This is a genomic window from Streptomyces neyagawaensis (assembly GCF_023516595.1).
Lineage (GTDB): Bacteria > Actinomycetota > Actinomycetes > Streptomycetales > Streptomycetaceae > Streptomyces > Streptomyces neyagawaensis.
The window spans coordinates 1-84,045 of the sequence record NZ_JAMGBG010000074.1 but is presented as its reverse complement, the minus strand read 5'-3'; the positions used below and the strand labels follow the sequence as shown (position 1 = coordinate 84,045).

Sequence of the window (84,045 nt, the reverse complement as noted above, 5' to 3'; positions counted from 1 at the left end):
CGTCGAGACCGGTCGCCAGGGTCAACAGGCGTCCCTGGTTGGTCTGTTCCGCTGCCGGGGCCGGTGCCGATCCCTCGGGCTGCTCGGCCGCCGTGCCCTGGGCGGACAGCTCCTCCAGGGCCTGGGCGAAGGCGTTCGCCCGCCGGTGCGCCGATACGTTCGCGATCACTGGCGGCACCTCCTCTCGTCATGACGGTCGACTCCCCAGGGGGTCCTGAGGGTTGCACGTCCCCGACCAATGCACACGATCGAGTGATCGATGTCGGCCGAGCCGTGACCACAGGGAGCCTGTATCCCGCTCAACGAGTGGTGCGGCACTTGGGTTACGGACGGAGGGCGAACCGACGAAGAAGTCAACAGAAGGCGACCGATAGTGAGTTAGAGGTCGCCGAGTGTGTCCGGACGCAGCGTTCGGCGCGGGGTCGGCGATGGTTCGCCGGGGTGGGTCCTGCCGGGGCGGGCGGGTCAGCGGGCGTCGTCCGGCAGGAGGCGGGCGAGGGTGCGGACCGCGCGGTACTGGAGGGTCTTGATCGCGCCCTCGTTCTTGCCCATGACGCGGGCGGTCTCGGCGACGGAGAGGCCCTGGAGGAAGCGGAGGGTGACGCACTCCTGCTGCTGGGGGTTGAGGCGGCGTACGGCCTCGAGGAGGGCGGCGTTGGAGAGGGACTCCAGGACGGAGTCCTCGGGGGAGCGCTCGACCTCGTTGGCGTCGAGCATCTCGCCGGTGGTGACCTCCAGCCGGAAGCGGCTGGACTTGAAGTGGTCGGCGACGAGGTTGCGGGCGATGGTGACCAGCCAGGCGCCGAAGTCGCGGCCCTGCCAGGTGAACGTCCCGATGCGGCGCAGGGCGCGCAGGAACGTCTCACTGGTGAGGTCCTCGGCGGTCGCCTTGCCGCCCACGCGGTAGTAGATGTAGCGGTAGACGGTGTCGCTGTACTGGTCGTACAGGCGACCGAAGGCGTCGGCCTCGCCGGACTGGGCGCGTTCGACGAGGTCCATCATGCGGGCGCTGTCGCTGTCCGCGGCGGGACGGCGGGTGGTGGTGGCGGTGGATCCCGAACGGCCTCGTCTGCCCACTTCCCGCCCGTCACCCGACCTCCGCCCCCCAACGACGGCGCTGCGCGCCGACCCCTGTTCAATGCCGTCGGCGAGTGCGTAGCACGGGCCTACGGGCGCGGCGGCGGAGGCGAGGGCGGGGACGGCGTACGCGGTGGGGACGAAGCCGCGCAACAGGTTGTTGACCGTCGTGCGCAGCGTAGCCAGGCCCGAGGCGTCAACCCCGACGTGTGGGTACACGGGACTCCCAGAGGCAGAGCTTCCATCACGTGCAGTACGGAACCATTCACCCGTCGTAGCGACGGAGGGGTACCGGTTTGCGTTTGAGGAGAATAACGCTTCGTGCAGGCACTGCTACACCCAGTTGCTCAAATCATCGATTACGTCGCTTCTGTTACTGATTGACGGCTGCTCAAGTGCCGATGCGTGATCGATTGTTGATCGATTGGGTTCGTGTTCCGTCTGGGTGCGGGGCGTGTTGTGGTCGGGTGCGGTTGGCGCGACTGAGGGGCGCGCGACGGGGGTAGGGCAGCTGGAATGCGTGCGGGCGTGCGGGAACGCCGAACGCCGGGGGGCGGTTTCCCGCCCCCCGGCGTTCGAAAGAAGGTGTGGTCGAAAAAAGGTGTGAGCGATCGGGTGGATCAGCGGTAGCGGCGGCGGTGCAGCGCGATCGCGGCGGCCGTGCCGCCGGCCACCGCGCCCACGCCGGCCGCGGCCGGGAGGCCGACCTTGGCCGCCTTGCGGGCCGTGCGGTAGTCGCGCAGCCGCCAGTCCATGGAGCGGGCGTGCTTGCGGAGCTTGGAGTCGGGGTTGATCGCGTAGGGGTGGCCGACCAGGGAGAGCATCGGGATGTCGTTGTGGCTGTCGCTGTAGGCGGCGCAGCGGGAGAGGTCCAGGCCCTCGGCGGCGGCCAGGGCGCGGACCGCCTCCGCCTTCGCGGGGCCGTGCAGCGGCTCGCCGACCAGCTTGCCGGTGTAGACGCCGTCGACCGACTCGGCGACCGTGCCGAGCGCCCCGGTCAGACCGAGGCGGCGGGCGATCACCTGGGCGATCTCCACGGGTGCGGCCGTCACCAGCCACACCTTCTGGCCGGCGTCGAGGTGGGCCTGGGCGAGGGCGCGGGTGCCCGGCCAGATGCGCTCGGCCATGTACTCGTCGTAGATCTCCTCGCCGATGATGGTCAGTTCGGCGACGCGGTGGCCCTTGACGATGGAGAGCGCGGAGTTCTGGGCGTCCTGCATGTGCTCGGGGTCCTCGGAGCCCGCGAGCCGGAACCACGCCTGCTGCCAGGCGAATCGGGCGAGGTCGCGGGTCTCGAAGAACTTCCGCTTGTACAGGCCCCGGCCGAAGTGGAACAGCGACGCGCCCTGCATGACCGTGTTGTCGAGGTCGAAGAAGGCCGCGGCCTTCTCGTCGCCGAGGACCGGGAACTCCGGTTCGGCGGCAGGGGTGTCGGGCGCGGGAGCGAGGTCCTCCAGTTCCTGGGAGGACTTGCGCGCGGCCTCGGCTGAGGCCTCGCCTGCCAACACACTCCGTGCCGTGGCGGAGCGCCTACGAGGAGTGAGCCATCCTAGAGCGGCCATGGCGTGAGCATAGCCAGTCTGTTCGGTGGTTCCGGAGCCGAGAGGTTCGCAAGGTGTGAACTCTCCGCGACCTTGTCGTTAAAGAGGTGGTCCGTACGGCGTGTCGGGGCGCGGAACGGGTGACGAGGGGGCGCGTCCCGCGCTGCGACAATGGCGGCATGAGTGCCATGTTTCGGCGACGGTCGCGTGATCCGGGGGAGCGTCTCGTCACACTGATCGGCAAGCCGGGGTGTCATCTGTGCGATGACGCGCAGTCAGTGATCGAGAAGGTGTGCGGGGAGCTCGGGGTGCCCTGGGAGAAGAAGGACATCACCCAGGACGAGGAGCTGCACCGTGCGTACTGGGAGCAGATTCCGGTCGTGCTGGTGGACGGCGCGCAGCACACGTTCTGGCGGGTGGACGAGGCGCGTCTGCGCAAAGCCCTTACACAGATGTGACTGACCGGCCAGTCCAAGTGGTCCAGAAAGTCGCTTAGGATCGACGGGCTGATTGGTCTCGGGGGCGGGATTCGTGAGGAGAGTGTGCGGTTTTGCCCCCGTGGAGCAAGGTGCCGAGCTGGGCGGCGCGTGAGGAACGAAGGCACGTCCGTGCCGGTTCCGGGCGTGCGCGTCGGGCGTGCGTGACCCCGGTCACGTTGGCCGGGCAAATCGGACACCATCTTTGTGCACGCGTTCACAAAGACATAGCCTGCTGTCGACGGGGCGGTCTGGGGACGCATGACCGCCCGCAGCCCCGCTCTACCCGCAGGAGCACCGTGGCAACTGGCCGAACTCACCGACCGGCGACCCGCAGCCGAGGGATTCCCGAGGCCACCGTCGCCAGGCTTCCGCTGTACCTCCGTGCTTTGACCGCGCTGTCGGAGCGCTCGGTACCCACCGTTTCATCCGAGGAACTGGCGGCCGCGGCGGGGGTCAACTCCGCGAAGCTCCGCAAGGACTTCTCCTACCTCGGTTCGTACGGGACGCGGGGCGTCGGCTACGACGTCGAGTACCTCGTCTACCAGATCTCCCGTGAGCTGGGTCTCACCCAGGACTGGCCGGTCGTGATCGTCGGTATCGGTAACCTCGGCGCCGCCCTCGCCAACTACGGCGGGTTCGCCTCCCGTGGGTTCCGGGTCGCCGCGCTGATAGACGCCGACCCGGCGATGGCGGGGAAGCCGGTCGCGGGCATCCCGGTGCAGCACACGGACGACCTGGAAAAGATCATCGACGACAACGGGGTCTCCATCGGCGTGATCGCCACCCCCGCCGGCGCCGCCCAGCAGGTGTGCGACCGGCTCGTCGCCGCCGGGGTCACGTCCATCCTGAACTTCGCGCCCACCGTCCTGTCCGTGCCGGACGGTGTCGACGTACGCAAGGTGGATCTCTCGATCGAGTTGCAGATCCTCGCCTTCCACGAGCAGCGCAAGGCCGGGGAGGAGGCCGCGGGCGAGCCCGGGGCCGTACCGCTGGCTCCCAAGGACTCCGGGAAAGGGCCCGACGGGGATGTCCCCGCCGTGATGCCGGCATGAGTCTCCTGGTCGTCGGGCTGAGTCACCGCAGCGCTCCGGTGAGTGTGCTGGAGCGGGCCGCGCTGTCCCTGGACGCGCAGATCAAGTTGCTTCAGGACACGGTGGCCGCCGAGCCGGCCACCGAGGCCGCCGTCCTCGCCACCTGCAACCGCATCGAGCTGTACGCGGACGTCGACAAGTTCCACGCCGGTGTCGCCGAGCTGTCCACGCTGCTCGCCCAGCACAGCGGGGTGGGGCTCGACGAGCTGACGCCCTACCTGTACGTGCACTACGAGGACCGGGCCGTCCACCATCTGTTCTCGGTGGCCTGCGGCCTGGACTCCATGGTCGTGGGCGAGGGGCAGATCCTCGGGCAGATCAAGGACTCGCTGGCCCGCGCGCAGGAGCTGCACACCGCCGGGCGGCTGCTGAACGACCTGTTCCAGCAGGCCCTCAGGGTCGGCAAGCGGGCGCACTCCGAGACCGGGATCGACCGGGCCGGACAGTCGCTGGTGACCTTCGGTCTGGAGCAGTTCACCGCCGGTGGCGCCGTCGAGGCGTGGGCCCGGGGCAAGCGGGCCGTCGTGATCGGCGCCGGGTCGATGTCGTCGCTGGCCGCCGCCACGCTGGCGCGGGCCGGGGTCGCCGAGATCGTGGTCGCCAACCGGACGTACGACCGGGCCGAGCGGCTCGCGCAGATCCTCACCGAGCAGGGTGAAAAGAGCGAAACGGACGTGCTGGCCCGCGCGGTACCGATGGAATCGGTGCCTTCCGAGCTGACACGTGCCGATGTCGTCGTCTCCTGTACCGGTGCGACGGGCCTGGTTCTGACCGCCGACGCCGTCGCCGCCGCCGTCGAGGGGCGGGTGCCCGAGGGCACGGCCGCCGCCGGGCCCGACCAGCGCGCGGACGCGCGGGGCGGCATACGGCCCGTGCTGCCGCCGACGTCCATCGGCACCGACGAGGACTGTCCGCTCGACCTCCCCGCCGTCCAGGGCGGAGGCTTCTCCGTGCACGGCGAGGCCGCGGTCGCCGGGATGGACGCGGCGACGCTGGAGCAGCACGCCGCCTGGGTCGACAACGCGACCGTCGACCGGCGCACCGCCGCCCGCCGCACACCCGCCGCCGACGCCGAGCTGATCGCCGCGCTCGCCGCGACCTTCGCCGTCACCGGCCGGATCACCGAACTGCGCCGACCCGAGCCGGTCGTCGAGGCGCCCCGGCCCGAGCCCGTGCTCGCGCTGCTGGACCTGGCCATGCCGCGGGACATCGACGCGGCCGCGCACCGGCTGCCCGGTGTCCGCCTGGTCGACATCGAGTCCCTCGCCGAGGCCTCCGCCGACGCGCCGATGGCCGCCGACGTGGACATGGTGCGGAGGATCGTTTCGGACGAGGTGGCCGCCTTCGGCGCCGCCCAGCGGGCCGCGCACATCACCCCCACCGTCGTGGCGCTGCGCGCCATGGCCGCGGATGTCGTCGCGAGCGAGATCGCCCGCCTGGAGGGCCGGTTGCCCGGCCTCGACGACAAGCACCGCGGCGAGATCACCCAGACCGTGCGGCGCGTCGTCGACAAGCTGCTGCACGCGCCGACCGTACGGGTCAAGCAGCTCGCGGCCGAACCCGGCGGCGCCGGGTACGCGGACGCGCTGCGGACCCTGTTCGACCTGGACCAGGAGACGGTCGCCGCCGTGTCCCGGGCCGATGACAGCCAAGAGAACGCCGAGAACCGAGGGCGATCATGAGTGAGCAGGCACGTGAGGCGCCCCAGCGTCGAGCCGATGGGCCGCTGCGGCTCGGGACCAGGCGGAGCAAGCTCGCCATGGCCCAGTCCGGGCTGGTGGCGGACGCGGTCCGGCAGGTGACCGGGCGGCCCGTCGAACTCGTGGAGATCACGACGTACGGCGACGTCTCCCGCGAGCATCTGGCGCAGATCGGCGGCACGGGCGTCTTCGTCACCGCGCTGCGGGAGGCGCTGCTGCGCGGCGACGTCGACTTCGCCGTGCACTCCCTCAAGGACCTGCCGACCGCGCAGCCCGCCGAGCTGGCGCTGGCCGCCGTACCGCTGCGCGAGGACGCGCGGGACGTGCTGGTCGCCCGCGACGGCCTGACTTTCGCCCAGCTGCCGGACGGCGCCCGCGTGGGCACCGGCTCGCCGCGGCGGATGGCCCAGCTGAACGCGTACGCGCGCAGCCACGGCCTGACGATCGAGACGGTGCCGATCCGCGGGAACGTAGACACCCGGATCGGATACGTGCGGAAGGGTGAGCTGGACGCCGTCGTGCTGGCCGCCGCCGGACTGAACCGGATCGGCCGGATCGACGAGGTGACCGACTTCCTGTCGGTCGACACGGTTCTGCCCGCCCCCGGCCAGGGGGCACTGGCGATCGAATGCGTCGCGGACAACGCGTCGCTGGTCGCCGCGCTCGGTGAACTCGACGACCCGTTCACGCGGGCCGCCGTGACCGCCGAGCGGTCCCTGCTCGCCGCCCTGGAGGCCGGTTGCAGCGCCCCGGTGGGTGCGTTCGCCGACCTTCTGGCCGACGGGCAGACTGTCAAGGAGATGCGCCTGCGCGGCGTCGTCGGCACGACCGACGGCTCGACGCTGGTGCAGCTGTCCACCACCGGTCCCGTGCCCGAGACGCACGACCAGGCAATGGCGCTCGGCCGTGAACTCGCGGCCGAGATGCTCGCCAAGGGCGCGGCCGGTCTGATGGGGGAGCGAGCACATTGAGCCCCACCACCCTTTCCGCCGGTCCGGACCACGGTCACGTCACCTTCCTCGGTGCCGGACCCGGGGATCCGGGACTGCTGACCCTGCGCGCCGTGGAGGCGCTGGCGAACGCGGACGTCCTCGTCGCCGAGCACGACGTGCTCGACGTGGTGCGCGCGCATGCCCGTCCGGGCGTCGCCGTACTGGACACCGACACGGGCCCGCCGTCGCCCGTGGCCGCGGCGCCCTCGGCCTCTTCCGCGGCTACTTCAGCGGATACGTTTTCGGGCACAGGCACGCCTCAGCTGACGGTTGTTGACGGCGCGTCGACAACCGTTGGTGCACCCGCTGTGCGGGATGCGGCACATCTTGTCATGGAGGCCGCGAGGGGCGGCAAGCGGGTCGTCCGTGCGGTGTCCGGGGACCCTGGCCTGGACACCTACGCCACCGGGGAGATGCTGGCGTGCGCCGCCGCGGGTGTGCCGTTCGAGGTGGTGCCCGGTGTGGCGGCCGCCGTGGGCGTGCCCGCCTACGCGGGTGTGCCGCTGCGGGACGCGCAGGGCGCGGACGTGCGCTTCGTGGACGCGCGCACGGCGTCCGAACGGTGCTGGACCGAGGTCGGCGCGTCCGACGGGACCGTCGTGGTCTCGGCGACGCTGGAGACCGTGGCCGCCGCAGCCGGTGAGCTGGTCGCCGCCGGCCGCAAGCCCGACACGCCGCTGACGGTCACCGTCGCCGGTACGACGACCCGGCAGCGGACCTGGACCGCCACGCTCGGCACGATCGCGCAGGTGCTGAAGCAGGCCAAGGTGCTGCCCTCCCCGGAGGGCGCGCGGCCGGTGATAGCCGTGGTCGGTGAGCGTTCCGCGGCCGCCCAGCGCGACCAGTTGTCGTGGTTCGAGAGCAAGCCGCTGTTCGGCTGGCGGGTCCTCGTGCCGCGCACGAAGGAGCAGGCCGCCTCGCTCTCCGACCAGCTGCGGTCCTACGGGGCCGTGCCGCACGAGGTGCCGACGATCGCCGTGGAACCGCCGCGCACCCCGCAGCAGATGGAGCGCGCGGTCAAGGGCCTGGTGACCGGACGGTACGAGTGGATCGCCTTCACCTCGGTGAACGCGGTCAAGGCCGTACGGGAGAAGTTCGAGGAGTACGGGCTCGACGCCCGGGCCTTCGCGGGGATCAAGGTCGCCGCGGTGGGCGAGCAGACCGCCAGGGCGCTGGTCGCGTTCGGTGTGAAGCCGGACCTGGTGCCGAGCGGTGAGCAGTCCGCGGCCGGGCTGCTGGAGGACTGGCCGCCGTACGACCCCGTCTTCGACCCGATCGACCGGGTGTTCCTGCCGCGGGCCGACATCGCCACGGAGACGCTGGTCGCCGGGTTGATCGAGCTCGGGTGGGAGGTCGACGACGTCACCGCCTACCGGACCGTGCGGGCCTCGCCGCCGCCGGCCGAGACCCGTGAGGCGATCAAGGGCGGTGGCTTCGACGCCGTGCTGTTCACGTCGTCGTCCACCGTGCGGAACCTGGTCGGCATCGCCGGCAAGCCGCACAACGTCACCGTGATCGCCTGTATCGGGCCCGCGACGGCGAAGACCGCCGAGGAGCACGGGCTGCGGGTGGACGTGATGGCTCCCGAGCCGTCCGTGCACAAGCTGGCGGAGGCGCTCGCCGACTTCGGCCTGCGGCGCCGCGCGGCCGCGCTGGAGGCGGGGGACCCGGTGACACGGCCGAGCGAGCGGCGGCCGGGGGCTCGGCGGAGGCGGAACACGACCTGAGCGGGTCGATCGTAGGCGTACGGGTTGTACGGGGCGTACGGGAGGGGCGGCGGTTCTTGGGACCGCCGCCCCTCCGTCTTGTGCGCGCTGTGTCAGGCGCCGGAGACGTACGGCAGGAACGTCGACCAGGCGGCGGGGGTGAGGGCGAGGCGGGGGCCTCGGGGGTTCTTCGAGTCGCGGATGAGGATGGTGGCGGGGGTGGTGGCGACTTCGAGGCAATCGGGGCCGTCAGGGGTGCTGTAGCTGCTCTTTATCCACTCCGGTGCCTGTCCGTCCCCGGTCGGAGGCTTGCGGATCATGTCTCTCCCAGCATCTTCTCGATGAAGGCCGTCGACTCCCGAGGCGTGAGAGCCTGTGCCCGGATGATTCCATAGCGGATGTCCAGGAGCTGAACCTCTCTGGGGTCGGTGATCACCCGGCTCACGAGCTGGATCTCGTTGTGTCCCACCGCGCTGCCGTCCCGCAGTCTGAGCAGCCTGAACGAACCCGCCAACCCGGCGTTGTCCTCGCAGGCCAGTGGGAGGACCTGAAGGTCGACGTTCCTCAACTGGCCGACTTCCAGAAGGCGTTCGAGCTGCCTTCGCATCACCATTCTGCCCCCGATGGGGCGCCGCAGCGTCGACTCGCATTGGACAAAGCTGAACACGGGGAGCGGCGCTGCCGCTCGACCGAGGATCTCCTGCCGGGCCAGCCTGGCCGCCACGTGCTGTTCCAGTTCGTCTTCCCGGAAGGGGGGCCGTCTGGTTGCGAAGGACGCTCGCACGTACTCCTCGGTTTGTAGAAGCCCGTGGATGACCGAGTTGTTGTAGTTGCACAACTCGACCGCCTCTTCCTCCAGCTTCTTCAGGCCACGCACCTTCTTCGGATACCGGACCTCCGCCAAGTCCCGCTTCATCGCGATGATCCTGCCGTTCGCCCCCAGCGCCTCGTCCGCCTGGTCCAGGTACTCCGGCCGGGGAATCCGCCGCCCCCGCTCCACCGAGGAGACCAGCTCCTCGCCGTACCCGATCGCCGCCCCGAACTCCGCCTGGGTGAGACCCGCCGCCTCGCGCCACAGCTTCAGCTGGCGGGCGACCGTCTTGATCACCGCCCCGGCCTCGTCGTCCTCCGGTCCCGCGTCCCAGTCGCCCACGTCGTCCGCCGCCTTCCGTCACGACACCACTTGCCCAACTCCGTCGGCTCACGCCGCGTCACCCGGTGGGGCCGGACAACGGTCGGCCGCGCCCGGACAACTGATCTCCGCACGGGCAGGAGTTCTTCACAGGTTATGCATGTGTAACCACTCTGTGTGACATGAGCGATCAGATCACCCGAACCGGCAGTTCCGATACGGCGCTCTCCGCGCCCGCCGCCGCCGACCCGCCCCACCGGTTCTCGGTACCGCTGTCCGCGACGCGTCGCGGAGCCCGCCTGGCCAGACTTCTGGCCACGGAGCAACTGCGCTCGTGGGCGCTGCCGTTGGATCCCGCGCGGCTCATCGTCGCCGAGCTTGCCAGTAACGCGGCCTCGCATGGCCGGGTCCTCGGTCGGAGCTTTCGCCTCGCCCTCGAACTCACTCTTCCTGGCACGCTCCGTATCGAAGTGACCGACATGCGGGGTGATCGTCTACCCGTCCGCGCGCCGGTCGCCGGTGGGGCCCCGGCCCAAGGCGGCTATGGGCTCTTGCTCGTCGAGGAGTTGGCGGATCGGTGGGGTGTCGTGGCCGGGCCGGTGCCGTCCAAGACCGTCTGGGCCGAGCTGGATCTCAGGCGCTGAAGTAGCTTCGGCAGGGCGTCAGCGGCGTCAGTACTCTGACCGTATGGCCGACCTCTACGCAGTCGACGTCTCCCTGAACCTGGCGGCTACGGTGCCGGACGCGGTGCTCTCCGAGTTGCGCCGACACCTCGGCCATGAGGGGGGTGAGGGTCTGGCCGACGAGTCCGACGACCACCCCGTCTGGGCCGCCCGCGGTCCCGCCAGGCGCATCGGCGGTGTCCTGGTCGGCGAGCTGATCAGAACGGACCCGGGCTGGGCCCTGACGGTCCGTCAAGAAGTGCATGCCGAATCCATGCCGCAGATCGACGCCTTGATCGAAATGTTGGCATTCCACTCGGCTACGGAAGGCGTTATCGGCCAGATCCGGTTCTACGAGGACGAGATTCCCGATCTGCTTCTCAGCAGGTCCGGGGAACTGGTGAGGGCATCCCTGACTCGTCTGCCGGAAACGAAGGTCTAGGCGCCCCCGTTGGGAGCAGACGACACACGCAGAACCGCCTCGGCGTTCGCGAGCATGCGTGAGATGTCGATGGGCAGGTGCTCGAATTCCTCCATGACCACGTCATAGGGTTCGACCTGGTGTGCTTGCCCATCGTGTCCGGTGGCCTCGATGAAGAAGCGGTAGCCAGCGGGAACTTCCGGGTCGTCGACCTTCTTCCAGTGGGCTCCTCGTCGACGTACGAGTACATCACCGAGGAACGAGACGAGATCCGTGTGGAGCGTGATCCAGTCGGACTGTTCGAACTCGCCCAGTGGCAGTCGCGAGACATAGTTCTGGATGCCGGGCAGTGAGGCGAGCGGATCCGCTTCGAACCGCTCCCTCGTCACTCCGACCATCGCGGCGAGATCAGCCGCGTTGCCATGGGCCCCTTCCGCCCACTCTGAGACTTCGGCGGCAGATCCGTCCGACGTGTTGTTCCGCATGGCGTGCAGCCTTTCAGTTCTCCGGACGCTCCACTTCCACGATGGAGTGTCCCATCAGCCCTTCTTGGGAGCAGGCCCGTACTCCAAGAAAATGATCTTAACTTCGGTCAGATAATCCCGAAGCTCCTTGGACGGTCCGGCGTGCGTGAACGACCAGCGCGGGTCAAAGTCCGGGTTCATCTCCCGCAGGGCCAGATCCTTGTGGATCTGCTCCTTGATCCCCTTGCTCAAGGGGACTTCGTTCTTGATCGTCTCCTTGGTCCCGTCCTTCAGGGTGATGGTGCGGTATTCGCCGTACGTCTTCACTTCCACGGCGATGGTGCGGCCGTCGGGCAGGTCCACCGGCACATCGACCTTGCGCCCGCCGGAACCCGTCACCGGATACCGCCCCTCCCCTTGTACGGGAACCGGGTAGTGACGCTCGGGGCCGCCTCGCCATTGCTGCCTGTGCAGTTCTTCACCCGCCGCCCAGCGGAGTTTCGGGTTACGCATGTTGCGCACGTCCCGCAGAGTGAGCGGCCCGTCGCCCGGCGGCAGCGCCGGCCGAGACAGATCGGGTTCCATTCCGGCGTACGGGTTCTCATCTCCGCGTTTGACGGGAGCGGCCGTGTCCGCTCTGTGGGAGCCGGACGACTCGTCCGGCTCATGCGGTTCGGGGTCCGGATCAGGGCCGCCGTTGGAATCACGGTCGGTGACGGAGTGCCCGTCGGGTCGATCGTCACTCGTGCGGCCGGGGCCTTCGTCACCTCGACCGAGGTGGTCCGGACCGTCAGCGGCTCCCCCGGACCCGCCACCACGCCCCGCCGCCGCATCGCCTACGGCACGGCCTCCAGGACCTGTCGCGGCGCCGACCCCGCCCCGGCCACCCACTGCAGCGGTCTCCCCCGCATGTGTGCCCGCACCGACACCCGCAGGTTCCCGCACGTCCGCGTCGGCTGCGGGCTGCTCCTGCCTCGCCCCGGTCTCCGCCGTCCGCTGCTCCGCCGTCCGCTCGTGTCGGATGGCGTCCAGGGACTCCCGTACCGTCCCGTCCGCGTTGTGCATGATCAAGGTCTTGGTGTCGAGGTAGACGACCTCGCCCTCGGGGGTGGTCATGCGGACGGAGTTCTCGGGGGTGAGGCCGGCCGGGAGGTCGTCGGCGATGTTCGGGGTGTCGGCTATCTGGTACGTGCCTTCGCCGAGTCTGATGTGTGTGCCGTTCGTGATCCCCCGCAGCCCGGCCATGACGTCACTGATCTTCACGGCGGTCCCGCCGATGCCCTTCGCGATGTACGTCATCGGGTCGACGATCCGGCCCGCCCGGCCCGCGAAGGAGAGGGCCTTCGCGATCGCACCGGCCTTGCCGGTCGCCGCGACCGCTCCGCCCGTTCCACCTGTGAAGACGGTGGTGAGGACGTTGAAGGTGACCGCGCCGGCGGCGCGTGAGGGGTTCTTGCCCCACTCGTCGTACGCGATGAGGGCCTTGCCGGTCTCGACGACGGCCGTGCGGGAGTCGCGGAGCCAGGAGGGGAGTTTGTCGGCCGGGGTCAGCCAGTACGCGGCGCCGAGCGGCGTTCCCGTGATCAGGACGCCGGTCGCGAGCTTGCCGAGGCCGACCCATGCCTGTCCGGCCGCGTCCCAGCCGTTGAAGCCGACCAGTGTGCCCAGGCCCTTGATCGTGCCCCACACGCCGTCCACGACGAAGCCGACCGTGAAGTCCCAGGCGTGCTCGTGGAAGTAGTACCAGGGGTTGGACTCCTCGACGGGGTCCCCCCACGGCAGACCTCCGGCATTGTTGAGGTCCTCGGCCCGGTAGCCGTACATGTTCTCTTTGCCGGAGCCGTCGTCGACGACGAGCGGATCCCCGCCGACCAGTGCGACGATCTTGTTGTAGCAGGCCCGTTCGGCGGCCTGGAAGGCGGACCAGGCCGCGTTCACCGCGTTGCGGCGGGCCGTGTTCTCGTCGATGAGGTCGCCGTCAGCGACCCAGTCGTCGTCGCCCGCGACGCGCCGTTCGAACGCCGCCGCCTCCTCGCGGAGTGTGTTGAGCCGGTCGACCAGGGGGCGGACCTCGGCCGCGTAGTCGAGCAGGGCCTTGGAGACCGTGCCCAGCTCGGTGTGCAGGTCGTTGCCGGCCGACGCGACCGGCGCCGTCGTCGCGAAGAGCTGGTCGGCCTCGGGGGCCTTGTAGAAAGGCTCCAGCAGGTTGAAGTTGGCGTCGATCAGCAGACCCGCCGCACCGATCGCCATGCCGTCGAACGCGATGTCCCCGGCGTCCGTCTCCAGTTGCTCCAGATTCCCGGTGAACTCCGGTATCTCGGCCGAGACAACGGGCCTGTCCTCGCTCACGCCTACCCCCGTGGACGCCCTCGCGGATTCGTTCCCTCAACTCGATGCCACGCTCGGGGCGTCTGACGCTGTGACGCATGGACGCACATGAACGCCGAGTCGATCATTTGTACCAAAATTGCGATCGCGATCCCATGTACTTCTGGCCAAAGCTCGTCCTGCTCGTGGGACTTCGCCGTACTGGCGACCGGTTCACGCGTCCTGGCGGAACGTGCGCCGTCTCACTCCGGCTGTCATCGCCTGGTTCCACAACGGTGCCGGCGCGAGGGCGGTGCACCACGCCATGACGGCCGACCTGCCCGCCCTCGTCGAGCGTCCGGCCGGTTTCCTCGCCTGCGCAGGGGGGTGGCGTTCAGGGGGCGTAAGAAGGGCGCCTTGTGCGTCAGTTCACCCTCGCGCAGCCGGTGTTCGCGCTGGCAGAGTGGACGTGTAGCGCGCGGGCCGACGGGGGAGGCACGGGAGCATGACAGCGATGATCTCGGTGAAGGTCGAGGGGCCGGTCGGGCTGGACGAGCCGCAGGAGCTCCTGGAGGAGCTGGGCCGGGAGACGGGGCTCGACTGGCGGCTGGAGACGGTCGGGCAGAAGGGCACGCTGGGCGGCGATCTCGCCTTCACGCTGCTGGAGGCGCTGCTGGAGGGCGCGGTGGGAGCCGCCGTGGGGGTCGCCGCGCAGCGGGCGGTCGACACCTGGCGGGGGCGGCGGCTCGACCCGCCGACGGTCACGATCGTCTTCCAGATGCCGCAGACGCCGGGGGCGGCGCCAGTGCCGGGGGCTCCGGGCACACCGGATTCGCCGGGGACTCCGGGCACACCGGGTGCGCCGGGCGCGTCGGGTACTGCGGGTACGTCGGGCGCTCCGGGTACTCCCGAGCCGCCTCAGGTCTCCGAGCCGCCGCGGGGCGCCGGTGACGACGCCGGTGGCGGTGCGGGGCCCGGCACCGCCGAAGGGAGCTGACCGGTATGGCGTCGCGGGCGCTGGTCATCGGTGTCGGGGCGTATGACGACGACTCCGGCATAGACGGGTATCCGACGATCGAGGCGAGTGCCCGCGCGTACGGGGCGGCGCTGGCCCGGGACCCGCAGTGGGGTGCGGAGGCCGGTGCCGCCGTGCTGGAGCCGGAGCGGACCCGGACCGCGGACGGGGTGATGCGGGCACTCCATGACGCGGCGGCCGCCGGGGAGGGACCCCAGGACACCCTGCTCGTCGTGTACGTCGGGCACGGCGCCTACTGGCAGGACGTGCCCGGCGGACAGGTCCACTTCGCCGTCGGCTCGTCCCGGATCAACGAGCCCTGGACCTGGCTGTCCGCCTGGTACGTGTACCGGGCGATCAGGAAGAGCAAGGCCGGCCTCAAGGTGCTGATCACCGACTGCTGCTACTCCAACATGCTGCCCCACCTGGGACCCGAGTCCGCGCTGCCGGGCGCCCTCGGCACCCGCTACCAGGGCACCTGTGTGCTCACGGCGGTCGGCGGCACCGTCCACAACGCCTGGGCCGACGCCTGCGCGAACCTGCCGAGCCCCCTCGACACCTGCACCCCGTTCAGCGGGCATCTGCTGAACGTCCTCGGCGAGGGCATGCCCGACCACCCCGACGACCTCACCCTCGGCGCGCTCCGCGCCGGGATCGACGAGAGCATGCAGGAGTGCGGGGTCCACCACGCGCCCCGGATGCTGCTCAACGACGCCTCCGAGGCGGCCACCCTCTTCACCAACCACGCGAAGGGCCGCCGGCCCCGGGCGCGGGTCCTGGACACCGTGGACGGCTGGGTCCGCGAGCTGCTCCTCAACGGGGAGCGCAACCTGCCCGACCTGATGCGCCGCCCCGACCTCGCGGGCCGGGTCGTGGTGCGGCTCAAGGCGGGCGACGAGCAGAGCCGCGAGCTGGCCCACCGCGTGGACCGGCGGGCCGCCGAACTCCTGCCCGACCCGGTCGACTTCGTCAGGTACTGGGGCGAGATCGAACCCGCGATGCTGGGCGGCGGATGAGCGGCGCCCACGGCCAGGAGGCCGGCCGCCGGACCGAGCACCTGTTCCAGCTGGACCTCGCCGAGTCGCTCAACGAGGCGTACGCCTGGGTGACGCGGATCCAGGTCGCCCAGTTCACGGGCATCCTGAGCCGGATGCGGGAGGAGCACCGCGAGGCCATGGCCATGCGGGCCCTGCACGCCTTCGCGCTGCGCCGCCCCGTCCACGAACTGGTCCGGCTCGCCGATCACTTCGACGGGCGGGACGCGGTGATGCTGATGGCGACGGCGGCCCTGTCCCGGCCGGTCGGCGAGGCTGCCGAGCTGGCGCTGATGCAGTACGAGGCGGAGTCGGGCGGCGAGCGCGCCCCGATCACCGCGAGCATCGTGCACGACGTGGCCTGCCAGCGCACCGCGTTCGACGTGGCGGTGTTCGTGCGGGTCCTGGAGCAGCGGGAGCCGACGCTCGCCAAGCGGACCGTGCAGGTGTTCGCGAGCCCCGGTTCCGGCCGGACCAACCTCGACAAGGCGCTGCTGCACACCGCGCTGCGCGACGAGGGCTGCCACCGCGAGGCCGACCGGCTGCTCGGGCTGACCCTGCGGGCGATCGCCGACAGCCCGCCGGGTGGCGCGGGGCCGGGTGGGGCGGGCGAGGAGGGCGAGGAGATGGCCGACCTCGCGGGCGCCTTCCAGCACCTCAGCCCCGCCGGGCGGGTCCTGGAACGCTGGGTCGAGGAACGGCTGAACGCCTCCGACGCCACGGAGGTGGAGCGCACGAGGGAGTTGGTGGCGCGGCTCATCGCCCGGCGCGGCGCCGGACACGACGCCCTCGCCGAGCACATCGGCCGCACCGCTCAGCCCCGGCACGTGGTGAAGCTCTGCGCGCTGCTCGCCCGCGGCGACACGGCGTCCCCCGCCAAGTGCGCCCTGGTGCGGCGGTACGCGGCCCGGCACAAGACCGTGCAGGAGCTGGCCGTGCTGGTGACGTTCTGGCACAAGGAGCCGGCACTGACCCGCACGACCCGTGAGCTGCTGACGGACATCGTGGCGGGTGCGGGTGCGGGTGCGGGTGCGGGTGCGGGGGCCGGTGCCGGGGGCGCAGGGGTCAGGGGCTCCGGGGGTGCCGGGGGATCCGGGGCGGGCGCCGACGGGGCCTGGGGGGCCGCCGACGGTTCCGGGGCGGGCGCCGACGGGCCCAGGGATGCCGTCGGCGGTTCCGGGACGGGCACCGCGGGCTCGGGGGCGGGCGCCGACGGCTCGGGAGCCGTGCCCCGCACGCTGAACGAGTTGCGGCAGTTGGACGAGTGGCTGCGGGTGGAGGACGCCGACCCGCAGTGCTCCCAGATGCTGAGCCACGCGGCCGCCGTGCATGTGGAGGGGCGTTCCGGCGCCGACCTGGTGACCCTGCTGGGCCGGGTCGTCCGCAGCCGCGACCGGACCCGCGCCGCCGACACGGTGGGGCGCCGGCTCGCCATGGCCGTGATGCGGCCGGGCGCGGACCGCGACCGGTTCGTGGACTGCCTGCGCGCGCTGCACGACGCCCGGTACTCCGTCGCCGTACGCGCCGCGTGCCGTGAACTGTCCGATCCCTCCGACGCGTTGACGGTCGACGCCGCGCTCGTCGCCGATGTCGCGGGACGGCTGCACCGGGCCGGGCTGCACAAGATCGCCTGGACCCTGCTCGAACGGCTGCTGGAGAACGAGCAGTTGGTGACACCGGCCGATGTGGTCGAGGTCGTCGGCGGGGTGCTCGCGCTGCCGCTGCCGGACGCGGAACTGCTGCTGCGCGCCACCGTGGGCCGCTGGTCCGACGTCGGTCACCGGGACGACGCGGTGACCGCGCTGCGGGACGCCGGGCGGCGCGAGGCGGCGGAGTGGGTCATCAAGTCCCTGCGGTGACCGTCTCCCTCGGCGCCGGCTCCGTCTCCCGCCGGGGACCGGGCAGGGTCGGCGGCACGGAGGCCATGTAGCGGCGGCAGGCTCTGACCAGCAGGGGGAAGAGGACGGCCGCGGAGAGGGCGGCGACGGGCAGCGTCACCAGACCCACGCCGGGGAAGTGCTCGTCCAGGGCGTCCCGCAGGCCGGTGCACAGCACGAGCACCGCCAGATGGGTGAGGAAGAGCAGCACCGGCCGTACGGCGGGATCGTCGGGGCGGGCGAAGCGGGAGACGTGGTCCCGGGCGTCGTAACGGCGCAACAGGCGCCCCAGGAAGGGCAGATCGAGCCGGGCCAGCAGGGGCAGGCAGAGCAGCAGGGCCGAGCCCACCGCCACCGCGGCCATGCCCCGCCACACCTTGCCCCACCCGGCCTCGTGGATCACCACGGCGATCGCGACGAACGCGGTGGAGGACAGCACCAGGTGCAGTACCCGGCGTGCGCCCGGGAATCCCGGCGGTTTCAACGCCACCAGGACGACGCCCGGCATGGCGTACACCACCAGCGCCGGCACGCTGTTGAGGGCGACCAGGTCCTCCCAGCTGCCCTTGACCAGCAGCAGCATCACCAGGCCGATGGTGAAGTTGACCAGCAGGATCATCCAGAACGCGTCGATCTCGGCGCCCCGGAACCGGAACGACGCCCGCCGGGCGGTCTGCAGCCCCCGGTGGGTGAGGTGGGCGCGGCTGAGGGCGGCGACCTCGCGGGTCAGGGCGTGGGTGAAGACGATCCCCGATCCCATGGGGGACAGCACCGCGTTCAGCCGGATCAGCCAGACCAGCCACATCCAGCCGAGGGCCGTGGCGAACTGGGCGTACGGGGACGCCAGCATGTTGCCGGTCAGCTCACCGCAGAGCCCGCCGAAGATCCACTGGAGTGCCGTGTACAGCACGAACGCGCCGACGAGTGTGCCGTACACCGCCCACCGCAGCCGGGCCGCCTCGCCCCTGCCGCGGCGTCTGACGTTGCCCGCGAAGTCCAGCGGGGCCTGGAAGCCGATGTACGCGTAGATGATGCTGCCGCCCAGCACCATGTACAGGAAGTCCTGCGGCTCCGGGTGCCCGGCCCTCGCCTGGAGTGCCGCCTTGGTGTCCTCCTGCCCGCTCAGGTACCAGACGTCCTTCGGCACACAGCTGTGCGCGGTGTCGAGCGCGTACCGCCACAGGCAGACGACGATCAGCACCGGGATCAGGACCTTCACCACGGTGACGACGAGGTTCAGCCGGATCAGCCGGCGCTGTGGCAGCAGGTTCACGGCCATGATCAGGGCCATGAACGCCACCGCGCACAGCAGACCGCTGTTCGAGAGGTCGTAGGGCCGGGCCACGCTCCCGCCGAGCCCGCCGGCCTGCGCCAGCCGGTCCCCGTTCTCCAGCAGCCACGGGTACTCGTACGCCAGCCCGCGGACCATGGCCGCCGCCTCGCTGGCCGGGTTCGCTGCGTAGACGATCCACAGGCCGGCGGCCACGACCGTGGCCACGAGCGGTCCGGCGGCCTGGAGCGGCAGGAAGATCAGCCCGCCCGTCTTGGGCACGGCGATGCCCAGTTCGACCATCACGGCGGCGATCAGCAGCATCAGCGCCCCACCGGCCACCCACCCCCATATGGCGTCCGCGCCGAGCCCCCAGAAGGCGGGCCCCGCCGCCAGCAGCCACCCGGAGCCCACCACACCCCCGGCGGCCAGGCCGACGAGGTCGAGGGTGGACAGACGGCGTCGCTCGTCCGCGGCCTCGGCCGTGTTCTCACACGCGAGGTCACGCTCCCCCGTACGACCCAACGTCATCCCCCTTTGACCTGAGTACCGGCGCGCACTGCCCTCCTCGCAGGTTACGCACGCGTGGACACGCATGGTGAGACGAATGACGCGATCGTCACTGCGCGGGGGAGCGGATCGTTACCGTGCGGGGGAGCGGCGCCGCCGACGGTACGTCGGTAAAGGGGGTGCCGGGGCGGGCGTAGCGTAGAGGCATGTCGACGTACGGATCCTTTCCCGGTACGCGGCCGCGGCGGCTGCGCACCTCCCCCGTGATGCGCCGGATGGTCGCCGAGACGCGGCTGCACCCGGCGGACTTCATCCTCCCCGCGTTCGTCCGGGAGGGGGTCGGCGAGCCGGTGCCGATCGCCGCGATGCCGGGGGTCGTGCAGCACACGCGCGACAGTCTGAAGAAGGCCGCCGCGGAGGCCGTCGAGGCCGGGGTCTCCGGGATCATGCTGTTCGGGGTGCCGGAGGACGCGAAGAAGGACGCCGTGGGCACGCCGGGCACGGACCCGGACGGGATCCTCCAGGTCGCGCTCCGCGACGTTCGGGCCGAGGTCGGCGACGAGCTGCTGGTGATGTCGGACCTGTGCCTCGACGAGACCACGGACCACGGGCACTGCGGTGTGCTGGACGCCGAGGGCCGTGTCGACAACGACGCCACGCTGGAGCGGTACGCCGAGATGGCGCAGGTGCAGGCCGACGCGGGTGCGCATGTGGTCGGGCCCAGCGGCATGATGGACGGCCAGATCGGCGTCGTCCGCGACGCGCTCGACCAGATCGGGCGGGAGGACGTGGCGATCCTCGCCTACACCGCGAAGTACGCGTCCGCGTTCTACGGGCCCTTCCGCGAGGCCGTCGCCTCCTCGCTCCAGGGGGACCGCAAGACCTACCAGCAGGACCCCGCCAACGTCCGTGAGTCGCTGCGGGAGTTGGCCCTCGACCTGGAGGAGGGCGCCGACATGGTGATGGTGAAGCCGGCCGGCCCCTACCTCGACATCGTGGCGAAGGTCGCGGACGCGGTGGACGTGCCGGTCGCCGCGTATCAGATCTCCGGTGAGTACTCGATGGTCGAGGCCGCCGCGGAGAAGGGCTGGATCGACCGGGAGCGGGCGATCCTGGAGACGCTGACCGGCATCAAGCGGGCCGGCGCGCAGAACATCCTCACGTACTGGGCCGTCGAGGCCGCCCGCATGGTGCGCTGAGCGGCGGTGACCCGACGCGGGGGGCGGCCCCCGGCGACGCGGTGTGCGTCGGCCGGGGTCGTTCCTCGTCATGGGACGTTCGGTCAGTGCATCGTTTCGGTCAGTACAGCCGTTCGGTCAGTACATCAGGGCGTCGTCGATCGTCGACTGCCAGTAGGTGACGGCCAGGGTGCTGTCGTAGTAGACGCCCTTGGCGGGGAGGGACGGGGACGCGGTCGCGCCGCCGTTGCTGCCGGGCTTCTGGCCCTGGAAGCGGATGGTGGCCTTCTTGGCGGTGGTGCCGTTCTCCCCGCTGCCGTCGGCGGCGGAGAGCAGGACGCCCGCGTAGCCGGACTCACCGGGGGCGAGGGTCACCACGGCCTGCGGCTGGGACTCCTCCACGACCCGCGGGGCCCACTGGACCTGGTCGAAGCGGACGGTGGGGTAGTAGAAGAGGTCGCAGACCTTCGTGCCGGTGTTCTTGACCGTGATGAGCATGTGGTTGAGGGGGCGGGCGACCGGCTTCATGGTCACGGCGGTGTTCGATCCGTTGCAGGTGACCCGGTTCGCCGGGTCGAACGGGTCCCCGCCCTTCTTCGACGCTTGGTCCACGGTGCCCTTGCCCTGGCCCGCGCCCTGGCCCTGCTGCCCCCCAGCTGCGGAGGTCTCGGCGCCCGTCTGCCCGTTCGGGGTCGTCTTGTTGCCGCCCGTGCCGGTGTCCGTGCCCTTGCCCGTGTCCGTCTGCTGGGAGTCCTTCGCGACCGACACCGAGGTGCGCGCGGCGCCCTCGTCCTTCATGCCCGTGCCGTCGCCGCACGCGGTGAGGGAGAGCGCCGCGAGGGCCGCTCCGGCCGCGACGAGCAGACGGGAGGGGCGGACGGTGCGGGCGGTGCGGTACGTACGCATGACGGAGTCCCTTTCGGACAAAGCCGGTGGAGAAGGCTGAGAACAAGTGGTCGAACACGCGCAGCTCGACCGGACTTTCGGGAGCGGCGTGTTTGGATGACCAGAGCTTGCGGGGTGATCCGTCCCGGCCGCCACCTCCGGCGGGCCATCAGGGACGCTGGAATGCTCGCACCGCCTGTGACCTGGGCGAACGTCCCTTGCCTGGAACGCGGAACGGGACGCCGGTGATGTGAGGGGATGGAGAGAACGTGTCGGGGAGCGGTGCCGGGAACGGCATGGCGGCTGGTTTCGCGGAAATGCTGCGGGAGTTGAAGGAGCGCTCCGGGCTGAGCTACGGGGTGCTCGCCAAGCGCCTCCACATGAGTACGTCGACCCTGCACCGGTACTGCAACGGGGACGCCGTACCGACGGACTACGCGCCGGTGGAGCGGCTGGCCCGCCTCTGCAAGGCCACGCCCGGGGAACTGGTCGAGCTGCACCGCAAGTGGGTGCTCGCGGACGCGACGCGCGGACGCAAGGGGGGCGACCTTCGTGCGGCCGGCGGGGATTCCACGGCGGCTTCGGACGAGGGCGCGGTCGCGCGCGAGACGCCGACGCCGGCAGCGGGCACGGGGGACGCCACCGGTGAGCGCGAGACGCCGACGTCCACGCCGACACCGGCGGAGGCCGGGGCCCCCATGCCCGAGGGAGAGGTCGTCGAGGGCGGCCCGGGGGCCCGGTCGTTCCGTACGGCTCCCCGGCCGCGTCGGCGGGGCCGGGTCGCGCTCGTCGCGGGTGTGGCCGTCGCCGCCCTGGTCGGTGCCGTCACGCTGGCGGTGAGCCTTCCGCCGGGGGAGTCCGGGGACGACGGCGGTCGCCGTTCCCTCGCCGACGTGCCCGCCGGGGACCGGCTGGAGAAGGGCTCCCCGTCCGCGTCCGACGCCTCGCCCTCACCCTCCGGGAGCGAGACGGACGGGAAGGGCGCGAAGGACGGCAAGGGGGCGAAGGGCGACGGGAAGGGGGCGCCCGCGTCCACCGGTGCGGCCACCCCGACGGGTTCCGGGGCGGGCGGCGGTGACTCCGCGTCCCTCGACCCGCCGTTGTCCGTGAAGGTGGAGCCGTACACCTGGGAGAGCCCGTGCGACCAGCGGTATCTGGTGAACCGGCCGCCCACGGACGTCCCCGAGCCGCCGCCGGAGCAGGACGCGGCGTCCTGGGTGGCGCGGACGGGGGCGGTCTCGTCCGGCGGCCAGTTCCTGACGCTCACCGTCCAGGGCACCGGCAAGGAGACGGTCGTCGTGAACAGCGTCAAGGTCCGCACGGTCGCCAAACGGCAGCCCCTGCCCTGGAACGACTACGTCATGGGGTATCCCGGTGTCGGGTGCGGGGCCGGTGTGCCGACCCGGTCCTTCACGGTCGCTCTCGACGCCGCGCGGCCCGTCGTCAAGCCCAAGGCGGGGAGCAAGGGCTTCCCGTACTCCGTCAGCGAGTCCGACCCGGAGGTGTACTACATCACGGCCGACGCCTCGGTGTACGACGTCAGCTGGTACCTGGAGGTCACGTGGTCGTCGGGCTCCCGCAGCGACACGCTGAGGGTGGACAACGGCGGCCGACCGTTCCGCACGAGCGGCAACAACGGGCGCCCGGCCTACGAGTACCCGCTGAACGGGAAGCAGTGGGTGAAGGAGGGCACGACCCTCGGCGAGGACGGCTGAGCCGGGGCGGGGCGGGGCGGGGTGGCGGGGACCGGGCCGGGGGCGGGCGTCCGGATTTCGGCGTTGTGAACTCCCGTTTGCGGCTAGGTTGTTGTGCGTTCAATGACACCCCCCAGGAGAGGCTTCATGGCCGAAGACGCGCTCAGCCAGGACCCCACCGACCTGCGGAGGAGGATCGACACCACCAAGGCGCACCCGGCACGCGTCTACGACGTCTTCCTCGGCGGCAAGGACAACTACCCCGTGGACCGCGAGGCGGCCGGCGCGGCGCTCGCGGCCAACCCGCGCGGCTACCTCGACGTCCGGCACAACCGGGACTTCCTGCGCCGAGCCGTGACCACGCTCACCAAGGACGAGGGCATCCGGCAGTTCCTCGACATCGGCACAGGGCTGCCGACCGCCGAGAACGTCCACCAGATCGCCCAGGACATCACCCCCGGCACCCGGGTCGTGTACGTCGACAACGACCCCGTGGTCCTCGCGCACGCCCGAGCGCTCCTCACCAGCGGGCCCGAGGGCGCCACCGACTACATCGACGCCGACTTCCGGGAACCGGCACGCATCCTCGAAGAGGCCGCCAGGACACTCGACTTCGACGAGCCGATCGCGCTGTGCCTGGTGGCGCTCCTGCACTTCGTCGAGGACGAGGTCGCCTACCCCGCCGTACGCGAACTGATCGAGGCGCTGCCCGCCGGGAGCCGACTCGTCCTCACCCACCTCACGGAGGACCTCAACCCGTCGAAGATCCGCGCCGTGCGGGACACGTACACCAAGCGCGGGTTCACCTTCGTGCTGCGCTCGCGCGACGAGGTGGCGCGGTTCTTCGAGCAGAGCGGGCTCGCCGTGGACGAGCCGGGCGTCGTTCCCGTCCACCACTGGCGGTTCGAGGGGGGCGCGCCGCTGCCTCCCGAGATGGAGCCGCACACGCTGGCCGCGTTGGACGACATCGAGAAGGTCCGCTACCGGGACATCAACGACGTGACCGACGCGGACATCAACGTGTACGCGGCCACCGGCCGGAAGGGCTAGCGGCCGCCCCTCCTCCGTTCAGCTCAGCCTCCCGTGCCGAACCATGTCTCCGCCAGGGCCTCCAGGTCCTTGCGGGGCGGGGCCGGGAGCCTGCGCAGGTACCAGTTCAGGTCGCTGTAGACGTGCAGGAGGGTGTACGCCATCAGTTCCCGCGGGTCGAACGGGGGTTGGCCGTACGCCTCGTAGAAGAGTTTGAGGAGGACCGGGTCGGCGGCGGTCAGGAACAGGCCGACGCTGACGAAGTCGTACGCCGGCGCACCGATCATCGCGGGTTCGAAGTCGAACAGGCCGGTCAGGCGCCAGCCGTCGTGCGGGTCGACCGTGAGGTGCTCGCGCATCAGCTCCGTGTGGAGCAGCACCGGCCGGGCGGGGGCGGTGAGAGGCACCGAGCGCAGGAAGTCGGGGATCTGTTCCAGCCAGGGTTCCGGCAGGCCCCCGCTGGCCTGCTGCTCGACCGCGGCCGCCCGCTGACCGGCCAGGAACCGTGACCAGTCGGGCGGTCCGACGACGGAGGCCACCGGCCCCGGATCCAGGGCGTGCAGGGCGGCCAGGCACTCGGCGGTCTCCGCGACGATCCGCTCCTGGTCCGCCCTCGGGACGCGCGGCCAGACCTCGTTGAGGTCCTCGCCGGGCAGCCGGGACATCAGGACGTAGCGCCAGCCGTTCTTGTACTGGTCGGCGGCCTGCAACCGGGGCGTGGGGATCGGCAGTCGCCCCCACAGATGGGACAACAGCCGGGCCTCCCGCACGGCTTCCGATGCTTCGAAGCCCGGATAGAGCTTCAGGACGAGGGCGTCACCGACCGCGTACACCGGCAACGAGCCCTCGGGGAAACGCACGATTCGCGCGCCTGCGAGACCGAGTTGAGCACAGAGATCCTGGGCGGCCGGTCGCAGCAGTGCCTCGTCACCGACGACTTCTTCCAGTTCGTCGTTCGTGTCCACGCTGGGCAGCATGCGCGAAGCCTAGGGGGTACGGGGCAGCGTCCGCATCGCGAAATCAGTGAATGTAAGGGGCACGCATCTCTCTAGAGTGAGGGCGTGGGCGGGACCGAGCCGCCCTGAATATGCCATACGGGTGTGGGGTGGGTGCTGTGGACGCTGTGCGGGCCATGAACGACGTGGGATTTGTCGGGGGTTCGATCGTTCCGGGCGAAGTGCGCGCCGGGTCGGACGGGGTCGCCGCGGCGCCCGTGCCGGGTCTCGCCGAGCGCGTCACCTCCGTCGGGGGTTCCCCCGTACGGGACATCCTCGCCGTCACCTCACGGCCCGAAGTCGTCAACTTCGCGGGCGGTCTGCCCGCCCCGGAGCTGTTCGACACCGAGGGGATGGCGGCGGCCTACCGGGACGTGCTCGCCGAATCGGCCGGGCGCGCGTTGCAGTACGCGACGACCGAGGGCGAGCCAGTGCTCCGCGAGGCGCTCGCCGCCCGGTACGGCGCCCGGGGGCTCCCGACGGACGCCGACGGGATGCTCGTCACCACCGGGTCGCAGCAGGCGCTGTCGCTGCTCGCCACGGCGCTCCTCGAACCGGGCGACGTCGTCCTCGTCGAGGACCCCTGCTATCTGGCAGCGCTCCAGGCGTTCCGGCTCGCGGGGGCACGGGTGCTGGCCGTGCCCGGCGACGCGGACGGCGTCGACCCCGACGCGCTGGCCGCGCTGGTGACGCGGACCCGGCCCAAGCTCTTCTACACCGTGCCCACCTTCCAGAACCCCACCGGGCGCACCCTGCCGACCGAGCGGCGCGCGGCCGTCGCCTCCGTCGCCGCCCGGCTCGGGCTGTGGATCGTCGAGGACGACCCGTACGGCGAACTCCGCTTCGAGGGGGAGCGGGTGCCGTGGATCGCCGCGTGCGCGGGGGCCGAGGACCGTACGGCGCTGCTGGGCTCCTTCTCCAAGGTGATGGCGCCCGGCATGCGGCTGGGCTGGCTGCGGGCGCCGGCCGCGCTGCGGCGGGCCTGCGCGGTCGCCAAGCAGGCGGCCGACCTGCACACCCCGACCGTCAACCAGCTCGCCGCGGCGCGGTATCTGGCCGACCGGGACCTCGACGCGCACGTGGGCCGCGTCGCGGCGGCCTACCGTGAGCGCCGCGACGCGATGCTCGCCGGGCTGGCGGGGGCGCTGCCGGAGGGCTCCGTCTGGAACCGGCCCGAGGGCGGCATGTTCCTCTGGGCGCGGCTGCCCGCGGGGTACGACACGACGGCACTGCTGCCGCGGGTGGTCGAGCATGACGTGGCGTATGTGCCGGGGGCGCCGTTCTATGCGGGGGAGCCTGATCGCTCGACGATGCGGTTGTGCTTTGTGACGCAGGCGCCGGGGGAGATTTGGGAAGGGTTGCGGAGGTTGGGGGAGGGGTTGGGGGCCTAGTAGCTCGGGGGTTCGTGTGCGTTGGCGGGTGCGGGTGGTTCGTGGTTTCTCGCGCAGTTCCCCGCGCCCCTTCAGGGGAGCGGGGAACTGCGCGATCAGCCCCCACCGGCCCGCAGCTGCAGGCCCCTCAGTCCCACCAGAACGTCCATGTGTCGGCGTCGATCAGCGTCTTCGCGTACGTGTCGCGGGTCGCGTCGCTCGGGCCCTGCCAGATGTTGTCGGGGCAGAAGGCGAAGTGCTCGGCGGCCAGGTGACGGGCCTCGGTCTCCGTGGTGGGCGGGGTGGCCACCGAGACGACGAGGTGGTCGAAGCCGAGGGCGACGACACGTATGCCGAAGCGGTCCTCCCAGGAGCGCAGGACGGCGCACAGGCGGGCCACGTCGCTCTCGTGGTTCAGCGGGCCGCCCCAGCCGATGGCCGCCGGGATGTCGGCGCTGCGGCGGGCCGGGACCAGGGCGAGGCGGGGTTCCTTGAGCCGCGCACGGCCGGCCAGGAGCGCGTCGGCGACCTCGGCGGCGAGGGCGTCCGGGTCGGGGCCGCCGTCGTCCGGGCCGGCGGTGTCCGCGAGACCCGGCCAGTCCTCGGCGCCCGCCTCGTCCCCGGCCGTGTCGTCGTCCGGCGCGACGGTGTCCCAGAGGTCCGCCAGGACCTCCTCGGGGTCGTGGTCACCGGGGTACGACATCTCGCCCGGCATCAGTTCCCACTCCTCCGGGCCGCCCTGGCCGTCCCCGACGTCCAGTAGCACCGGGAGGAGGCCGGCCGTGCGGCGGGCGGGCTGCGCGGCCGTCCAGGCGCCGGGCTCGGCCGGCTCGTCCGCGTACCACAGCAGCGGTTCGTGCCACGGCCCCTCGTCCGTCGTGTCGATCAACCGGCCGGGCGGAAGGGGCCGTTCCAGCCCGAGGGAGCGGCCGGTCGGGTCCGCCGCGAGACCGGGCAGCGGGTTGGGAAGTGTCGCCATGCCGCGACTGTAGGGCCGGGCACTGACAACGGGCCCCCGGGCCGCCCGGGAAGGCCCCGCAGCCTCGCGGGCCACCGCCCTGTTTCCGCCCCGTCGTGTCCCAAAGGGCAATGCCCAAAGAGACGATTTCGGCCAACTCGCGCGGAATTTACGGTGGTCGCACCTTCACCACCGTCTCGAAAGGCCCCCTTCACCCATGCGTACCTTCGCCACCGCCACCCGCGCCGGTGTCCTCGCCGCCACCGCCGGCGCCCTGCTGTTCACCGGTGTCGCAGCCCAGGGCACGGCCGTCGCCGCGCCGCAGGGCAAGGCGAGCAAGCTCACCGTCGCCAAGTACCGCGACTGGTTGAAGAACAACGACGAGGGCGCCGCCTCCATCAAGGTGCTCAAGGCGTTCGACAAGCTCCCCAAGGCCAAGCAGCAGAAGTTCGTCGACTACCTCCAGAACCGGAAGGTCCAGGAGGCGTACAAGGTCCGGGCCGGCGGCTACATCAACCGCGGCGGCCACAACGAGGAGGCCTACAACAAGGACGTCCGCTTCGTCGCCGACGTCAAGGGCGTCCGCAAGGCCGCACCGGGCGGGTCGCACATCACGCTGACCTTCACCGCGAGCGAGCGGATCTACGGCATCACGGTCATCACCCAGAAGACCGTCCTGTCGTACGACTACGGCACCGCCGTGAAGTCGCCGAAGTACCAGCGCTCCGTCACCAACCTCAACGGGGCCTTCACGATCACCGCGCCGCAGAAGGACGCCGTCAAGGTCAGCAGCCGCAACATCCAGGCCACCACCGCGTGGCAGGCCAAGCCGCTGTACCGCTCCGCCGGCACCACCACGCTCGCCCTGCCGCAGACCACCTCCACGGTGAACGTGAAGTTCAACGCCTGGGTCGGCAAGCGCTGACCGACCTGCCCCCGCTCCGCGGGCCCCTCCTCGTCCTCCGCCCGAAAGGCATCCTCACCATGCGCACCCTCACCCGCGCCACCCGTACCGGTGTTCTCGCCGCCACCGCCGGTGCCCTGCTGTTCACCGGCGTGGCCGCCCAGGGCACCGCCCTGGCCGCGCCGCAGGCACCGAAGGCACCGAAGGCCAAGCTCACCGTCCAGGACTACCGGGCGTTCCTGAAGAAGGGCGGGGGTTCCTCCGCCAAGCTTCTGAAGTCGTTCGACAGGCTGCCGCAGGCCAAGCAGCAGAAGTTCGTCGGTTATCTGCAGAGCGCCGCCGTCCAGAAGGCGTTCGACGCGGGGCTCGGCGGCTATGTGACCACGAGCAAGCGCAACTGGGAGGACTACAACAAGGACGTCCGTTTCACCGGCGACGTCCGGGCCGTCACCAGGAGCGACAAGGCCGGACGCCACACGACGCTGACCTTCACCGCCACCGAGAGCATCTACAACCTCCCGGTCATCAGCCACAAGTCGGTCCTGAGCTACACCTACCGCCCCGGCGTCGGCTACAAGTCGCCGAAGTTCAAGAGCTCCCTGACCAACCTCAACGGCGCCTTCGCCGTCACGCGAGGAGCCGCCGACAGCGTCAGGACCAGCAGCGGTGTGTGGGGTGTCGCCACCTGGAAGTACACCCCGCTCTACAAGTCCGCCGGCACCACGCCGATCGTGAAGACGCAGACCACCCTCGGCACCAGCGCGAAGTTCAGCGCCCGGCTCGCGAACCGCTGATCGACACCGTCGCGCGGGGGCACTACGTGGGGGTGCCCCCGCGCGACGGGGTGACGCGTAGCGCGCTCAGAGACGCTCGGGCGTCCTGATGCCGAGCAGGGCCATGCCGCGGTGGAGGGTGCGGGCCGTCAGGTCGACCAGGAACAGACGGTTCTCCACGACCTCCGGCGCGTTGTCCGCGGAGAGCACCTGGCACTGGTCGTAGAACGTCGTCAGCAGCGTCGCCAGCTTGAACAGGTACGCGGCCAGCTTGTGCGGCTCGTACCCCTGCGCGACCTCGGCGATCGTCTCGCCGAACTGGTCCAGGTGCAGACCCAGCGCCCGCTCCGCCGGGGCCAGTTCCAGCTCCGGGTGCGCGGCCGGACGGGTCTCGCCCGCCTTCCGCAGGATCGACTGGATACGGGCGTACGCGTACTGCAGGTACACCGACGTGTCGCCGTTCAGCGACACCATCTGGTCCAGGTCGAACTTGTAGTCCCGGACGGCGGACGTCGACAGGTCGGCGTACTTCACCGCGCCGATGCCCACGTACCGGCCGTTCTCGACGATCTCCTGCTCGGCCAGGCCCACCTTCTCGGCCTTCTCCCGGACCACGGCCGTCGCCCGCTGCACCGCCTCGTCGAGGAGGTCCTCCAGCCGGACCGTCTCGCCCTCACGGGTCTTGAACGGCTTGCCGTCCTTGCCGAGGACCGTGCCGAACGCCAGCTGGTGCGCCTTCACGTCGTCGTTCAGCCAGCCCGCGCGGCGGGCCGTCTCGAAGACCATCCGGAAGTGCAGCGACTGCCGGGCGTCCACGACGTACAGCAGCGTGTTCGCCTTCTGGTTGAAGACCCGGTCGCGGATCGCGGACAGGTCGGTCGCCGCGTAGCCGTAGCCGCCGTCCGACTTCTGCACGATCAGCGGGACCGGGTTGCCCTCCGGGCCCTTGATGTCGTCGAAGAAGACGCAGAGCGCGCCCTCGGAGCGGACCGCGACCCCCGACTCCTCCAGCAGCCGGCACGTCTCGTCCAGCATGTCGTTGTAACCCGACTCGCCGACGATGTCCGGGTCCCGGATCTCCATGTCCAGCTTCTCGAAGACCGAGTAGAAGTAGATCTTCGACTCGTCCACGAACCGCTGCCACAGCGCGAGCGTCTCCGGCTCGCCCGCCTGGAGGTCGACCACCCGGCGCCGGGCCCGCGTCTTGAACTCCTCGTCGGAGTCGAACAGCGCCCGCGACGCCTTGTACAGGCGGTTCAGGTTCGACATGGCCTCCTCGCCGGAGACCGCCGTGTCCGCGCCGTCCGCCTTGTGGTCCAGCTCGTGCGGGTGCTCCAGCAGATACTGGATCAGCATGCCGAACTGGGTGCCCCAGTCGCCGATGTGGTGCCTGCGGACCACGTTCTCGCCGGTGAACTCCAGGATCTGGACGACCGCGTCACCGATCACCGCGGAACGGAGGTGGCCGACGTGCATCTCCTTCGCCACGTTCGGCTGGGCGTAGTCGATGACCGTCGTACCGGGGTGCTCCGCGAGCGGCACGCCGAGCCGGACCTCGTCCGCGTAGCGCTCCGCGAGGTTACGGGTGATCGCCGCGTCGGTGAGGGTGATGTTGAGGAAGCCGGGGCCCGAGACCTCGATCTCCTTGATCAGATCGCTCGTCACCCCCGACTCGACCTTCGCGACGACCTGCGTCGCCAGCTCCCGCGGGTTCGCCTTGGCCTTCTTCGCCAGGGCGAGGATGCCGTTGGCCTGGAAGTCCGCCCGGTCGCTGCGTCGCAGCAGCGGGTCCGCGGGGGCCTCCGGCAGGGTGGCCGAGAGGGCGGTCGCGAGGCGCTGGTGGACGGAGGCGGTGAGGGACGTGACCGGAGCCATGAGATGGGGAGCCGTTCTCCTCGGGGTACGGATGGATGTCGTTCAGTATCCCACGGGGGGTAAAGGGGTTTTTGGCGCGTCATAGCTCGGGCCGGGGGGTTCGTTGGCGGGTGCGGGAGGGTGGGGGGTTGTTCGCGCAGTTCCCCGCGCCCCTGAAGGGAACGGGCCTGCAGCCCGCCCTTCATATGAAAAGCATCGGGCGCAGCCCGTGCTTTTCAGGGGCGCGGGGAACTGCGCGAGAAACCACACACCACCCGCACCCGCCAACGAACACGCACCCCCGAGCTATCAGGCGCCCGGCCCCCTTCGAAACGCGGTTTCGTGGTTATGGCCAGAGCTGGGAGAATGGGCCCCGTCGGCCGGGGACCGTACCGGTCGGCCCCGGAGAACACTCAGAAAAAGAGGACGTGCCGATCGTGGCTCAGAGCACCGAGACCACCGACTGGGTCTCCCGTTTCGCGGATGAGGTCATCGAGGAGTCGGAGCGTCGGGCCCCGGGCAAACCGGTCGTCGTCGCGTCCGGGCTCTCCCCGTCCGGCCCCATCCACCTGGGCAACCTCCGCGAGGTGATGACGCCGCACCTCGTCGCCGACGAGATCCGCCGGCGCGGTCACCAGGTCCGGCACCTGATCTCCTGGGACGACTACGACCGCTACCGCAAGGTCCCAGGCGGTGTCGACGGCGTCGACGCCAGCTGGGCCGAGCACATCGGCAAGCCCCTCACCTCCGTCCCGGCCCCCAAGGGCTCCGCCCACCCCAACTGGGCCGAGCACTTCAAGGCCGCGATGGTCGACGCGCTCGCCGAGATGGGCGTCGAGTTCGACGGGATCAGCCAGACCGCGCAGTACACCTCCGGCGCGTACCGCGAGCAGATCCTGCACGCCATGAAGCACCGCGGCGACATCGACGCGATCCTCGCCCAGTACCGCACCAAGAAGGACCCGGCCAAGAAGCCGCAGTCCCAGAAGCCGGTCGACGAGGCCGAGCTGGAGGCCGCGGAGGGCTCCGGCGCCGCCGCCGAGGACGACGGCAGCTCCGGCTCCGCCGGGTACTTCCCGTACAAGCCCTTCTGCGGGCAGTGCGAGAAGGACCTCACCACCGTCACCGCCTACGACGACGACACCACCGAGCTGTCCTACACCTGCACCGCCTGCGGCTTCGCCGAGACCGTCGCGCTGAACGAGTTCAACCGCGGCAAGCTCGTCTGGAAGGTCGACTGGCCGATGCGCTGGGCGTACGAGGGCGTCGTCTTCGAGCCCAGCGGCGTCGACCACTCGTCGCCGGGTTCGTCCTTCCAGGTCGGCGGGCAGATCGTCGGGATCTTCGGCGGCAAGCAGCCCATCGGCCCCATGTACGCCTTCGTCGGCATCAGCGGCATGGCCAAGATGTCGTCGTCCAAGGGCGGCGTGCCCACCCCCGCCGACGCGCTGAAGATCATGGAGCCGCAGCTCCTGCGCTGGCTCTACGCCCGCCGCCGGCCCAACCAGTCCTTCAAGATCGCCTTCGACCAGGAGATCCAGCGCCTCTACGACGAGTGGGACAAGCTCGACGGCAAGGTCGCCGACGGCTCCGCGCTGCCGGCCGACGTGGCCGCCCACTCCCGTGCCGTGCGCACCGCCGCCGGTGAGCTGCCCCGCACGCCCCGCCCGATGCCGTACCGGACCCTCGCGTCCGTCGCCGACATCACCGCGGGCGCCGAGGACCAGACCCTGCGCATCCTCAGCGAGCTCGACCCCACCGACCCGCTGTCCTCCCTCGACGCCGTACGGCCCCGCCTCGACAAGGCCGAGGCCTGGATCAACACGCACGTCCCCGCCGACCAGCGGACCATCGTGCGCGACGAACCCGACGCCGAGCTGCTGAAGTCCCTCGACGAGCAGGCGCAGGGCTCCCTCAGGCTGCTGCTCGACGGACTCGCCGACCACTGGTCCCTCGACGGGCTCACCCACCTCGTCTACGGCGTGCCCAAGGTCCAGGCCGGGTTCTCCGCGGACGCCACGCCCAAGGAGCTGCCGCCGGAGATCAAGACCGCCCAGCGGTCGTTCTTCGCGCTGCTCTACCACCTGCTCGTCGGCCGTGACACCGGCCCGCGCCTGCCCACGCTGCTCCTCGCGGTGGGCCAGGACCGGGTACGGGCACTGCTCGGCGAGTAGCACCCGCCCATACGAGGAGGGGGCGCCCGGTGATCACCACCGGGCGCCCCCTCCGTCCGTGTCGTCGGTCCGTGCCGGGCATCGCCTACGCGATGTGGTCCTCCTCCAGCTCCGCGTTGTAGCGGTTGGTGAAGCGGGTGACCATGCGCTTGGACTGCTCCGGGGCGAGGGAGAGACTGAACTCGGCCTCCACGTTCTCGCTGAACTCCCGAGGCGTCGGGTAGCTGCCGTTGATCGACTGCTTGAAGACCTGGTAGTACGCCTCTTCGTCCGGCTCCGGGGTGCCGCCGCCCTCGCCCAGCTCACGGGTGCGGCCCGGACCCGCCGGGATGGGGAAGCTGCCGGTCTCCTCGGGCGAGGGCTCCTGCGGCTCGGCCTCGGGGCCCTCGAACAGCTGCTGCTGGTACTGCTCGGCCGGGTACTGCTCCCCCTGGTACTGCTCAGCCTGGTACTGGTCGGGCGGGTACTGCTCCCGCTGGTACTGCTCCGGGTCCTGCTCCTCGTACCACCGCTCGTACTCCTCCTCAGGGTCGTACGACGGGTCGTAGCCGCCCTGGTAGGGGACCTCCTGCGGGTGGCGGGCGTGCAGCCAGGGGCTCTCCTCGGGCGGCGGTTCCTGCTCGGCGTACCCCCGCTGCTCGTACTCGGGGCGCTCCGGCTGCCGCGGGGCGGGGACGCTCTCCAGCTGGCGGCGCTGCTCGGCGGCGGGCGCGGCCACCCCCGCCCGGGCCGAACCGGCGGCACGGTCCCCCGCGGCCAGGTCGACCTCGACCTGCGGCGCCGGCGGCAGCAGCGCCGGCTCGATGCCCGCCGCCGCCAGGCCCGCCGGGGCCGTGTCCGCCAGGGGGACGCCGTAGCGGGCCAGGCGCAGCGGCATCAGGGACTCCACCGGGGCCTTGCGGCGCCACGCCCGGCCGAAGCGGGAGCGCAGGCGGGCCTGATAGACGAGACGTTCCTGCTCCAGCTTGATCACCTGGTCGTAGGAGCGCAGCTCCCACAGCTTCATCCGGCGCCAGAGAAGGAACGTGGGAACGGGCGAGAGCAGCCAGCGCGTGAGGCGCACGCCCTCCATGTGCTTGTCGGCGGTGATGTCGGCGATACGGCCGATCGCGTGCCGCGCCGCCTCCACCGACACCACGAACAGGATCGGGATCACCGCGTGCATGCCCACACCCAGCGGGTCCGGCCAGGCCGCCGCGCCGTTGAACGCGATCGTCGCCGCCGTCAGCAGCCACGCCGTCTGACGCAGCAGGGGGAAGGGGATGCGGATCCAGGTCAGCAGCAGGTCCAGGGCCAGCAGGACACAGATACCCGCGTCGATACCGATCGGGAAGACGTAGGAGAAGTTCCCGAAGCCCTTCTTGACGGCCAGTTCCCGCACCGCCGCGTAGGAACCCGCGAAGCCGATCCCGGCGATGATGACGGCGCCGAACACGACCACGCCGATGAGAACGCGGTGCATTCGAGTCAGCTGCATTGGCGCGGCCACCCGTACTCCCCTCCCCTTGCGTGTTGTTGCGCGCAACAGGGTGGCACATGTGTACGGCAAACGGGTTGCCGGTACGCATCGGGCCCGGCCCACGAGAGGACCGGGCCCGGACGAAAGCCCTGGTGGGGGCGGGCGTCACCTGCCGCGCATTACGAGTTGGGCACTACGCCGGCCCGGCTCGACCGACCCGCTGCCGAACGGTCGTGCGCGTCCGCTACCGCGAGGTCTTCCGCGTGGACGACGAGCCGCTCGTCGAGGTCTTGGAACCCGAGTCGGATCCTGTGCCCAGATCCGAGCCGGAACCCGAGCCCGCCGCCTTCGTGGCGCCCTTCGACGGCGACTTCGACGCGGACTTGGACGGCGACTTCGACGCGCCGGCCGACGGGGACGACTTGCCGCCATCACCGTCGTTCGCGTCCTCGACCGCCTCCACGACCTCCTTGGCCGCGGACTTCGCCGACTTCAGCAGCCCCGCCGGGTCCGGGGTCTTGTCACCGGCCAGACCGGCGCCGTTGTAGTCGAGGGTGACGACCACGTTCTCCGTGCGCACGACGATCGTCTGCTGCTTGAAGGTGTCGCCGTCCTTCTTCAGGTCGTAGCGCACCGCCGTCGCCTCGTCGCCCGTGCCCGTCACCGGCTCCGTCTTGACGTTCTTCGCGCCCTTCACCGCCTTCGCGGCGGTCACCTTCGACTCGAACGCCTCGTGCGCCCGGTCCTCGCCCGGACCGTTCGCCGCGTCCGACGCCAGCAGATGCAGCGACACACTCAGCCAGCGGTACTGCGAACCGTCCACACCGTTGTTGTCGAGGCTGGTCCAGCGGCAGTCGCCGGTCACGTTCTCCTCGGCGGTGTTGATCGCCTTCCCCGACTTCGTGCCCTGCGGGACCAGCGACTTCAGCGACTTCGACGTGAACACCTCGCACGCGTCCGGCAGCACCGCGTACGCCGCCGCGACCACCTGGGGCGTCGCCGACTTCGTCGGCGTCGAGGTCGCCCCCGCGGACGGCTTGTCCCCCGACGCGTCGCCGGAGCCGGAGTCCGACGAACAGCCGACCGCCACCAGCATCACCGGGACGACAGCGGTGCCGACGAGCACCCGTGCCCGCCCCGGACGCCCGGCACGAGCGACGCCCGTGCCCCGCGCGGTACGCGACTGCTGCTGACGATGACCTGACTCTGCGGCTCGTTGCATGGTTCCTTCACTCATGACGTTCATCACGCTCGTGGTTCCTGCGGTCGGATCGGGTCCGAGGGGCCACGGTACGCGGTGAGGAGGAAACGCGGTCCTGAATCAGGGGGTTCGGCAGGCCGCCCGCCGCACCCCCGGAAACCGCTCACTCGTCGAACGCCTCCGCGAGCAACTCGGCCAGATTCCGGGCCTTGTCCTGCATTTCCTCGCTGTCCGGCACATCCGTCGTCGTCGCCGGCTGCTCCTCGTACTCGACCGTCACGAGCACATTCGACGTGCGGAACACCACAGTCACCGTGCGCTGCCGACTCGTCCCGAGCGCGTCGTCGAGGAACGCCTCGTCCCCGAGGCCGTCGAGCGTGCGGGGCTGAAGAGAGGCGGGAGTGGCGGACGCGGAAGCGGAACCGGACGCATCGGAAGAACTGGATGAATTAGGGGAACCGGAAGAGTCGGATGAACCGGAAGAGTCGGACGGCTTGGAGGACTTGGAGGACTTGGGGGAGTCGGCAGGGGAAGCGCTCTGCGACGGAGCCGCCGACGAGCCGGCGTCACCCTCCCCGCCATTCCCCTCGTCCCCCTCGGACGTGCTCGGCGACGGCTCCGGGAGGTCCGCGGCCGCCACCTTGCCGCCGTACACCTCCTGCGCCTTGCTGTCGTCGCTGACCGTGCCGTTGAACGACACCACGCGCTCGAAGTCGACGAACAGATAGTCGGTGGCGGTCGGCGACTCCACCTTCCAGCGGCAGCCGGCCTTCCGGTCCGTGTCGTAGGTGAGCGTCGCCCGTCCCTCGTACGCCTCCTCGCGCTGCTCCGCGTCCGGGAGTTGCTTCAGGCCGGGGAGGAGGGCTTCGAGGGTGTCGTCGTCGATGGAGCCGCAGGCTTCGGGGAGCGTGTCGTAGCGGCCGGGCTGCGCGGTCGAGGCGGACGCGGTGACCTCGCCGGGGCGTGGGTCGTCCGGGGTGCCGTCGTCGCCCGATCCCGTGCACGCGGTCAGCGCTGCCGCGAGGAGCACGGCGATGCCGGGTACGTACGCCTTCCGCTGCACCGTGGGGGCTCCTCTCGACGGGGTCCCTGGAGGACGCCTGCGCAGTTCTGTCCTGTGGTCTGTGGGTATTTCGCTTGCCGACCGGGGGTGACCCCCGGGCACCATGTGTATCGCACGCACTGCCGCGGACGCCGGTCCGGCATCCCTTTCGTTGACCTTGGCGCCGGTTTTGCGTTTTGAGACTTTTGCAGGAATTGCTGGGGGATGAGGCTGAGATGTCGTACGTAGAGATACCGGGCGCGAAGGTGCCGATCCGGATGTGGACCGACCCCGCGTCGGTGGAGGACGTCGCCCTCCAGCAGCTCCGCAATGTCGCGACCCTCCCCTGGATCAAGGGGCTGGCCGTCATGCCGGACGTGCACTACGGGAAGGGGGCGACGGTCGGGTCGGTCATCGCGATGCAGGGTGCGGTGTGCCCCGCGGCCGTGGGCGTGGACATCGGCTGCGGCATGTCCGCGGTGAAGACGTCCCTGACCGCCAACGACCTGCCGGGCGACCTCTCCCGCCTGCGGTCGCGGATCGAACAGGCGATTCCGGTGGGGCGGGGGATGCATGACGAGCCCGTCGACCCGGGGCAGCTGTACGGCTTCGCCTCGGCGGGGTGGGACGGCTTCTGGGGGCGTTTCGACGGCGTGGCGGAAGCGGTCAAATTCCGTCATGAGCGGGCACAGAAGCAGATAGGAACCCTGGGTAGCGGGAATCACTTTGTCGAAATTTGCACGGATTCGACCGGTTCTGTCTGGCTCATGCTGCACTCCGGCTCCCGCAACATCGGCAAGGAGCTCGCGGAGCACCACATCGGCGTGGCGCAGAAACTGCCGCACAACCAGGGCCTGGTCGACCGCGACCTCGCCGTCTTCGTCGCGGACACCCCGCAGATGGCGGCCTACCGCAACGACCTGTTCTGGGCGCAGGAGTACGCGAAGTACAACCGCTCGATCATGATGGCGCTCCTCAAGGACGTCGTCCGCAAGGAGTTCAGGAAGGCGAAGCCCACCTTCGAGCCCGAGATCAGCGCACACCACAACTACGTGGCCGAGGAGCGCTACGACGGCATGGACCTCCTCGTGACCCGCAAGGGCGCGATCCGGGCCGGCTCCGGCGACTACGGGATCATTCCCGGGTCGATGGGCACCGGTTCCTACATCGTGAAGGGCCTCGGGAACGAGAAGGCGTTCAACTCCGCGTCCCACGGCGCGGGCCGGCGGATGAGCCGCAACGCGGCGAAGCGTCGCTTCACGACGAAGGACCTGGAGGAGCAGACGCGGGGCGTGGAGTGCCGCAAGGACTCCGGCGTCGTCGACGAGATCCCGGGCGCCTACAAGCCGATCGAGCAGGTCATCGACCAGCAGCGGGACCTGGTCGAGGTCGTGGCGAAGCTGAAGCAGGTCGTCTGCGTCAAGGGGTGACCACGGGGCGGGAGGCGGCGGTGCGGCACCGCCGCCTCCCGCCCGCCGTGCTGCGTCAGGCGGGCGAGGAGCCAGGGCGGGTGTCGTACTCGGCGCGGGCGGCGCCGATGTGCGTCAGGTGCGCGATGCTCGACTCCAACTGCGTCGGCGCGGAGCCGGAAGGCGTCGTCCGACGGCCCGTCACCGGTGCACAGCCCAACGGCTCCCCCGGCACGGACACGGGAACTGCCGACCGGGCACGACTGCGTGATCACCATGCCGGGAGCCCTGAGCGAGCTGCTGCTTGGACCCACCCTCCGGTGGCGCTCGGTTCTTCCGGTGGGCAGCCTCGTCCTGTCCTGGTTGCTACTGCTTCAGTTCCTCCGGCAGCAGGCCCAGTTGGCCCAGGAACTCCATCTGGTCGAAGTACAGCCGGTAGCTGGTGATCTGGCCGTTCTCCACCTTCGCGAAGTCCACGCCGTGCAGGGTGATGTCCTTGTGGGTCGCCGGCAGGGTCGTGCCGTCGGGGAGTGCCAGGGGGCCGGTGTTCCTGCCGCTGTAGATGCCCTCGTCGATCGCGGTGTCGCCGACCTCGAAGGCGCTGAGCGGCTCGTAGCGGCCCTCGGGTACGGCGTCCGTCATCTGGCGCCAGTACTCGGCGATGTTCTCCCGGCCGCGTATCTCCCCGCCGTCCGGCGTGTGGGCGACGGCGTCCTCCGCGAAGAGGTTGCCGATGGTCTTCGGGTCCTGATGTGTGGTGAGGGCCTCGGTGAGCTGGTCCATGACCTCGCGCGCCTGTCCCATGATCCACCTCCTGAACAGGGGATCACCCGTCTCGTTCATCTCATTGTCCCACCGCATGCCTATCCTGGCCGGGCAACTCAGTCGCCGCGCACCAGGAGCACTCATGGCTACCGCCGCACCGTCCGCCGCCTCCCGTATCGCCGTCGTCACGGGTGCGAGCAGCGGCATCGGCGCCGCCACCGCCCGGGGGCTCGCCGCGGCGGGGTACCGCGTCGTGCTGACGGCGCGCCGCAAGGACCGGATCGAGGCGCTGGCGGAGGAGATCAACGCGTCGGGCGGCCAGGCGACGGCGTACGCGCTGGACGTCACGGACCGGGCGGCCGTGGACGAGTTCGCGACGGCCTTCCGGACGATCGGCGTGCTGGTGAACAACGCGGGTGGCGCCCTCGGCGCCGACCCGGTGGCCACCGGCGACCCCGCCGACTGGCGGCGGATGTACGAGACGAACGTCATCGGCACCCTCAATGTCACCCAGGCCCTGCTGCCCGCGCTGACCGCGAGCGGTGACGGCACGGTCGTCGTGGTGTCGTCGACGGCGGGGCACGGGACGTACGAGGGCGGCGCGGGCTATGTCGCCGCCAAGCACGGCGCGCATGTCCTCGCGGAGACGCTGCGGCTGGAGATCGTCGGGACGCCGGTGCGGGTCATCGAGATCGCGCCGGGGATGGTGAAGACCGAGGAGTTCGCCCTGACCCGGTTCGGCGGTGACGAGGCGAAGGCCGCGCGGGTGTACGAGGGGGTCGCGGAGCCGCTGACCGCCGACGACGTGGCCGACACGATCACCTGGGCGGTCACCCGCCCCAGCCATGTCAACGTCGACCTGCTGGTGCTGCGCCCCCGCGCCCAGGCCTCCAACACGAAGGTCCACCGGGAGCTGTGATGTCGGCCGAGCAGCGGGATTCCGACGCCGAGCAGCGACTCGGCTCCGAGCAGCGCCTTGACTCCGAGCAGCGCCTCAACTCCGAGCGGCGTCGGCTCGTCGAGGAGAAGAAGAACGAGCGGTACGTGTGGTGGTACCTGGCGTACTTCCTCTTCGGCATCCACCTCGTGGCGTTCGTGATGATCTACGCGGTCATGCACGCCAAGTGATCAGCCGGGCGCGGGCGGTGCGGAGGGTCCGGGGTTCACGGACGGATTCACGGACGGGGTCACGGCCTCCGCGTACGCCCTCGGCGGGACGCCCACCGTCGCCGTGAAGTCCCGCACGAGGTGGGCCTGGTCCGCGTAGCCGAGGTCGGCGGCGAGGGCGGCCCAGTCGACCGCGCGTTCGGTCTCGGCGCGTTCCAGGGCCTCGTGGATGCGGTAGCGGAGGATGACCCACTTGGGGCCGACCCCGACGTACGCGGCGAACAGGCGTTGCAGCAGCCGTACGGAGAGGCCCTCGGCGCGGGCGAAGTCGGAGACGCGGCGGACGCCGCGGTCGGTGCGGACGCGGTCGACGAGCGTCATGGCGAGCTCCGCCTGGGGGTCGGGGCGGGGGTCGAGGCCCAGCAGGAACGCGTCCAGGGCGGCGACGCGGGCGTCCTCGTCGTCGGGGGCGAGGACGGTGTCGGGGTCGGTGTCCGGGTACACCTCGGGGTGTCGTACGCGGCGGCCGGTCCAGTCGGACACGGGGGCGGCGGGGGCGAAGGGGCGGAAGCCGCCGGGCCGGAACTGGATGCCGCACACCCGGCCCCTGCCCTCCAGTTTCTGGGTGAAGAGGCCGAGCCCGACGCCGGAGACCTCGGCGAAGGGGGCCTGTCCCTCGTACCGCTGGAAGACGATGTTGACCGAGGGGTGCGGGACGACCTGCGAGAGGTACGGCTCGCGCAGGTCCCAGTCGATCAGCCAGTAGTGCTCCAGGTAGGGCCGGAGCGGCGCGGCGGGTTCGCGGCGGCGGAAGCGGACGCGCGCGAAGAGTTCCGCGGCGTCCACGATGCCTCGGGTGTCACGGCGTGGGGCGGCCATGGGGAGAGGGTAGGGACGGGGACTGACATTCTGCGGGGGCGTGGGGAGGCCGGTCAGGGGTGCCGGCGGAATAGTGGAAGGGGAGCACCTGTTTGGCGCTATGGTTGAATCGTAAACAACCTGAGAGGGTGGCAACGATGATGCAGTTCGGGATCTTCAGCGTCGGTGATGTGACGCCGGACCCCACGACGGGCCGTACGCCGACCGAGCACGAGCGCATCAAGGCGATGGTCGAGATCGCGCTGAAGGCCGAGGAGGTCGGACTCGACGTCTTCGCCACCGGTGAGCACCACAACCCGCCCTTCGTGCCGTCGTCGCCCACGACCATGCTGGGCTGGATCGCCGCCCGCACCGAGCGGCTGATCCTCTCCACCGCGACCACCCTCATCACCACCAACGACCCGGTGAAGATCGCCGAGGACTTCGCGATGCTCCAGCACCTGGCCGACGGCCGGGTGGACCTGATGATGGGCCGCGGCAACACCGCGCCGGTCTACCCGTGGTTCGGGCAGGACATCCGCCAGGGCATCAACCTCGCCATCGAGAACTACGCGCTGCTGCACCGGCTGTGGCGCGAGGACGTCGTGAACTGGGCGGGCAAGTTCCGCTCGCCGCTGCAGAGCTTCACGTCCACGCCGCGGCCGCTGGACGGGGTACCGCCGTTCGTCTGGCACGGGTCGATCCGCTCGCCCGAGATCGCCGAGCAGGCCGCGTTCTACGGTGACGGCTTCTTCCACAACAACATCTTCTGGCCGGCCGAGCACACCCAGCGGATGGTGGAGCTGTACCGGGAGCGGTACGCCCACCACGGGCACGGCACGCCCGAGCAGGCGATCGTCGGGCTCGGCGGACATGTGTTCATGCGGAAGAACTCCCAGGACGCGATACGGGAGTTCCGTCCGTACTTCGACGTGGCGCCCGTGTACGGCCACGGGCCGTCCCTGGAGGACTTCGCCAAGGAGACGCCGCTGACCGTGGGGTCGCCGCAGCAGGTGATCGAGAAGACGCTGGCCTTCCGCGACTACGCGGGCGACTACCAGCGCCAGTTGTTCCTCGTCGACCACGCCGGGCTGCCGCTGAAGACGGTGCTGGAGCAGATCGACATGCTGGGGGAGGAGGTCGTGCCGGTGCTGCGGGAGGAGTTCGCGAAGGGCCGGCCGGCGGACGTCCCGGACGCGCCCACCCATGGTTCCCTGCGTGCCGCCGCCGGGGTGAGCACGGGCTGAGCACGGGCTGAGACAGCGCGAAGGGCCGGCGGAGGACGACAGCTCCCGACCTCATCGGGGCGTCACCTCCGGCCGGCCCTCGTGGGCGTCCTGCGGGTGCGGTACTCAGCCGAGCGCGACGGCGCTCCATGACACCGGTGGCGCGCTACTTGACGGATCCTGCGGTGAGGCCCTTGCGCCAGAACCGCTGGAGACTGACGAAGGCGACGAGCAGGGGGATCAGCGACAGGAACGCACCGGTGATCGGCAGCAGCGGCGGCACTCCGTTGGCGAACTCCGAGCGCCACTGCACCAGGCCCACCGTGACGGGCTGGAGCGAGGGGGTGTTGAGCATGAGCGAGGGCAGCAGGTAGTTGTTCCAGATGCCGACGAACTGGAACAGGAAGACGGTCACCAGTGCCGGGGACATCAGCGGCAGGGCGATCCGGAAGAAGGTGCGCTGTTCGCCCGCTCCGTCGATCCGCGCGGCCTCCAGGAGTTCGTCCGGGACGGACGACGCGGCGAAGATCCGGCACAGGTAGACGCCGAACGGGCTGACACAACTGGGCAGCAGCACCGACCAGTAGGAGTTGGTGATGTCCAGCTTGGCCATGAGCAGGAACAACGGCAGGGCGAACATCGGCGCCGGAATGAGGACCGAGGCGAGGATGACGTTGAACACGCTTTCGCGGCCGCGGAAGCTGAACTTGGACAGCGCGTAGCCGGCCATCGCGGACAGCAGGGTGCCGACGGCGGCGCCGACGAGGCTGTACAGCGCGCTGTTGGCCAGCCAGGTGGAGAAGATGCCGCCCTCGAAGGTGAACACGTTTCTGATGTTGGTGACCAGGTCGAAGTGGGAGAACCACAGCGGCGTACCGGTGTAGAGGTAGCCCGAGGCCTTGGTCGAGGAGACGAACAGCCACCACAGCGGGATCAGCGTGTACAGGGCCATCAGGCCCAGCACGCCGTTGACGACGACCTTGCTCGCGATGTCGGTGCCGCGAAGGGCCGGTCGGGTCGGTCGGATCGGCCGGTCGGCACGGATCACGCTCACGCCATCGCTCCCTTGCGCTGGTTGTACTTGAGGAATCCGAACGAGAGCACGAGGGTGATGAGCGCGAGCACGACGGACTCGGCGGCGGCCAGGTTCTGGCCGCCCACGTCCATGCCCAGGGTCGTGTTCATGATCGGGGTGAACTTCGGGTCGACGCCCGGGATGCGCGCGCCGACCAGCACCGCCGGCTCGGTGTACATCTGTGCCGTTCCGATGATGGAGAAGACCGTGGTCAGCACCAGCGCGGGACGTACCAGCGGGATCTTCACCGCCCACGCCAGGCGCCATCCGGTGCAGCCGTCGAGCGCGGCGGCCTCCGTCACCTCGGCCGGGATCGTCTGCAGCGCGGAGTAGATGATCAGCATGTTGTAGCCGGTCCAGCCCCACGTGATCATGTTGCCGATCGAGACCGGAACCCACGACGGCGACAGGAAGTCGGTGTGGATCCCGAGGTGGGACAGCGGTCCGGTGAACGGCGAGAGGTCTTTCACCAGGAGGAAGGACCACATCACCGCGGCGATCGCACCCGGCAGCGCGTAGGGCAGGAAGAACGTGAGCCGGTAGGTCTTCCGCAGCCGGGCCGAGCGGGAGTCAAGGAGGAGCGCGAGCAGCAGGGCGAGGCCGAGCATGACCGGGACCTGGACGCAGCCAAGGAGCACGACCCGGACGATCGACGCGATGAAGTCGTGGTCGCGAAAGGCGTCGGCGTAGTTGGACAGTCCGGCGAACTCCGTGGACCGCGCACCGCCGAACAGCCCCGCGCGGCGGACGGTGAAGAAGCTCTGGTAGATCGCGTAACAGATCGGCGCGACCATCATGGTCAGGAAGAGCACCGCGAACGGCGCCAGGAAACCCGACGCGGTCAACGCGGCACGGCGGCCGGTGCGCCGAGGCCGACCGGCGGGGGAGACACGGGGGGTGACCGCGGGCACCGGCCGCGGCGGTGACGCGGTCCGGGTGCTGCTGGGACTGCTCATGGAAACCTCGCTGGGCGGTTCGTCGTCAGGGAGCGGGTCCCCGCGGCGCCGGGAGCGGGCGGCCGCGGGAACCCCTTGAGGCGGCAGGGCCCGCCGCCTCAGCCGTTGGTCACCGACAGTCCGAGCTTCTTGATCGCGGCGACCGTCGAGGCCTGGACCTTGGTGACCGCGTCGGGCAGGGTGCCCTTACCGATGGCACCGGTGAAGTCCGTCTCGACCTGCTGGAAGGTCGGGCCGTTGGTCCAGGTGCTGGGCACCTGCGCGGCGGAGGCCTTGTACACGTCACCGACCTTCTGGCCGCCGAAGTACGGGTCACCCCCCGTGAGCGACGGGTCGTCCTGTCCGGCCTTCGAGGCGGGGTACAGCCCGGTTTCGATGCCCGTCTTCACGGCCTTCGGGTCGCTGGAGAGGAAATCGGCGAACTGCACTGCTTCGCGGGGCGTCTTGCACCCGGTCATCACCGAGGTGGCCGAGCCGCCGCTGCTGGCGCTCTTGCCGTCGCCTGCCTCCCAGGTCGGCATCGGGGCGACCCTCCACTTGCCGGACAGGTTCTGCAGGTCCGACTTCAGACCGCCGGCGGCCCAGGCCGCGCCGACGAACGTCAGCACCTTGCCGGCTTCGGAGGCCTTGTTGAACTGCGGGTCCCAGGCATTGCCGGTCTTCGCCACCAGACCCTTGTCCTTCAGGTCCTGCCAGTAGGAGGCGACCTTGCGGGTGCCGGGGTTGTCGATGCTGACGGTCCAGCTGTCGCCCTTGGTCGAGTACCAGGACTGACCGGTCTGCAGGGTGAAGGACGCCAGACCGTTGGCGTCGCCGAGCATGGTGCCGAACTTCACCCCGGAGTCGGCGGCGGTGACCTTCTCGGCGTCGGCCTTGTACTCGGCCCAGGTGGCCGGGGGCTTGCTGATGTCGTACTTGGCGAACAGGTCCTTGCGGTAGAAGAGGACCATCGGGCCGACGTCCACCGGAACCCCGTAGATCTTGCCGCCGACGCTGGAGGCGGAGACGGCCGACGGGACGTACTTGTCCATGCCGTCGCTCGCGTACTGCGTGATGTCCATGACCGAGTTCTTCACGAGCATCGACGGGATGTTCTGGTACTCGATCTGGGCCAGGCACGGGCCCTTGCCGGCGGTGAGCGCGTTGCTGATCTGGGTGTAGCCGCCCTTGGGGCCCGACGGGATCTTCTTGAAGGTGATCTTGGTGTTCGGGTGGGAGGCGTTCCACTGGTCGACGATCTTCTCGTAGCCGGCCCAGCCCCAGAACTCCATCTTCACCGGCCCGCTCTGGCTCTTGTCGCCGGTGTCGGAGGAGCTGTCGGTGCTGCCGCACGCGCTGACCCCTGCCACGAGGAGTGCCGCGGTGGCGAACGTCAGGAGTCTGCGGGTGCGTATGGTGGTGTTGTCCATGCGAGGGAACCTTCTGTGACGGGGGCTGACTTGCTGGATGGCCGATGGGCGGGCGGGCAAGGCCCGCCTATCGGCCGGTGCTGAACTCGATGCCGAACGTGGTGGTGACCGCGGCCAGGACGTCCGGTGCCGACGGTCCCGGGCCGCAGGCCGCGCTGCCCAGACCGTGGTGCGCGTGGTCGAGGTGCAGATGGAGTCGGCCGTCGCGGACCAGGTCGTGCTGGTGGGCCGCGGCGGCCAGGGCTTCGGTGCTCCAGGGACGGACGGTCAGATCGATGACCGGGTCGCCGGTGATGAGCAGGGTGCCGCCCGGGGTGGTGATCCCGGCGCGGCGGACTTGGTGGCGGTTGCCGTTCTCCTGCGGGCGGATCTGGGGGACCTGCATCGCGGAGACGGTCGACCGGTGGCGGCCGACGCGAGCCGCGGCGCGGGAGTCGCGGTACGCCTCACCGGGGCCGGGACCGAACCACTCGACGTCGGCGTCGGTGCCGGGCAGCGACAGCGCGACGCCCAGTCGGGGCAGCGGCACCGACCACGGGCCGTCGGGGGTGACGACGGTGTCCAGCCGGAGCCGGTCCTGGCCCGCATGCGGTGTCGCGCAGGCCGTCCAGCGGTACACCACGCCGAGCCCGCAGGAGGACCCGGCGGCGGCCAGCCGGGCGGTGACCGTGAGGCCCGACGCGTCGGGTTCGACAGCCAGGACGTCGTGTCGCATCCGGTGCAGTCCGGCGGCGAACCAGGCGTCGGACTGCGGCTCACCGAAGGCGCTGAGCAGGTCGTTGTCGATCGGGGCCCGCCAGACGTCCAGTCGCGGACCGTCGAGCTCCAGGTCGCCGAGCCGTGTCAGCACCCCGCTGCGGGCGTCGAACCGCGCGGGACCCAGTGCGATGTAGCCGTCGTGGACGGTCGCCGGCGCCGGGGTGAAGGGCACGGGCGAGGCGGCCGGAGCCACGACCAGCCCCTGGGACCAGGCGATCTCGTGGCCCGCCCCCGCCCAGGTCTCGTCGGCGGCGAGCACCGCGGTCACGGTCAGCCACACCTCGTGGCCGGAGTCGTTCTTACGGGCCGCGTCGAGCGCGGCGGTGACATCGGCGGGCCACGCGACCGTCGTCGTCGTACCCGGAGCGGTCGCGGGCACGGTCAGGTCGCCGGAGCCCACCGGCTCGCCGCCGTCCTCGACGGTCCACCGGAAGTCCAGGTAGCCGCTGTCGCGGACGTGGTGCAGGTTGTGCACGCCGATCTGCCGGGTCGCCGGGTCGACGCGGATCCGGACCGGTTCGATGACCTTCTTGTACTCGACCAGGCCCGGCGACGGTGTGCGGTCGGGGAAGAGCAGCCCGTCGGCGACGAAATTGCCGTCGTGGACCTCCTCGCCGAAGTCACCGCCGTAGGCGTAGAACGAGTGGGGGTCCTCCTGCCCGGTGAGCCGGGCGATCCCGTGGTCGATCCACTCCCAGACGAATCCGCCGGCCAGACGCGGATGTGCCTCGATGACCTGCTGGTACTCGGACAGCCCGCCGGGGCCGGTGCCCATGGCGTGTCCGTACTCGCACAGCACGGCCGGCAGGGCGCGGCGGTGCGCGTCGTCGGCCGGATCAGCCGTCGGTGCCTCCTGGCCGCGTCCCACGGCGGCCAGCTCGTCCACGTCGATGTACATGCGGGAGTACAGGTCGACGTACGCGCAGCTCGCGAAGTCGCCCTCGTAGTGGATCGGGCGGCTGTCGTCGCGCTGCCGGATCCAGGCGGCCGAGGCGGCCAGGTTGGCCCCGGTGCCGGACTCGTTCCCCAGCGACCAGACGATGACCGAGGGGTGGTTCTTGTCGCGTTCCACCAGCCGCTCGGCCCGGTCCAGGTAGGCCTCGCGCCACGCGGGGTCGTCGCTGGGGTTGCGGCGCCAGCCGCCGGGTTCGAAGCCGTGCGTCTCGAGGTCGCCCTCGCAGAACACCCACAGGCCGTGCTCGTCGCACAGGTCCAGGAAGCGGTGGTCGGGCGGGTAGTGGCTGGTGCGCACCGCGTTGATGTTGTGCTGCTTCATGAGCAGCACGTCGGTCAGCATGGTGTCCTCGGTCAGGGTCCGCCCCGTCAGCGGATGCCATTCGTGGCGGTTGACGCCCCGCAGCGAGATCGGCCTGCCGTTCGCGGTCAGGACACCGTCCACGACGGCCACGGTGCGGAAGCCGATGCGCAGCGGTATCCGCTCCCCGGCTTCGGAGAGCAGTTCCCCCGTGTACAGGCGCGGCTGCTCGTCCGACCAGGGCTCGATGCCGTCGATCACGTGCGGGCCGGCCGGATCGGCGCCGGATATGCCGAGTTCGGGCACCGAAAGGGACACCCGGGTGGGGGCGGTGACGTCGACGGCCAGGGTGCCCTGCCGCGTCGTGTGGTCGTAGGCGGCGTGGACGAAGAAGTCCTCGACACCGCGGGCGGCCACGGTCACCGACCGGAAGATCCCGGACAGCCACCACATGTCCTGGTCCTCCAGGTAACTGCCGGACGACCACTGGTGCACACGGACCGCGAGTATGTTCCGGCCGGGCCGCAGGGCGGTGGAGACATCGAACTCGGTGGTCAGCCGGCTGCCCTTGCCGTCGCCGAGGCGGATCCCGTTGAGCCACACCGCGAACGCCGAGTCGACGCCCTCGAACCGGAGCACCGCGGCCGATGCCGGGAACCCGTCCGGAACGTCGAACTCACGGCGGTACTCGCCGGTCGGGTTCTGCCGGGGTACCCGCGGCGGGTCGACCGGGAACGGGTACAGGATGTTGGTGTAGGCCGGGGCACCGTAGCGCGGCTCGCCGGGCAGGCCGGCCATCTGCCAGCAGGACGGCACGGCGAGCAGGTCCCAGGCGCCGTCGTCGAACTCCGGCGCGGCGAAGTCCCCGGTGAGGTCGTCCAGCCCTGACGCCAGTCGGAATCTCCAGTCGCCGTCGAGCGCGATCGTGGGCAGGTCGGTGGCGAACGCGGCGCGCGGCCGCAGCCGTCCGGTGCCCGGCGACCGGTCTTCGACGTAGGCGTGGGGGTCGAGATCTGTCATCAGTGGCGGGCTTTCTGTGTCGGGGCTCGTGGCGGTGACGGGAAGCAGGCAGGCAGGACCGTGCCCTCGACCCACGGGGGGCGGCGCGCAGGGCGAGCGGAGCCCGGTGCTATCCGGTCTCCCGGGGCGGGGCGCTGCTGTCCCGGACGGTCAGGGTGGGGCGCAGCAGCGTCAGTACGTTGGTCGGCGGCCGACCGGAGTCGACGGCGCGCAGCAGCAGCTCGACGGCCTGCTGGGCCATCTCCCTCTTCGGGAAGGTGACCGTGGTCAGCGCGGGCTGGATCTGTCCGACCTGGGAGATGTCGTCGAAGCCGACGATGCTGACGTCGCTGGGGACCTGCCGCCCGGACCGGACGACCGCCTCGATGGCACCGACGGCCAGGACGTCGTGGGTGGCGAAGATCGCCGTCAGTCCCGGATCCGCCTCCAGCGCCGCACAGCCCGCGGCGAACCCGCCGGCGGCGTCGTCCCTGGTGCAGGCGAAGACCTGGCGGTCGTCGATGGTCAGCCCGTCGTCGGCGAACGCCCGGCGCAATCCGCGGACGCGCGGCGAGTGCGCGGGGAGGTCGGCGATCACCGCGACGTTCCGGTGGCCGAGATCCCTCAGATAGCGCCCGGCCAGGAACCCGGCGTGCTCGTAGTCGATGGACACCACCGGCAGCGTGGTGGGCGCGTCTCCCTCCCAGGCGCACAGCGCGACCGGGAAGGCGGCCTCGACGAGCATCGGCAACTGCTGTTCGACGCCGTTGTCCCCGGCGACCAGCAGTGCGTCCACCGAGCGCGCGGCGAGGTTCTCCAGATGGGCCCGGGTGTAGTCGGGGTCGTCGCGGGTCGTGGCCAGCAGCAGGTTGTACCCATGGCCGACCAGCACGTTCTCGACTTCCTCGACCACTTCCGAATAGAACGGGTTGGCCACCCGGGGCACGAACAGGCCCACCGTCGACGTGCTGCCGGTTCTCAGCGAGCGCGCCACCAGGTTCGGCTTGTAGCCGAGTTCCTCGATCGCCGTGTTCACCTTCGCCAGGGTCTCCGGCCGCACCTTCTTGCCGGACACCACGTTGGAGACGGTCTGCTTGGCGACTCCAGCCCGAGCGGCCACCTCGGCCATCGTCACCACGAGCCGCACCCCCAGAACATGTATCGATCCACGAAAGTGGCGACAGCGTAGGTCGGCAGTCGTAACAGGGCAAGACTTTGGACAGATTGTCGTGATCCAGCGGTTACGCGCACACGCTGAGAAGGGGGCACGTCGCACCCCGTTCGCCATCGGAAGGACGACGGAACCGTTGACGGCTCCAGAAATGCGACATTAACATCCCGGCCACATCGGTCACATGGATCGGTCAACGAGATAAACCGTCGCGGCCCCACCGCGCGGAACCACCCCCCCGTGTCACTCGGCGCCATCGCCCTCAAGGCGCCAGTGGTCCTCTCGGTCGCGACGGCGCCGGCGGCCGCACCCGGCCGTGGCGTCGCGCCATGCTCCGCGCCGTCTCCGGCAGGCGGGGAGCTCCTGAACAGACCTGTGAAGGTCTCGTCCTGAGGAGAGACAGGCATGATCCGACCGGCCGGCGACGACGCCGACCCGAACCCCGCCCCCGCGCGACGCCGATCGCGCGTGAAGCGCATCATCGCGGCAGCCGCGAGCGCCACCATCGCGGCGGCGAGCCTCATGCTCACCGGTGCCGCCCCCGCACAGGCCGCCACCACCGTCCACACCTACGCGGCGACCGGAGTGGGAGGCGGAACGACGACGTCCCCGGACGTGGCGTCCACCAAGTACCAGGTGCGAGTCGCCGGCACGCCCGTCCAAGCCGTCCAGTACACCCAGAACGGCCACAACTTCGACATCGCGCGCTTCGCGTCGGACTCCCGGACACCGACGATCACGGTCACGCTGCCCAGCACCACGATCAACACGGTGAACATCTACCCGGAGCGTTACTACCCGTCCAGCAGCGTCTCCGTGAGCGCGGACAAGCACACCCTGACGTTCCAGTTGTCGGCCGACGCCGGGTTGAACCAAGCGATCGTGATGGTCAACGGCGACTCGACCAACGCCACGGGACAGCCCTACCTGGCGGTCGTCAACGACCCCCTGGAAGACCCGGCGCGGCGCCCGGACACCACCAGCGCACCGGACGGTTCCGGCGTCAACCTGCAGACCGGTGTCCTCAACTTCCAGCAGTTCGCGGCGAAGTACCTCGCCGCGCACCCCAACAGCGCGGCTCAGAAGGCTCCCGCCGCGACGACGAGCTCCATGGCGGGCAAGACCGTCAACGGCACCGCCATACCCGCCGGTCAGAAGACCTCGGCCGGGAGTCTGGTGAGCGCGAGCAGCGTCAATGTGCGGTACCCGAATGTGCGGACGATGGCCGCGGGCGACGTCACGTACGCCCTGCGGGCCGCCATCGACACCATCAAAGCCAACCCCACGGCACTCAACACGCTCTACTTCCCGAACGGCACGTACGTGTGGTCCGGTCTCCTGGTCAACGGTGTGGACGGCAGCAAGCTCAAGGGCGGCAAGCTGAAGATCTACACGGACGAAGGGGCCCTGCTGAAGAACCGCGTCCAGGCGTACATGGAGGCGTTCGAGCCGGCGGTCGGGATCATCAACTCGAGCGACATCGAGATCGACGGTCGCGGCGTCTTCGACGGCAACGGCGTGGCGAACTACAACGCCCGCAGCGTCGGCGACTCGCACGACGCCTACCGCAGCCAGCACCAGGGCGGCGTCATGGTCATGCACTCGTCGGACATCACGTTCAACGACACCTATGTGCGCGACGCGAAGCAGTGGAACTACGAGACCCACACCGCCACCAGGGTGACGTTCAACAACATCAAGGCCCTCACCCCGTACCGTCAGCCGTGGATCGACGGGACGGACTTCGCGAGCGGCCAGGACATCACCGCCAACGGCGTCTTCACCCTCGGCAACGACGACGCGTTCGCCTCCGGCCACTACAACCCCAGCGACGGATTCACCCCGCTGGCCTCCGGCGTGTGGAACAACTTCCAGCTCGGCACCTCGACCCCCGACGTCCAGGGCTATGTCAACGCGGTGGGCGCCCACGACACCGTCGCCGACGAACTCGGGTTCGACAACTACCACTGGGACACCGCGGACACGAAGAACATCTCGGTCAGCAACACGCTGAACTGGTCCGTCGCCGCCGGCAACGCGATCCGCATCGGATGGCACGCGTACGGACACCGGCTCACCAACTACACGTTCGACAACTTCAACTCCGTGTCACCGTCGGCCGGCGGCATCTTCACGCACAACAGCCCCAACCCGTACCCGCGCTTCCAGAGCATCGTGGTGAAGAACAGCTCGATCGACAACTCCCGGTTCACCAAGGGACCGGTCGGGATCAACGGCGGCAACGGATCAACCCAGACCATCACCGCCGAGCAGCAGGCGACCTACGGGTACGCCCCCAACCCCGACGGGTCGGGCACCGCGTACACGTACACCAGGGTTCCGATCGGCACGCTCACCCTCGACAACGTGTGGTTCTCGAAGCAGAGCACCAGCAGTTCGATCACCGGCGTCACGAACGCGACGCTGAAGAACCTTCGCGTCGGGGGCCAGCTCGTCAGATACACCGGCCAGTTCCCGCTGACGACGAGCGGGGTCTCCACGCTGACCCGCACCTACACGGACGCGAACGGCCAGACCCAGAACGTCAAGGCCGGCGCCCCCACCGACGGCGACACCTGGGTGGGCGCGTGGACCGGCGACCTGAGCAAGAACAACTCCTCGGACCTCACGCTCATCACGCGCAACACCGGCGTGGGCCTGATGGGGGAGCAGTACACCACAGGGTCCGGAGACGGAAAGCTCTCCTACATCCAGTTCCCCCTCGGGAGCCTCACCAAGGCACCGACCCAGGCGACACTCCATCTCACCTACGTCGGCCACCGTTACTCGTCGGTCCCGTCGACCGACACCGACCAGCTGCTGGTGCAACCCGTCAGCAGCACCACCTGCACCGGCGGCGGCACGTCCTGCCCGATCACCACCATGACCTGGCAGAACCGGCCGAGCTTCACCGCGACGAACTCCTCCGTCGCGAAGTCCGCCACCTTCACCCTCGGTTCGACCATCGTCCCCGAGGGCGGCGGCACCCATCAGGGCAACGCCATCGACGGCCGCGACATCACCGTGGACATCACGTCCTTCGTCCAGAACGCCTACGCGGCCAAGCAGTCCACGCTGCTGCTCGCCGTCGGCAACGCGGGAGGCACCAACCACGAGCTGCGCTTCGTCAGCTCCGAAGGCGCCACCGGCTCCGGGAAGCTCACCAACGGGACCGCCGAGATGGCGCCCGCGCTGACCGTGACCCCGTAGACACACGGCCGGCCCGCTCCCGAGGGACGGGCCGGCCTCAGCCGTCCGGTTGCACTCACCGTCCGACAACGGAGTCGCCCCATGCCACTGCCCGAGCTTCCCCTCAACCGTCGGCGTTTCCTCACCACGGCCGCCCTCGCCGCCGGCGCCGCGACCCTGCCCGGCTTCGTCTTCGCCTCCCGTGCCGCCGAGGCCGTACCGCCCCAGGTCACCCTGCCCGACCGCGGCATCTGGGACAACGCCACCGCTTCCGCCTGGACCGACGGGTTCCTGACCGGAAACGGCGAGTACGGGGCCGTCTACTACGGGGACCCGACACTCGAGAAGATGATCTTCAATCATCACCGGTTCGTGCTGCCCAACGGCACCCGGAACGTCATGCCCCCGGTGCTCTCCGGGAAGCTCGAAGCCGCCCGGGACCAGGCACTGGCCGGCGACTACTCCGGTGCCTCCACCACCTTCGCCAACGGCTGGAGCCTGCGCTGGACGCAGACCTTCCACCCCGGCTACGAACTCCAGCTCAGCACCCCGGGCATGACCACCGTCAACGACTTCGCCCGCGTCACCGACTTCCGCACCGGAGAGGTCACCCACACCTGGACCGACCAGTACGGCACCTGGAAGCGCCAGGTCTTCGTCTCCCGCGCCGACCAGGTCATCGTCCACGAGCTGCTGCCCGCCACCGGCCGCACCGTGGACACCACCATCAGCGTCAACACCGCTCTTACGGGCGTGCCGACCAGAGTTTCCTTCTCCACCACCGCCACCGTCACCAGCGGCGACGGCTACCTGAACCTGCGCGGCACCTACCCCTCCGGCGGCGCGTACGGCTACGAGGGCGTCACCCGTGTCGTGGCCTCCGGCAGCGGCTCCTCCGTCACCGCCGACGGGCAGACCCTGGTGGTCGCCAAGGCCACCAAGGTGCTGCTGCTGACCAAGCTCGGCCGGTACGAGACCTCCACCGGCTGGAACAGCCGGCCCCTGCAGACCACCCTCGCCGCGCTGACGGCCGACTACGCCACCCTCCTGGGCCGCCACACCCCGAAGCACCAGGCCATGTACGACCGCTCCAGCATCGACCTGAACGTCTCCGCCGCCGACCGCCGGCTGGCCACCAGCGAGCTCATAGCCCGCCAGAACAACAACGCCTCCGCTGTCGACGTCGCCCTGCTGGAGCGGATGTACGACTCCGGCCGCTATCTCTTCATCAGTTCCAGCGGTGTCCTGCCACCACGCCTGACCGGCATCTGGACCGGCACCTGGAACGGCTCCTGGGCCGACGACTTCACCACCGACGCCAACATCAACCTTCAGGTCGCCGGCGGCAACATCCTCGACCTCACCGACGCCATGCAGGGCTACTTCGACCTGGTCCTCGGGCAGCTTCAGCACTGGCGCGACAACGCCACCAACCTCTACGGCGCCCGCGGCTTCCTCGCCCCGTCCCGGACCGACGGCGAGTACGGGCACATGCTGCACTTCAACAACACCAGCTTCCCCGGCGAGGCCTGGACCGGCGGAGCCGACTGGCTGCTCTACCCGCTTCTGGAGTACTACCAGGTCACCGGCGACGCGGCCTTCTACAGAGACAAGCTCGGCCCGGCCCTGATGGAACTGGCCCTGTTCTACGAGGACTTCCTCACCCGCACCGACGCCGGCGGCAAGGCCGTCTTCGTCCCCTCCTACTCCATGGAGAACAGGCCGCTCAGCACCAGCCAGGCGTTCTCCATCAACGCCACCGGCGACATCATGGCCGGCCGGCACGCGCTCCAGGCCGCGATCGACGCCGCCAACGAACTCGGCCTGGAACAGGGAAGCGGCAAGGGCGTGGCACGCTGGACCGCCCTGCTCGCCAAGCTGCCCGACTACACCGTCAACAGCGACGGGGCGCTCGCCGAGTGGTCCTGGCCGGGCCTGACCGACCGCTACGACCACCGGCACGTCCAGCACCTGTACGGCGCCTGGCCGCTGCACGAGATCAACCCCGAGGACAAGCCCGACCTCGTCAAGTACGCGGCCAAGGCCCTGGACAAGCGAGGCGACGGGGGTTACTCCGCCCACGGCAGCCTCCACCGCGCCCTGGCCCGCGCCCGCCTCAAGGACGGCCCCGGCGTCTACGGCAACCTGCTGAAGATCTACGGCAAGAACATGGTGTGGCGGAGTCTGATGACCTCCCACAATCCCAACCTGGACATCTACAACTGTGACGCCGCCAACGCCATCCCCGCCGTCCTCGGCGAAGCACTCGTCTACACCCGCCCCGGTGTCCTCGAGATCCTCCCCGCCCTGCCCGACCAGCTCGCGAAGGGCACCATCAAGGGCGTCCGCGGCCGCAACCGGATCACCGTCCAGTCGCTGTCCTGGGACACGGCGGCCCGCACGGCCACCGTCAGGCTCACCTCCGACATCGACCAGAACATCACCTTCATCTGCCGGCGCGGCATCACATCCGTCAGCACCGGCGCGACGGTCACCACGTCGTCGCTGGGCAACCACGCCCGCAGGGTGTCGCTGACCGCGGGAACGAGCACCACGATCACGATCGGCCTGCTGACCGGCCCCTTCAAGCTGGTCAACCGCAAGAGCGGCAAGGTCATGGACGTCTCCGGCTCCTCCACCTCCGACGGCGGGGCCGTCATCCAGTACACGTCGTCCGGCGGCGCGAACCAGCAGTGGAAGCTGCTCCCCGACCACGACGGCTCGTTCCGCCTGTCCAACGTCAACAGCGGCAAGGTGCTCGACGTCCCGGGCGGCTCCACCAGCAACGGCACAGCCCTGGACCAGCGGTCGGACGCGAATGGCACCCACCAGTGGTGGAAGCTCGTTCCGGCGGCCACCAGCGGCTACTACCGCCTCGTCAACATCAAGAGCGGCCTGTGCGCGGACGTGCAGAGTGGATCCACCGCCGACGGCGCCAAGATCATCCAGTGGCCCGCCAACGGCGGCTCCAACCAGGAATGGCAGCCAGTGGGCCTGTGACGGGCCTGGGCAGGTGAGCGGCGGCGATCCGACTCGCCGCCGCGGCCCGGCCCCGACCGATGCCGAGCGACGGCCCCGGCGTCGGCTCGGTTCAGGCCGCGTGTCGTTGCTGGTTGCTCGCGCCCGGGCGGCGGAGCCGCACCTGGGACAGTCCCGCACCCGTGAAAGCACGAGCCGGGCCCGTCCAGGAACGTGCCCTGCGGTGCAGCCAGACGCGCGCCCTCGCCGTCCAGCTCTCCCCGGCGCGCCGGAGCCGGGTCGCGCGGAGTTCCTCGAACAGTTCCTCGTACCGCGTCACGATCGGGGCCGGGTCGTAGCGGTGGGCCGACTTCAGGGCCGTCCGGCCCATGGCACGGCGCAGGGCGTCGTCGGTGACGAGGTCCAGGATGGCGTCGGCGAGGGCGTGCGGGTCGTCGACGGGGACGAGGCGGCCGTCGACACCGTCGGTGATGATCTCGGCGGGCCCGAGCGGGCAGTCGGTGCTGACCACGGGGACCCCGCAGCGCATGGCCTCGACGAGGGTCATCCCGAACGACTCGGCGTCGGAGGCGCTGACGACGAGCGACGCACGGGCGAACTCGTCCTCGATGGGGGTGTGCGGGCCCATCAGATGCGCGCGGCCGGTGAGGTCGAGGTCCTTGATCAGGGTCTGGAGGGCGTCCTTCTGTTTGCCGCCGCCGTAGATGCGCAGCTCCCACTCCGGTTCCTTCGCGGCGACCTTGGCGAACGCCTCCAGCAGGAGGTCGAAGCGCTTGCCGCGGGCGAGGCGTCCCGCGGCGGCGATGACGGGGGCGGTGCCGTCCGAGGGAGTGACGCCGGTGGCGGGGACGATGTTGGGCACGGACATCACCCGTACGCCCGGCAGCCTCATTCGCGCGCGGTACACCTCGGCGTCGGCGGCCGTCGTCGTGACGACGGCGTCGAGGGTGCGGTAGTGGCGGGCGAGGACCGCGCGCAGTTGCTGGGAGTGGGCGTCGTGGCGCAGGTGTTCCTGGCCGATGCGCAGGGCGCGGCGGGGCGCGAAGAGGGAGACGTAGACGTTGAGGCCGGGGCGGGTGCCGATGACGACGTCGGCGTCGCAGCCGGCCAGATAGCCGCGGACGCGCCGGTCGGTGAGGCGGCTGTACTGGCGGTGGCGCTTGTCGGCGGTCGGGAAGTCGACGGCGGGCTGCATCTGGGCCGGATCGCGCAGGTCGGCGCTGTTCGCGCGGATGTCGACCAGGGGCACGAGGGTGATCCGGGGGTCGACCGTGAAACGGGGTTCGTCGCGGTGGCGGGACATCGACGCGATCTCCACGTCGTGGTGGTCCGCGAGGGCCGACGCCAGGTTGAGGGTCGTTCGGACGGTGCCGCCGATGGCGTATGCGTTGTGCAGCAGGAACACGATCTTCATCCGACGGCTCATGCACTACCTTCCCGACGGTATTGACGATGTATCGGAGAATTGGGGAGGGTTCCGACCCTTTTTACTGCATCCACCCCTTCCACCCGGGTTCCCTTGCGGGCCGGTGTCACACGAACACCGTCCTGCGGCGGGGTAAGCCGACCGCGCGGTCGTGGTGAGAGGCCGGTAAGAAGGGGCGTTCGGGCGCACTCGGCGAGGTGGTGCGCGGCCGTGACCTTGGCAGACTGGTGGGGTGCCCCAGAACGTGCTGCTCGCCGAGGACGACCGAGCCATCCGCCATGCCCTGGAGCGGGCGCTGACGCTGGAGGGCTACGAGGTGACGGCGGTCGCCGATGGCGTCGAGGCGCTGGCGCAGGCGCACCGCAGGCAGCCCGACGTGCTCGTCCTCGATGTGATGATGCCCGGCATAGACGGCCTCCAGGTCTGCCGGGTGCTGCGCGCCGAGGGCGACCGGACGCCGATCCTGATGCTCACCGCGCTGGTGGAGACCGCCGACCGGATCGCCGGGCTCGACGCCGGCGCGGACGACTACGTCGTCAAGCCGTTCGACGTGGAGGAGGTCTTCGCCCGGCTGCGCGCGCTGCTGCGCCGGACCGGCAACGCCGGTGACCTCACCGGGAAGCCGTCCCCGGAGGCATCGGGTCCGGTCGCGCCGGGTGCCGCGGGTGCGGCGGGTCCCGCACAGGAGTCCGGGCTGGTGTCGGCGGCCGGGGTGCGGATGGACGTGCAGGCGCGGCGGGCGTGGCGGGGGTCGCGGGAGCTGGAGCTGACGCGGACCGAGTTCGACCTGCTCGAACTGCTCGTGCGCAACGCGGGGATCGTCCTCGACCACGCCACCATCTACGACCGTATCTGGGGCTACGACTTCGGGCCCGGCTCCAAGAACCTCGCCGTCTACGTCGGCTATCTGCGGCGCAAGCTCGACGAGCCCGGGGCACCCGCGCTGATCCACACCGTGCGGGGTGTGGGGTACGCGCTGCGGGAAGACTGAGGCGGCGGGCGGTGCCACCGCGTCTCGTCCGGCTGCTGTCGCGGGTGCCGGCCCGGCTGCGTCCGGTGCCGTCGCTGCGGGCGACGTTCACCATGTCGTTCGTGGCGGTGGCGTGTGTCGTCACCGTGCTCGTCGGGATCCTCAGCTACAGCGCGGCGGCGCGGCTGGTGCGGGTGGACCAGCAGACGGTGTTCGCCGAGGTGGTCCGCGATCTGCGGGAGCTGGTGGAGCAGGAGCGGCTGGGGCCCGAGGACTTCGCGCCCTCGGACAGCGGCGGCCCCCGCGACGACCTGATCCGCTCCGGCCGTACGGACGTCCAGGTGCTCGGCCCCGAGGGGCAGGTACTCGACAAGGGCGACCCCGGTCTGCCCGTCCGACCGGCCGACCGCCGGACCGCGGGCGCGAGGTTCGCCGGGACGATGGTCGAGCACGGCGAGGTCGAGGTGGGCGGCGGCCGGTACCGGGTGGCGACCGTCGCGCTCGGTGGCGGGCGTGGGGCCGTGCAGGTGGCCCAGGAGTTCAGTGACACGGAGGACCTGCTGCGGGAGTTGCAGCAGCGGACCCTGCTGTTCGTGTCGGGTGTCGTCGTCTCGGCGGGGCTGTTCGGCTGGTGGCTGGCGCGGCGGCAGACCCGGCGGCTGGTGCAGCTGGCCGGGGCGGCGGAGGACGTGGCCAGGACGGGGCACCTGGGGATCCAGGTGCCGGTGGCGGGTCGTGACGAGGTGGGGCGCCTCGGGCGGTCCTTCGACCGGATGCTGGTGCGGCTGGCCCAGTCGGAGGAGGACCAGCGGCGGCTGGTGCAGGACGCGGGGCACGAGCTGCGGACCCCGCTGACCTCCCTGCGGACGAACATCTCGCTGCTGCGGCGCATCGACGAACTGCCCGCCCGGGTGCGGGAGGAACTGGTCGACGACCTCGCCCAGGAGGCCCGCGAACTGACCGACCTCGTCAACGAGCTGGTGGACCTCGCCGCCGGGCAGTCGAGCACCGAGCCCGTGCAGCGGGTTCTCCTCGCCGACATCGCCGAGGACGTCGCGGCGACCACGCGGCGGCGGACCGGCCGGGAGGTCGCCGTACGGGTGGAGGGCGACACGACCGTCGAGGGGCGGGCGGGGGCGTTGCAGCGGGCCGTGTCCAACCTGGTGGAGAACGCGGCGAAGTTCGACCGCGCCGGGACCGGGGCGATCGAGGTGGTGGTCGCTCGGGGGCCGGCACGGGGCGGCGGTGACCTCGTCGACCTCGACGACGTGGGCCAGGGCGACGGGCCCGACGTGGTCCGGGTGGAGGTCCTGGACCGGGGGCCCGGCGTCGCCGACTGCGACCTCGAACGCATCTTTGACCGCTTCTACCGTGCCGCCGACGCCCGCAGCCTCCCCGGCTCCGGCCTCGGCCTGTCCATCGTCCGCGCGGTGGCAGCCGCCCATGGCGGCACCCCGTTCGCCTTCCGGCGGGCGGGCGGGGGGCTCGTGATCGGCTTCACGGTGCGGGGAGCCGACGCCTGACGGACCGGCCGGGCGGTGGATGGGTGGGGCGGTGGATGGGCAGTGAGCGCGACTGTCGGGGCGGGGCGGGGCGTCAGGCCGGGGTGCGGGTGGCCGGGGTCCAGCGGCCGAGGACGGGCTCGGTCAGGGTGCGGGCCGTCCGGCAGAGGGTCTGGCCGTGGCGGTCGAAGAGGGTGTCGCGGTCGTCGAAGTGGCCCAGGTCCGCGACGAGTTGGGCGGACAGGTCGCAGGAGCCCCCGTCGGCGGCACAGGCGCTCACCTCGGCCGGGGAACCACCGTCCCAGTCGATGCCGGTGCGGGCCACCGCGTCGAAGAGGGTCTCCCCGCCGGCGTTGGCGTAGTGGCGGCCCGCGGCGGGTCCTGTGAACAGTTCGCCGACCGGCAGCCACGCGCCGTCGATCCGGAACTCCGGCCAGGCCAGCAGAACCTGCGCCGGCACGAACGGCTTCAGCCGCGGGAAGCGCGGATACCAGAACGCGCCGTCGACGAGCAGCCCGCGGACCCGCGTCCGCACCCGGACCGCACGAGCGACCGCCTCCAGCGCCGCCATCCGCTGACTGCACGAGCCGCGCCCCAGCCGCAGGGTCCGGGACACCCGTCGCCGGTCCTCGACCGAGTACACGGGCCGCACGTCCCGCGCGATGATCCGGTGCGCGGCGCGCAGCGCCTCCAGCGGGGTCGCCTCGCTCACCACCCGGCCCGCGATCGCCTGCACCAGCGGGTCGTCGTGGTCCAGGATGGGCGTGGCCCGGGTGGATCCGCGGACGTCGTTCGCGCCCGGAACCGCCGCCCCGGCCCGCCTCTCCCGCGCGCCGTACGCCATGAGCAACCGACTGGTCATGCCCGTCCCCGTTCCCCGTGTGCCCCGCTGCTCCCCGTACGGGCCCCCCGCCCCCGTATACCCGGCGAGCGCCCGCCGTCCATCCTCACACGGGGCATGTCCGAGCCTGTGCCCGTCCCCCTCCCCGGTGAGCAGGCGCTCCGCTCACCTCCCGGGGCCCTGGCTCGGCACGCCCCGGCGACGCGCTTTCGTAGTACTTCCCGCGACCCCATTGCGGCGGTGCAAATATGCCGACTACGGTCATTCCTGCGCTCACGGAGAGTGCTCAACTGATGTACAAAGCGCAACCGTTCGGCAATTAACCCCTGAGTACCGCCAGTTGAAAGCGCCCCGGGCCGTCGACACCCGAGGAGGAGCCAGACGCGGTAGGGACCCACCCCATCCCTTCTCGTCGCAATGGAGTTGGTCAGCCATGCCCGATACCGCCCCGAACCTCCCCGCCGTCCCCTCTCCCCGCACCCCGTCCCCCACCCCCTGGGTCTCACCCACGGCGACGACGTACACCCTGTTCTGTCCGCCCCTGGAAACCTCGCCCCTCATCGCCCGCGACTTCGTCGCCACGGTGCTGCGCGCCCTCGGCCTGGACGACCTCGTCGACGCGGCCACCCTGTGCACCTCCGAACTGGTCACGAACGCGTGTGTGCACGCCAAAGGCGGAGGATCGGTTCTGTGGCTGGCGGTGGAGACCTGGCGGGTCCGGGTGATCGTCTACGACGGTGACGAGAGCCCCCCGGTCATGCGGGACCTGACCTCCGAGGGCTGGGAGGAGGGCGGCCGCGGCCTCTACCTCGTGGACGCCCTCACCGAGGGCCAATGGGGCACGGCCGCCGCCCTCCCCTACGGCGGCGGCCTGGTCCACCCCGACGGCAAGGCGGTCTGGTTCGACCTGGCGGCCCGCGCGTAGCCCCACCGGGCGGATCGCCCCGGCGGCGGCTTCAGCCTCGACGCCCGGCCATCCGCTGATCGGACCAGCGGGCGCTCCGACGGCGGGCCGCCTCCCCCCGGCTCTGGCAGAGTCGATGACGGTTCAGGGGCCCGTGGCCGACGGCGCCCCATCCGCGGTGACTCGGGGAGACGCCATGAGAGAAGCGGGGGGCAGCCCCTGGCAGGGAGTGACGCGGAGACGCTCCCTGGACGGACCCGTGGAACAGGGCGGCCTCGCCGCCGCCCCGCCCGTATGAGACGGCCCGAGCAGCACGCCGAGGGCGCCGGACCGTTCGTCACGCGGCTCACCTGGCAGCCGCCCGGCGGCGGTACCGCCGTCTGGGAGTCCCGTCTCGCCCGCCGCCGCGGCCTCATTACCGTCCGATCGCCCGGAGCGGACGCCGCCCACCGGGCCAGCGCCGACAGCACCTCCGTCGCCCGGCTGCGCAGGCTCAACGCGCTCGCCGCCACTGCCTTCGTCCTCGGCGGGGCGCTGTTCGCCGCGGGTGCCGCCGTCGCCCAGTTCAGCTCCCGCGACGCCACCACCTGCGCGTCGATCTACCTCGTCGGCGGGCTCTGTTTCACCACGGGCGGCTATGTGTCCCTGCTCCAGGTGGTCAACGCGCCCCGCCACGTGCCCGGGGGCGAAGGCGCCCTGGTCACCCGGCACTGGCGATGGTGGAGCTACGAGCCGGGGCGGGCCGACTGGTTGAGCACGTTCGTCCTGTTCAGCGGCACCCTGGTGTTCGGCGTCAACCTGCTCGACTCCTTCCTCCAGGGGCTGACCACGCAGCAGATCAACCGGCTGATCTGGACGCCCGACGTGATCGGCTGCCTGCTCTTCCTGATCTCCGGCCATCTCGCCCTCGTCGAGGTCTGCCATGGCCGGCCACGCCTGCTGCCGCGCGACCTCGGCTGGTGGATCGTCGCCGTGAACCAGCTCGGATCCCTCCTCTTCATGGTCTCGGCGGTCGCCGCCTACACCCGCCCGGCCACCGGCAGCCTGGTCAACGCCGACATCGCCAACGCAGGCACCCTCGCCGGCGCGCTCTGTTTCTGTGCGGGCGGTCTGCTCCAGTTCTTCGAACGGCCCTGATCTCCCGGCTCAGGTCCGGTCGATGTGGACGTTCGTGGACTTCACGCGGGCGGTGGCCTCCATGCCGACCTCCAGGCCCAGCTCCTCCACGGCCTCCCGGGTCAGGAGGGAGACCAGGCGGTGGGGGCCGGCCTGGATCTCCACCTGCGCGGCCACGTCACCGAGCTTGACGGCGGTGACGATGCCGGGGAACGCGTTGCGGGCCGAGGTGTAGGGGACGTCGTCCTCGGCGGCGTCGGCCGCGGCCAGTTCCACGGAGAACGCCGCGAGGTCCCGGCCGTCGATGAGCCGACGCCCGCTGTCGTCGCGCCGGGTCGCGACCCGGCCCGCGTCCGCCCACCGCCGCGCGGTGTCCGGGCTCACCCCGAGCAACCGCGCGGCCTGACCGATCGTGTAGGACTGCATGGGGTCAAGATAGGCGCCGGTCAGAGTATGCGCTCATGCTCCGTCTCCCGCCCGTGGACGACGGCCCGCAAGCGCCAGTACAAGGACCACCGGATCGGCAGCCCGGCCGCGCGAAGTGCCGATACCTCGCTGAAAGGCCGCGGTCTGCAGCTGCGGGCCAGGATGCCCAGCGCGTCGGACTCGTCCCGTTCCCGGCAGGCCTTCACGAACCGACTGAGTTCGTCGAACGGGGTGTGCGAGGCGATGACGGGGACGAGGTCGTCGACCCACCGCTCGCGCATCAGAACGTCGTGGACCTCGAACCCGAACCGCCGGGTCCGCCACAGCTTGCAGAGCGTGATCCCGTCGCAGCGCATCGACGTAAGGACGAGCAGCCGCTCTGCGTCGAGCCGGCGGTTCTCCGTGCGGAACGCCTGCCAGAGATCCGGCACCAGGTCGGGTGTCTCCTCGCAGACCCGGCGCAGTGCCTGGTCCGCCTCCTCGTCGCGGTCCTCGTCGCGCAGCCGCTCCACCAGCGCGACGAGTTCCTTCACGCGGACGGTCGGGTCAGGGGTGTGCTCCGGAACCTCCACCGGCTCGGGGGAGCCGTACCGGACGAGCTCTCGGGCCGTCGCCGCCGCCATCTCGTCCAGGTGGCGGGCATCGTCGTCGTGCAGCCGCAGCATCGCCTCGTGCTGCCTGATCTGCTCCTCCAGTTCGACGATCCGCTGCCGGGCGGCGTCGCGCTCCGCCGCGATCTCACCGATCTCCCGCGCGTGGTCGCCGGCGGCGGTGACCAGCCGTCCGAGGGCCTCCTCGGCTTGGCGGCGCAGGGTCCGTTCCCGCTCCAGTTCGTCCCGCATGGCGCTGAGATCGGCGGCGGTCCGCACCCGCAGTTGCTCCAGCTGCTCCCGCGTCTCCGCCAGGTCGAACTCCTTCGCGCGTAAGGGCTTCGCGCTCCGTTCGGCGTCGAGCACGGCGTACAGGAGCCGTTGGGTCTCCTTGACGGCCTCCGGCGCGGACTCGCCGCCGGCGGCGGCGTCGCACAGCCGGTGCAACACCGTCACCTGGGCGCGGCTGGGCACCTCGTGGCCGTTGAGGAACTTCGACAGGCGTGAGGCGCTGAGGGTCACGCCCTCCTTCGAGAGCCGTTCCACCAGCTCCTCGTTGGTCAGGCCGGACGCCTCACGCAACATGCGCAGGCGCGCAACCAGCGCACGGCGGGGGCCTTCGGGCAGATGGTCCAGGACGGCGAGCCCGTCAGGGCCCCGCTTCGCCCGCCCCGCGTTCAGCTCGCGGACCACCGGCACCCCCAAGTTTCCCGGTCACGCACATGCGCCCGTCTCGCGCATGTGGACCGGCGCTCTGACGCAACATCACCGTCGGCCGGTGAGGTGGGACTGTACTCAACGGCTTGAGCGGACCGGAGCGAAACATGGCATCACACCACTCGACCGAGCGTCCCACGACGCCCTTCATGGAGTTCCGCGCGGGAGGTGTGCACCTGGTGGTGCAGCGGCCGCCGTACCGACTGATCAGCCTGCTCGGGAGCCTCGCCGGGGTGCTGGGAGGGGCGTACTGGTTCGGCGGGAGGTGACGGACGGGGGTGGCGGGCGACCGGGGTGGCGGGACTGGCGGCCGGCCGGGGTGCCGGCCCCCGGCCGGCCGCCGTCCCGTGTCTGTCAGCCCAGGTCGGTGAGTTGGGCGCGGAAGCCGGGGGCGGTGCGCTGGATGTGCTGCTTCTTGTGGACGGGCTTGCCGAAGGACTTCACCTGCGGGATCGCGACCCAGAGGGTCTGCGCCTCGGAGCCGTTCACGACGACGCGGGGGTTGTCCTTGATGGCGATGGCCGCGTTGACGTTGGTGACCTTCGCCTTGCCGGTGACCTTCTTCGGCCCCTGCCCGGCGGTCGGGTAGCTGATGGTGAGCGTCTCGCTGGTGACCGGGATACGGAAGATCTCCTGGGTCACGGTGAAGCTGACGGTCGTGGTGCGGTCCTTGTCCTTGCCGACCTTGGAGGTCGCCTGGGTGACGAACCGGACCTCCTTGTTGTACGGGTCGGTGATGCTGACCGGCTTGCCGATCGGGGCCGCCACCTTGCCGAGGAGCGCCTTGTGGATCCGGCGGTCCTGGAGGTCCTTCACGAAGACGGTCTGCTGTCCCCTGGTGAGCGCCAGGAACCTCTTCAGCGCCTTCCTCGCCTCCGGCGTGGACTGCGCCTTGAGGTACTTCGTGTACCCGGCGACGGTCAGCCGCGGCGCCATCGGTTCGGCCGGACCCTGCTCCACGGCCTGGGCTGCGGGCGCGAGGACGGCGAGACCGGCCACCGTGGCGACGGCGGCGGACGTCAGACGACCTGTGGTGGAAGTGAACATGCGGGGCTCCCCGTGACACGTGGCTGTTGGCTGCGCCAACGACCCTACGAACCGCGGATCTTGGCCGAAATTGTCTCTCCAGCCACCACCCGAAAGGGCACCTCCCTGAAGGGCATCCCGAAGGTACGGAACGGGAGTGCCGCCAGGCGGGTGGCCGGCACCGTCGAGGCCGTCAGCGGCGTCGGGCGCGTGGCCGGCCCCCAGCCGCCGCCGTCAGCGGTGCCCGCCCCGACCGCCCGTGCGAACGGCGTGTCGAGCCGCTCGCCGTCGGCCGGGGCGGGCCCGGCTTCACTTCAGGTGCAGGCCCGGCCTCACTTCAGGTGCCGGCGGAAGAAGCGGTTACTGTCGTCCAGCTCGAACCACGGGGTGCCGGTGTGCCCGCCCAGGTTGGCGTGCAGCGTCTTCTCCCGGGAGCCGAAGGCGTCGAACATGTCCAGGGCCCGCTGCCGGGGATTCCCCTCGTCGTCCCACTGCAGCAGGAGCAGCAGCGGAACGGTGACCCGCCGGGCTTCCTCGCGCTGGGCGCGGGGCACAAAGCCCCCGGCGAAACAGCAGGCCGCCGCGATGCGCGGCTCGGTCACCGCCAGCCGGATACCGAGGGCCGTCCACCCCGAATACCCGACCGGGCCGCCGATCTCGGGCAGCGCGAGGAGCGCGTCCAGGGCGGTCCGCCACTCCGGGACCGCTTTCTCGACCAGCGGGCCGACGAGCGACTCGAAGATCTCGTCGACCGGCTCGCCGGCCCGCATCGCCCGCCGCAGATCGGCGCGGGCCTGCTCGTCGGCGGCGGAACGGGGCCGGTCACCGCACCCGGCGGCGTCGATGGTGGCCACCGCGTGGCCGTACGCGGCGGATTTCCGCGCCCGGGCCACCAGCCGGGCATCGCTCTTGGGCAGGCCGTTGTTGTGGGCCGTCAGGATCAGCGGGACCGGCGCGGCGGACTCGGGCGTCCACAGGGTGCCGGGGATCTCGCCGAGGAGGAACTCGCGTTCGATGACACCGTCGTCGAGGCGCAGTTCGGAAGTGAATCGCATGGTCGTGCCTTTCGGGAGTGCGTGAGAACGGCGCTCCCGGACGACCTACCGTCCGACCGTGACCCCAGAGGGGAGCACCCATGTCGATACAGCGCTCACGGGTACCACCTCCTCGTTCTCTCGCACGGCCTGCCGGAAAAGTAACAGCGGCCACCGCGGGCCGCCAAAGGGTTTTCACCACGATCCCCTGAAAGGCCTGGTCCTTATTGGCCTCGGGCTGCGCGAGTATGAATGGAAATGCGAGGCTCGTCAATAGGTGTCGAACGATGTTCGGCTAGTCGAACATGAGCTGACCTGGCTTGACGGATCGTCGCGTCACTCCCCGTCCCTCTTGCCGTCTCTGTGACCGGCTTTCTTTTTCCGCACGTCTTGACACCCTATTGCGGCACCTATAGCGTCTGGCCGCATTTTCAGACGGCATTCTAGATATCGAACAATGGTCATCTGTCGTCGATCTGCGCCACGAACCCGCAAGCAAAGACAGGAACGCGCATGCGCCCACTCCTCTCCCGACTGGCGACGATATTGGTCGCCGCCTGTCTGCTCTTCACATCCCAAGCCCTGACCACGCCGCAGCGGGCAGCCGCCGCCGATCCGGGCTACCTGATGGTGCACTTCACCGGGGAGGGGGCGACCAACCAGCAGATGTACCTCTCGCACAGCACGGACGGCGTGCACTGGAGCGACCTCAACGGCGGCGGCATGGTCCTGCGCTCCACGGTCGGTACGAAGGGCGTGCGCGACCCCGCACTGGTGAGATCCCCCGACGGCAGCAAGTACTGGATCATCGCGACCGACCTGTGCATCGCCTGCGGACAGACCTGGAGTCAGTCCATCAACAACGGCAGCCGCAACCTCGTGGTGTGGGAGTCGACGGACCTGGTCACCTGGTCGCAGCCGTGGCTGCTGAACGTCGCGGGCGCGATCCCCGACGGGCGCAACGCGTGGGCGCCGGAGGCGATCTGGGACCCGGCCACCAACGACTACGTCCTGTACTGGGCGACGAACGTGCCCCAGAACGGCGCGACGAAACACCGTATCTTCTACGCCCGGACCAGCGACTTCCGCACCATCAGCACCCCGCAGATCTACATTGACCGCCCCGGCACCCAGGAGATCATCGACACCCAGATCATCGAGGTCCCCCAGGGTGTCGGTAACTACCGTTACGTGCGGGCCTCCGGCGACGGGCAGATCACCATCGAGGGCAGTAACTCGATCCTCGGCACTTGGACCAAGCTCGGTGACCTCTCCGGCATCGGCCTGATCGGCACGCAGGGCCAGACCGGCACGCGGGTCGAGGGCCCGATGTGGATGAAGTTCAACGGCACCAACAAGTGGGCCCTCTACCTCGACCAGTACGCCACCAACGGCGGCTACATGCCGGTCCTGACGACCGACCCGTCCGACCCCGCCAGCTACCAGAAGCAGGCGTCGACCAGCTACAACATGGGCGGCACGAAGAAGCGCCACGGTTGGATCCTGAACCTCACCGCCGCCGAGGAGAGCCGCGTACTCGCCCGCTGGCCCAACACCGCGATCAACCGGCTCCAGTCGTTCAACTTCCAGGACCGGTACGTCCGGCACACCAACGGGGACGTGCGCATCGACCCGAACGTCAGCCCCGTCGACGACTCCCAGTTCCGGATGAGAACCGGCCTGGCCGGCACCGGCACCGTCTCCTTCGAGTCGGTGAACATGCCCGGGTACTTCCTGCGGCACTCCCACTACGACTTCCAGCTCGCCTACAACGACGGCACCGCCCAGTTCGCCGCCGACGCCACCTTCAACAAGGTCGCCGGGCTCGCCGACTCGACCTGGTCGTCGTTCCAGTCCTACAACTTCCCGGACCGGTACATCCGCCACTACGCCTACTACCTGAAGCTCGACCCGATCACCACCGCGACAGCGCGCAGCGACGCCACCTTCAAGGTGACGAGCTGACCCGTGGGTGAGACCCGGCCCCGGGGGCGAAGGCCTCCGGGGCCGGTCCATACAGGCAGAAGGAGGCCCTCACCGGTACTACCGGTGAGGGCCTCCTTCTGCTCCGTCCGGCTTCGGCTCAGGGCCACACCAGACAGTACGGCTGGTGCCCCGCCTCGTGGAGGCGGTGGCTGAAGTCCTGCCATTCGTGGAGCAGTTGGTACACGTTGAACGCGTCGCGGGGGCCGCCGCGGTCCGGGACCGTGGACCAGATGAAGGCCGCCGCGCCGACCGCTTCCTCGCCGATGCCGCGCAGCGGGTCCACGACGGTCATCGGCAGCTTCACGACCGCGTAGTCGGGGTGCAGGACGACCAGCTCCAGCGGCGGGACCTTGTGCAGGGGGACGCCCTCGATGCCGGTCAGCACCATCGCGGCCATCGTCTCCGGCTTGATCTTGGTGAACATGCCGTTCATGCCGAGCTCGTCGCCGCCGAGTTCCTCGGGGCGCATCGAGATCGGGACGCGGGCTGCGGTCGCGCCGTCGGGCGCGCCGAAGTACTTGTACGTCACCCCCACCCGACCACCATTCCTGCTCCCGGCCGTGTGGAGCCGGTTGACCACCTGGTCGAGGCGGTCCGTACGGCGCCTGCGCGCCGCACGGCTCTCACGGTCGACGGCGTCAGGCCGGTCCGTCTGGCCCGTCTGATCCATTCCGTCACGATTGACACGATCCACATGCTCGGCGCGATCCATACGGTCCATACCCTCCATACGGCTGCGCCGCCCGATCCGCTCAGGGCCGCCGCCCTGGATCCGGTCGGCACCGCCGGGTTCGAGTCGGTCGGAATCGTTCTCCGGCAGGTCAGGACTGGTCTCGGCGCGGTCGGAACCGCCCTCGACGCGGTCGGAACCGTTGCGTGTGGCTCGCCGACGGCGCGAGAACCGCGAACCCTCCTGCTGCGCGTCGTTCGCTCCGTCCCGTCCGGGCATGCCGACGGACCCGTCGGCCGGGTTCGCCCTGTCCTGGGTCTCGTATGTGCCGTGCGCACCCTGCGGACCGTACACGCCCTGCGGGCCGTGCGGAGCGTACGGGGGCTGTGACCCCGGCGACCCTTGGGGCGCCGACGGTGAGGGCGGCGAGGGGAGTGAAGGGAGAGAAGGGAGTGAGGAAGGGGAGTGAGGTGACTGGGGGGACCGGGGTGACTGCGGGGTGCCACCGAGCGGGGGCTGTGACGGGGGACCCGACGGCGTCGGCGGCTGCGCGTCGCCCGACGCCGATGCCCCGCCCGACGCCGGCTGCGCGCCCGAGGTCGGCTGCGCACCGCCCGACGTCGGCTGCTCGCCCTGAGATCCCTGCGGCCCTTGTCCGCCGCGCAGCCTCCGGGAGCCCAGCGCTCCCAGGGAACCCAGCGGACCCAGGCCGCGCAGGGGGCCCGTCGGTGTCGTGGGTCCGTTCGCCGGTCCTGTGGGGTCCGCGGATCCGGTGTCCGCTGCTGCGTCCCGGCCACCCTGTCCGGCGGAACCTCCCGGACCGCCAGGACCGCCAGGACCGCCAGGACCACCAGGACCACTCGGGCCGTCCTGTGCGCCGGGTCCGATCACGCCGCCGGGGCCGTCCGACGGCGTACCCGTCCCGGTCGACGTGCTCGACCCGGTCGAACCGCTGGACCCACCCGGCCCGGCCGAACCGCTCGATCCACCGGATCCGCCCGGTCGACCCAGCCCACTCAGCCCACTCAGCCCGCCCAGCAGTCCACCCAGTCCGCCCGTACCGCTACCGCTCGACGCGGTGCCGGACGCGCCGGACCCGCCTCGTTCCTGTCGTGGGGTCTCCGCAGTCTCCTCCGCGTCGCGCCGGTGCCTTCCCCGCCGGGCACGACGAGGGCCGAGGTCACCGGTCCCGTCGCCCAGTCCGCCACCGCGATGCATATCTCCACCCGAACGCATTTCTGGGCCACGTGATCCCCGCCGCGCAACCCGATCATCGTGTCAGTGACCTCCCCCGCGACCGCTCGCCGAAACGTGCGCGCAAACACCAGTCGGCAGGATCTTCGGAGCCTCTGACACCATGGCCTGTGTGAGCTATCCGTACGAAGCCCCAGTTTCGCAGACTCTTTTCGAGCGCGCGGCGGCCGTCACGCCCGGCGGCGTGAACTCTCCCGTGCGCGCCTTCCGCGCCGTGGGCGGTACGCCCCGGTTCATGGTGTCCGGTACCGGTCCCTACCTCACCGACGCCGACGGCCGTGAGTACGTCGACCTCGTGTGCTCCTGGGGGCCGATGATCCTCGGGCACTCCCGTCCCGAGGTCATCGCCGCCGTTCAGGACGCCGTCTCGCGCGGTACGTCCTTCGGCACCCCCGGAGAGGGCGAGGTCGCGCTCGCCGAGGAGATGGTCGACCGCGTCGGGCCGCTGGAGCAGGTGCGGCTCGTCTCCAGCGGGACCGAGGCCACCATGTCCGCGATCCGGCTCGCCCGCGGCTTCACCGGCCGTAGCAAGGTGGTCAAGTTCGCCGGCTGCTACCACGGCCACGTCGACTCGCTGCTCGCCGCCGCCGGGTCGGGGGTCGCCACGTTCGCCCTGCCGGACACCCCCGGCGTCACCGGTGCCCAGGCCGGCGACACCATCGTCCTCCCCTACAACGACCTCGACGCCGTGCGCGCCGCCTTCGCCTCCCACCCCGGCGAGATCGCGTGCGTGATCACCGAGGCGTCCCCGGGCAACATGGGCGTCGTACCGCCGCTGCCCGGCTTCAACCAGGGACTCAAGGACGTCTGCGCCGAGAACGGGGCCCTGTACATCTCCGACGAGGTCATGACCGGCTTCCGCACCAGCAGGGCCGGCTGGTACGGGATCGACGGGGTCGTCCCCGACCTGATGACCTTCGGCAAGGTCATGGGCGGCGGCTTCCCCGCGGCGGCCTTCGGCGGCCGTGCCGACGTCATGGCGTACCTCGCGCCCGCCGGGCCCGTCTACCAGGCCGGCACGCTCTCCGGGAACCCGGTCGCCACCGCCGCCGGGCTCGCGCAGCTGCGGCTGCTCGACGACGCGGCGTACGACGTCGTCGACGCGGTGTCCCTCCAGATCCAGGGGCTCGTCACGGAGGCGCTCACCAAGGAGGGCGTCGCGCACACGCTGCAGAACGCCTCCAACATGTTCTCCGTGTTCTTCACGGACACCCCGGTACGGAACTACGAGGACGCCAAGACGCAGGAGTCCTTCCGGTTCAACGCCTTCTTCCACTCGATGCTGTCGCAGGGCGTCTATCTGCCGCCGTCGTCGTTCGAGTCGTGGTTCGTGTCCACCGCACACGACGAGCAGGCGGTCCAGAGAATCGCCGACGCCCTCCCGGCGGCGGCGCGAGCGGCAGCGGAGGCCACAGCAGCATGAGTGACATCACCGTCGTCCACCTGATGCGGCACGGCGAGGTCGCCAACCCGGACGGGATCCTCTACGGGCGGCTCGCCGGGTACCACCTCTCCGACCTCGGGCGCCGGATGGCCGACCGGGTCGCCGAGCACCTCGCCACCCGTGACGTCACCCACGTCGTGGCGTCGCCGCTGGAGCGGGCGCAGGAGACGGCCACGCCGATCGCCAAGGCGCACGGGCTGGACCTCGCGACCGACGCGCGGCTCATCGAGGCCGACAACGTCTTCCAGGGCAAGACCTTCGGGGTCGGCGACGGCGCGCTGAAGCGGCCGGAGAACTGGAAGCACCTGGTGAACCCCTTCAAGCCGTCGTGGGGGGAGCCGTACGTCGACCAGGTCGTCCGAATGATGGGGGCGCTGGACGCGGCGAAGGACGCGGCGCGCGGGCATGAGGCCGTGCTCGTCTCGCACCAGCTGCCGATCTGGATCGTCCGGTCGTACGTCGAGCGGCGGCGGCTGTGGCACGATCCGCGGCGGCGGCAGTGCACGCTCGCGTCCCTGACGACGTTCACGTATCAGGGGGACAAGATCGTGTCGGTGGGGTACAGCGAGCCGGCGCGGGATCTGGTGCCGCCGCATCTCCTGGCGGGGGCCAAGCCGGTGAAGGGGAAGGACAAGGCCTTCGGAGCGTGAGCGCTCCGCTTGGGGGCCGGGTGCCTTCGGGCTACCGGGTGCCTTCGGGTTGCCGGGTGCCTCCGAAGTGCCGGGTGACTGAGGTCGGTGGGTGACTGCGGGGCCGCCGTGGCTGGTCACGCAGTTCCCCGCGCCCCTTGAAAGCGTGCGGTTGCCCCTCGGTTCCCATGGCACCCGGCGTCCCTCGGGTCCCTGAAAGCCGCGCAGTTCCCTGTGGCCCTGACGGCGCCCTCTTCCTTCTCCTCAAGTCGCAGCCCTTTGGTCTTGATCAACTGGAACCCCGCAGTCCGTACGTCTGTCCTATGAGGCGTGCTCTTTCGTTCGGGGGGTCGTGCCTACGCGTGTGCCCCCGGCGTGCGCTTCGGTGTGAGGCGTACGGAGGGCGCATACAACCGTTTTCGGTCAAAGGCTCTGCAATATGTGCCAGATCGGCGGAACCCCGGCGATTCCCCTGACCTCTAAAACGGTGTGCTTCACGTCGAGCGGGGCGTGACCTGAACAAGGGGGACGTAATGGGCCACATATCGCGTAGGGGAGTGCTCGGGCTCGGGGCGGGGGCCGCCGCCGGGCTGGGGCTGACCGGCTGCGGCACGGGGCTCGGGGGCAAGCCCAGCGAGGCCGGCGGTTCCGGGGGGTCCGGGGGTGGCGGCAAGGGCAAGGGGAAGCCCGAGAAGAAGGTGACGCCGATCGGGGACGGTTCCACCGCCCGTACCGGCAAGCAGCCCCACCAGCCGGAGAAGCCCCGGCCGTTGGAGCCGGGCGAGACCCCGCCGCAGTTCGTGGTGTTCTCCTGGGACGGCGCCGGCGATGTCGGGAACGGCCTCTTCGAGCGGTTCCTGAAGGCGGGCCGGGACCACGACGCCCACATGACGTTCTTCCTCTCCGGGATCTACCTCCTGCCCGAGTCGAAGAAGCGCAAGTACCTCCCGCCGAACAACGCCCCCGGCGCCTCCGACATCGGCTACCTCACCGACGAGCACATCAAGTCGACGCTGGGGCACCTGCGGACGGCGTGGCTCGACGGCCACGAGATAGGCACCCACTTCAACGGCCACTTCTGCGGCGACGGCTTCGGGTCGGTCGGCAAGTGGACGCCCAAGCAGTGGCGCAGCGAGATAGAGCAGGCCAAGTCGTTCGTAACGGAGTGGAAGACGAACAGCGGCTGGACCGACCTCGACCCGCTGCCCTTCGACTACGAGAAGGAACTGGTCGGCGGACGCACCCCGTGTCTGCTCGGCCAGCAGAACCTGCTGCCCACCGCGCGCGAGCTGGGCTGGCGCTACGACTCGTCCTCGCCCGGCGGTCTCCAGGTCTGGCCCCACAAGAAGCAGGGCATCTGGGACCTGCCGTTGCAGTCCGTGCCGTTCCCGGGCCGCAGCTTCGAGGTCCTGTCGATGGACTACAACATCATGTACAACCAGTCCCAGAACTCCACCCAGGCCCCGCCCGCCAACTACCCGGCCTACCGCACCCAGGCCACCGGCGCGTACGTGGCCGGATTCCAGCGGGCGTACGAGACGAACCGGGCGCCGCTGTTCATAGGCAACCACTTCGAGGAGTGGAACGGCGGGGTCTACATGGACGCCGTCGAGGGGGCCCTCAAGCACATCGCGCGGGCCAAGGAGAAGGCCAAGGACGGGGAGATCCGGATCGTCTCCTTCCGGCAGTTCGTCGACTGGATGGACGTGCAGAAGCCGGAGGTCCTCGCCAAGCTCCGGACCCTCGGGGTCGGGCAGGAGCCGACGGGCGGCTGGAAGGACTTCCTGAAGGCGGGCTCGGCCGCCTGACCTCGGCGGACGCAGGACCGGGCGGGCTGCTCGACCCCGCCGCAGGTCGACGAAACGGGCATGCGAAACTTTTCACATGAGTGTCCGTACGAGCCGTAGTCGTGCCGCTTTGCTCTCCGCCGGGGCCGCGGCCCTGGCGCTGGTGCTGTCCGCCTGTTCGGGCGGAGGCATCGAGGGCGGTGGCGGCGGTACCGGCTTCGTCGCCGGCTCCGACGGCATCGCGACCGTGAAGAAGGGCGAGCGGGACAGCGCGCCCAAGCTCGCCGGCCGGACCATCGACGGTGGCGAACTCGATGTGGCCTCCGCCTACAAGGGCAAGATCGTCGTCCTGAACGTCTGGGGCGCGTGGTGCCCGCCGTGCCGCGCGGAGGCGGCCAACTTCGCCAAGGTCTCCAAGGACCTCGCCGGTCAGGGCGTGCAGTTCGTCGGCATCAACACCCGCGACACCAGCACCCGTCCCGCGCTGGCCTTCGAGGAAGAGTTCAAGGTCACCTACCCGAGCCTGTACGACCCCACGGGCAAGCTGCTGCTCCGGTTCGAGAAGGGTACCCTCAACCCGCAGTTGATCCCCTCGACGATCGTCGTCGACCGGGAGGGCAGGCTCGCGGCGCGGGCCCAGACGCCGCTCACCGAGAAACTGCTGCGCAAGATGATCAAGCCCGTCCTCGCGGAGAAGTGACGTGCCGGGAACGACGACCGCGACCGTGCTGAACACCGCCCTCACCACCAACGCCTCCGGGCTCACCGAGACCGTCTCCAGCGGGGCCCTGCTGCTCGCGCTGCCGGTCGCCCTGCTCGGCGGTCTCGTCTCCTTCTTCTCGCCCTGCGTCCTGCCCCTCGTGCCCGGCTATCTGTCGTACGTCACCGGCGTCGGCGGCACCGACCTCGCGGACGCCCGCAAGGGGCGGATGGCGGCCGGCGCCGGGCTGTTCGTGCTCGGGTTCACCGCGGTGTTCGTCTCCAGCGGGGCCCTGTTCGGGTACTTCGGCACGACGCTCCTGGAGCACCAACAGGTGCTGACCAAGGTGCTCGGCGGGTTCATGATCTTCATGGGTCTCTTCTTCATGGGGCTGATGCCCTGGCTCACCCAGCGCGAGTTCCGCTTCCACACCAAGCCGGCCACCGGACTGGTGGGCGCCCCGGTCCTCGGTGCGCTCTTCGGCATAGGGTGGGTCCCCTGCATCGGCCCGACCCTCGCCGCCGTGAACGTCCTCGCGATGCAGGAGGGCAGCGCCGTGCGCGGCGCGCTGCTGATGGTGGCGTACTGTCTGGGGCTGGGCCTGCCCTTCGTGCTCGCCGCGGTGGCCTTCCGCAAGGCGCTCGGCGCGTTCGCCTGGGTCAAGCGGCACTACGCGTGGGTGCTGCGCATCGGCGGCGGCATGATGATCACCATCGGCGTGCTCATGCTGACCGGCGCCTGGGACCGCATCGTGCAGGAGATGCAGGTCTGGTCCACCGGCTTCACCCCTGGGATCTGAGCCAATGACGACGACCGACTCCGGCAAGCGCGACGACAGCGAACTCGACGTCGTCGGCTCGCGGCTGTCCACCGCCCCGCAGGAGGACGCCCTCAACGTCCCCCAGCTCGGAGTGATCGGCTGGGCCCGCTGGTTCTGGCGGCAGCTGACCTCCATGCGGGTCGCGCTGCTGCTGCTGTTCCTGCTGTCGCTCGCGGCGATCCCCGGCTCGCTGATCCCGCAGAGCGGACAGGACGAGACCCGGGTCGCCGACTTCATGAAGCGGCACGACACCCTGGGGCCGGTCTACGAGAAGCTCGGGCTGTTCCACGTCTACAGCTCGGTGTGGTTCTCCGCGATCTACATCCTGCTGTTCGTCTCGCTCATCGGCTGCATCGTGCCCCGCACCTGGCAGTTCGTCGGCCAGCTCCGGGGCCGCCCGCCGGGCGCGCCGAAGCGGCTGACGCGCATGCCCGCCTACGCGACCTGGCGCACCGGGGCCACCCCGGAGCAGGTCCGCGAGGTCGCGCTGAAGGCGCTGAAGCGGCGCCGGTTCCGCGCGCATGTCGCCGGGGACGCGGTCGCCGCGGAGAAGGGCTACCTCAGGGAGGCCGGCAACCTCGCCTTCCATCTCGCGCTGATCGTGATGCTCATCGCCTTCGCCTGGGGCCAGCTCTACAAGTCCGAGGGCAACAAGCTGATCGTCGAGGGCGACGGGTTCGCCAACACACTCACGCAGTACGACGACTTCAAGTCCGGCAACCTCTTCTCCGCCGACGACCTCAACCCGTTCAGCTTCGACCTCAAGAACTTCCGCGGCACCTATGAGGCCACCGGGCCGAACAAGGGCACCCCGCGGATCTACGAGGCGAACGTCGTCTACGCCGTCGGCGCGGACGGCAAAGAGAAGACCACCCGGATCGAGGTCAACAAGCCGCTGGAGATCGACGACTCCAAGGTCTACCTCGTCAGCCACGGCTACGCGCCCGTCATCACCATCAAGGACGGCCGGGGCAAGGTCGTCTTCGAGGACGCGGTGCCGCTGCTGCCGCTGGACTCCAACGTCACCTCCACCGGCGCGATCAAGGTGATGGACGGCTACCGCGACGGCAAGGGCACGTGGGACCAGCTCGGTATCCAGGCGTTCTTCCTCCCGACGTACGGCGGCAAGGACTCGGCGGTCGTCTCGCAGTTCCCCGCGCTGCTGAACCCGCGGCTGAACCTGACGCCGTACCACGGTGACCTGAGGGTCAACGCGGGCCTCCCGCAGAGCGTGTACCAGCTCGACAAGTCGAAGCTGAAGGCGTTCCGCGACGCCAAGGGCGCGCAGGTGCGGGAGAACCTGGAGATCGGCGAGTCCATGACCCTGCCGAACGGTGCGGGCACCATCACGTTCGACGGGGTCAAGGAGTGGGCCGGCTTCCAGGTGACCCAGCAGCCCGGCAGCGGCTGGGCTCTTGGCGGCGCGATCACCGCGATCCTCGGTCTCGCCGGGTCCCTCTTCATCCAGCGCCGCCGGGTGTGGGTCCGCGCGGTCGCCGGGCCCGACGGGGTGACCGTGGTCGAGATGGCGGGCCTCGGCCGCAGCGAGTCCGCGAAGGTGCCGGAGGAGCTGGGCGACCTGGCCGGAGTGATCCACGACGAGGCTCCCACCGCGCCCGACCCGGACGTCGACCCCGACCCGGACCCCGACCCCGACTCCGAACCCCCAGTCGTCACTGCCGAAGGGGCTGAGAAGTGACTCTCGCCGCCGCGACCAACGAGAATCTCGCGAACATCAGCAACACGCTGATCTACTCCGCGATGGCCGTGTACACGCTGGCCTTCTTCGCGTACATCGCCGAATGGCTGTTCGGCAGCCGCAGCAAGGTGGGCCGGACGGCCGCCGCGCTCACCTCCCAGGACGGCGCGGCGAAGAAGGCGGCCGCGCCCTCGGTGACCGTGAAGTCGGCCGGGGGCACCTCCGTGCTGGAGCGGCCGAAGGTGGTCGTGCGGGCCGCCGCCGGCGCGCGGGACGTGCCGGACGGACCGGGCGCCCACGGCGGGGACGAGCAGGGCGACCTCTACGGCCGTATCGCCGTGTCCCTCACGGTGCTGGCGTGGGCCGTCGAGGCCGCCGGTGTGCTCGCGCGGGCGCTGTCGGTGCAGCGGGCGCCGTGGGGCAACATGTACGAGTTCAACATCACCTTCTCCACCGTGGCCGTCGGGGTGTACCTCGTGCTGCTCGCGCTGAAGAAGAACGTGCGCTGGCTGGGCCTGCCGCTGATCACCACGGTCCTCCTCGATCTCGGTCTCGCCGTCACTGTCTTGTACACCGCCAGTGACCAGTTGGTTCCCGCCCTCCACTCGTACTGGCTGTACATCCACGTCTCCACCGCGATCTTCTGCGGCGCCGTCTTCTACGTGGGCGCGGTCGGCACGATCCTGTACCTGTTCAAGGACTCCTACGAGAGCAAGCTGGCGAGCGGCGGCCGGCCGGGCCGGTTCGCGACCTCCGTCATGGAGCGGCTGCCCGCCTCGGCGTCCCTCGACAAGTTCTCGTACCGCGTCAACGCCGCCGTCTTCCCGCTGTGGACGTTCACGATCATCGCGGGCGCCATCTGGGCGGGCGACGCGTGGGGCCGCTACTGGGGCTGGGACCCCAAGGAGACCTGGTCGTTCATCACCTGGGTCGCCTACGCCTGCTACCTGCACGCCCGCGCCACCGCCGGCTGGAAGGGCCGCAAGGCCGCGTACATCGCGCTCGTCGCCTTCGCCTGCTGGCTGTTCAACTACTACGGCGTCAACATCTTCGTCAGCGGCAAGCACTCCTACGCGGGCGTCTGACCGCAGGGGCCTCGCGGGCCTCTCCCGTACAACTTCATCCGCCGAAGGCCGGTCTTCTGTGACGTGGGTCACGGGAACCGGCCTTCGGCGTGCGGACAGGGGGAGGACGTGGAGACGAATCAGGGGGACCGGAGCGCGTTGCGCGCCCGGATCAGGGACGGGGACGCGGAGGCCTTCGGCGAGGTCTTCGACGCGTACGCGCGTTCCGTGTACAACCATGCCTTCCGGCTGACGGGGGACTGGTCGACGGCCGAGGACATCGTGTCGCTGACCTTCCTGGAGGCGTGGCGGCTGCGGGACCGGCTGGACCGGGAGGGCGGTTCGCCGCGACCGTGGCTGCTCGGCATCGCCACGAACGTGACCCGCAACAGCCGCCGCACCGCCCGGCGGCACGCCGCGGCCGTGGCCCGGCTGCCGAGGCCCGAGTCCGTGCGGGACTTCGCCGACGACGTGGCCGGGAAGGTCGACGACACGGCGTATCTGCGGGCGGTGCGCACGGCGGTGGACCGGCTGCGGCGGCCCGAGCGCGAGGTGCTCGCGCTGTGCGCCTGGGGCGGCCTCGACTACGCCGCCGCGGCGGAGGCGCTCGGCGTTCCCGTGGGCACGGTCCGCTCCCGCCTCTCCCGCGCCCGCGCGAAGCTCGCCGCGGCGCTCGCCGGGGAACCCGCCGCCGGGCGCGGACAGACACAAGGCGGCCGCACCCCTGTGGCCGGGCCCATCCAGGAGGGGAACCAGTGAACGAGAACCCGTCCCCCCACGACACCCCGTCCCCGCCGGAGGCCACGGCTTCCCCGGAGACCGAGTCCTCTCCGGAGGTTCCCGCCGCCGTGGAGCGGGAGTTGCCGCCGGGCCGTCACCGTGTCCTGAGGGAGCAGCTGATGCGGGAGATCGAGAACCGTACCGAGAGCGCGGACACCTCGCGTCCGGTGGCCGTACGGCCGCTCTGGCGGCGGCCCGCCTTCGCCGCGCCCGCCGTGGCGGCCGCCCTGACCGTCGCCGTGGTCGTCGGCTCCGCGGTGATCGCCGAGCCCCCGGCGCCCAGTGTGCTCAAGCAGGGGGACCCGTCGGGCGGCACCCTCAGCGACCGGAGGGCCGCCGAGGTGCTGGAGCGGGCCGCCGAGGCGGTCGGGAAGCGGAAGCAGCCCGCGATCGAGGACGACCAGTTCGTCTACATCAAGCAGGAGGACTACCACTGGAAGCTGGACGAGGACTTGATGCGTTCCGACTGCGACAGCACCGACGAGGGGCATCCGTTCGGGACCCGGGAGTTCTGGAGGTCGGTGGACGGCAAGCACGCCGGGCTGGCCCGCGATGAGCAGTTCGGGGAGCGCCGTCTCCACGTGCTGCCGCGCATGAAGGGCTTCATCACCTCCTACCGGCAGGCCGAGGACGAACTGCCCGACGGGGTCGAGGGGATGTACCGGTACCTGTACGGGGCCAAGGCCGGCAAGGAGCCGAAGGCCGGCGACAGGCGCGCCGACCGGAAGGCGTTCGCGAAGGGCGCCGAGCTGCTGGCCGGGCAGCTGCTGCCGCCGAAGGAGGAGGTCGCGCTGTACCGGGCGCTGGCCCGGATCCCCGGGCTGACGGTGTACGAGGGGGCGCGGGACACGGTGGGCCGCTCGGGTGTGTCCGTCGGGATCGCGGGGTGGTTCAACGACTTCGGGCAGGGCCGGTCCCGCTACGAACTGCTCTTCGACGAGCGGACGTCGGCGTTCCTGGCGTTCAACTCGGTCAACCTCAACGCGCCGGACGGGGACTGCGAGTCGCTGCGAGTCGGGGACCTGGTGTCGTCGGCGGCGATCCTGAAGCGGGGGGTGGTGGACCGCACGGGGGAGCGGCCGTGAGGGGCGCCCAGTAGCTCGGGGTGCGCGGTTCGGCGGCGGGCGCGGGTCGGATGACGTGGTCTAAGCCTGGGCGTAGGGCCAGTGCGGCAGCATCTCTCGGACGTGGGGCCCGCCGGTGATGTCACGGCTGCGGGGTCGGCCGGCGGCTCGCCCAGGCGCGGGCGATGTGCTCGCGCATCGCGCGGGCGGCTCCGTCGGCGTCACGTCGGCGGAGCAGCTCGAGTATGGCCACGTGCTCGGCCAGTGACTCGGTCAAGCCGTCGCGGGTTGCGTGACCGACATAGAGGCGTGACAGGCGGGCCTTGCCGTGAATGCTGCGGATGATGGCTTGACCCAGGAGGTTTCCGGAAGCCCTCATGATCATCTCGTGGAAGGTGGCGTCTTCCTCGGCGTAGCGCACCGGGTCGTCCAGTGCCTCCCGCAGCGCGGTGGCTTGCTCCTCGAGCCCGGCGAGTTCGAGGTCGGTGATGCGGCCGGCCGCGTCGGCGGCCATCTCGGCCTCCAGGGCGGTCCGCACGCTGACCAGCTGGTCGAGGATCGTCAGCGTCCGGTCGTGACGGATCTGGGCCTCCAGGACGACAGGGTCCAGGAGATTCCACTCCTGCGGCTCACGCACCCGTGTACCGCGCCCGGGCGCCGCCCTGACCAGCCCCTTCTCTTCGAGTACCTTCACCGACTCGCGCACCACGGTCCGACTGACGCCGAACTCCTCGCACAGCACCGCCTCGATGGGCAGCGCGGAGTCCGGCGGATAGGCCCCGCCCACAATGCGGTCGACGAGATAGGTCACCACGGTGTCGCTGAGCCGACCGGTCTGCCGTCGGGGAACGGCTCCCAGCGACCCTTCCGAGGGCGCAGGCGCCAGTCGTTGACGACTGGCCGGGGTACGGGGCACGCGCGGCTCCTCATGATCAGGAAATACCACAGCATACACCTTGCGGATTATGTCATTCGTATGATGAAGTTCCTCCGCCCCGGCGAAACGCCGGTGAAACATGGCCGAATTCCCGCCGGGTCGCGACCGAGAGGGGACCAGGCACGGTGCGCATCACCGAAGGAGCTCTCGTGCTTTCACTCCGAAGAACGATCCCCTCACGCGGCCCCCGGCTGCGGATACGTGCCGCGACCGTGGCGACGGCGCTCGTCGGCGCCCTGCTCTCCGCGGTCGCGTCCGCCGGAACGGCGCAGGCGGCGACCATGACGACGCTCTACGCGTCACCCTCGGGCAGCGGTACCGCGTGCTCCTCCGCCCAGCCGTGTTCGATCACCCAGGCGAAGACCTCGGTGCGTGCGGTCAACTCCGGCATGACCGGCGACATCGTCGTGCAGTTGGCGGACGGTACCTACCGTCTCTCCGACCCGCTCTCCTTCACTGCCGCCGACTCGGGCAACAACGGCCACACGGTGGTGTGGAAGGCCGCCCCCGGTGCTGACCCGATCATCTCGGGGGCGCGGAAGGTAACCGGCTGGTCGCAGTTCGACGCGGCCAAGAACATCTGGCGCGCCAACGTCGGCACCGGCTTCGACACCCGCCAGCTCTACGTCGACGGCCTGCTCGCCACCCGGGCGCGCACCCAGGTCAATCGCTCCGACTTCACGTTCAACCCGACCGGGTTCACCTTCACCAAACCCGCGCTGAGCTACCTGAACACGCTGGCCAACCAGAGCCGGGTGGAGCTCGAGACGCTCAACAGCTGGACCGACCGCTACATGCCGGTCCAGAGCATCAGCAACAACACGTTCACCATGCAGCAGCCCGCCTGGGACAACAACACCTGGGGCTGGGACGTCGTCCAGAACGCGTTCCGCAAGGGACCGGCGTACCTGGAGAACGCCTACGAGATCCTCGATGCCGGTGGGGAGTGGTATCTGAACACCGCCACCGGCTACCTCTACTACAAGCCGCTGGCGGGGCAGGACATCAGTACTGCTGACGTGGAGCTGCCGCGGCTGGAGTCGCTCATCAGCGTCGGCGGCACCTACGATGCGCCGGTCCACCACCTGTCCTTCGTCGGTGTGCAGTTCTCCCACACGAGCTGGCTGCACCCGAGCTCCAACGACGGCTGGGCCGACCAGCAGACCGGCGGGTACATCAAGGGCAACTGGAACAGGCCGTCGGACGCCTTCACCTCCTGCAAGGCGGGATGCAGCCTGTTCGAGGCGACCCGGCCGAAGTGGCTGCAGATGCCCGCGGCGGTACAGGTGTCCGCCGCGAACCACGTGACGTTCAGCAACGACAAGTTCATCGGCCTCGGCAGTTACGGCCTCGGCATCGGCCAGGACGCCAACGCGCACACCTCAGGTGTCGGCCTGGGGGCCGGCGACATCACCGTCGTCGGCTCGGTCTTCAAGCAGATCGCGGCGGGCGCCATCATCGTCGGCGGACTCCGGGAAGACGCGCATCATCCCAGTGACGTCCGGATGACGAACAAGGACATCACGATCAAGAACAACCTCATCCACGACGTCGCCATCGACTACCGCGACAACCACGCGATTCTCGCCACATACACCACCAACAGCGAGATCAGCCACAACGAGGTGTACGACGTCCCCTACGGCGGCATCAGCATCGGCTACGGATGGGGAGTCAACGACCAGGGCGGAAGCCCGGAGTACCAGCGCCGGGGTCTGTACAACTACCAGCCGGTCTACGACACCCCGACGACAGCCAAGGGGAACAAGGTCGTCGCCAACTACGTGCACCACTTCCTGCAGTCGATGAACGACGCCGGCTGCTTCTACACCTTGTCGGCGAACCCCTCCAGTGTGATCGACCGGAACTACTGCAGCGTCGGCGGCAACGGAGGCATCTATTTCGGCATGTATTTCGACGAGGGGTCGCGATACCTGTCCGCCACCAACAACGTCTTCGACCGGGTGGGCGCCTACGCCCACCAGAACGTCGCCAGCAACTTCAACACCGGCAATTTCACCCTGACCGACAACTGGGCCACGAAGGCCGGTGACGTCACTGACGGCAACCGTGGCAGCGTGGTCAGCGGCACGCAGATCATCACAGACGGTGACTGGCCGGCGGGCGCCCGAACGGTCATGAACGACGCCGGCCTGGAACCCGCGTACCAGTACCTCAAGTACCCGGTGACCGCCCCCTACTCCACCTTCGCGGTGAACTCGCCCGCCACCTTCAGCCAGGCGAACGGCCAGTTCGCGATCACCGGGGCCGGGGCCGACGTCTGGGGCGGTACGCCGCAGCACGACGACCAGTACGGGGCCGTCTACCAGAACCAGTCGTTCACCAACGGCACCACCGTGACCACCAAGGTGAGCCAGCTGGACAACACCAACCCCTGGGCGAAAGCGGGCATCATGGTCCGCAACAGCATCAAGGGCGCCGGCAGCTCGGCAGGCTACGCGGTCATGGCCGTGACGCCCAGCAACGGAGTCGTCCTCGAGTACGACTCCAACGGCGACGGATACCTCGACGCCGAGAAGAAGACCACGGGCATCAAGGCACCGGTCTGGTTGCGGCTCACCCGCACCGGCAACCAGGTCAGCGGGTACTACTCCACCAACGGAACCACCTTCACCCAGGTCGGCTCGGCGGTGAACCTGTCCGGAGCCAACGCCACCCAGGACGCGGGCGTCTTCCACACCTCCCAC

The 84,045-nt window shown here is 70.4% G+C and carries 69 protein-coding genes and 2 pseudogenes; 40 read left to right on the top strand and 31 right to left on the bottom strand.

Going from position 1 to position 84,045, the window contains the following annotated elements:
* The 3 genes and pseudogenes from M8J73_RS45785 to M8J73_RS28295 form a co-directional block, all read right to left on the bottom strand.
* Positions 1–169: pseudogene (locus tag M8J73_RS45785) on the bottom strand (DUF5667 domain-containing protein); the annotation flags it as partial.
* Between the two features lie 296 nt (positions 170–465).
* The gene (locus M8J73_RS28300) at positions 466–1,296 is read right to left on the bottom strand and encodes an ECF subfamily RNA polymerase sigma factor, BldN family (RefSeq protein WP_249829241.1); all 831 of its coding nucleotides are present in this window, start codon (positions 1,294–1,296) and stop codon (positions 466–468) included.
* A 401-nt stretch (positions 1,297–1,697) separates the two neighbouring features.
* Positions 1,698–2,639 (bottom strand): HAD family hydrolase, encoded by a 942-nt coding sequence (locus M8J73_RS28295; protein ID WP_079055155.1) that lies wholly within the window; start codon positions 2,637–2,639, stop codon positions 1,698–1,700.
* Between the two features lie 158 nt (positions 2,640–2,797).
* Here M8J73_RS28295 and M8J73_RS28290 point away from each other — a divergent pair, with 158 nt between their 5' ends.
* From M8J73_RS28290 to M8J73_RS28270, 5 genes are all read left to right on the top strand, one after another.
* Positions 2,798–3,076: a glutaredoxin family protein gene (locus tag M8J73_RS28290; protein ID WP_055519710.1), complete on the top strand. Its 279-nt coding sequence runs from the start codon at positions 2,798–2,800 to the stop codon at positions 3,074–3,076.
* Positions 3,077–3,393: 317 nt separating this feature from the next.
* Complete coding sequence (locus M8J73_RS28285; protein ID WP_055541853.1) at positions 3,394–4,149, top strand: redox-sensing transcriptional repressor Rex; 756 nt, start codon at positions 3,394–3,396, stop codon at positions 4,147–4,149.
* The gene (locus M8J73_RS28280) at positions 4,146–5,870 is read left to right on the top strand and encodes a glutamyl-tRNA reductase (RefSeq protein WP_055541854.1); all 1,725 of its coding nucleotides are present in this window, start codon (positions 4,146–4,148) and stop codon (positions 5,868–5,870) included. Before M8J73_RS28285 ends, M8J73_RS28280 begins: the two co-directional genes overlap by 4 nt.
* Entirely contained in the window at positions 5,867–6,859 is a 993-nt protein-coding gene (gene hemC, locus M8J73_RS28275) for a hydroxymethylbilane synthase (protein ID WP_055541855.1), read from the top strand. The genes M8J73_RS28280 and hemC overlap by 4 nt, the downstream gene beginning before the upstream one ends.
* Complete coding sequence (locus M8J73_RS28270; protein ID WP_079055156.1) at positions 6,856–8,607, top strand: bifunctional uroporphyrinogen-III C-methyltransferase/uroporphyrinogen-III synthase; 1,752 nt, start codon at positions 6,856–6,858, stop codon at positions 8,605–8,607. The genes hemC and M8J73_RS28270 overlap by 4 nt, the downstream gene beginning before the upstream one ends.
* A gap of 92 nt (positions 8,608–8,699) precedes the next feature.
* Here the strand turns inward: M8J73_RS28270 and M8J73_RS28265 are convergent, their stop codons facing one another.
* Both M8J73_RS28265 and M8J73_RS28260 read right to left on the bottom strand, forming a co-directional pair.
* Positions 8,700–8,906 (bottom strand): DUF397 domain-containing protein, encoded by a 207-nt coding sequence (locus M8J73_RS28265; RefSeq protein WP_249829240.1) that lies wholly within the window; start codon positions 8,904–8,906, stop codon positions 8,700–8,702.
* On the bottom strand, positions 8,903–9,739 hold the full coding sequence (locus M8J73_RS28260; protein WP_249829239.1) for a helix-turn-helix domain-containing protein: 837 nt from the start codon (positions 9,737–9,739) through the stop codon (positions 8,903–8,905). Before M8J73_RS28260 ends, M8J73_RS28265 begins: the two co-directional genes overlap by 4 nt.
* A gap of 161 nt (positions 9,740–9,900) precedes the next feature.
* Here M8J73_RS28260 and M8J73_RS28255 point away from each other — a divergent pair, with 161 nt between their 5' ends.
* Both M8J73_RS28255 and M8J73_RS28250 read left to right on the top strand, forming a co-directional pair.
* Entirely contained in the window at positions 9,901–10,362 is a 462-nt protein-coding gene (locus tag M8J73_RS28255) for an ATP-binding protein (RefSeq protein ID WP_055542140.1), read from the top strand.
* A gap of 43 nt (positions 10,363–10,405) precedes the next feature.
* The gene (locus M8J73_RS28250; protein WP_055542139.1) at positions 10,406–10,822 is read left to right on the top strand and encodes a hypothetical protein; all 417 of its coding nucleotides are present in this window, start codon (positions 10,406–10,408) and stop codon (positions 10,820–10,822) included.
* Here M8J73_RS28250 and M8J73_RS28245 read toward each other — a convergent pair.
* On the bottom strand, positions 10,819–11,286 hold the full coding sequence (locus tag M8J73_RS28245) for a hypothetical protein (RefSeq protein ID WP_055542138.1): 468 nt from the start codon (positions 11,284–11,286) through the stop codon (positions 10,819–10,821). The two genes, M8J73_RS28250 and M8J73_RS28245, sit on opposite strands and share 4 nt — an antisense overlap.
* Positions 11,287–11,340: 54 nt before the next feature.
* A complete protein-coding gene (locus M8J73_RS28240; RefSeq protein ID WP_240501687.1) occupies positions 11,341–13,614 on the bottom strand; it encodes a hypothetical protein in 2,274 nt (757 codons plus the stop codon).
* Between the two features lie 463 nt (positions 13,615–14,077).
* On the opposite strand from M8J73_RS28240, the gene M8J73_RS28235 reads away from it, so the two are divergent.
* The 3 genes from M8J73_RS28235 to M8J73_RS44950 are packed head-to-tail and all read left to right on the top strand — an operon-like array spanning position 14,078 to position 17,480.
* Positions 14,078–14,569, top strand: coding sequence for a hypothetical protein (locus M8J73_RS28235; RefSeq protein ID WP_240501686.1), 492 nt, complete (start codon positions 14,078–14,080; stop codon positions 14,567–14,569).
* Between the two features lie 5 nt (positions 14,570–14,574).
* Complete coding sequence (locus tag M8J73_RS28230; protein WP_055542136.1) at positions 14,575–15,603, top strand: hypothetical protein; 1,029 nt, start codon at positions 14,575–14,577, stop codon at positions 15,601–15,603.
* Positions 15,600–17,480: a hypothetical protein gene (locus M8J73_RS44950; RefSeq protein ID WP_274757652.1), complete on the top strand. Its 1,881-nt coding sequence runs from the start codon at positions 15,600–15,602 to the stop codon at positions 17,478–17,480. The genes M8J73_RS28230 and M8J73_RS44950 overlap by 4 nt, the downstream gene beginning before the upstream one ends.
* Here M8J73_RS44950 and M8J73_RS28220 read toward each other — a convergent pair.
* Positions 17,464–19,299, bottom strand: a complete 1,836-nt coding sequence (locus M8J73_RS28220; RefSeq protein ID WP_055542860.1) for an APC family permease — start codon at positions 19,297–19,299, stop codon at positions 17,464–17,466. The genes M8J73_RS44950 and M8J73_RS28220 overlap by 17 nt on opposite strands.
* Positions 19,300–19,484: 185 nt before the next feature.
* On the opposite strand from M8J73_RS28220, the gene hemB reads away from it, so the two are divergent.
* Positions 19,485–20,477, top strand: coding sequence for a porphobilinogen synthase (gene hemB, locus M8J73_RS28215; protein WP_055542861.1), 993 nt, complete (start codon positions 19,485–19,487; stop codon positions 20,475–20,477).
* A 117-nt stretch (positions 20,478–20,594) separates the two neighbouring features.
* Here hemB and M8J73_RS28210 read toward each other — a convergent pair whose 3' ends face one another.
* A complete protein-coding gene (locus M8J73_RS28210; RefSeq protein WP_055542862.1) occupies positions 20,595–21,362 on the bottom strand; it encodes a DUF4232 domain-containing protein in 768 nt (255 codons plus the stop codon).
* Positions 21,363–21,637: 275 nt separating this feature from the next.
* Between M8J73_RS28210 and M8J73_RS28205 the strand changes: the two genes are divergently transcribed.
* Both M8J73_RS28205 and M8J73_RS28200 read left to right on the top strand, forming a co-directional pair.
* On the top strand, positions 21,638–23,056 hold the full coding sequence (locus M8J73_RS28205; RefSeq protein WP_055542863.1) for a helix-turn-helix domain-containing protein: 1,419 nt from the start codon (positions 21,638–21,640) through the stop codon (positions 23,054–23,056).
* 126 nt (positions 23,057–23,182) lie between these two features.
* Entirely contained in the window at positions 23,183–24,085 is a 903-nt protein-coding gene (locus M8J73_RS28200; protein WP_249829238.1) for an SAM-dependent methyltransferase, read from the top strand.
* A 23-nt stretch (positions 24,086–24,108) separates the two neighbouring features.
* Here the strand turns inward: M8J73_RS28200 and M8J73_RS28195 are convergent, their stop codons facing one another.
* Positions 24,109–25,041: a phosphotransferase family protein gene (locus M8J73_RS28195; RefSeq protein ID WP_055540384.1), complete on the bottom strand. Its 933-nt coding sequence runs from the start codon at positions 25,039–25,041 to the stop codon at positions 24,109–24,111.
* Positions 25,042–25,169: 128 nt separating this feature from the next.
* Here M8J73_RS28195 and M8J73_RS28190 point away from each other — a divergent pair, with 128 nt between their 5' ends.
* Positions 25,170–26,450 carry an aminotransferase-like domain-containing protein gene (locus M8J73_RS28190; protein WP_372504030.1) on the top strand — a complete coding sequence of 427 codons (1,281 nt, stop codon included), beginning with the start codon at positions 25,170–25,172 and terminating at the stop codon, positions 26,448–26,450.
* A 127-nt stretch (positions 26,451–26,577) separates the two neighbouring features.
* Here the strand turns inward: M8J73_RS28190 and M8J73_RS28185 are convergent, their stop codons facing one another.
* Complete coding sequence (locus tag M8J73_RS28185; protein WP_055541404.1) at positions 26,578–27,408, bottom strand: DUF4253 domain-containing protein; 831 nt, start codon at positions 27,406–27,408, stop codon at positions 26,578–26,580.
* Between the two features lie 196 nt (positions 27,409–27,604).
* Between M8J73_RS28185 and M8J73_RS28180 the strand changes: the two genes are divergently transcribed.
* Positions 27,605–28,312, top strand: coding sequence for a hypothetical protein (locus tag M8J73_RS28180; protein WP_055541403.1), 708 nt, complete (start codon positions 27,605–27,607; stop codon positions 28,310–28,312).
* 59 nt (positions 28,313–28,371) lie between these two features.
* The gene (locus M8J73_RS28175) at positions 28,372–29,085 is read left to right on the top strand and encodes a hypothetical protein (protein WP_055541402.1); all 714 of its coding nucleotides are present in this window, start codon (positions 28,372–28,374) and stop codon (positions 29,083–29,085) included.
* A 66-nt stretch (positions 29,086–29,151) separates the two neighbouring features.
* Here M8J73_RS28175 and argS read toward each other — a convergent pair whose 3' ends face one another.
* Positions 29,152–30,939: an arginine--tRNA ligase gene (gene argS / locus M8J73_RS28170; RefSeq protein ID WP_055541401.1), complete on the bottom strand. Its 1,788-nt coding sequence runs from the start codon at positions 30,937–30,939 to the stop codon at positions 29,152–29,154.
* Between the two features lie 407 nt (positions 30,940–31,346).
* Here argS and lysS point away from each other — a divergent pair, with 407 nt between their 5' ends.
* On the top strand, positions 31,347–33,092 hold the full coding sequence (gene lysS, locus M8J73_RS28165) for a lysine--tRNA ligase (protein WP_055540243.1): 1,746 nt from the start codon (positions 31,347–31,349) through the stop codon (positions 33,090–33,092).
* 85 nt (positions 33,093–33,177) lie between these two features.
* Here the strand turns inward: lysS and M8J73_RS28160 are convergent, their stop codons facing one another.
* From M8J73_RS28160 to M8J73_RS28150, 3 genes are all read right to left on the bottom strand, one after another.
* Positions 33,178–34,554: a DUF2637 domain-containing protein gene (locus M8J73_RS28160; protein ID WP_055540242.1), complete on the bottom strand. Its 1,377-nt coding sequence runs from the start codon at positions 34,552–34,554 to the stop codon at positions 33,178–33,180.
* A 241-nt stretch (positions 34,555–34,795) separates the two neighbouring features.
* Positions 34,796–35,773: a hypothetical protein gene (locus tag M8J73_RS28155; RefSeq protein WP_240501474.1), complete on the bottom strand. Its 978-nt coding sequence runs from the start codon at positions 35,771–35,773 to the stop codon at positions 34,796–34,798.
* Between the two features lie 142 nt (positions 35,774–35,915).
* Positions 35,916–36,815 (bottom strand): hypothetical protein, encoded by a 900-nt coding sequence (locus M8J73_RS28150; protein WP_055540240.1) that lies wholly within the window; start codon positions 36,813–36,815, stop codon positions 35,916–35,918.
* Between the two features lie 215 nt (positions 36,816–37,030).
* Between M8J73_RS28150 and M8J73_RS28145 the strand changes: the two genes are divergently transcribed.
* The gene (locus M8J73_RS28145) at positions 37,031–38,224 is read left to right on the top strand and encodes an RtcB family protein (protein WP_055540239.1); all 1,194 of its coding nucleotides are present in this window, start codon (positions 37,031–37,033) and stop codon (positions 38,222–38,224) included.
* Between the two features lie 55 nt (positions 38,225–38,279).
* Here the strand turns inward: M8J73_RS28145 and M8J73_RS44945 are convergent, their stop codons facing one another.
* Complete coding sequence (locus tag M8J73_RS44945) at positions 38,280–38,408, bottom strand: hypothetical protein (RefSeq protein ID WP_274757653.1); 129 nt, start codon at positions 38,406–38,408, stop codon at positions 38,280–38,282.
* Between M8J73_RS44945 and M8J73_RS28140 the strand changes: the two are divergent.
* Positions 38,362–38,509 (top strand): annotated as a pseudogene (locus M8J73_RS28140) (alpha/beta hydrolase); the annotation flags it as partial. The gene M8J73_RS44945 and the pseudogene M8J73_RS28140 overlap by 47 nt on opposite strands.
* Before the next feature lie 60 nt (positions 38,510–38,569).
* Here M8J73_RS28140 and M8J73_RS28135 read toward each other — a convergent pair.
* Positions 38,570–39,007 carry an ester cyclase gene (locus M8J73_RS28135; protein ID WP_055540244.1) on the bottom strand — a complete coding sequence of 146 codons (438 nt, stop codon included), beginning with the start codon at positions 39,005–39,007 and terminating at the stop codon, positions 38,570–38,572.
* A 103-nt stretch (positions 39,008–39,110) separates the two neighbouring features.
* Between M8J73_RS28135 and M8J73_RS28130 the strand changes: the two genes are divergently transcribed.
* On the top strand, positions 39,111–39,887 hold the full coding sequence (locus tag M8J73_RS28130) for an SDR family NAD(P)-dependent oxidoreductase (protein WP_055540238.1): 777 nt from the start codon (positions 39,111–39,113) through the stop codon (positions 39,885–39,887).
* A complete protein-coding gene (locus tag M8J73_RS28125; RefSeq protein ID WP_055540237.1) occupies positions 39,887–40,096 on the top strand; it encodes a hypothetical protein in 210 nt (69 codons plus the stop codon). The genes M8J73_RS28130 and M8J73_RS28125 overlap by 1 nt, the downstream gene beginning before the upstream one ends.
* Here M8J73_RS28125 and M8J73_RS28120 read toward each other — a convergent pair whose 3' ends face one another.
* Positions 40,097–40,954 (bottom strand): helix-turn-helix transcriptional regulator, encoded by an 858-nt coding sequence (locus tag M8J73_RS28120; protein ID WP_249829236.1) that lies wholly within the window; start codon positions 40,952–40,954, stop codon positions 40,097–40,099.
* Between the two features lie 140 nt (positions 40,955–41,094).
* Between M8J73_RS28120 and M8J73_RS28115 the strand changes: the two genes are divergently transcribed.
* Positions 41,095–42,180 (top strand): LLM class flavin-dependent oxidoreductase, encoded by a 1,086-nt coding sequence (locus tag M8J73_RS28115; RefSeq protein ID WP_249829242.1) that lies wholly within the window; start codon positions 41,095–41,097, stop codon positions 42,178–42,180.
* Positions 42,181–42,325: 145 nt separating this feature from the next.
* Here the strand turns inward: M8J73_RS28115 and M8J73_RS28110 are convergent, their stop codons facing one another.
* The 5 genes from M8J73_RS28110 to M8J73_RS28090 form a co-directional block, all read right to left on the bottom strand.
* Positions 42,326–43,213, bottom strand: a complete 888-nt coding sequence (locus tag M8J73_RS28110) for a carbohydrate ABC transporter permease (RefSeq protein WP_055541702.1) — start codon at positions 43,211–43,213, stop codon at positions 42,326–42,328.
* Positions 43,210–44,190 carry a carbohydrate ABC transporter permease gene (locus tag M8J73_RS28105; protein ID WP_055541703.1) on the bottom strand — a complete coding sequence of 327 codons (981 nt, stop codon included), beginning with the start codon at positions 44,188–44,190 and terminating at the stop codon, positions 43,210–43,212. The genes M8J73_RS28110 and M8J73_RS28105 overlap by 4 nt, the downstream gene beginning before the upstream one ends.
* Positions 44,191–44,288: 98 nt before the next feature.
* A complete protein-coding gene (locus tag M8J73_RS28100) occupies positions 44,289–45,599 on the bottom strand; it encodes an ABC transporter substrate-binding protein (RefSeq protein WP_055541704.1) in 1,311 nt (436 codons plus the stop codon).
* Positions 45,600–45,666: 67 nt separating this feature from the next.
* Positions 45,667–48,633 (bottom strand): glycoside hydrolase family 2 TIM barrel-domain containing protein, encoded by a 2,967-nt coding sequence (locus tag M8J73_RS28095; protein ID WP_055541705.1) that lies wholly within the window; start codon positions 48,631–48,633, stop codon positions 45,667–45,669.
* A gap of 109 nt (positions 48,634–48,742) precedes the next feature.
* Entirely contained in the window at positions 48,743–49,759 is a 1,017-nt protein-coding gene (locus M8J73_RS28090) for a LacI family DNA-binding transcriptional regulator (protein ID WP_240501628.1), read from the bottom strand.
* Between the two features lie 429 nt (positions 49,760–50,188).
* On the opposite strand from M8J73_RS28090, the gene M8J73_RS28085 reads away from it, so the two are divergent.
* Both M8J73_RS28085 and M8J73_RS28080 read left to right on the top strand, forming a co-directional pair.
* On the top strand, positions 50,189–52,993 hold the full coding sequence (locus tag M8J73_RS28085; RefSeq protein WP_055541706.1) for a DNRLRE domain-containing protein: 2,805 nt from the start codon (positions 50,189–50,191) through the stop codon (positions 52,991–52,993).
* A gap of 81 nt (positions 52,994–53,074) precedes the next feature.
* The gene (locus M8J73_RS28080; RefSeq protein WP_055541707.1) at positions 53,075–55,972 is read left to right on the top strand and encodes a glycosyl hydrolase family 95 catalytic domain-containing protein; all 2,898 of its coding nucleotides are present in this window, start codon (positions 53,075–53,077) and stop codon (positions 55,970–55,972) included.
* A 91-nt stretch (positions 55,973–56,063) separates the two neighbouring features.
* On the opposite strand, the gene M8J73_RS28075 is transcribed toward M8J73_RS28080, so the two are convergent.
* Positions 56,064–57,365: a glycosyltransferase family 4 protein gene (locus M8J73_RS28075; RefSeq protein ID WP_055541708.1), complete on the bottom strand. Its 1,302-nt coding sequence runs from the start codon at positions 57,363–57,365 to the stop codon at positions 56,064–56,066.
* A gap of 244 nt (positions 57,366–57,609) precedes the next feature.
* Between M8J73_RS28075 and M8J73_RS28070 the strand changes: the two genes are divergently transcribed.
* Together M8J73_RS28070 and M8J73_RS28065 are read left to right on the top strand one after the other, a co-directional pair.
* Positions 57,610–58,368, top strand: a complete 759-nt coding sequence (locus tag M8J73_RS28070; protein WP_206187995.1) for a response regulator transcription factor — start codon at positions 57,610–57,612, stop codon at positions 58,366–58,368.
* A gap of 11 nt (positions 58,369–58,379) precedes the next feature.
* Positions 58,380–59,870, top strand: coding sequence for a HAMP domain-containing sensor histidine kinase (locus tag M8J73_RS28065; protein ID WP_249829235.1), 1,491 nt, complete (start codon positions 58,380–58,382; stop codon positions 59,868–59,870).
* 73 nt (positions 59,871–59,943) lie between these two features.
* Here M8J73_RS28065 and M8J73_RS28060 read toward each other — a convergent pair whose 3' ends face one another.
* On the bottom strand, positions 59,944–60,711 hold the full coding sequence (locus M8J73_RS28060) for a transglutaminase domain-containing protein (protein ID WP_249829234.1): 768 nt from the start codon (positions 60,709–60,711) through the stop codon (positions 59,944–59,946).
* A gap of 412 nt (positions 60,712–61,123) precedes the next feature.
* Here M8J73_RS28060 and M8J73_RS28055 point away from each other — a divergent pair, with 412 nt between their 5' ends.
* Together M8J73_RS28055 and M8J73_RS28050 are read left to right on the top strand one after the other, a co-directional pair.
* On the top strand, positions 61,124–61,615 hold the full coding sequence (locus M8J73_RS28055; RefSeq protein ID WP_249829233.1) for an ATP-binding protein: 492 nt from the start codon (positions 61,124–61,126) through the stop codon (positions 61,613–61,615).
* Between the two features lie 273 nt (positions 61,616–61,888).
* The gene (locus M8J73_RS28050) at positions 61,889–62,731 is read left to right on the top strand and encodes a hypothetical protein (RefSeq protein ID WP_055540875.1); all 843 of its coding nucleotides are present in this window, start codon (positions 61,889–61,891) and stop codon (positions 62,729–62,731) included.
* 9 nt (positions 62,732–62,740) lie between these two features.
* Here M8J73_RS28050 and M8J73_RS28045 read toward each other — a convergent pair whose 3' ends face one another.
* Positions 62,741–63,136, bottom strand: coding sequence for a TOBE domain-containing protein (locus M8J73_RS28045; protein WP_055540874.1), 396 nt, complete (start codon positions 63,134–63,136; stop codon positions 62,741–62,743).
* A 20-nt stretch (positions 63,137–63,156) separates the two neighbouring features.
* A complete protein-coding gene (locus tag M8J73_RS28040; RefSeq protein ID WP_055540873.1) occupies positions 63,157–64,425 on the bottom strand; it encodes a helix-turn-helix domain-containing protein in 1,269 nt (422 codons plus the stop codon).
* A 125-nt stretch (positions 64,426–64,550) separates the two neighbouring features.
* On the opposite strand from M8J73_RS28040, the gene M8J73_RS28035 reads away from it, so the two are divergent.
* Positions 64,551–64,712, top strand: coding sequence for a hypothetical protein (locus M8J73_RS28035; protein WP_249829232.1), 162 nt, complete (start codon positions 64,551–64,553; stop codon positions 64,710–64,712).
* An 85-nt stretch (positions 64,713–64,797) separates the two neighbouring features.
* On the opposite strand, the gene M8J73_RS28030 is transcribed toward M8J73_RS28035, so the two are convergent.
* Positions 64,798–65,490 carry a hypothetical protein gene (locus M8J73_RS28030; RefSeq protein WP_055540313.1) on the bottom strand — a complete coding sequence of 231 codons (693 nt, stop codon included), beginning with the start codon at positions 65,488–65,490 and terminating at the stop codon, positions 64,798–64,800.
* A gap of 311 nt (positions 65,491–65,801) precedes the next feature.
* Positions 65,802–66,524 (bottom strand): dienelactone hydrolase family protein, encoded by a 723-nt coding sequence (locus M8J73_RS28025; protein WP_055540314.1) that lies wholly within the window; start codon positions 66,522–66,524, stop codon positions 65,802–65,804.
* Positions 66,525–67,016: 492 nt separating this feature from the next.
* On the opposite strand from M8J73_RS28025, the gene M8J73_RS28020 reads away from it, so the two are divergent.
* Complete coding sequence (locus tag M8J73_RS28020; RefSeq protein ID WP_055540315.1) at positions 67,017–68,468, top strand: glycoside hydrolase family 43 protein; 1,452 nt, start codon at positions 67,017–67,019, stop codon at positions 68,466–68,468.
* Between the two features lie 118 nt (positions 68,469–68,586).
* Here the strand turns inward: M8J73_RS28020 and M8J73_RS28015 are convergent, their stop codons facing one another.
* Complete coding sequence (locus tag M8J73_RS28015) at positions 68,587–69,024, bottom strand: hypothetical protein (protein WP_003974483.1); 438 nt, start codon at positions 69,022–69,024, stop codon at positions 68,587–68,589.
* A gap of 1,492 nt (positions 69,025–70,516) precedes the next feature.
* Here M8J73_RS28015 and hemL point away from each other — a divergent pair.
* From hemL to M8J73_RS27970, 9 genes are all read left to right on the top strand, one after another.
* Complete coding sequence (hemL, locus tag M8J73_RS28010; RefSeq protein ID WP_055540962.1) at positions 70,517–71,836, top strand: glutamate-1-semialdehyde 2,1-aminomutase; 1,320 nt, start codon at positions 70,517–70,519, stop codon at positions 71,834–71,836.
* The gene (locus M8J73_RS28005) at positions 71,833–72,507 is read left to right on the top strand and encodes a histidine phosphatase family protein (protein WP_055524051.1); all 675 of its coding nucleotides are present in this window, start codon (positions 71,833–71,835) and stop codon (positions 72,505–72,507) included. The genes hemL and M8J73_RS28005 overlap by 4 nt, the downstream gene beginning before the upstream one ends.
* A 512-nt stretch (positions 72,508–73,019) precedes the next feature.
* Positions 73,020–74,294, top strand: coding sequence for a polysaccharide deacetylase family protein (locus tag M8J73_RS28000; protein WP_249829231.1), 1,275 nt, complete (start codon positions 73,020–73,022; stop codon positions 74,292–74,294).
* A 76-nt stretch (positions 74,295–74,370) separates the two neighbouring features.
* Positions 74,371–74,973 (top strand): TlpA family protein disulfide reductase, encoded by a 603-nt coding sequence (locus tag M8J73_RS27995; protein WP_169797800.1) that lies wholly within the window; start codon positions 74,371–74,373, stop codon positions 74,971–74,973.
* 1 nt (position 74,974) lies between these two features.
* Complete coding sequence (locus M8J73_RS27990; protein WP_206187732.1) at positions 74,975–75,772, top strand: cytochrome c biogenesis CcdA family protein; 798 nt, start codon at positions 74,975–74,977, stop codon at positions 75,770–75,772.
* A 4-nt stretch (positions 75,773–75,776) separates the two neighbouring features.
* Positions 75,777–77,492 carry a cytochrome c biogenesis protein ResB gene (gene resB / locus M8J73_RS27985; protein ID WP_055536543.1) on the top strand — a complete coding sequence of 572 codons (1,716 nt, stop codon included), beginning with the start codon at positions 75,777–75,779 and terminating at the stop codon, positions 77,490–77,492.
* Complete coding sequence (gene ccsB, locus M8J73_RS27980; protein WP_055536544.1) at positions 77,489–78,577, top strand: c-type cytochrome biogenesis protein CcsB; 1,089 nt, start codon at positions 77,489–77,491, stop codon at positions 78,575–78,577. Before resB ends, ccsB begins: the two co-directional genes overlap by 4 nt.
* 108 nt (positions 78,578–78,685) lie before the next feature.
* A complete protein-coding gene (locus M8J73_RS27975; RefSeq protein ID WP_055536545.1) occupies positions 78,686–79,315 on the top strand; it encodes an RNA polymerase sigma factor in 630 nt (209 codons plus the stop codon).
* On the top strand, positions 79,312–80,421 hold the full coding sequence (locus M8J73_RS27970) for a CU044_5270 family protein (protein WP_055536546.1): 1,110 nt from the start codon (positions 79,312–79,314) through the stop codon (positions 80,419–80,421). Before M8J73_RS27975 ends, M8J73_RS27970 begins: the two co-directional genes overlap by 4 nt.
* A gap of 121 nt (positions 80,422–80,542) precedes the next feature.
* On the opposite strand, the gene M8J73_RS27965 is transcribed toward M8J73_RS27970, so the two are convergent.
* Complete coding sequence (locus tag M8J73_RS27965; protein ID WP_079054610.1) at positions 80,543–81,418, bottom strand: FadR/GntR family transcriptional regulator; 876 nt, start codon at positions 81,416–81,418, stop codon at positions 80,543–80,545.
* A 68-nt stretch (positions 81,419–81,486) separates the two neighbouring features.
* Here M8J73_RS27965 and M8J73_RS27960 point away from each other — a divergent pair.
* Positions 81,487–84,045: hypothetical protein (locus M8J73_RS27960; protein ID WP_249829230.1), on the top strand; the 2,559-nt coding region annotated here is incomplete at its 3' end.

What these genes read in the sequence shown, in the direction of transcription:
- M8J73_RS28255 (WP_055542140.1), top strand. Translation starts at nt 9,901, where the DNA reads ATGAGCGATCAGATCACCCGAACCGGCAGTTCCGATACGGCGCTCTCC.
- M8J73_RS28060 (WP_249829234.1), bottom strand. Translation starts at nt 60,711, where the DNA reads ATGACCAGTCGGTTGCTCATGGCGTACGGCGCGCGGGAGAGGCGGGCC.
- M8J73_RS44950 (WP_274757652.1), top strand. Translation starts at nt 15,600, where the DNA reads ATGAGCGGCGCCCACGGCCAGGAGGCCGGCCGCCGGACCGAGCACCTG.
- M8J73_RS28175 (WP_055541402.1), top strand. Translation starts at nt 28,372, where the DNA reads ATGCGCACCCTCACCCGCGCCACCCGTACCGGTGTTCTCGCCGCCACC.
- M8J73_RS28185 (WP_055541404.1), bottom strand. Translation starts at nt 27,408, where the DNA reads ATGGCGACACTTCCCAACCCGCTGCCCGGTCTCGCGGCGGACCCGACC.
- M8J73_RS27995 (WP_169797800.1), top strand. Translation starts at nt 74,371, where the DNA reads ATGAGTGTCCGTACGAGCCGTAGTCGTGCCGCTTTGCTCTCCGCCGGG.
- M8J73_RS28135 (WP_055540244.1), bottom strand. Translation starts at nt 39,007, where the DNA reads ATGGGACAGGCGCGCGAGGTCATGGACCAGCTCACCGAGGCCCTCACC.
- M8J73_RS28035 (WP_249829232.1), top strand. Translation starts at nt 64,551, where the DNA reads ATGGCATCACACCACTCGACCGAGCGTCCCACGACGCCCTTCATGGAG.
- M8J73_RS28155 (WP_240501474.1), bottom strand. Translation starts at nt 35,773, where the DNA reads ATGCAACGAGCCGCAGAGTCAGGTCATCGTCAGCAGCAGTCGCGTACC.
- argS (WP_055541401.1), bottom strand. Translation starts at nt 30,939, where the DNA reads ATGGCTCCGGTCACGTCCCTCACCGCCTCCGTCCACCAGCGCCTCGCG.
- M8J73_RS28050 (WP_055540875.1), top strand. Translation starts at nt 61,889, where the DNA reads ATGAGACGGCCCGAGCAGCACGCCGAGGGCGCCGGACCGTTCGTCACG.
- M8J73_RS28025 (WP_055540314.1), bottom strand. Translation starts at nt 66,524, where the DNA reads ATGCGATTCACTTCCGAACTGCGCCTCGACGACGGTGTCATCGAACGC.
- M8J73_RS28220 (WP_055542860.1), bottom strand. Translation starts at nt 19,299, where the DNA reads ATGACGTTGGGTCGTACGGGGGAGCGTGACCTCGCGTGTGAGAACACG.
- M8J73_RS28280 (WP_055541854.1), top strand. Translation starts at nt 4,146, where the DNA reads ATGAGTCTCCTGGTCGTCGGGCTGAGTCACCGCAGCGCTCCGGTGAGT.
- M8J73_RS28055 (WP_249829233.1), top strand. Translation starts at nt 61,124, where the DNA reads ATGCCCGATACCGCCCCGAACCTCCCCGCCGTCCCCTCTCCCCGCACC.
- M8J73_RS28145 (WP_055540239.1), top strand. Translation starts at nt 37,031, where the DNA reads ATGTCGTACGTAGAGATACCGGGCGCGAAGGTGCCGATCCGGATGTGG.
- M8J73_RS28205 (WP_055542863.1), top strand. Translation starts at nt 21,638, where the DNA reads ATGGCGGCTGGTTTCGCGGAAATGCTGCGGGAGTTGAAGGAGCGCTCC.
- M8J73_RS28230 (WP_055542136.1), top strand. Translation starts at nt 14,575, where the DNA reads ATGGCGTCGCGGGCGCTGGTCATCGGTGTCGGGGCGTATGACGACGAC.
- M8J73_RS28195 (WP_055540384.1), bottom strand. Translation starts at nt 25,041, where the DNA reads ATGCTGCCCAGCGTGGACACGAACGACGAACTGGAAGAAGTCGTCGGT.
- hemB (WP_055542861.1), top strand. Translation starts at nt 19,485, where the DNA reads ATGTCGACGTACGGATCCTTTCCCGGTACGCGGCCGCGGCGGCTGCGC.
- M8J73_RS28250 (WP_055542139.1), top strand. Translation starts at nt 10,406, where the DNA reads ATGGCCGACCTCTACGCAGTCGACGTCTCCCTGAACCTGGCGGCTACG.
- M8J73_RS28290 (WP_055519710.1), top strand. Translation starts at nt 2,798, where the DNA reads ATGAGTGCCATGTTTCGGCGACGGTCGCGTGATCCGGGGGAGCGTCTC.
- M8J73_RS28295 (WP_079055155.1), bottom strand. Translation starts at nt 2,639, where the DNA reads ATGGCCGCTCTAGGATGGCTCACTCCTCGTAGGCGCTCCGCCACGGCA.
- resB (WP_055536543.1), top strand. Translation starts at nt 75,777, where the DNA reads ATGACGACGACCGACTCCGGCAAGCGCGACGACAGCGAACTCGACGTC.
- M8J73_RS28210 (WP_055542862.1), bottom strand. Translation starts at nt 21,362, where the DNA reads ATGCGTACGTACCGCACCGCCCGCACCGTCCGCCCCTCCCGTCTGCTC.
- M8J73_RS28100 (WP_055541704.1), bottom strand. Translation starts at nt 45,599, where the DNA reads ATGGACAACACCACCATACGCACCCGCAGACTCCTGACGTTCGCCACC.
- M8J73_RS28005 (WP_055524051.1), top strand. Translation starts at nt 71,833, where the DNA reads ATGAGTGACATCACCGTCGTCCACCTGATGCGGCACGGCGAGGTCGCC.
- M8J73_RS28000 (WP_249829231.1), top strand. Translation starts at nt 73,020, where the DNA reads ATGGGCCACATATCGCGTAGGGGAGTGCTCGGGCTCGGGGCGGGGGCC.
- M8J73_RS28200 (WP_249829238.1), top strand. Translation starts at nt 23,183, where the DNA reads ATGGCCGAAGACGCGCTCAGCCAGGACCCCACCGACCTGCGGAGGAGG.
- M8J73_RS28020 (WP_055540315.1), top strand. Translation starts at nt 67,017, where the DNA reads ATGCGCCCACTCCTCTCCCGACTGGCGACGATATTGGTCGCCGCCTGT.
- M8J73_RS28080 (WP_055541707.1), top strand. Translation starts at nt 53,075, where the DNA reads ATGCCACTGCCCGAGCTTCCCCTCAACCGTCGGCGTTTCCTCACCACG.
- M8J73_RS28120 (WP_249829236.1), bottom strand. Translation starts at nt 40,954, where the DNA reads ATGGCCGCCCCACGCCGTGACACCCGAGGCATCGTGGACGCCGCGGAA.
- M8J73_RS28130 (WP_055540238.1), top strand. Translation starts at nt 39,111, where the DNA reads ATGGCTACCGCCGCACCGTCCGCCGCCTCCCGTATCGCCGTCGTCACG.
- M8J73_RS28045 (WP_055540874.1), bottom strand. Translation starts at nt 63,136, where the DNA reads ATGCAGTCCTACACGATCGGTCAGGCCGCGCGGTTGCTCGGGGTGAGC.
- M8J73_RS27965 (WP_079054610.1), bottom strand. Translation starts at nt 81,418, where the DNA reads ATGTTTCACCGGCGTTTCGCCGGGGCGGAGGAACTTCATCATACGAAT.
- M8J73_RS28095 (WP_055541705.1), bottom strand. Translation starts at nt 48,633, where the DNA reads ATGACAGATCTCGACCCCCACGCCTACGTCGAAGACCGGTCGCCGGGC.
- M8J73_RS28115 (WP_249829242.1), top strand. Translation starts at nt 41,095, where the DNA reads ATGCAGTTCGGGATCTTCAGCGTCGGTGATGTGACGCCGGACCCCACG.
- hemC (WP_055541855.1), top strand. Translation starts at nt 5,867, where the DNA reads ATGAGTGAGCAGGCACGTGAGGCGCCCCAGCGTCGAGCCGATGGGCCG.
- M8J73_RS28085 (WP_055541706.1), top strand. Translation starts at nt 50,189, where the DNA reads ATGATCCGACCGGCCGGCGACGACGCCGACCCGAACCCCGCCCCCGCG.
- M8J73_RS28030 (WP_055540313.1), bottom strand. Translation starts at nt 65,490, where the DNA reads ATGTTCACTTCCACCACAGGTCGTCTGACGTCCGCCGCCGTCGCCACG.
- hemL (WP_055540962.1), top strand. Translation starts at nt 70,517, where the DNA reads ATGGCCTGTGTGAGCTATCCGTACGAAGCCCCAGTTTCGCAGACTCTT.
- M8J73_RS28180 (WP_055541403.1), top strand. Translation starts at nt 27,605, where the DNA reads ATGCGTACCTTCGCCACCGCCACCCGCGCCGGTGTCCTCGCCGCCACC.
- M8J73_RS28160 (WP_055540242.1), bottom strand. Translation starts at nt 34,554, where the DNA reads ATGCACCGCGTTCTCATCGGCGTGGTCGTGTTCGGCGCCGTCATCATC.
- M8J73_RS28265 (WP_249829240.1), bottom strand. Translation starts at nt 8,906, where the DNA reads ATGATCCGCAAGCCTCCGACCGGGGACGGACAGGCACCGGAGTGGATA.
- M8J73_RS28235 (WP_240501686.1), top strand. Translation starts at nt 14,078, where the DNA reads ATGACAGCGATGATCTCGGTGAAGGTCGAGGGGCCGGTCGGGCTGGAC.
- M8J73_RS28125 (WP_055540237.1), top strand. Translation starts at nt 39,887, where the DNA reads ATGTCGGCCGAGCAGCGGGATTCCGACGCCGAGCAGCGACTCGGCTCC.
- M8J73_RS28245 (WP_055542138.1), bottom strand. Translation starts at nt 11,286, where the DNA reads ATGCGGAACAACACGTCGGACGGATCTGCCGCCGAAGTCTCAGAGTGG.
- M8J73_RS28075 (WP_055541708.1), bottom strand. Translation starts at nt 57,365, where the DNA reads ATGAAGATCGTGTTCCTGCTGCACAACGCATACGCCATCGGCGGCACC.
- M8J73_RS28105 (WP_055541703.1), bottom strand. Translation starts at nt 44,190, where the DNA reads ATGAGCAGTCCCAGCAGCACCCGGACCGCGTCACCGCCGCGGCCGGTG.